This window comes from Collinsella tanakaei, assembly GCF_016900375.1.
Taxonomy (GTDB): Bacteria; Actinomycetota; Coriobacteriia; order Coriobacteriales; family Coriobacteriaceae; genus Collinsella.
Genome location: NZ_JACJKB010000010.1, coordinates 1 through 95,157, shown reverse-complemented (window position 1 = coordinate 95,157; position 95,157 = coordinate 1). Strand labels below are relative to the sequence as shown.

At 64.7% G+C, this 95,157-nt stretch carries 72 protein-coding genes and 1 pseudogene; 46 read left to right on the top strand and 27 right to left on the bottom strand.

The window, feature by feature from the left end; genetic code table 11:
- A pseudogene (locus tag H6A16_RS10800) lies at nucleotides 1–793 on the top strand (IS256 family transposase); the annotation flags it as partial.
- A gap of 167 nt (nucleotides 794–960) precedes the next feature.
- Here H6A16_RS10800 and H6A16_RS07320 read toward each other — a convergent pair.
- Complete coding sequence (locus H6A16_RS07320) at nucleotides 961–3,750, bottom strand: S-layer homology domain-containing protein (RefSeq protein WP_204617665.1); 2,790 nt, start codon at nucleotides 3,748–3,750, stop codon at nucleotides 961–963.
- Nucleotides 3,751–4,304: 554 nt separating this feature from the next.
- Between H6A16_RS07320 and H6A16_RS07315 the strand changes: the two genes are divergently transcribed.
- The 14 genes from H6A16_RS07315 (at nucleotide 4,305) to H6A16_RS07250 (ending at nucleotide 24,041) form a co-directional block, all read left to right on the top strand.
- Nucleotides 4,305–5,762, top strand: coding sequence for an aminoacyl-histidine dipeptidase (locus H6A16_RS07315; RefSeq protein ID WP_204617663.1), 1,458 nt, complete (start codon nucleotides 4,305–4,307; stop codon nucleotides 5,760–5,762).
- 190 nt (nucleotides 5,763–5,952) lie between these two features.
- Nucleotides 5,953–7,578 carry an AAA family ATPase gene (locus H6A16_RS07310; RefSeq protein WP_204617661.1) on the top strand — a complete coding sequence of 542 codons (1,626 nt, stop codon included), beginning with the start codon at nucleotides 5,953–5,955 and terminating at the stop codon, nucleotides 7,576–7,578.
- On the top strand, nucleotides 7,575–8,618 hold the full coding sequence (locus tag H6A16_RS07305) for a 5-methylcytosine restriction system specificity protein McrC (RefSeq protein WP_204617659.1): 1,044 nt from the start codon (nucleotides 7,575–7,577) through the stop codon (nucleotides 8,616–8,618). The genes H6A16_RS07310 and H6A16_RS07305 overlap by 4 nt, the downstream gene beginning before the upstream one ends.
- Nucleotides 8,619–8,886: 268 nt before the next feature.
- Nucleotides 8,887–10,563 carry a hypothetical protein gene (locus H6A16_RS07300; protein ID WP_204617657.1) on the top strand — a complete coding sequence of 559 codons (1,677 nt, stop codon included), beginning with the start codon at nucleotides 8,887–8,889 and terminating at the stop codon, nucleotides 10,561–10,563.
- On the top strand, nucleotides 10,535–11,692 hold the full coding sequence (locus H6A16_RS07295) for a hypothetical protein (protein WP_204617655.1): 1,158 nt from the start codon (nucleotides 10,535–10,537) through the stop codon (nucleotides 11,690–11,692). The genes H6A16_RS07300 and H6A16_RS07295 overlap by 29 nt, the downstream gene beginning before the upstream one ends.
- Before the next feature lie 277 nt (nucleotides 11,693–11,969).
- Nucleotides 11,970–12,449, top strand: a complete 480-nt coding sequence (locus H6A16_RS07290; protein WP_204617653.1) for a hypothetical protein — start codon at nucleotides 11,970–11,972, stop codon at nucleotides 12,447–12,449.
- 291 nt (nucleotides 12,450–12,740) lie between these two features.
- Nucleotides 12,741–15,515, top strand: a complete 2,775-nt coding sequence (gene polA, locus H6A16_RS07285) for a DNA polymerase I (RefSeq protein ID WP_204617652.1) — start codon at nucleotides 12,741–12,743, stop codon at nucleotides 15,513–15,515.
- Between the two features lie 179 nt (nucleotides 15,516–15,694).
- The gene (locus H6A16_RS07280) at nucleotides 15,695–16,543 is read left to right on the top strand and encodes a Cof-type HAD-IIB family hydrolase (protein ID WP_239458268.1); all 849 of its coding nucleotides are present in this window, start codon (nucleotides 15,695–15,697) and stop codon (nucleotides 16,541–16,543) included.
- 45 nt (nucleotides 16,544–16,588) lie between these two features.
- Nucleotides 16,589–17,866 carry an MFS transporter gene (locus H6A16_RS07275; RefSeq protein ID WP_204617651.1) on the top strand — a complete coding sequence of 426 codons (1,278 nt, stop codon included), beginning with the start codon at nucleotides 16,589–16,591 and terminating at the stop codon, nucleotides 17,864–17,866.
- Nucleotides 17,856–18,338: a gamma-glutamylcyclotransferase family protein gene (locus tag H6A16_RS07270; RefSeq protein WP_204617650.1), complete on the top strand. Its 483-nt coding sequence runs from the start codon at nucleotides 17,856–17,858 to the stop codon at nucleotides 18,336–18,338. The genes H6A16_RS07275 and H6A16_RS07270 overlap by 11 nt, the downstream gene beginning before the upstream one ends.
- A gap of 1,099 nt (nucleotides 18,339–19,437) precedes the next feature.
- Entirely contained in the window at nucleotides 19,438–20,670 is a 1,233-nt protein-coding gene (locus tag H6A16_RS07265; RefSeq protein ID WP_204617649.1) for an argininosuccinate synthase, read from the top strand.
- A 127-nt stretch (nucleotides 20,671–20,797) separates the two neighbouring features.
- Nucleotides 20,798–21,025: a hypothetical protein gene (locus tag H6A16_RS07260; RefSeq protein WP_204617647.1), complete on the top strand. Its 228-nt coding sequence runs from the start codon at nucleotides 20,798–20,800 to the stop codon at nucleotides 21,023–21,025.
- Entirely contained in the window at nucleotides 21,026–22,465 is a 1,440-nt protein-coding gene (argH, locus tag H6A16_RS07255; protein ID WP_204617645.1) for an argininosuccinate lyase, read from the top strand.
- A gap of 259 nt (nucleotides 22,466–22,724) precedes the next feature.
- Nucleotides 22,725–24,041, top strand: a complete 1,317-nt coding sequence (locus tag H6A16_RS07250; RefSeq protein WP_204617643.1) for a serine dehydratase subunit alpha family protein — start codon at nucleotides 22,725–22,727, stop codon at nucleotides 24,039–24,041.
- Nucleotides 24,042–24,478: 437 nt separating this feature from the next.
- Here the strand turns inward: H6A16_RS07250 and H6A16_RS07245 are convergent, their stop codons facing one another.
- Nucleotides 24,479–25,231: an HAD family hydrolase gene (locus tag H6A16_RS07245; protein ID WP_204617641.1), complete on the bottom strand. Its 753-nt coding sequence runs from the start codon at nucleotides 25,229–25,231 to the stop codon at nucleotides 24,479–24,481.
- Between the two features lie 435 nt (nucleotides 25,232–25,666).
- Here H6A16_RS07245 and rpsA point away from each other — a divergent pair, with 435 nt between their 5' ends.
- The 8 genes from rpsA to pstB all read left to right on the top strand — a co-directional run bounded on the left by rpsA (nucleotide 25,667) and on the right by pstB (nucleotide 33,797).
- On the top strand, nucleotides 25,667–26,830 hold the full coding sequence (gene rpsA, locus H6A16_RS07240) for a 30S ribosomal protein S1 (protein ID WP_204617639.1): 1,164 nt from the start codon (nucleotides 25,667–25,669) through the stop codon (nucleotides 26,828–26,830).
- Between the two features lie 150 nt (nucleotides 26,831–26,980).
- The gene (locus H6A16_RS07235) at nucleotides 26,981–27,304 is read left to right on the top strand and encodes a DMT family transporter (protein WP_204617637.1); all 324 of its coding nucleotides are present in this window, start codon (nucleotides 26,981–26,983) and stop codon (nucleotides 27,302–27,304) included.
- Between the two features lie 45 nt (nucleotides 27,305–27,349).
- On the top strand, nucleotides 27,350–28,033 hold the full coding sequence (locus H6A16_RS07230) for an HAD hydrolase-like protein (protein ID WP_239458267.1): 684 nt from the start codon (nucleotides 27,350–27,352) through the stop codon (nucleotides 28,031–28,033).
- Nucleotides 28,034–28,176: 143 nt separating this feature from the next.
- On the top strand, nucleotides 28,177–29,589 hold the full coding sequence (locus H6A16_RS07225) for a Sapep family Mn(2+)-dependent dipeptidase (protein ID WP_204617634.1): 1,413 nt from the start codon (nucleotides 28,177–28,179) through the stop codon (nucleotides 29,587–29,589).
- 551 nt (nucleotides 29,590–30,140) lie between these two features.
- A complete protein-coding gene (locus H6A16_RS07220) occupies nucleotides 30,141–31,079 on the top strand; it encodes a phosphate ABC transporter substrate-binding protein (protein ID WP_204617631.1) in 939 nt (312 codons plus the stop codon).
- 54 nt (nucleotides 31,080–31,133) lie between these two features.
- Nucleotides 31,134–32,045: a phosphate ABC transporter permease subunit PstC gene (pstC, locus tag H6A16_RS07215; RefSeq protein WP_204617628.1), complete on the top strand. Its 912-nt coding sequence runs from the start codon at nucleotides 31,134–31,136 to the stop codon at nucleotides 32,043–32,045.
- Nucleotides 32,038–32,964: a phosphate ABC transporter permease PstA gene (gene pstA / locus H6A16_RS07210; RefSeq protein WP_342589733.1), complete on the top strand. Its 927-nt coding sequence runs from the start codon at nucleotides 32,038–32,040 to the stop codon at nucleotides 32,962–32,964. Before pstC ends, pstA begins: the two co-directional genes overlap by 8 nt.
- Nucleotides 32,961–33,797, top strand: a complete 837-nt coding sequence (pstB, locus tag H6A16_RS07205; protein ID WP_204617626.1) for a phosphate ABC transporter ATP-binding protein PstB — start codon at nucleotides 32,961–32,963, stop codon at nucleotides 33,795–33,797. Before pstA ends, pstB begins: the two co-directional genes overlap by 4 nt.
- Nucleotides 33,798–34,049: 252 nt before the next feature.
- Here pstB and H6A16_RS07200 read toward each other — a convergent pair whose 3' ends face one another.
- Complete coding sequence (locus tag H6A16_RS07200; protein ID WP_204617624.1) at nucleotides 34,050–35,684, bottom strand: amidohydrolase; 1,635 nt, start codon at nucleotides 35,682–35,684, stop codon at nucleotides 34,050–34,052.
- Between the two features lie 232 nt (nucleotides 35,685–35,916).
- On the opposite strand from H6A16_RS07200, the gene H6A16_RS07195 reads away from it, so the two are divergent.
- The 4 genes from H6A16_RS07195 to H6A16_RS07180 all read left to right on the top strand — a co-directional run bounded on the left by H6A16_RS07195 (nucleotide 35,917) and on the right by H6A16_RS07180 (nucleotide 40,960).
- Complete coding sequence (locus H6A16_RS07195) at nucleotides 35,917–37,164, top strand: M20 metallopeptidase family protein (protein ID WP_204617622.1); 1,248 nt, start codon at nucleotides 35,917–35,919, stop codon at nucleotides 37,162–37,164.
- Nucleotides 37,165–37,229: 65 nt separating this feature from the next.
- Entirely contained in the window at nucleotides 37,230–38,570 is a 1,341-nt protein-coding gene (locus H6A16_RS07190; RefSeq protein WP_204617619.1) for an MFS transporter, read from the top strand.
- A gap of 178 nt (nucleotides 38,571–38,748) precedes the next feature.
- Nucleotides 38,749–40,590 carry an ABC-F family ATP-binding cassette domain-containing protein gene (locus tag H6A16_RS07185; protein ID WP_204617617.1) on the top strand — a complete coding sequence of 614 codons (1,842 nt, stop codon included), beginning with the start codon at nucleotides 38,749–38,751 and terminating at the stop codon, nucleotides 40,588–40,590.
- Between the two features lie 7 nt (nucleotides 40,591–40,597).
- The gene (locus H6A16_RS07180) at nucleotides 40,598–40,960 is read left to right on the top strand and encodes a hypothetical protein (protein ID WP_342589732.1); all 363 of its coding nucleotides are present in this window, start codon (nucleotides 40,598–40,600) and stop codon (nucleotides 40,958–40,960) included.
- A 110-nt stretch (nucleotides 40,961–41,070) separates the two neighbouring features.
- Here the strand turns inward: H6A16_RS07180 and H6A16_RS07175 are convergent, their stop codons facing one another.
- Both H6A16_RS07175 and H6A16_RS07170 read right to left on the bottom strand, forming a co-directional pair.
- Nucleotides 41,071–45,060 carry a S8 family serine peptidase gene (locus H6A16_RS07175; RefSeq protein WP_204617614.1) on the bottom strand — a complete coding sequence of 1,330 codons (3,990 nt, stop codon included), beginning with the start codon at nucleotides 45,058–45,060 and terminating at the stop codon, nucleotides 41,071–41,073.
- 75 nt (nucleotides 45,061–45,135) lie between these two features.
- Nucleotides 45,136–47,655: an S-layer homology domain-containing protein gene (locus H6A16_RS07170; protein ID WP_204617611.1), complete on the bottom strand. Its 2,520-nt coding sequence runs from the start codon at nucleotides 47,653–47,655 to the stop codon at nucleotides 45,136–45,138.
- Between the two features lie 421 nt (nucleotides 47,656–48,076).
- Here H6A16_RS07170 and pgi point away from each other — a divergent pair, with 421 nt between their 5' ends.
- Both pgi and H6A16_RS07160 read left to right on the top strand, forming a co-directional pair.
- A complete protein-coding gene (gene pgi, locus H6A16_RS07165; protein WP_204617609.1) occupies nucleotides 48,077–49,771 on the top strand; it encodes a glucose-6-phosphate isomerase in 1,695 nt (564 codons plus the stop codon).
- Between the two features lie 245 nt (nucleotides 49,772–50,016).
- Complete coding sequence (locus H6A16_RS07160; RefSeq protein WP_204617606.1) at nucleotides 50,017–50,670, top strand: HAD family hydrolase; 654 nt, start codon at nucleotides 50,017–50,019, stop codon at nucleotides 50,668–50,670.
- A 107-nt stretch (nucleotides 50,671–50,777) separates the two neighbouring features.
- Here the strand turns inward: H6A16_RS07160 and H6A16_RS07155 are convergent, their stop codons facing one another.
- The 3 genes from H6A16_RS07155 to H6A16_RS07145 form a co-directional block, all read right to left on the bottom strand.
- Nucleotides 50,778–51,047 carry a hypothetical protein gene (locus tag H6A16_RS07155; protein WP_204617604.1) on the bottom strand — a complete coding sequence of 90 codons (270 nt, stop codon included), beginning with the start codon at nucleotides 51,045–51,047 and terminating at the stop codon, nucleotides 50,778–50,780.
- Between the two features lie 122 nt (nucleotides 51,048–51,169).
- Nucleotides 51,170–51,931 carry a TatD family hydrolase gene (locus tag H6A16_RS07150; RefSeq protein WP_204617602.1) on the bottom strand — a complete coding sequence of 254 codons (762 nt, stop codon included), beginning with the start codon at nucleotides 51,929–51,931 and terminating at the stop codon, nucleotides 51,170–51,172.
- Between the two features lie 8 nt (nucleotides 51,932–51,939).
- Nucleotides 51,940–52,731 carry a tRNA threonylcarbamoyladenosine dehydratase gene (locus H6A16_RS07145; protein WP_204617600.1) on the bottom strand — a complete coding sequence of 264 codons (792 nt, stop codon included), beginning with the start codon at nucleotides 52,729–52,731 and terminating at the stop codon, nucleotides 51,940–51,942.
- A 235-nt stretch (nucleotides 52,732–52,966) separates the two neighbouring features.
- Between H6A16_RS07145 and ettA the strand changes: the two genes are divergently transcribed.
- Complete coding sequence (gene ettA, locus H6A16_RS07140; RefSeq protein WP_204617597.1) at nucleotides 52,967–54,646, top strand: energy-dependent translational throttle protein EttA; 1,680 nt, start codon at nucleotides 52,967–52,969, stop codon at nucleotides 54,644–54,646.
- Nucleotides 54,647–54,726: 80 nt separating this feature from the next.
- Here ettA and H6A16_RS07135 read toward each other — a convergent pair whose 3' ends face one another.
- The 4 genes from H6A16_RS07135 to H6A16_RS07120 all read right to left on the bottom strand — a co-directional run bounded on the left by H6A16_RS07135 (nucleotide 54,727) and on the right by H6A16_RS07120 (nucleotide 60,245).
- Nucleotides 54,727–56,277: a hypothetical protein gene (locus H6A16_RS07135; protein ID WP_204617595.1), complete on the bottom strand. Its 1,551-nt coding sequence runs from the start codon at nucleotides 56,275–56,277 to the stop codon at nucleotides 54,727–54,729.
- Between the two features lie 149 nt (nucleotides 56,278–56,426).
- Nucleotides 56,427–57,410 (bottom strand): hypothetical protein, encoded by a 984-nt coding sequence (locus H6A16_RS07130; RefSeq protein ID WP_204617592.1) that lies wholly within the window; start codon nucleotides 57,408–57,410, stop codon nucleotides 56,427–56,429.
- 276 nt (nucleotides 57,411–57,686) lie between these two features.
- Nucleotides 57,687–58,748: a glycosyltransferase gene (locus H6A16_RS07125; RefSeq protein ID WP_342589731.1), complete on the bottom strand. Its 1,062-nt coding sequence runs from the start codon at nucleotides 58,746–58,748 to the stop codon at nucleotides 57,687–57,689.
- 222 nt (nucleotides 58,749–58,970) lie between these two features.
- Nucleotides 58,971–60,245 (bottom strand): N-acetylmuramoyl-L-alanine amidase, encoded by a 1,275-nt coding sequence (locus tag H6A16_RS07120; protein ID WP_204617589.1) that lies wholly within the window; start codon nucleotides 60,243–60,245, stop codon nucleotides 58,971–58,973.
- 540 nt (nucleotides 60,246–60,785) lie between these two features.
- On the opposite strand from H6A16_RS07120, the gene H6A16_RS07115 reads away from it, so the two are divergent.
- The 6 genes from H6A16_RS07115 (at nucleotide 60,786) to H6A16_RS07090 (ending at nucleotide 70,160) form a co-directional block, all read left to right on the top strand.
- Nucleotides 60,786–62,933 (top strand): NAD(+) synthase, encoded by a 2,148-nt coding sequence (locus H6A16_RS07115; RefSeq protein ID WP_204617587.1) that lies wholly within the window; start codon nucleotides 60,786–60,788, stop codon nucleotides 62,931–62,933.
- Nucleotides 62,934–63,005: 72 nt separating this feature from the next.
- Nucleotides 63,006–64,169 (top strand): pyridoxal phosphate-dependent aminotransferase, encoded by a 1,164-nt coding sequence (locus H6A16_RS07110; protein ID WP_204617584.1) that lies wholly within the window; start codon nucleotides 63,006–63,008, stop codon nucleotides 64,167–64,169.
- 209 nt (nucleotides 64,170–64,378) lie between these two features.
- Entirely contained in the window at nucleotides 64,379–65,332 is a 954-nt protein-coding gene (locus tag H6A16_RS07105) for an L-lactate dehydrogenase (RefSeq protein WP_204617582.1), read from the top strand.
- 149 nt (nucleotides 65,333–65,481) lie between these two features.
- Nucleotides 65,482–67,248, top strand: coding sequence for a glycoside hydrolase family 13 protein (locus H6A16_RS07100; RefSeq protein WP_204617579.1), 1,767 nt, complete (start codon nucleotides 65,482–65,484; stop codon nucleotides 67,246–67,248).
- A gap of 378 nt (nucleotides 67,249–67,626) precedes the next feature.
- A complete protein-coding gene (locus H6A16_RS07095; RefSeq protein WP_204617577.1) occupies nucleotides 67,627–69,024 on the top strand; it encodes a DUF2974 domain-containing protein in 1,398 nt (465 codons plus the stop codon).
- Nucleotides 69,025–69,155: 131 nt separating this feature from the next.
- Complete coding sequence (locus H6A16_RS07090) at nucleotides 69,156–70,160, top strand: nucleoid-associated protein (protein WP_204617575.1); 1,005 nt, start codon at nucleotides 69,156–69,158, stop codon at nucleotides 70,158–70,160.
- 38 nt (nucleotides 70,161–70,198) lie between these two features.
- Here H6A16_RS07090 and H6A16_RS07085 read toward each other — a convergent pair whose 3' ends face one another.
- The 5 genes from H6A16_RS07085 to H6A16_RS07065 all read right to left on the bottom strand — a co-directional run bounded on the left by H6A16_RS07085 (nucleotide 70,199) and on the right by H6A16_RS07065 (nucleotide 74,781).
- On the bottom strand, nucleotides 70,199–70,489 hold the full coding sequence (locus H6A16_RS07085; RefSeq protein ID WP_204617573.1) for a hypothetical protein: 291 nt from the start codon (nucleotides 70,487–70,489) through the stop codon (nucleotides 70,199–70,201).
- A 593-nt stretch (nucleotides 70,490–71,082) separates the two neighbouring features.
- Nucleotides 71,083–71,784: a 2,3,4,5-tetrahydropyridine-2,6-dicarboxylate N-acetyltransferase gene (dapD, locus tag H6A16_RS07080; RefSeq protein WP_204617571.1), complete on the bottom strand. Its 702-nt coding sequence runs from the start codon at nucleotides 71,782–71,784 to the stop codon at nucleotides 71,083–71,085.
- 46 nt (nucleotides 71,785–71,830) lie between these two features.
- A complete protein-coding gene (gene dapB, locus H6A16_RS07075; protein WP_239458265.1) occupies nucleotides 71,831–72,571 on the bottom strand; it encodes a 4-hydroxy-tetrahydrodipicolinate reductase in 741 nt (246 codons plus the stop codon).
- Nucleotides 72,564–73,454, bottom strand: coding sequence for a 4-hydroxy-tetrahydrodipicolinate synthase (gene dapA, locus H6A16_RS07070; RefSeq protein ID WP_204617569.1), 891 nt, complete (start codon nucleotides 73,452–73,454; stop codon nucleotides 72,564–72,566). The genes dapB and dapA overlap by 8 nt, the downstream gene beginning before the upstream one ends.
- Before the next feature lie 16 nt (nucleotides 73,455–73,470).
- Nucleotides 73,471–74,781: a diaminopimelate decarboxylase gene (locus H6A16_RS07065; RefSeq protein WP_342589730.1), complete on the bottom strand. Its 1,311-nt coding sequence runs from the start codon at nucleotides 74,779–74,781 to the stop codon at nucleotides 73,471–73,473.
- A gap of 386 nt (nucleotides 74,782–75,167) precedes the next feature.
- Between H6A16_RS07065 and H6A16_RS07060 the strand changes: the two genes are divergently transcribed.
- A complete protein-coding gene (locus tag H6A16_RS07060; RefSeq protein ID WP_204617567.1) occupies nucleotides 75,168–76,373 on the top strand; it encodes an amidohydrolase in 1,206 nt (401 codons plus the stop codon).
- 63 nt (nucleotides 76,374–76,436) lie between these two features.
- On the opposite strand, the gene H6A16_RS07055 is transcribed toward H6A16_RS07060, so the two are convergent.
- Complete coding sequence (locus tag H6A16_RS07055) at nucleotides 76,437–77,264, bottom strand: IS3 family transposase (RefSeq protein WP_239458271.1); 828 nt, start codon at nucleotides 77,262–77,264, stop codon at nucleotides 76,437–76,439.
- 32 nt (nucleotides 77,265–77,296) lie between these two features.
- Nucleotides 77,297–77,812 carry a helix-turn-helix domain-containing protein gene (locus tag H6A16_RS07050; protein WP_204617565.1) on the bottom strand — a complete coding sequence of 172 codons (516 nt, stop codon included), beginning with the start codon at nucleotides 77,810–77,812 and terminating at the stop codon, nucleotides 77,297–77,299.
- A gap of 313 nt (nucleotides 77,813–78,125) precedes the next feature.
- Here H6A16_RS07050 and H6A16_RS07045 point away from each other — a divergent pair, with 313 nt between their 5' ends.
- From H6A16_RS07045 to H6A16_RS07015, 7 genes are all read left to right on the top strand, one after another.
- Nucleotides 78,126–78,353 carry a hypothetical protein gene (locus H6A16_RS07045; RefSeq protein ID WP_204617563.1) on the top strand — a complete coding sequence of 76 codons (228 nt, stop codon included), beginning with the start codon at nucleotides 78,126–78,128 and terminating at the stop codon, nucleotides 78,351–78,353.
- 341 nt (nucleotides 78,354–78,694) lie between these two features.
- Entirely contained in the window at nucleotides 78,695–79,018 is a 324-nt protein-coding gene (locus H6A16_RS07040; RefSeq protein ID WP_204617561.1) for a Nif11-like leader peptide family RiPP precursor, read from the top strand.
- A gap of 60 nt (nucleotides 79,019–79,078) precedes the next feature.
- Nucleotides 79,079–80,479, top strand: coding sequence for a radical SAM/SPASM domain-containing protein (locus H6A16_RS07035; RefSeq protein ID WP_204617559.1), 1,401 nt, complete (start codon nucleotides 79,079–79,081; stop codon nucleotides 80,477–80,479).
- A 545-nt stretch (nucleotides 80,480–81,024) separates the two neighbouring features.
- Nucleotides 81,025–81,360: a hypothetical protein gene (locus H6A16_RS07030; protein ID WP_204617556.1), complete on the top strand. Its 336-nt coding sequence runs from the start codon at nucleotides 81,025–81,027 to the stop codon at nucleotides 81,358–81,360.
- Nucleotides 81,361–81,690: 330 nt separating this feature from the next.
- Complete coding sequence (locus H6A16_RS07025; protein ID WP_204617554.1) at nucleotides 81,691–82,140, top strand: FxLYD domain-containing protein; 450 nt, start codon at nucleotides 81,691–81,693, stop codon at nucleotides 82,138–82,140.
- 192 nt (nucleotides 82,141–82,332) lie between these two features.
- Complete coding sequence (locus H6A16_RS07020; RefSeq protein ID WP_204617551.1) at nucleotides 82,333–82,752, top strand: XRE family transcriptional regulator; 420 nt, start codon at nucleotides 82,333–82,335, stop codon at nucleotides 82,750–82,752.
- Between the two features lie 72 nt (nucleotides 82,753–82,824).
- Entirely contained in the window at nucleotides 82,825–84,228 is a 1,404-nt protein-coding gene (locus H6A16_RS07015) for a serine/threonine protein kinase (protein WP_204617549.1), read from the top strand.
- Between the two features lie 152 nt (nucleotides 84,229–84,380).
- Here H6A16_RS07015 and H6A16_RS07010 read toward each other — a convergent pair whose 3' ends face one another.
- The 7 genes from H6A16_RS07010 to H6A16_RS06980 form a co-directional block, all read right to left on the bottom strand.
- On the bottom strand, nucleotides 84,381–85,463 hold the full coding sequence (locus H6A16_RS07010) for a coiled-coil domain-containing protein (RefSeq protein ID WP_204617547.1): 1,083 nt from the start codon (nucleotides 85,461–85,463) through the stop codon (nucleotides 84,381–84,383).
- A gap of 292 nt (nucleotides 85,464–85,755) precedes the next feature.
- A complete protein-coding gene (locus tag H6A16_RS07005) occupies nucleotides 85,756–86,163 on the bottom strand; it encodes a GtrA family protein (RefSeq protein ID WP_204617545.1) in 408 nt (135 codons plus the stop codon).
- A 166-nt stretch (nucleotides 86,164–86,329) separates the two neighbouring features.
- Complete coding sequence (locus H6A16_RS07000; protein WP_204617543.1) at nucleotides 86,330–86,731, bottom strand: GtrA family protein; 402 nt, start codon at nucleotides 86,729–86,731, stop codon at nucleotides 86,330–86,332.
- Nucleotides 86,732–86,849: 118 nt separating this feature from the next.
- On the bottom strand, nucleotides 86,850–88,763 hold the full coding sequence (locus H6A16_RS06995; protein WP_204617541.1) for a fructose-1,6-bisphosphatase: 1,914 nt from the start codon (nucleotides 88,761–88,763) through the stop codon (nucleotides 86,850–86,852).
- Nucleotides 88,764–89,009: 246 nt separating this feature from the next.
- A complete protein-coding gene (locus tag H6A16_RS06990; RefSeq protein WP_204617539.1) occupies nucleotides 89,010–89,774 on the bottom strand; it encodes an ABC transporter ATP-binding protein in 765 nt (254 codons plus the stop codon).
- Between the two features lie 18 nt (nucleotides 89,775–89,792).
- Nucleotides 89,793–90,623: an ABC transporter permease gene (locus tag H6A16_RS06985; RefSeq protein ID WP_204617537.1), complete on the bottom strand. Its 831-nt coding sequence runs from the start codon at nucleotides 90,621–90,623 to the stop codon at nucleotides 89,793–89,795.
- A 144-nt stretch (nucleotides 90,624–90,767) separates the two neighbouring features.
- Nucleotides 90,768–90,980: a helix-turn-helix domain-containing protein gene (locus H6A16_RS06980; protein ID WP_204617534.1), complete on the bottom strand. Its 213-nt coding sequence runs from the start codon at nucleotides 90,978–90,980 to the stop codon at nucleotides 90,768–90,770.
- A 211-nt stretch (nucleotides 90,981–91,191) separates the two neighbouring features.
- Here H6A16_RS06980 and H6A16_RS06975 point away from each other — a divergent pair, with 211 nt between their 5' ends.
- Entirely contained in the window at nucleotides 91,192–92,754 is a 1,563-nt protein-coding gene (locus tag H6A16_RS06975) for a hypothetical protein (protein ID WP_204617532.1), read from the top strand.
- A gap of 93 nt (nucleotides 92,755–92,847) precedes the next feature.
- On the opposite strand, the gene H6A16_RS06970 is transcribed toward H6A16_RS06975, so the two are convergent.
- Entirely contained in the window at nucleotides 92,848–94,596 is a 1,749-nt protein-coding gene (locus H6A16_RS06970; protein WP_204617530.1) for an N-acetylmuramoyl-L-alanine amidase family protein, read from the bottom strand.
- Nucleotides 94,597–94,844: 248 nt separating this feature from the next.
- On the opposite strand from H6A16_RS06970, the gene H6A16_RS06965 reads away from it, so the two are divergent.
- On the top strand, nucleotides 94,845–95,157 hold a 313-nt coding region (locus H6A16_RS06965; RefSeq protein ID WP_204617528.1), incomplete at its 3' end, for a hypothetical protein.

Below are 95,157 nucleotides of genomic sequence, written 5' to 3'. Positions count from 1 at the left end.
CGTTAGGCCGAACGGGATGGTCGGCGTGCCCGCGCTCAAAGCCGAAAGTTTTTCGTGCTCATTCCCGAAAGTTCGCCACGCTCAAACCCGCAACACGGAGGCTATCAAACACAGACGGGATCTACCTGAAAAGAAGCTGGGGAGGCTCCTACGAGAACGTGGCGGTGATGGTGGCCATCGGAGTCAACGACGACGGCTACCGCGAGGTCATCGGCGCCGCCGAGGGGTTCACCGAGTCCGCCGAGTGCTGGCGGGAGTTCCTCTCGTGGCTGAAGTCCAGGGGGCTCCGCGGCGTGCGCATGTTCACCGGGGACAAGGCCGCCGGCATGGTGGGATCCATCGCCGAGGTCTTTCCCGGCGCGGCGTACCAGCGCTGCACCGTGCACTTCTACCGCAACGTGCTGGCCAGGGTGCCCAAGTCGAAGAGGCCGAGGGTCGCGCCATGCTCAGGGCCGTCCACGCCATGGAGTCGCGCGAGGCTTGCGAGGCCAAGGCCCTCGAGGTCGCCTCCGAACTAGAGAAGTCCAAGCTCGGGGAGGCGGCCAGGGTCGTCCGCGAGGGCTACGAGGAGACCCTAACCTACACGCGCTTCCCGAGGGAGCACTGGCGGCGCATACGCACGAACAACGCCATCGAGCGACTCAACCGCGAGATCCGCAGACGCACCCGCGTGGTCGGGATGTTCCCCGACGGGAAGAGCGCCCTCATGCTCGTGACCGCGAGGCTGAAGTACGTCGCGGAGAGCGAGTGGGGCTCCCGCCGCTACCTGGACGTGACTCTGCTGGAGGGGTAGCCGTACCGGAGGGCGGGCCTATGGGGCTGTCGGAAAGTGCGCAAGGATCTTGACGGTACCCCGCCTGCAGGCATGTTTTAGATGATGCACCCCAGCAGGGCGCAAAAGAAAGGAGGGTCCATTCGGACCCTCCCTTTCCGGTTGATGATTGTCGGTTGCCCAGGCGCTTACTTCGTGAGCACTCCCGCGTCGACGGCGTTCTTCATCATGGTCGCCATCTCGGCGCGGGTCATGTCGCGGATGCCCTGCAGCGAGCGGGTGCCGTCGGGGTTCTCGACGCCGTTCATGAGGCCGTTCTGGACTGCCCAGGCGACAGCCGGCTTCGCCCAGTCGGACACCGAGTTCGCGTCCGTGAAGCGCTCGAGAACCGAGAGGTCCACGTCGGAGAGATCTGCGCCCATGGCCTTGACGATTACGGTGCAGAACTGCTCGCGGGAAAGGCCGTCGCCGATGCCGAACTCGCCGGAGTCGGAGTAACCGGTCATGATGCCGTTCTCGACGGCCCAGTTGACCGCGTCGGTGTACCACTCGTCACCCTCGACATCGGGCAAGCCGGAACCGGGGGAGCCGGCAGCGCCGCCGAAGTAGTTGTACATGACGGTTGCGGCTTGCTCGCGGGTGAGCGTGTCGTTCGGGGCGAATGACGTGTCGTTGTAGCCGTGGAAGATGCCGTTGTCGAGCGCCCAGTCCACGGTGTCGTGGAACCAGTCGTCGTGCGTGACGTCGCTGAACTTATGGGCCACGCACAGGTCGCCGCCGTCGCAGCCGAAGACGACCTCGATGGTCGCGCCGCCCTCGGGCATCTCGAACGTCACGTTGCCGTCCTCGTCGATGGAGGTCTCGACCTCGTTGCCCTCACTGTCGGTGACGATGACGTCGCGGACTTCCTGGCCGGCGTCCGGCTTGGCGACGACCGTGGCGGTCTCGCCTGTGGGCACGGGTGCGACCTCGACCGCGCCGCCTTCGGTCTCGGGGATATCGACGTCCTGGTCGGGATCCGGCTCGGGCTCAGGATCGGGGTCGGGGGTCGGGGTCGGATCGATGGGGGTGTAGCTGTTATCGACGAAGGTCACCGCGATCGTGACGCCTCCGTAGGGCATCATGTAGGTGAAGGTGCCGTCGCTCCCGGCGCTGTAGTCCACCTCGTTGCCGTTCATATCGAGAATCGAGATGGTCCCAACACGATAGCCGTCATCGGGTTTCACGGTGAGAGTGGCGGTCTCGTCTTGCTTGCAGGTTGTGGATGTTGCCGCGCCGTGGGCAGACGATCTGACGGTTACGCTTTCGTCGATTTCCGAAGGCCTGCGATCCTCGGCGTGTTGGTCGTCCGGCCAGTAGTAGATGCCCCTATCGATTTTATCGTTGGCATCAAGCCAACAGGCAGCTTGCTGTGGAGTGGATAGGACTGCACCTTCGGCGTTGGAGTCAGCCATTATCTCGATGAGATCTTTGGGTTCGATATAGATGCCTGCCTGCGTGTCGGGTACCGAGCAATCCATTGTTGAGACTTGTGCCCATCCTGTCCCGTGATTGCGGTAGTTGATTCCGGCAAGGGAGCCTTCACCTGGGTAGATTCTAGTGAGGTAGAAGGCAACGTGGGAGCTGTCGACGATGGCGCCGTACACCTTTGCCTCCCTCAGCTCGCAATAGGTGACGTTTACCCACTCAGCGCAATCGTCGACGAGCATAACGGAGCGACAGTGCTTGCCGGCATCGATGGTCAGCCGTATGAAGTGGCAGCCGGATGCGGGTCCGTCTGCCGGGCTGTTGCCATCGACGGTAATGAAGGCTTCGGAATCGATGTCAGCGGTGAGCGTGATGCTGTGAAAATTTCCTTCAATGCTGACTCCGTACGGGACAACGATGGCCTTGTCGGTCTTGATGTCCTTGTCAAGGAAGATGTAGTCGCGAGACTTTGCGTATTCAAGAGCTTTCTCGAATGAGTCGTATTCAGTAATGGAGCCGTCTTCGCTCTTGATGTGGCAGACGGTGGAATCCTTAAAGTCGTCCTTGACGACCTCGATTGAATTATAAGAGCTGTAAATCACGCGGCAGTCTTCTTGGATGTAATCATCGTGAATCACAGTCGAACTGGTGTCGTTTAGGTAGTATATTCCGGGCGTGAGCTTCGGCGCGTCATCACCGTACCTAAAGACGGTCCAAGAGAAATCCTCGTTCTGCTTCGCACAGATATTTGGACCCAAGTTGCTCGTAAACTCATAGTGCTTCCAGCTTGCCGGGAACGTACCGCCCATTATTACGAAATTCCCACTGTAGCTCTCGTAATTGATCGTCGCTTCAGTGAAGTCGCCGCCGTAGATATACAGGGTCCCGCCGTCGGCTTCATTGTTGTTGATGGTTCCCTTGTACTTTCCGCCGTAGATATTCAAGTTGCCACTGTTCTCGATGGTACCCGTCACATCGATATCGTAGAGTTCGAGTTCCGACCCGGGATAATTTGTAATGGCAGGACCGGAAACACCTTCAGCATACGACTTGATGGCGGCAGCGTCGGGATTTGTCTCGCCTTGCAACGTGTTGCGGATTACGAGCTTTCCATTGTTGGAGATGGCCGGTTCTGCCTCTATCGAGCTTTCCAGTGTGTGACCGTTCAATACGATGGTGTCATTGAACTGAGAGGGCTCCGGGTCAGTAGGGTCGGACGGTCCGTCCTCAGTGATATTAAGGCATTCCGTCAGGTTTTGGTTGACGAGAATCTTACTATACCCTTGTCGCAGGGCTGCCTGCAGGGTTTCATGAGCTTTCATGCTCCCGTCGGCGGCAACACCTGTCACGGCTCCCTGTTCGGTGCTTGTTGGCTGGTCTTCAGTCGCCATTGCTGTAGGCGTCTCGGGTACGGCCAAAGCCGGCGCTGCTTGGAGCGTAAGCCCGAGACCCGCTACGGCGAACGCAGGAATTGCCCTGCGGGCGATGCGGCTGACTTTAGAATGCGTCATGTGGTCTCCTTCCCGACATGCTGTTGCGAAAAGCAAAAAGAACCCATTCGATATTGTCGGACTTACGTTCAGGGGGTTGTTGCGCAACATCTTGGTTCGCATCGGAGGGGGATTGAGACGAACGGAACCGAAGTTCGTGCAAGCTATACATCGGATGACGGGTGCTGAGCAGACGACGAAGAACGGCATTCCCGTCAGGCGGTGTTGGACTATTCGGATGCAGATCAAGGTGGCGCATGAGCGGTTGCCCCGTATGTCAAGACGCGGGCGGGCTTTCGCTTCCGCGAAGCTGCATTTATCGTTGCACGTCGCGGCTACCGCTGAATCCCTGCATTCTTACCGATGACGACTGCATCTAGGAATCCTTGCTGTGCTGCATAGTTTCCTTCGAAATTTGCATATTACGTGTCATCTTCTGCCTCCGTGTACCGTTCGCCTCCTTTGGGCGTGTGCGCTGCTCACTTCTGCGATGATAGGGTTACGCAGCGTGATTGTCGGCTTGCAGCCGGCGTATCGCGCTGCAGGCCAAGCCATCGACGATCAGAGAGGTAGACATGGCATACATCATTTCCGGATACAAGCCCGAGGCCCTCTTCCGCTTTTTCGAGGACATCAGCGCCATTCCGCGCGGTTCGGGTAACGAGAAGGGTATCAGCAACTTTCTGGTCTCCTTCGCCCAGGAGCGCGGGCTCGATGTCTACCAGGACGACGTCTACAACGTCATCATCAAGAAGCCCGCGAGCGCCGGTGCCGAAGGTGCCGCGCCCGTCATGATGCAGGGCCATATCGACATGGTCTGCGACAAGCTTGCCAGCGTCGAGCACGATTTCGAGCATGACGGCATCGAGCTCGTCGTCGAGGACGGCGTCCTGACCGCCAACGGCACCACGCTCGGCGCCGACAACGGCATCGCCGTCGCTCTCATGATGACGGTGCTGGATGACGACACGCTCGTGCACCCCGCGCTCGAGTGCGTGTTCACCACCGACGAGGAGACGGGTCTGGTGGGCGCCGAGACCCTCGACAAGTCCAAGATCTCCGCTCGCACCATGATCAACCTGGACTCCGAGGAGGAGGGCGTGGCGACCGTGAGCTGCGCCGGCGGCGTGGTGGCGACCCTCACGCGCTCCTTTACGCGCGAGCACGTCGAGGGCAGCTCGCTCACCATCGAGATCTCCGGCCTTCTGGGAGGCCACTCCGGCTCCGACATCCACCTGGAGCGCGGTAACGCGAACCTCCTCATGGCCCGCATCGTCGAGCAGGTGCTGCGCGGGACCTCGGCGCGCCTAGTGAGCTTCAACGGCGGCACCAAGGACAACGCCATCACGCGCGAGTGCACGGCGGTGCTCGCCCTTGCCGACGCCGCCGACGCCCAGCGTGCGGCTGACATCGCCCGCTCCGTCGCGGCCGACATCGCCTGCGAGCTCGAGGTCTTCGACCCCTCGTTTGCCTGCACGGTCGAGGTCGCCGACGGCGTCGCTCTCGACGCGATGGGCGCCGAGGACACCTGGGCACTCATCCGCGTCATCCGTCTCGCGCCCAACGGCGTGCTGCGCCGCAACGTCGCCGCCGACGGCTTCGTGGAGGTCTCCTCCAACCTGGGCGTCGTCATCACCGAGGATGAGGGCCTGACGGTCCTGCTCTCGCCGCGCTCGTCCATCGCGTCGCTCCAGGAGGAGATCAAGGAGCGTATCCAGACGCTCGCCGACACCCTGGGCTTCAACGTCTCGTTCGACAACGAGTACCCCGGCTGGAGCTACGCCGAGCACTCGCATGTGCGCGAGGTTTTCCAGCAGAGCTATCGCGAGCTGTTCGGTACCGAGCTCAAGATCGAGTCCATCCACGCCGGTCTCGAGTGCGGCCTGTTCGCCGAGGCCCTGTTCGGGCTCGACGCCATCGCCGTGGGCCCCACGCTGGCGAACGTGCACACGCCCGATGAGAGCATGTCGCTCGACTCCGCCGAGCGCTTCTACGAGCTGCTCGTCGACGTCCTGAAGCGCCTTGCCGCGTAAGGGCGCCAAGACGGAGCGACAATGATCCAATGGGAGAGGGGCCCTGGAGAGGGCCCCTCTCCCTGTCTCGGTGCTTCCATGTGGGCTGTGCGTTGCTGCGGTCCCGGTTGGTATGGTCGCCTCCTTCTACAGATGATTTCGGCGCGCGCGGTAGAATGGAGCTGCTGACGAATCAAAGCGAGGTGTTTGCATGGTGGAGTTCAACCGAGACAAGTTTGCCGCACTGGTCGATTCGTACGCAGCCGATTTGGAGCATGCACGACCGGGAGAGATGTACAAATGGGAAGCGGTGCTTTGGTTCAGGCAGCATTGGGACCCCAGCGCTTCTGACTTCGCGGAAATGCTCAAGATCTCCCTAGAAAAGACGGGAAATCTGTTGGCGGGTTATCAGTATCTCCCGCGCGGGATGCTGCTGGAATTCGCATCGCATGATCCGCAAGGTGTAAGGGATTCGCTCCTCGAGCTCTTGGACGGGTCAAATGATTTCCTGGCTCGTCTGGTCGCTTTTTCCGACGCAATGAGCCTCCAGCTTGAAGCGCTCAATGAGCTGTATGCCGAAACGGGGAAGAAGGCAATCCAGAATTCCTATCAAGACCCACGCGCCATGTGCGTGTATCTTTCGATGGCTCATCCCGAAAAGTACTACCTGTACAAATCGGAGATGATGAGGAAATTTACCCAACGAATCGACTTCACTTATGCAAAAGGGAAGTTCGAGAAACCGCTGGCATTTCATGAGCTGCTGGACGCTCTGCTCGAATGGGTGGAGCGGAATCGTCCTGAGGTAATCGAGAAAAGCGATTCACTCATGGCCCCCGAGCTGTTGGATGCAGACCCTGCGCACCATCTGTTTGTTCAAGATATCGTGTTTTGGGCGGCGGAAAGAGCTGAGATGGCAGACAGTGTCTGCTCGGAGGATACCACGGATGCGACACAGGACCTGTCGCACGGCGCGCATCAATGCGCGCCCTACTCCGATACCGACTTTCTGTCTCAGGTTTATTTATGCGCTGCCGATCTGGATAAGCTCAAAGGGCTGCTGAAGAGGAAGAGGAACCTCATTCTGCAGGGCGCTCCCGGTACCGGCAAGACCTTTGCGGCGAAGCGGCTGGCGTATGCGATGATGGGCTGCCAGGACGATTCCCGTATTCAGCAGGTGCAATTCCATCAGGGAACTACGTACGACGATTTCGTGTATGGCTATCGACCTAATGACGCGGGCGGGTTTGATCCAACGCCTGGAGTGTTTGTAGCGTTCTGTCGCCGTGCGGCGGCGAAGCCGGACGAGGAATTCTTCTTCATAATCGACGAAATCAACCGCGCTTATATTTCTAAGGTTTTCGGAGAGCTGCTCATGTTGATCGAGGCAGATCACCGGGGAGATGCCGTGGCGCTCACGGTGACAGGCGAGCCTTTTGCGGTTCCAAAGAACGTTTACCTAATCGGCATGATGAACACGGCGGACCGTGGGCTGGCGCTAATCGATTATGCTCTTCGGCGCAGGTTCGCGTTCTTCGAGATGAGTCCTGCGTTATCGAACCCTCTGTTTCTCGATCAGGTCAAAATGCGCGGTGAGAAGATGGAGAGCCTCGTGAAGGCGGTCATTCGTCTTAACGAAGATATTGCGTGCGATCCAGCGCTTGGCAGGGGATTCCGCATTGGCCATAGCTACTTCTGCGCGGGTGAGGGCGGTTCAGAAGACTTGGCGTCATCGATCGTGGAGTTCGAGATCGTGCCGCTTATCGAGGAGTATTGGTTTGACGACGATGGAAAAGTTGAAGAAGAGCGAAGACGACTTGAGGAAGCAGTAAAGTGAGCGTTGCCGAAGACAGGGTCGTCATTAGGAATATCTATTACATGATGGCCTATGCATTCCGCGCGCTCGACGTGAAAGAATTTGCCCGCTTGGGGGCGGAGCGCTTCAATAGTTTCGCGGACCTTATGGCAGCCATTCTCACTATCGGTATGGCCACGCAACGGCGTAGAGGCTTTGAGCGAGAATATGAAGAGCTGACTGAGGACATGCATACGGTGAAAGGGCGTATCGATGTGATCGGTACGATGAGGCTGCGCTCGCAGCAGCGCTGCGAGGTTGTATGTACCTATGATGAGTTGGCACCCGATACGTACAAGAACCGTGTTCTCAAGACATGTGCAGGGCTTCTGATAGCACGTGATGACGTGCAGCTGCGGCGCCGGCGCGATCTTCGACGCTGTCTTGCGAGCATGGAGGGCGTCGCGGTCGTTGACCCGCACCGAATCGAGTGGAGCCGGCTTCGCTACCACCGCAACAATGGTGGCTACCGGTTCCTCATGACCGTGTGCTATTTGGTGGCGCACGGGTTTCTGATGAGCGAACAGGGGGACGATTATCGCCTTGCGCGGATCGATGATGGCCAGCAGCTTCATACGCTTTTCGAGCACTTTGTTTTTCAGTACTTCGCGCGAGAGCATCCCGAGCTGATTGTTCGCGCAAAGATGGTAGACCGCGGGGCGTCTGAGGGGGCTCCGGAGTTCCTTCCCCGGTTGTGGACCGATGTTACACTGCAGCGGCGGAATAGCGTCCTGATCATCGACACGAAATGCTACGGCCAGATTCTCCAAGCGCGCTTCGAGGGCAAGATCCTCTCTCCGGCGCATCTCAACCAAATCCAAAGCTACGTGGTTCATGAATCGTATGGGTATCCCACCGAGCACGTTGCGGGCATGGTGATGTATGCGCTGACGGACCACGACGACGCGATTTGCGCACGCTGGGAGGAAATCGGGCATACTTGGCATTGCCGTACGCTCGACCTCGGCCAGGAGTTCTCCGGAATAGCCCGGCAGCTTGATGAGGTAGCGGCTCTGGTGTGATACGCAGCGGGGAGAAGCGAGCCTCGGCATAGGCGGAATATGTCCGGGTATCGCTGTGTCAGGGGCTGAAATGTTGCACGCACATGGTCCCGTATATTAGAAATCCGTCCTCTCAGAATCGATTGTCGGGTTGGGCCTGCTGTCACGGTGCGGCTGTTTTGCAGCAATAGGTACCATCTGATTCGCACTGCTCTGGAGGAGGCCAAGTATGGCATGGTCAGATTTATCGAAACTGAACGATATCGCTGCAGGTGCGGCGTAGAAGGCGATGGAGGCGGCTCAAGCGCTGAGTGAGTCAGCGGGCGAGTTGTCAGCGGCCGGAGCCCAAGCGGTTGCTGCGGCGGGAGATACGCTCTCCGGAGCTGTAGAGGCGGCCGGGAAGGGCCTCGACGGTGCTTCGAAGACGATTGCCTCGGTTGCAAACGATACCGCGGGTGCCGTTGCCGGTGGTGTTGCGAGCGCGACGGAGGCGGTGACCTCTGCGGTCGCGGAGGCGAAAGAATCAGCCGAGCAGGCTGCGGCGGAGCGCGAGCGTGCTGAACGAGAGGCTCGTGCTGCAGAGCTGCAGCTCTCCATGGATGCACTTGATGAGCACGGAGCCGTTCGGTTCTTCCGGTTGCTGGGGGAATCGCCCGTGGAGATGACGCGGGAGAACATCGATAGGATTAAGGAAACGTTTCCCATTCCCGTGGAGCAGCATGTGCTGTGGTCATCGGCTGAGCTCGATTTGCGCCCCAGCGGCATTGCCGTTACGAACAAGGGTGTTTTCATCAAGTCCGACGTTGACGTCCTGGCATCTGTGGGTCTTCCCGGGTTGGAGCAGAAGAGCTCGACGCTGTTTTACTATCGTTGGGAAGATTTCGATCCGTCATGGTTCGTGAGCGATGCGGATTGCGAGGCGTTGCTTCCCATCCCAGAAGAGTTGATCGGAGCGTTTCGTCTTGCCTGCGTCACGGCCGCTTCTGCTGAAAGTGATACTCCAGCTTGGCTTGCCAAGCAGTATTCTGGGGCCATCGATCCCAATGAATTGATCACCAATGCCGCTTCCGCGGGCGTCATGGCGCCGATAGCTAAAGATGCCTGGTATGCCGATCGGCACGCCGCGATTCATAATCCAGCCGGTCATGGCGAGATGGTTGAGCGGGCTCACAACATGCTGGACCGCCTGAGCGGTCATGATGTGAAGTGGCTCGGGCCGACAAATGTCAAGGACGGTGCCGATCGCGTCGTGGGCGAATCGTTCATTCAGGTCAAGTACTACAACTCGGCTCGAGGAACTCTCAACTCGGCCTTCGATGCGTCCACAGGGAAGTATCGCTATCTCGCCAGCGACGGTTCTCCTATGAAGCTGGAGGTCCCAAAGGACCAGTACGAGAAGGTTCTTGAGGGGTTCAAAGATAAGATTCGCCGCAACGAGGTTCCCGGCGTGACCGATCCCGAATGCGCGAAGGACATCGTGTGCAAGGGAAAGCTGTCGTACCCTCAGGCGCGGAATCTGACGAAGGCGGGGACCGTCGAGTCGCTGACATACGATGCGGCGACCGGAGCCGTCGTTTGTTCGTGCGCGATGGGAATCAGCTTTGTCTTCTCTGCGTATTCGACCTATCGACAGACCGGAGATATGCGCGAAGCCGTTCAGGTTGGCATGCTGACGGGGACCCAGGTGTTCGGAACGACGTTCGTGCAGCATGTACTGGCAAGCCAGCTGTCCCGTACTGGGCTTTCCGATGCGATTATCGGTCCCTCCCAAGTGTTGGTGCAGAAAATGGGATACAAGGCAACCCAGGCAATCGTCAACGGTCTGCGTGCGCTGTCCGGCAAGTCCATGCTCAGCGGGGCGGCAGCATCAAGTCATTTGGCAAAGGTGTTGCGGGGCAATGTCCTCACGTCCGTCGTGACCGTGGGCGGTGCTTTCGGTGCCCGAGACCTATCGCTTGGTCAATAGGAGGATCTCGGGTTCCCAGTATGCCAAGAACATGGCTGTTTTGGCTGCGTCGATTGCAGCGGGTGCCGGCGGCATGGTCGCCGCAGGCGTTGCTGCAGGGAAGATTGCCTCGGTAGCGGGAACGACCGTCGCGCCTGGTGTGGGTACCGTGGTCGGGGCGGTTGGCGGCTTTGTGGGTGGCGCCGTGGGGACGCTGGTTGCTGGGACTGTCGGCGGCATTCTCCACGAAGACGATGCGGTGGCTATGTCTCGCTTGCTCAATGCTTTGGTATCTGTCATGGCGTCGGAGTATCTGCTTGACCAGAAGGAAATGGACGCTGTGGTTGATGCTCTCGGTAAGGTTTCTCAGCATACATTGACCGATCTGTTTGAGACAGTCCGCTCCTCAGATAAGCAAGAGGATGTCCTTCGAGCGTTTCTTGCACCGATTTTTGACGAGGTGGTGTCTGGACGAGAGGCGTTCAAGCTTCCGACTGCCCAAGAGATCGAGGAGGCAGTTGAGGACCTTGCGGAGGAGGACGGTACCGAGGAGGCTCCGGAGAGTGACGGAGCCCTGCCGATATGCATTCCGGAAGGATGGAGTCCTACAGATGATTTCCCGCAGGTGTCGGATGATGCTCGCGGTTATGTCTGGGACGACGAGGGAACCTATGCTGTCATGGTGGTTGGCTCCATCGAGCATGATGCGTCGCTGTTCGTCGTTGATGATGTCGTTTCCGGCGTGCGTCTTTGCCTGTCGGATGAACAGGGGTTGATCTCTGCTGAGCATGGCATGTCAGCTCGTGGGGTGCCGTATTGGGAGACCATAGTTAAGATGAGGCTTGAGGCGGGCGTGCAGTACTGCCTGACGATTCAGCTGGAGAGGGCCGACGCCGTTGCTGCGCTTACGGCTATTGCCGAAGAGAACGGAGTGACAGGAGTTCGGGACAGCGCCGTATACAACCTTGCGAAAGATGGCGGGATGATTGACGGCGTGGACGGCGGGTGGCTCATCGATCCCATCGAGTCGAGTGCGGTGGACAGGTTCCCCATGAATCTATCTGAGCGGGAATCGTTCGATGAGATGTTCCCCCTTCATCCGCTGAGCGAGCTGAGGTCTCTAGCTGCGTTTATAAAAGCCCAGAATTAATTCGTTGTGGGTGCATTGCCCTGAGCCAGCCGTCGGCACTCGTTTCGCTGGCGGCTGGCGTGCGTTCAGCCCCGCATTGGTAGCAGTCTCCCAGTTGGCGAGTTCATGCTATTTGCCATGATGAAGTCGACAGACTCCGGCGTGTCCCCCACGTATGTGGGGTTAGTTCTCCGTTGCCGGCGCTTGTTGTCGAGTTGCGGCCCTCGCTGAAAACCTTGCAAATTTCGCATGCTACGATGGCTTCACCATCAGAATCGGCCGAGTAGGGCGTGGCACCATGCAGGCATCTCACGCGGGACTGATCCGAGGACTCAGCATCACGACCGTCGTTATTTCGCTGCTTTGCATTCTGCTTCTGGGGGCTCTGCTCGCCTTCATCGGACTCGCCGGTGCCATGATGGACAACCCCGATGCGCGCAGCCAGCTGACGTACGAGCTGGTGCTCAATCCCGACGAGATTCAGACACTCGAGAGCTTGGGCATTCCCGCGGACGACCCGGCCATCTTGGCGGAATGGATAATCCAGACGTTGGGCGTTGTCGCGGACGTGTTGATGGTCGCCCACATCGTCGCGCTCGTCGCGGGCGTCATGGCCATGCGCAACAGCGCCGACGTCGCGAAGCTCGGCTCGGTGTTCGGTTGGGGTATCGCTGGTGCCGTGGCGTCGCTGATCGGTAGCAACTACGTGATCATGGTGCTGCTGATCATCGTCGCGGTGTTCGCCTACATGGATTGCAAGGCTGCACCCCAGGCGTAAGCGGCCATATCGGGCACGTTCGTTGCCCCGCGCCATAAGTACCGCCGCAACACAGAGGCGGCCCATCTGCCACAACGGCGGATGGGCCGCCTTGCTGTATTACGAGCCGTGCACTCGGTGCAGGCGCTCGCATTCGCCAAAGCGGCACGCCACCAAACGGGTCGCCGCTGCAGCCCTCCGCGAAATGCTACGCGTATCCTCCCCATCCATCTCGCCTCCACCACTCCGATGGCGCGCGTCCGCGCGGGCGGGTAGACTGTAGGGCAGCAGACACAAGAGAGGATCCTACCTATGCCCGATACCCCCGCCGCCAACCGCCGCGTCTTTGCCGTCATCGACGGCAACTCGCTCATGCACCGTGCGTTCCACGCCGTGCCGCCCACCATGAACGCGCCGGACGGCCGTCCCACGAACGCCATCTTCGGCTTCCTCAACATGTTCCTTAAGATGATCGACGCCTTCCATCCCGACGGCGTGGCCGTGGCCTTCGACAAGGGCAAGCCGCGCGTGCGCATGGAGATGCTGCCGCAGTACAAGGCGCAGCGCCCGCCGATGGACCCCGACCTGCGCCAGCAGTTCCCCATGATCAAGGAGCTGCTCGCCAAGCTGTCGGTGCCCATCCTCGAAGCCGAGGGCTGGGAGGGCGACGACATCCTGGGCACGCTCGCCCGCACGGGCGAGGCCGCGGGCTGCGACATGTACCTCATCACCGGCGATCGCGACATGTACCAGCTCTCCACCGACCACGTGCGCATCGTGGGCACTAAGAAGGGCCTGTCCGACGTGCAGATCATGACGCCCGAGTCGGTCGAGGACCTCTACCACGGGATCACGCCCGAGCTCGTGCCCGATTTCTACGGCCTGAAGGGCGATTCGTCGGACAACATCCCCGGCGTGCCGGGCATCGGCCCCAAGAAGGCGAGCGCGCTGATCGCGCAGTACGGCTCGCTCGACGAGGTCATCGCGCATGCCGACGAGGTCAAGGGCAAGATGGGCGAGAACCTGCGTGCCCACATCGACGACGCACTGCTCTCGCGCAAGGTCGCGACCATCCAGACGAACGCCCCGGTCGAGCTCGACTTCGAGCACACGGCCTTCCCGGCCTACGATGCCGCCGCGGTGTCGGACGCCCTGGGCGAGCTCGGCATCAACGCCATGCAGAACCGTTTCCTGTCGCTGCTCGATGCGGACGCTGCCGCCGTTCAGCCTCAGGCCTGCCTGGAGCTGCCCGAGGTGAAGCGCGCCCATGCCGATACCGGCGAGGGCGTGGCCGAGGCGGCAGCGATGCTCGCCCAGGCGCTTGCCGACGGGGAGTGGATCGCCGCCGTGCTCGACGACGACCGCGAGGCCGGCGCGCTGTTCGGCCTCACGCATACGCTCTGGGTCGCCGTGCCCGACGTGCTGCTTGCCTTCGAGGAGCCCGATGGCAGCACCTGCAGCGTGGCGTCCGAGGCGGGCTTCGATTTTTCGGGCGGCCTCATCGCCGGCGTGCTCGTGCGGCTGTTCGCCGAGGGCAAGGTCGTCTCGCCCGACGTGAAGGGCCTGATCCATGAGCTCGCTCCCGCCGACTCTTCGAAGCCCGCGGCGATGGATCCTCTTGATGTCGACCCGACGCGCATCTTCGACGCGGTCGTCGCGGCCTACCTGCTCGATTCGGCGCGCTCGTCGTTTGACGACGCGTACCTGGCCGATGCCTACCTGGGTACCCCGCTGCCGCCCGCGGCGGGGGAGGAGGGCGCTACCGACGACGCCGCGCCCGCTGCCGCCCGCTCGGCCGCGCTCGCGCTCGCGGTGCTCACGCCGCTCGCCGCGGCGCTCGACCGCGACGGCGCGGTGGCCGTGTTCACCGAGATCGAGATGCCGCTCGTGCCGGTGCTCGCTGCCATGGAGCGCACGGGCATGCTCGTGGACCCGGTGCGCCTGCACGCCATGAGCGACAAGCTGTCCGGCCAGATCGACGAGCTCGCCGGCCGCATCCGTGCGCTTGCGGGCGACGATTCCTTCAACATCGGCAGTCCCATGCAGCTCTCGCATATCCTGTTCGACGTCATGGGCCTGCCCACGAAGGGCCTGAAGAAGACCCAGCGCGGCTACTACTCCACGAACGCCAAGGTGCTCGAGGACCTCGCACGCGACCACGAGATCGTGCGGCTCATCCTCGAGTGGCGCGAGAAGACGAAGATCAAGTCGACCTACCTGGACACGCTGGGGCCGCTGGCCGAGCAGAACGGCGACCACCGCGTGCACACCACGTACAACCAGACGATCACCGCCACGGGTCGTCTGTCGTCGTCCAACCCCAACCTGCAGAACATCCCGACACGCTCCGAGCTGGGCCATACGGTCAAGACGGCGTTCTCGGCCGGCGAGGGCCGCGTGTTCCTGGCGGTTGACTACAGCCAGATCGAGCTGCGCCTGCTTGCGCACCTGTCGGCCGACGAGCATCTGGTTCGCGCCTTCAACGAGGGCGAGGATTTCCATGCCGAGACCGCGGCGCGCGTGTTTGGCGTGCCGGTGTCCGAGGTCACGCGCGAGCTGCGCAGCCGCGCCAAGGCGGTGAACTTCGGCATCGTGTACGGTCAGCAGGCCTACGGCCTGTCACAGTCGCTCGACATCCCCATGGCCGAGGCGCGCGAGATGATCGAGGCGTACTTCCGCGCCTATCCGGGCGTGCGCACCTATCTGGACCGCACGGTCGAGGAGGCCAAGCGGAAGGGCTATGCCGAGACCATGTTCGGACGCCGCCGTCCCATTCCCGAGCTCAAGATGCGCAACCCCTCCATGCGTGCGTTCGGCGAGCGCACGGCCATGAACCATCCCATGCAGGGCAGCGCGGCCGACATCATCAAGATCGCGATGTCCCGCGTGGCGCGCCGCCTGCGCGACGAGGGCTTTGCCGCTCGCATGATCCTGCAGGTGCACGACGAACTCGATTTCGAGTGCCCGGTCGACGAGGTCGAGCGCCTGACCGACCTGGTGCGCCGCGAGATGGAGGGCGTCGTCGAGCTGCGCGTGCCGCTGATCGCCGAGGCATCCACCGGCATCACCTGGGCCGACGCCAAGTAGTCTGCAGCGGCCTCCCTGGCCTCTCTGGGGACGTAGCCAACAGGCGCCACCCGCGGGTGGCGCCTGTTGGCTACGTCCCCAGAGAGGCCAGGGAGGCAGGCGGGGAGGACAGGGGGTGGCGGCTGCCATATAATCGATGCTGTTGACTGAAAAAGCTGTCGATGGAAAGGTGCCGGCGTATGCCCCTGAACGATATGCCCACGATGTTCGATGACGTGGACCTTGCCCACGTAAAGCTCGTGGCGAGCGATATGGACCTCACGCTCCTTGCGGACGACGGGTCCATGCCGCCGAACATGGCGGAGCGCATCGAGGCCCTCGATGCCGCGGGCATCACGTTCTGCGCCGCCAGTGGACGTCCGCTCTACACGCTGCGCGACATGTTCGGCGATTACGTGGACAAGATGGCCCTGCTCTCGGACAACGGCGCCGCGATCTGGTGCCGGGGCGAGCTCGTGTTCAAGGACCTCATCGACGTCCCCACCTACCATGAGCTCATCGACTTCACGCTGGCAGACGGGCGCGGCTGCCCGGTCGTCTGCGGTATCGAGGCCGGCTACCTGCGCAGCTGCGACCGCGTCTACGACAGCTTCTTCCGCCGCTTCTTCACGCAGATCGTCTACGTGGACTCCCTCGACGACCTCGATGTGGACGTCAACAAGTACACGGTGTACTTCCCCGACCACACGGCCGAGGACGTCTATGCCGAGACCTACGCCGACGCCTGGGGCGGCCGCTTCTCGGTCACGAACGCCGGCCGCGAGTGGATCGACATGATGAACAAGCATGTCGACAAGGGCACGGGCATCACGCGCCTGTGCGAGCACCTCGGCATCGCGACCGCCGACGCGCTTGCGCTGGGCGATACCTACAACGACATCCAGATGCTCGAGACGGTGGGCCACAGCTACGTGGTCGCCAACGCCGAGGACCACATGCGCTCCCACGCGCGCTTCGTGGCGCCCTCCAACAACGAGCGCGGCGCGGCGCAGGTCATCGATCGGCTTCTGGAGCTCATCCGGGCCTAACGCCTTGCGCGAGGCATAACCGTCTGCGTTGGAGGGGGGGGCGCAATGGGGCTGTCTGGTATCCGAGACCTCCCGCGCGGAACCGTTTCGCTGGCTTCCGTGCGGTTTCTCCATTACCTGGGCGTCCAGGCATCGTATTTCATCGGCATCATCGGCGTGCTGACCTACGAGCTGCGCGCGACCACGGTCGCCACCGCCCTTGCGGTCGGCATCTTCAACCTGTTCATCATCATGGGCAACGCGGTTGGCGGAACCCTGCTCGACCGTCGCGGCCCGGCTGTGCATACCGCAATCGCCCTGGGCGCCACCGCGGCATCGTGTGTGGCCTATCAGCTCGTGGGTGCCACGGTGCCCACGGTGCTGGGCATGAGCGCGGGCTTCGGTTTTGCCACGGGCCTCGGCTTCACCTTCCTGTCGAGCTACCCTGCCTACCTGACGAGCAACACCGACGAGCTCAAGCGCGTGAACGCCCTGCTCTCCGTGGTGTCCAACGTCGCCGTGGTGGCGGGGCCCGCGATCGGCGGCGTCATCGCCGCGGTGCTTCCCGCCCAGCGTGTCTTCGTGTTCTCGGGCGTGCTCGCCGTGCTCGCGGTGCTGCCCACAGTGTTCCTACTGCGACGCGTCGGCGTCGAGCCGGCAGTACAGCGCCATGGCGCTCGGGTGCCTGCCGAGGGCACGCAGGGGGAGGACGACGGATCCGGCACCTTTGCCGATTCCGTGCGCACGGTGTTCTCCGTTCCCTCGCTCGCGCTGCTGTTCTTGGTCGGCGTGCTGGCCTACGCGGGCTACGGCGCCTTCGACCCGATCGAGTCGTTGTATTACCGCGACGTGCTGCATGTCGACATCTCGTGGATGGGCTGGCTGTCGAGCGCCGCGGGCGTGGGCTCCGTCGTGGGTGCGGTGCTCGCCATGCGCGTGCCGCGCCGCTGGGTGAACGTCCGCACGCTCATGCTGCTCATCGCCGGGCAGGGTGCTGCCTGCATGCTGTACGTGGGCACGTCGTTTGTGGTCTGCGCCATCGCCGGCCAGATGCTGCTCGGCGCGGCCTTCGGAATGGTGACGCCGCTGCAGAACACCCTCGTGCAGATCCACGCGCCGCTGACGCTGCTGGGCCGCGTGAACTCCGTCATGAACGCCGGTTTCAACGGCGCAGGCGTGGTGCCGCTGTTCGCCGCTCCGGTGCTCGCGGAGATGTTCGGCGTGCAGGGCGTGCTCGTGGGCGCGAGCTTCGTCGTGCTCATGGTGCCGGTGCTCTGTCTGGTGCTCATGCGCGAGCGCATCGGCAAGATCGTGGCGGGGGAGCGGGTGCACGATGCCGCGTAGCGCGTGCTTTGCCGGCTCCTCCTGTGCCGCGAGGCTGTATCTAGCTTACGGCAGCAACCTCAACATGGCTCAGATGCGCGAGCGCTGTCCGAATGCCGTGGCGGTGGGAACGGCGCGCCTCGACGGCTATCGGCTGCTGTGCCGTACCGGGGATTCCGGCACCTACCTTACCGTCGAGCCCGCGCCGGGTTCGTCGGTGCCGCTCGGCGTCTGGCGGGTGCGCGCTGCCGACGAGGCGGCGCTCGATGCGTACGAGGGGTATCCGCGGCTCTACCGTCGAGAGCATCTTGTTGTTCCGGTCCGGCGTTTCGGTGAGTCCACGGAGCGTATGGAGGAGGGGCTCATCTACCGCATGTACGAGAGCTTTCCTGTTGGCGTGCCCGATCCCGCTTACGTGGAGGATTGCCTTTCCGGCTATCGTGACTTCGGGTTCGATCCCGACCCGCCGCTTCGCGCCTGCGCGGGGGAGTAGCTGCTGCGCTTTCGGTCCCTACGGTTCGCTGTGGAGAGAGGCTGAGGCAGCGTGCCGGCATCTTTTGAATGCGACTATCGCGGTGACGGGTCGCCGTCCTCGAGCTTCTGGCTTTTCGATCCGATGCACCCAGTGTTCTCGGTGCACTTCCGACCAGTTTTGATTTTCCCGGTGCACTCTGGGTACATGAATCGACTCTGTTTATGTACCTGGGGTGCACCGACAAATCTCAAACCGGTCGGAAGTGCACCGGCAATGTAAGAAAGTGATCGAAAGTGCACCGGCAAAACGGACAAGTGGCCATAAGTGCACCGACAATCTCGACAATTGGCGGCAGGTGCACTGACACATCGGACGGATGGCCAAAAGTGCGCTCGCAAGCTGGACGGGTGCCAGCACGTGCAGGCATCCGGACAAGCGTCTGCAGCGAGCCAGCCGCAGGCGCACGTGAGCCGAAAAAAGATCGCAATCCGACGCGCCTTCCGTATGGGAAGCGCCTTCATCGTGCATAAAGTTTCAGCTCTGTTTCGGGTGGCCGAGGTGTGTCCGTCCTGTCCACATTTCAAAAATCTGCAGGTCAACAGCCGATTCAATCCACGTTATCCAAAAAGTTCGCAGCAATTTGAGAATGACGGTTCCTCGAGCGCGCACTTTAGCGTATAGTAGCGTCCAACGTGAAGCGGACACGATTCCAACCGTTTGGCGAAAGTTCGCCACCGCTCACGGATGTGTAAGCACGTACTGGTAGGACAGGAGCAGACCGGTGAACAAGGTTCTGGCTACATACGAGGGCATGGCCGCAAGTGCCATCATGCCCAGCCAGAATGCCGCCACGGCTGCCATCCGACGCCAGCGTGCGATTTCCCGACGACGATAACCGGTCGTCTCCATTCGCATGAGGGCACGGACCCTCGTGCAAGGGTTCGTCGATAGGTGCGTCGGGTTTCCTCCTCTTGCTTCATATGAGGTCGCGCAATTGCGTGCATCGCGAGAGGGGATCGTGTATTCAAAACAACCTGATTCAAGCGTATGCGCAGCGCAAGCACTGCCAAGGCGGGCTCATCGGTTCCATCCGCTCATCATTTTGAAAGGAACTCTCATGAGCAAGGAAAAGGTCGTTCTCGCATACTCCGGTGGTCTCGATACCTCTGTCTGCATCAAGTGGCTGCAGGACGAGAAGAACCTCGACGTCATCTGCGTGCTCGGCAACGTGGGCCAGGAGATCCACGGCCTCGAGTACAAGAAGCAGAAGGCGCTCGATCTGGGTGTCATCGATTGCCACGTGCTCGAGCTCAAGGACGAGTACGCCGACGAATACCTGACGAAGGCCATCGCCGCCAACTCCATGTACGAGAACAAGTACCCGCTGCTCTCCGCCCTGTCCCGTCCGCTGCTTGCCTCCAAGCTCGTGGACATCGCCCACCAGTACGACGCCAAGTACGTCGCCCACGGCTGCACCGGCAAGGGTAACGACCAGGTGCGCTTCGAGGCTTCGATTCTGACCCTCGACCCCTCGCTCGAGGTCATCGCCCCGGTGCGCGAGTGGGACCTCAAGTGCCGCCCCGACGAGGTCGCCTACGCCCATGAGCACGGCGTGCCCGTGCCCGAGGGCGCCAATGACAACCCGTACTCCATCGACGACAACCTGTGGGGCCGCGCCATCGAGTGCGGCGTGCTCGAGGATCCCTGGAACGAGCCTCCGCACGACGTCTGGGTCATGACGAAGGACCCCGAGGAGACGCCCGACACCCCGACCTACGTCGACATCGACTTCAAGGGCGGCAAGCCCGTGGCGCTCGACGGCGAGGAGATGCCGCTCGCAGCGCTCGTCGAGAAGCTCAACAAGATCGCCGGCGATAACGGCTACGGCCGCCTGGATCTTATGGAGAACCGCATGGTCGGCCTGAAGTCCCGCGAGTGCTACGAGGTGCCTGCCGCCCTCACCCTCATCAACGCTCACAAGGCGCTTGAGGACCTCACGCTCGAGCGCGACGTGCTGCACCAGAAGCTCTACCTCGAGCAGACCTGGGCCACCTGCGTCTACAACGGCCAGTGGTTCAGCCCGCTCAAGAAGGCCCTCGACGCCTTCATGGCCGAGACCCAGAAGTTCGTGACCGGCACCGTGCGCGTGAAGTTCTTCAAGGGCCACTGCACCGTCATGGGCCGCAAGAGCCCCTGCTCGCTGTACGACTTCGGCCTGGCCACCTACGACCGCGACACCACCTTCGACGAGAAGGCCGCCGAGGGCTTCATCGCCATCGAGACCCTCTCGCTGAAGACCTGGGCCAAGATGCAGGGCCCGACGTCTGCCGCCGCCGCCGAGCTGGCCTAAGCTCGCCTCCTACCATTCGCGGTGTTTCGTGCGCACCGCTGCGCCGCCCTCGGTTGCGACTCGCCGGGGGCGGCGTCCTATCGGGGGCAAGCCCCCCATGTGATTTAGCGATTCGATTGGAGCCACCATGTCCGCTTTCCTTTCCGCCCTCATGCCGGAGCTCGATTACGATGCGATCTACGCTACGCCGTCCACCCTCAAGGAGTGGGTGCAGGGCGGCGGTCCGCACGCCAAGACGGCCGCGTTCGTCAAGGCGGATGCCGCGCCGGTGATGCCCGGAACCGCGCGCGAGCTGCTGCATAACGGCGGCGCGAAGACCAGCTTTGCGCTTCACGCTCTCGAGGGGGTTTGCTAGATGGCGCTCTGGGGAGGTCGCTTCGAGGATTCGGTCTCGGAGCTCACGCAGGAGTTCGGCGCGTCGCTTCCGGTTGACCGCCACCTCTACCGCCAGGACATCGCGGGGTCCAAGGCGCATGCCGCTATGCTCGCCGCGCAGGGCATCATCTCCGATGAGGACGCCCAGGCGATCCGCGCCGGTCTCGATGGTATCGAGGCCGATATCGAGGCGGGTGCCTTCACCTTCGATATCAACGACGAGGACATCCACATGGCCATCGAGGGCGAGCTCACGCGCCGCATCGGCGCCGCGGGCGGCCGCCTGCACACGGGTCGCTCCCGCAACGACCAGGTGGCGACCGACACGCGTCTGGCCGCGAAGGCCCTCGCGCGCGGCCTGATGGAGCAGAACCTCGCGCTGCGCCATGCGCTCGTGGATGCGGCCAAGGCTGCGGGCACGACGATCCTGCCGGGCATGACGCACCTGCAGCATGCCCAGCCCGTGCTGTTCGCGCATCAGCTGCTCGCCTACGCGTGGATGCTCGCGCGCGACTACACCCGCCTGCACGCGGCGTTCGATGCTGCGGATGCATCGCCGCTGGGTGCCGCCGCGCTCGCCGGCACGACGTATCCGCTCGACCGTCAGATGACGGCCTATACGCTCGGCTTCTCGCGCGTGATCGAGAACTCGCTCGACGCCGTGTCCGACCGCGACTTCCTGCTCGACCTCGAGTACGCCTGCTCAGTGATGGCGGTGCATCTTTCGCGCCTTTCGGAGGAGATCGTGCTGTGGAGCAGCCAGGAGTTCGGCTTCATCACGCTTTCCGACGCGTTCTCGACCGGTTCGTCGATCATGCCGCAGAAGAAGAACCCTGACTTTGCCGAACTCATCCGCGGCAAGTGCGGCCGCGTGGTGGGCGACCTCGTGCAGCTGCTCGTGACGGTGAAGGGGTTGCCTTTGGCCTACAACAAGGACCTGCAGGAGGATAAGGAGAGCGCGCTCGATGCGGCGCATACGCTCGAGCAGTGCCTGAGCGTGATGCGCGGCATGGTGAGCACGTGGACCGTGAACGCCGACCGCATGCGCGCCGTCATGCACCGCGGGCATCTTGCCGCCACCGACGTGGCCGACTACCTGGCCAAGCGCGGTATGCCCTTCCGCGAGGCGCACGCCGTCGTGGGCCACTTGGTGCTCGAGGCCGAGAAGACCGGTTGCGACATCTCCGAGCTGCCGCTCGAGACCTTCCACGAGGCGAGCGACCTGTTCGGCGACGACGTCGTGGGTGCCTTCGATCTGGATGCCATCGTGGCCGCGCGTACGACGCAGGGCGGCACCGCGCCGGTTGCCGTGGAGGCGCAGATGGCCAAGGTCGAGGCGGGTATCGCCGCCGACGAGGCCACGCTGGACGCCCTGTCGCCCGTCGTGAAGATGGGCACCGCCACGCGCTCCGTGCTCTAACATGTCCACTTTCAGGACGGAGATGTTTTCGGCCATCCGTGATGGCCTGGCCTCTCTGGGGATGAAATTTAGGGGACAGGTCCCAAACTTTCAGGCGGACGGGGAGCTTGGAAGCTCCCCGTCCGCCTGCAAGTTTGGGACCTGTCCCCTAAATTTCATCCCCAGAGAGGCCAATGTCCGAAAACATCTCCGTCCTGTTTTGGGATATTGCATACAATAGGGGTGAATCTGCATACGCCAGCTACCGAGGGAGACCGCTATGCCCGCACCCCAGGCCCCGTTTTGCACCGACATCCGCGACCGCGCGTTCTGCGAGGTCCTGAACGAGGAGCTGGTCTGTGCGCTCGGCTGCACCGAGCCCATCGCCGTGGCGTACGCGGCGGCCCTCGCGGCGCGCACCCTGGGCAGTGAGCCCGAGAAGCTCGAGGTCGGGTGCTCCGGCAACATCATCAAGAACGTGAAGAGCGTGACGGTTCCCAACTCGGGCGGCATGCAGGGCATCGAGGCCGCAGCGACGCTCGGCGCCGTGGGCGGCAATGCCGACAGTGCGCTCGAGGTGCTCGAGACCGTGACGGAGGCGGATATTTCCCGTACGCGCGAGCTGCTGTCGCAGCGCGGCTACTGCACCGTCGAGCTCGTCGAGGACGTTCCCAACCTCTATATAAAAGTGTGCGCATACGGCGCCGGCCACTTGGCCGAGATCGTGATCGCCGAGCACCACACCAACGTGGTGTACCGCGCGCTCGACGACGAGACGCTCGAGGGCTCCCGCGAGGCCGATCCCGCTCTGATGGAGCATGAGGCCAACCCCGCCTACGACATGCTGAAGATCGACGCCATCATCGACTTCGCCGACGAGGGCGACATCGAGGAGGCGCGCGAGGTGCTGGAGCGCCAGCTCAAGCTCAACGACGCCATCTCGCGCGAGGGCCTCGAGAACGAGTGGGGCGCCGAGGTCGGCCGCACGCTGCTTGCCTCGCGTGAGAACGACGTTGCCTGCCGCGCCCGTGCCCGCGCTGCCGCCGGCTCCGATGCCCGCATGAGCGGCTGCGCCCTGCCCGTGGCCATCGTGTGCGGCTCGGGCAACCAGGGCATCACCGCCTGTATGCCGGTGGTGGAGTATGCCGAGCACCTGGGTGTCGACCACGAAAAGCTGGTGCGCGCCCTCGCCCTGTCCGACCTCGTGGCGGCGCACGTCAAGGGCTATATCGGTGCGCTTTCCGCCTTCTGCGGCGTCGTGTGCGCAGCCTGCGGCGCGGGTGCGGCCATCTGCTGGATGCGCGGCGGCACCCACGAGCAGATCGGCGCCACGATCGTGAACACCCTCGGCAACGTGGGCGGCATCGTGTGCGACGGAGCCAAGCCGAGCTGCGCCGCCAAGATCTCCGCCGCCGTCGATGCGGCGATCCTCGGATGCGACATGGCGATGTCCGGCCTCGGGTTCCGCGCGGGCGAGGGCCTGGTGCAGCGGACGGTCGAGGAGACCATCGAGAGCATGGGGTACGTGGGCCGCGTGGGCATGAAGGAGACCGACGTGGAGATCCTCAACATCATGATCGGCAAAACGCGCGTGTAAACGTGGCGGGTTCCAACCTAACTGCGGAGGGACCGACCCTCGCGCGCGTCCTCGGCGTTGCCTGCGGGATTGCGCGCGAGGGTCGGTCCCTCCGCCGTTAGGTTGGAACCACGACGCTTGCACCCGCGTGGGTTTGCTGGCGGGGTTTTAAATTGGTGCGCCTTCGGCGCGTTTTATAAAGTTGATTCAGATATGCGTCACCTATGGTGGGGGTGGGATTTTGTAGGCAGGGTTATTCTGGCCGATAGTGGGCGTTGGTGGCGTTGAGGGGCGGCGTCTTTGATTGAATGAGAATGCTTTTGACGTAGTTCGGCCAAAATGCTCTTGCGGCTCTGCGTTGGCTCGATTGGAGTTACGCATATCTGAACCGATTTTGGTTTTCGCTGCGATATGGGCGCCTGCGCTCCGGGTTTTTGCCGCGGAGGCAGCTTTCGGGCTTACTTCTGGGAGGTTTGGGCGACCGATTCGGCGTGGAGGTCGATGATGCGGTCGAGGCTTCGGGCGAAATCGGCCATGGGGCCGTGCCAGAGGGAGCGCATGGGAGCTCGGCGGCCGACGAAGGCCGTTTTCAGGCCGATGTCGGGGTCGGGGAAGTCGCGGCGGGGGTCGTTGCCCACCATGAGGACCTCACTCGGCTCGAGGCCGAGGACATCGAGGGCGTCTTGGTAGTACTGGGCGTTCGGCTTGGCGCGGCGGGTGTTCTCGAGCGTGGTCACGAGCTCGAAGGGCATGTCGAGGATGTCCGCCCAGCCCATGCGGCACTCGATGCAGGCGCTGCCGAAGCAGGGGTTCGTGAGCAGGGCGATGCGCAGTCCGCGGTCGAGCACGGCCTCCAGCGCCTCGCGGCCTCCCTCCATGGGGTGCGCGTTGATGATGGCGTCGTTGCGATAGGGGAGCACCTCGCGCTCGAAGAAGGCGATGGCATCGGCAATTACAGGGTCGGAAAGCGCCACGCCGCCACGGCGCTCGATGGCGTCGTCGAACAGCTCGCGGTTCGTGCACTCGTTTTCGCGGTCGGCGCGGTTCACGTCGAGGATCGCCGCGGTGTAGGCGGCAAACATCGAGAGCGGGTTCTTGCGTCCGATGTCGGCGAGCAGGGCCGACTCCTCGCGCGCGAGCACCGCGACGAACGCGCTCAGGTTGATATCGAGCAGCGTGTCGTCCATATCGAATGCGACGGCCTTGAGCATCGGGCACCTCCTCGGGCGAATCGGGTCCGCCACGCCGTCTTCGGACGCGGCTTTGGCGGGTATCGTAGCACGTCGCGCGTACATGGGGCACATCATCGACGCGCGCAAAGGATCGAAGCGCCTTTCGTTGCGTGCCAGTAAAATCGGCCGGCACATACCAGAACTGCCCGACGAGCATGGCACGATATCGGCGAACGGTGATAGAAATCGTGGAATCGCGCGGAATCTTTTCGCGCCGCTTACGTAAAAATCACAGTTCGCGCTTGAAAATCAGAGCGTTTCCACGTAGTCTAGACAAACGTGAGCATACGCTCGCATCAGTATCTGTCGGCTCCCGAGAAGTTCCAAACGGTGCGCATGGCGGGGACGCGTCCCATGTTGTGCAATCTGCAGGTCCTAGCAATCGGGGCCCCGTAGTTCGAAAGGGGTCCACCTTTGAGTGAGATTCAGAACTCGTCCATCTTTTCCCTCGATGATGTGAACGAGGAGGAGATGAACAGCCTCATCGACGGCACCATCACCGATTTCGACGAGGGAGATCTGGTCAACGGCACCGTCGTTAAGATCGAGCGCGATGAGGTGCTCGTGGACATCGGATTCAAGTCCGAGGGCGTCATCCCCGTCCGTGAGCTTTCCATCCGCAAGGATGCCAACCCTGCAGACATCGTCTCGCTGGGCGATCCCATCGAGGCCCTCGTTCTCCAGAAGGAGGACAAGGACGGTCGCCTGGTGCTGTCCAAGAAGCGTGCTGAGTACGAGCGCGCCTGGAACCGCATCGAGGAGAAGTTCAACTCCGGCGAGAACGTCGAGGGCGAGGTCATCGAGGTCGTCAAGGGCGGCCTGATCCTCGACATCGGCCTGCGCGGCTTCCTGCCCGCGTCGCTGGTCGACCTCCGTCGCGTCAAGGACCTCACCTCCTACCTGCACACCTCCATCGAGGCTCGCGTCATCGAGATGGACCGCAACCGCAACAACGTCGTTCTGTCCCGTCGCGTCGTGCTCGAGGAGTCCCGCAAGGCCGAGCGCACTGAGATCCTGTCCAAGCTCAAGGCCGGTATGCGCCTCAAGGGCACCGTTTCTTCCATCGTGGACTTCGGCGCCTTCGTGGATCTGGGCGGTATCGACGGCCTCATCCACATCTCCGAGCTCTCCTGGAACCACGTCAACCACCCCTCCGAGGTCGTCAAGGTCGGCCAGGAGGTCGAGGTCGAGGTTCTGGATGTCGACCTCAACCGCGAGCGCATCTCCCTCGGTCTCAAGCAGACCACCGAGGATCCGTGGCGCGCGCTCGTCAAGAAGTACCCCGTGGGCGCTATCGTCGAGGGCACCGTCACCAAGCTCGTGCCGTTCGGCGCGTTCGTCGACCTCGGTGAGGGCATCGAGGGCCTCGTGCACATCTCCGAGATGGCCAACAAGCACGTCGACCAGCCCAGCCAGGTCACCCATGTGGGCGCCAAGGTCCAGGTCAAGGTCATGGAGATCGACCTCGACCGTCGTCGTATCAGCCTCTCGATGAAGTCCGCCGCCGAGACCCTCGGCGTCGAGATCGAGGTCACCCCGCTGCCGTCCGAGAAGAAGGACGACGAGGACGCTGAGTAGCGAATCATAGCGATGCATCTGCATCATTGCTAGAATGTGAAGCCCCGGCACATCGGTGTCGGGGCTTTTTCGTGCGGAGGGCTTGCCTTCTGCACCAGGGTTCCGCACCAGGGCTGTCGGGCCGATGCGAAGGAGGATGCCGTGCCGCATATGGGATACGTTCTGCTTGCAGGGGCGATCGCCTGCGAGATCGTGGCCACGACGTGCCTCAAGTACTCCGCGGGCTTCACGCAGCTCGGCTGGAGCGTCCTGACCGTGTTGTTCTACATCGCCTGCTACGTGTGCCTGTCGCGCGCCCTGCTGACGGTGGACCTCTCGGTGGCCTATGCCACCTGGTGCGCCGTGGGCATCGTGGTGACGACGATCATCTCGGCGCTGCTGTTCCACGAGCAGCTGAATGCGACGAGCATCGCCGGCATCGCCCTGTGCGTGGTGGGCGTGGTGCTGCTGAACCTGAACCCCACTGCGCATTAGATGCACGCATGCGCCCTGCCCTGGCTTTACGAACGGAGGAGAACCATGGATGACGTCATGATTGACGCGACCGACCTTGCGAGCCGTCCGGTCGTGCTGTTCGACTTCGACGGCACGATCGCCGACACGACGCGCGCCGTCCTGACCACGGCGCATGGTGCGCTGACGCGGTGCGGCTACAGCGACGAGGCGGAAGGGGACCTCAACAGCTTGATCGGCCCTCCGCTCGTGGACGGCTTCATGGCGCTCTGCGGTGTCGACCGCGATGAGGCGATGCGCATCACCGAGGCGTATCGTGAGATCTTCAATGCCGATGTCAAGCCCGGCGACTACCCGCCGCTGCCCGGGGTGCCCGAGCTCCTGCGCGGCCTGATTGCGCGCGGAACGCGCATCGCGGTGGCGACCTCGCGCCTTGAGGAGACGGCCAACCGCATGATCTCTTCGCTCGACCTGCCGCCATTTTCCGCCATCGTGGGCAGGCTCGATCCGGGGCGCGACACCAAGGCCGATTGCATCGCCGAGGCGCTGCGCCAGCTCGATGTCTCGCCCGCCGACGCCGTCATGGTGGGGGACCGCAAGCACGATACGCTCGGCGCGCACGCGTGCGGGGTCGCCTGCATCGGCGTCTACACGGGCACGGCGCGCCCGGGCGAGCACGAGGCCGTGCACGCGGATGTGATCTGCCACGGGATGGCCGAGGTCGCCCGCGTGCTGGGGGTCGCGCTGTAGCCGCTTGCGTACGCGTTTGACCTTGCCAGTCTTGCTGCCGGGATGTGCGCCGAGGCGCACGTGCACGCGACGGCTGGCTACAATGGATAGGCAGTGCGGGACATCTCGCACCATATGCATACGTTCGATAGGAAAGGGGTCGCATGGATACCACGCTCGAGGCGCGCGTTGACGCCTATGTGGATGAGGTCTGGGAGGATGTCGTCTCCGACATCGCCCAGCTGGTGGGCAAGGCTTCGGTTGCCGACGCTGCCGCCGGCACGGAGGGAGCACCGTTCGGTCCCGGCGTGCGCGCTGCGCTGGACTGCGCGCTCGAGATCGCCCAGCGCCTGGGTTACGAGACCTCCGAGGATGCGGGCTACGTGGGCATCGCCGACATCCCGGGCGAAAGCGAGCGCCAGGTGGCGACCATCGCGCACGTGGACGTGGTCCCGGCGGGTCCCGGCTGGAACACCGATCCCTTCACGCTCGAGCGCCGCGAGGGCTGGCTTCTGGGCCGCGGTGTCATCGACGACAAGGGCCCGGCGGTGCTCTCGCTCTACGCCGGCGCTTTCCTGAAGCATGCCGGCATCACGCCGCGCTACACGTTCCGTGCGCTGCTCGGCTGCGACGAGGAGGTGGGCATGACCGATGTCCATCACTATCTGGACGGCCACGACGACCCCGCCTTCCTGTTCACGCCCGATGCGGAGTTCCCGGTCGGCAACGCCGAGAAGGGCTGTTTCGGCGCGACGTTCGTGAGCGCACCCATCGCGGGCGGGCGCATTCTGCAGTGGAGCGGCGCCGAGGCCACGAATGCCATTCCCTCTGAGTCTGTCTGCGAGCTTGCCATCGACGCCTCCGAGCTTCCGGCGTCGGTGCGCCATGCCGACCGTCTGGAGATCACCGCGGTCGAGCCCGGCCGCGCGCGCATCATGGCGCACGGCATCGGCGGCCATGCCTCGCTGCCCGAGGGCACGATCAACGCGATCGGCCTTGTGGTCGATTACCTGCTCGATGCCGACGTGCTGGAAGGGGAGGAGCGCCGCTTCGTCGACCTGCTCGCGGTGATCCTTGCGGATGCATACGGCGAGGCCATGGGTATCGCCACGTCGAACGAGGCCTTCGGCCCCCTGACGGTGAACGGCGGTACGATCGAGGTTGCCGACGGCACGCTGCGCCAGACGATCGACGTGCGCTTCCCGGACAGCACGACCGCTGACGACCTGGCCAGCGCCTGCACGGCGCTTGCCGAGCGTTTCGGCGCGACCTGCGAGCTCGACCGCGCCAAGCCGCCGTTCTCGTGCTCGGCCGATCATCCCGCCGTGCGCGCTCTGCTCGATGTGTACAGCGAGGTCACCGGCCGCGAGGCGAAGCCGTTCTCCATGGGTGGCGGCACGTACGCGCGCAACTTCGCCCGCGCCGTGTCGTTCGGCCCCGAGGACAACGCGCTCGAGCTGCCCGCATGGGGCGGCCAGATGCACGGCCCGAACGAGTGCGCCAACGAGGCGCAGCTCAAGCAGGCGCTGAAGATCTACATCCTGGCGATTCTGCGTCTCATGGAGCTCGACCTGTAGCCCTCGGCGCGCCACATGAGCCCCTCGTACCCCGTCGTTCCTGTGGAGCGGCGGGGTACGTTCATCCAGCGGCGCCGCGGCAACGGGCGTCGCCTCTGCTGGCGGTGCCGAGAATATATATTCTCGGAGGGGTTTTTGCACTATAGGATGCCGCGGAAGACTGTGCGCAGTCGGGCTGGCCTCTCTGGGGACGTAGCCGGAAGGCGCCACCGCGGTGAAATTTAGGGGACAGGCCCCAAACTTGCAGGCGGGCGGGGAGCTTGGAAACTCCCCGCCCGCCTGCAAGTTTGGGGCCTGTCCCCTAAATTTCACCGCGGTGGCGCCTTCCGGCTACGTCCCCAGAGAGGCCAGGGCACAGAAAGCGGACATTGTAAGGCGGCTGTAAGCGTGTCGAAATCTGGCCGTAATGGTTGGTCAGAGCATCGTAATAAGACGGAGGCGAGCGAAATCGCCGTGAGGGTGCGCGATACATTACGTAGCGGCAACACGGGCGGGTATGCATGGCCGCCCGAAACCTATGCGCTATCTCACGCATCCTCGAAAGGAGAACCATGTTCGATCACGCTTGCTCTCGCCGTCAGTTCCTCGGTCTCGCCGGTGGCATCGCCGCCTTCGCGGGCCTCGGTCTTGCCGGTTGCGGTGGCGATACCGCGGCTACCGCTGGCTCCACCGCCGCTGAGGGCTCTTCGCTCACCGGCACCGTTACCTACGATGGCGCCTCTTCCTTCCAGGCCCTCGTCGAGGCTGCCGCCGAGCAGTTCATGAACGAGAACCCGGACGTGTCCATCACCGGTTCCGGTAACGGTTCGGGCACCGGCCTCACCGCTGTGGCCGACGGCACCGTGACCATCGGCAACTCCGACGTCTTCGCCGAGACCAAGCTCGAGGCCGACCAGTGCACCGATCTTGTCGACCACGAGGTCGCCGTCGTCGGCATGGGCCCGGTCGTCTCCATGAACGTGACCGTCGAGGACCTCACCCTCGAGCAGCTCAAGGGCATCTTCTCCGGCGAGATCACCAACTGGTCCGAGGTCGGCGGCGAGGACGCAGCCATCTACGTCATGAACCGCAAGTCCGGCTCCGGCACCCGCGCCACCTTCGAGGCCGCTGTCTTCGGTGCCGGCCAGCCCGAGTCCACCTTCAAGGGCGAGGCTGAGCTCGACAAGTCCGGCGACGTCGTGACCCAGATCGGCTCCACCGACAACGCCATCTCCTACCTCGACTTCTCGCACTTCGACGACACCAAGTTCAAGGCCATCAAGGTCAACGGCGTCGAGCCCATCGACGAGAACGTCTACGACAACTCGTTCCCCATCTGGGCCACCGAGCACATGTACTGCAAGGAGGACGCCGACGAGGCCACCAAGGCCTTCCTGGAGTACATGCTCTCCGATGACGTCCAGGGTTCGCTCGTTGCCGAGCAGGGCTTCATCCCCGTGTCCGAGATGACCGTCGTCAAGGACGCCGAGGGCAACGTCACCCAGAAGTAAATCCGGCTCATTCGGATTTCGCCCTGTACGTCGATAGTTTTCGAAAGGTGCGCTATGGCAAAGCAGATGCCGAAACGCAACCTTGAGAAGGTAGGCTTGAGTGTCACGGGCGCTTGCGTCGCGCTCGTGACACTTGTCGTTGTGGCACTCATCTTCATGGTTGCGCAGCGCGGCCTGTCCACCTTCATCAAGGACGGCGTTAACGTTGCAGAATTCTTCACGGGGACGGAGTGGAACCTCGCCAACGAGAACGAGGCCACGGGCCTTCCCTTCACGGGCGCGCTCCCGCTGATCGTGACCTCGTTTGCCGTGACGGTCATCTCCACGATCATCGCGGTGCCCATCGCGATCGGCGCGGCCATCTTCGTCGTCGAGATCCAGCCCAAGTTCGGCCAGAAGTACTTCCAGCCGCTCATCGAGCTGCTCGTCGGCATCCCCTCGGTCGTCTTCGGCCTCATCGGCTTCCATGTGATCGTGGGTGCGATGCGTGTGATCTTCAACGTCGACCTCGGTCTGGGTATCCTGCCGGGCTCCATCGTGCTGGCGCTCATGATCCTGCCGACCATCACGACGCTCTCCATCGATGCCCTGCGCGCCGTGCCCGACGGCTACCGCAACGGCTCGCTTGCGCTGGGCTACACCCGCTGGCAGACCATCTGGCACGTCGTGCTCAAGAGCGCCACGCCCTCCCTTATGACCGCGGTCATCCTGGGCATGACGCGCGCCTTCGGCGAGACGCTCGCCGTCCGCATGGTCATCGGTGGCGTCGAGGCCATGCCCGAGGGCCTGCTCGATTCCGCATCGACCATCACGACGACGCTCACGACCTCCATGGCCGTCTACGCCACCGGCTCGGTGCAAAACGACGTCCTGTGGTCTCTCGGCCTGCTGCTCATGGGCATGTCGCTCATCTTCATCCTGATTATCCATCTCATCGGCGCGAAGGGGGCGAAGGCTCGTGGCTAGCATCACCGCGCAGGCGCAGGAGGCGCGCATCAAGCGCTCCATGCGCAACGACCGGATCGCGACCGGCATCCTCACCTTCATCGTGGGCCTCGTTATCGTCATCGTCGTCTCGATGGTGCTCTACATCCTGGCCCAGGGTATCGGCCAACTGTTCCAGCCTGGCTTCCTGACCGAGGCCAGCCGCTCGAACGGCACCGAGGGCGGTATCGCCTACCAGCTGTTCGACTCGTTCTACCTGCTGATCTTGACGCTGATCATCTCGCTGCCCATCTCCCTGGGCGGTGCGGTGTTCCTCGTTGAGTACGCGCCCGAGGGCCCGATCACCAAGATCGCCTCGACGGCCATCGAGACGCTCTCGAGCCTGCCCTCCATCGTCGTCGGCATGTTCGGCTTCCTCATGTTCTCGGTGAACTTCGGCTGGGGCTACTCGCTCATCTCCGGCGCCATCGCGCTCACGATGTTCAACATCCCCATCCTGACCCGCGTGATCCAGCAGGCGCTGGAGGACGTGCCTTCCAGCCAGCGCGACGCGTGTCTGGCCATGGGCCTCACGCGCTGGGAGACCACCCTGCACGTGCTGATTCCGGCGGCCATGCCCGCCATCGTGACCGGTGTCGTGCTTTCGGCCGGCCGCGTGTTCGGCGAGGCCGCTGCCCTGCTGTTCACCTCCGGCATGAGCTCGCCGGCGCGCCTGAACTTCTTCTCGCTCAACTTTGCCAGCCCCACCTGCGCGTGGAACATCTTCCGTCCGGGTGAGTCGCTCGCCGTGCACATCTACAAGATCTACGGCGAGGGCAGCCCCGAGGCCCAGCACATCGTCTGGGGTACCGCTGCGCTTCTGATGATCTGCGTCCTGCTGTTCAACGTGCTCTCGCGCATCGCCGGCAAGGCGCTCGCAAGGAGGATGACCGCCGAATGACGAACGAAACCGATCAGTTCCTGCAGAGCGTCGGCTCGAGCGAGAAGGCAAAGCGTGTCTCCGGCGTGGCCATCTCCGACGAGGTCGTTCTCGAGACGCGTGACGTCAACGTGTACTACGGCGACCACCATGCGCTGAACGACACGAGCCTGAAGTTCCACAAGGGCGAGATCACCGCGCTCATCGGTCCGTCCGGCTGCGGCAAGTCGACCTTCCTGCGCAGCCTGAACCTCATGAACCGCGAGATCCGTGGCTGCCGCGTGGAGGGCGAGATCCTCTACCAGGGACGCAACATCAACACCAAGACCGAGAACCTCTACGAGCTTCGCAAGTCCATCGGCATGGTGTTCCAGCAGCCGAATCCCTTCCATAAGTCCATCCGCGAGAACATCACCTTCGCGCCCAAGCGCCACGGCATCAAGGACAAGGACACCCTCGACCAGCTCGTGGAGGAGAGCCTGCGCGGCGCCGCCCTGTGGGACGAGGTGAAGGACAAGCTCAACCAGAGCGCCTTCGCCCTTTCCGGTGGCCAGCAGCAGCGCCTGTGCATCGCCCGCACGCTGGCGATGCACCCGGATGTCATCCTGTTCGACGAGCCCTGCTCGGCGCTCGACCCCATCTCGACGCTTGCCATCGAGGACCTCATGACGAGCATCGTGGCCGACCGCGCCATCGTCATCGTGACGCACAACATGGAGCAGGCGTCGCGCGTGTCCAACCGCACGGCGTTCTTCTACATGGGCGACATGGTGGAGTACGGCGAGACCGAGCAGATCTTCCAGCGTCCGAACGACAAGCGCCTGAACGACTACCTCACCGGCATGTTCTCCTAGCCGGATTCCCACATAGCCCGCTTGGGGATGCAAGGGCCTGCTTGCATCCGCCGGGTGCGGTTCACCATGCAGCGGCGGCGACCCGGGTTACTGGGTCGCCGCTGTATTGCTTTGCGGCGTGTGCTCAGGAACGGTCATCCGGTATCAAAGTTCCAAAACGGGGAGCCAGATAACAAGAGAGGCGGCCATCCGGTACCGGATGGCCGCCTCTGCATGTGCCGCCGCAACGTGGCGGCGGGGCAAGTCGGAGCGCTAGGCCTCGGAGCGGTCGAAGACCTTCTCGCCGCGGATATAGGTTGCCGCAACCTGCACCTGGTCGATCTCGTCGGCGGGCACGGTGAGGATGTCGCGATCGAGCACGGCGAAGCTCGCCTTGTAGCCGGCGCGCAGCATGCCGAGGTCTTTGAAGCCGACCATCTGCGCGGCGGCGCGGGTGTACAGCTCGAGTGCCTCCTCGATGGTCAGTCGCTCGTCGGCCCCGAAGTCGAAGCCGTCGTAGGCGCGGCGCGTCACGGCCGACTTGATGTTGGGGAAGGGGTCGGAGGGCACGGCCCACGACGTCGCGGGCGCATCGGTGGAGATGCACAGGTTGACGCCGGCATCGCGCAGGGTGCGGAAGGGGTAGCAGGTCCGGGTGCGCTCGGGGCCAAGGTTCGTCAGGTAGGTGCCGATCTCGGCGTAGGCGAAGATCGGCTGGGTGACGACGCCGATGCCGCAACGCACGAACTCCTCGATGGCGTGCGCCGACGGCGCGGTCACGTGCTCCACGCGCGCATAGGGGCAGACATCGGTCCAGGGCTTCTGCGCGGCCAGGCGGTCGACGACACGGTCGATGGCACGCGTGCCCATGGCGTGCACGGAGAGCTGGCAGCCGTGGTCGCGGCTGAAGGCGATGGCGCCGTCGAGCTCCTCGTCGGTGCAGGTCGGGAATCCGCACGACGCGGGGTCATCCGGATCGCTGCCCAGATAGGGCACATCGAACCAGGCCGTCTTGCCGGAGACGCTGCCGTCGGAGAGCAGCTTGATGCCGGCGAGGAACACCTGGCGGTCGCGGTCCATGAGGGCGGGGTCGATCGTGTAGGAGGGATCGTCCTTCACGTAATCCCAAAGCATGTAGGAGGCGAGGTCCTGCTTGAAGCCGGCTTCGGCTGCCGCCTCGAGCACGGGCAGGGCGTCCGTGCCGTCGAGCGTGCACAGGTCGGTGGCGGCCACGATGCCCTGCGACGCCATGAGCTCTCCGAGCGCGACGAGGTTGTCGACGTCATCGGCCAGGCTCGCGCGGGGGATATAGGGGTTCACGAGGTCGCGTGCGGTTTCCTTGAGGACGCCGGTGGGCTCGCCGTTCTCGTCGCGCTCGATCTGGCCGCCTTCGGGGTCGGGCGTGTTGCGGTCGATGCCCGCGAGCTTGAGGGCGCGGCTGTTCACGCAGCGGATGTGCCCGCAGGTGCGCAGGATGCACACGGGCGCGTCGGCGCAGCCGCGGTCGAGGTCCCAGCGGGTGGGGGAGCGCTTCTCGGCGAGCAGCGCCTCGTCGTAGCCCCAGCCCTCTATCCACTGGTCGGGGCCCTGCTCGGCGCGGCGCTCGCGCACGGCGTCGACAAGCTCCTCGATGGAGTGGACGGCCGGTGGCAGCGCCGAGATCTTCTTGCTGAAGCCGGCGAGCATCAGCGCGTGCATATGGGCGTCGATGAATCCGGGGATCACGCGCGCGCCGGCGAGGTCGACGGCCGTGCAGGCATCGCCCGCGTAGGGCTCGGGCAGGTCCTCGGCCCGGCCGATCCAGGCGATCTTCTCGCCCTCGACCACCATGGTGTCGGCGGTCGGGTTGGCGGGGTCCTCGGTCAGGATGGCCGCGTGCTCAAAGCGGGTCGGTTGCTGTTCGCTCATGGGTACCTCCCTGTATGTGGCTGCTTGGCATAAGCATAGTGCTTATCGAGGCCGCAGGGGAGCGTTCGCCGTTCGCGTAGCATTATTGGCCGCACGGCGGAAACTCGTAACGAGGATTTCTCCTAATTGCATAAAAGAGGTCTGAATACCCGCAAAGTGGTATTATGGCCTTCATTAAGATGCCACTATAGCATTGTTGTTGCATATGGTCGGATAGGGAGGTAACCTGCGCATGACGAACTGCGATCCGACTGCCCTGCGCTCGAAGCTTGTCGAGGAGGCGCGGGCGCTTCAGGATGAGATCGTTGCGGACCGCCGCGCCCTGCATCAGATTCCCGAGGTCGGCATGAGCCTGCCCGAGACCGCGGCATACGTCTCCGCGCGCCTCGACGAGCTCGAGATCCCCTGGCGCGCCTGCGGCATGGTCACGCCCGAGCTCACCGCGCGCTACGAGCAGCTGGGCTTTCCGGGCATCACCGCATCGACCGGCATCGTCGCCACGATCGGCTCCGGCGGCCCCTGCATCCTGCTGCGCGCCGACATGGACGCGCTTCCCATCGTGGAGGAGAACGACCTGCCGTTCCGCTCGACGCGCGACTGCAGCCATATGTGCGGCCACGATGCGCACGCCGCCATGTTGCTTGCTGCCGCCCGCGTGCTCAAGGCGCACGAGGCGGAACTGCCGGGCACCGTCAAGCTCATGTTCCAGCCCGGTGAGGAGCTGGGCTACGGCTCCAAGACCATGATCGACGACGGCGCGCTTGCCGACCCGACGGCAGACGTCGCCTTCGCCCTGCACGTGATCGCCAACGCGCCTGCGGGCCGCGTGCTGTACACGCCCGGCGTCACCAGCGCCTCGCTCGATACGCTCGTCGTGCACATCCAGGGTCATGGCGGGCACACCTCGGCGCCCCAGGAGTGCATCGACCCGCTGATGGTCGCCAACCAGATCTACCAGGCCATGAACCTGTTCATGACGCGCGAGATCGACCCGTCCGCGTCCATCACGCTGTCGGTCGGTGCGATGAACGGCGGCAACGTTCCCAACGCGCTGCCCGATACGGCCGAGCTCAAGATCGGCATGCGCAGCTTCGATGTGGCCGCCCGCGCGCATGCGCTCGAGCGCCTGCCCGAGATCATCGAGGCCTACGGCCGCGCCTGGCGCGCCGACTGCCGCATTGCCACGTTCAGCTGCCCGTGCACCTTCACGAGCCCCGAGCTCGCGGCGGAGCTTCTGCCGGCGCTCGAGGCGGTTGCGGGGCACGGCCATGTGAGCCGCGACGACCCCATGCCCGTGACGGAGGACTTCGCCTACGTGTCCGAGGCGGTGCCCAGCGTGTTCGCGCAGCTGGGGGCGGGCAAGGTCGGCGCCGCGCCGCACCACAACCCACGCATGGTCATAGACGAGAGCGTGCTGTGGATGGGCGCCGCCATGCATGCGGCGGCCGCCATCACGTGGCTTGCGCGCCACGCGCGTTAGAACGTTTGCAAGACGATCGCGGGCGCCGCATGACGTCGCGCCCGCCGTGTTCGAGGAGGATTTCGATGACACAGGGTAGGGCTGCTACCGGAGGGCAGGGCAAGCCGTTCTACGGATGGCTGCTCGTTGCCGCGGGCTTTCTGATCATGGCGACGTGCTACACCATCATGGTGAGCGGCATGTCGCTGTTCCAGCCGCATATCGTGGCCGACCTCGGCATCAGCGTCGGCACGTACAACACGGCGAACTCGCTGTCGACGCTCGTGTCCATCGTGGGCGCGCTCGTGGTGGGCAACGTCGTCGACCGCGTGCCCGGGCGCATCCTGGGCGGTCTGTCCGTCGCCATCACCGCGGCGGCGCTCGTCGGCTTCGCCTGCGTGGGCGAGGCTTGGCAGCTGTTCGTGCTGTTCGCCATCGATGGCCTGGTCGTCGTCGCCGGCACGCGCCTGCTCATCTCCATCGTGGTCACCAACTGGTTCACGGTCAAGCAGGGCCTTGCCGTGGCGCTCGCGCTTTCAGGCTCGGGCTTCGGTGGCGCGATCCTCGGCCCCGTGGTCAACGGGCTCATCGGCGCCTATGGATGGCGCACGGCGTTTCTGGTGCTCGCCGCGGTGTGCTTCATCATCTCGTTCCCCATCACGGTGGCGGTGTTCCACAGCCGTCCGTCCGACATCGGGCTTGAGCCCTACGGCGCGGGTGCTGCGGCCGCCGACGGGTCCGGCAAGAAGCAGGCCACCGGTGACGGCGCCATCGTCGACATCGAGGTCGGTTGGAAGAACGTGCGCCGCCATCCGTCGTTTTGGATGCTCGTCGCGGGCTTCGTGGTCATGGGCGTGCTGAACGGTGCTGCCATCCCGAACTCCATCACGAACCTCACCTCCGTCACCGTCGAGGGCCAGGAGGTCATCACGGGCGGTCACACGGCGGCCTTCGCGAGCATGTTCTACTCCTACAACATGATCGTGGTGCTCATCTCCAAGATCGTGACCGGCAGCCTGTACGACCGCGTGGGCGTGCGCTGGGGCATCATCATCGGCAGCCTTGCGTGCCTCATCGGCAGCGCGGGCATGTGCTTCCCCGCGACGACCGTCGGCCCGTTCCTTGCGGCGACCTTCTTCGGCTTCGGCACCTGCATGGGCACGGTCGCGCCGCCGCTTGTTGCCGTGCGCCTGTACGGCACGAAGGACATGGGCCAGATCACCGGCTGGATCACAAGTCTCGAGATGCTCGGCTACGCGCTCGGCACCATCATGTCCGGCATGGTGTTCGACATGTTCCTGTCGTTCGTTCCCATGTGGATCATCTCGATCGTCGGCGCTGTCGTCATGCTCGTGCTGCTGATGGCAGCCGCGCCCTCGGCGCGCCGCCTGGTCGACCGCCTGCGTGCGGAAGGCGCCTCGGCGTAAGGGACGCGGCTTCTCGTGCGACATCGCAGCCCTTTCCGGCTCGGTTGGCCGGGGAGGGCTGCTTTTTTGCGTGGCGGTGTGGGGAACCCGCTGCGTCGCGCTGAACTCCGTGCGAGGTTTCCGTGGCGGCGTGATAGCATGGAGGGCTGAACGTTTCTGATGACAAGGGGTGCGGCGCATGGCCATCCTTTTGGGCTGCGATTCGGTGCAGCTTGAGTTTCCGACAAAGCGGATCTTCGACGAGGTGACCCTCGGCGTGAACGAGGGCGACCGCATCGGCATCGTCGGCCGCAACGGCGACGGCAAGTCAACGTTGCTCTCGGTGCTCGCCGGCGCGCTGGAGCCCGACTGCGGCCGCGTGACGCATCGGCGCGGCGTGACGGTGGGCCTGCTCGGCCAGAAGGATGCGCTTGACGACAACATGACCGTCCACCGCGCCGTGGTGGGCGACGCGCCGGAGTACGAGTGGGCGTCGAGCCCCCGCGTGCGCGCGGTGCTCGACGGGCTTATCGCCGACGTCGACTGGGAGGGCACCGTGGGCGAGCTCTCCGGCGGCCAGCGCCGCCGCGTGGACCTCGCGCGCCTGCTCATCGGCGATTACGACGTGCTCATGCTCGACGAGCCCACGAACCACTTGGATATTCGCACCATCAACTGGCTGGCGGCGCACCTCAAGGCGCGCTGGACATCCGGCGTCGGCGCGCTGCTCGTGGTCACGCACGACCGCTGGTTTCTGGACGAGGTGTGCCTTTCCATGTGGGAGGTGCACGACGGGCGCGTCGATCCCTTCGAGGGCGGCTACTCCGCCTATATTCTGCAGCGCGTGGAGCGCGACCGACTCGCCGCGGCGGCGGAGGACCGCCGGCGCAACATGGCGCGAAAGGAGCTCGCATGGCTTTCGCGCGGCGCGCAGGCCCGCTCGACCAAGCCGAAGTTCCGTGTCGAGGCCGCGCGCGCCCTCATCGCGGACGTGCCTCCGGTGCGCAACGAGCTCGAGCTCAAGCGCCTGGCCGTCTCGCGCCTGGGCAAGCAGGTCATCGACGTGATCGATGCGACCGCCGGCTACGCCGACGCCCAGACGGGCGCCTTCGAGCCGGTGGTGTCGGACGCCACGTGGCTTATCGGCGCGGGCGACCGCTTCGGCCTTCTGGGCGAGAACGGTGCGGGCAAGTCGACGCTGCTCTCGGTGATCCAGGGCAAGCTCGCTCCGGTGCGCGGCCGCGTGAAGATCGGCGCCACGGTGCGCTTCGGCGTGTTGTCGCAGCAGCTCGACGAGCTCGCGCCCTATATGGACCAGACCATCCGCGAGGTGCTGTCGCACTACAAGCGGCTGTACGTCGTGGACGGCAAGGAGACGAGCCCCGAGAAGCTGCTCGAGCGGCTCGGATTCACCACCAAGCAGCTGTGGAGCCGCATCGGCGACCTGTCGGGCGGCCAGCGCCGCCGCCTGTCGCTGCTGCTGACGATCTTGGACGAGCCCAACGTGCTGATCCTGGACGAGCCGGGCAACGACCTCGACACCGACATGCTCGCCATCGTGGAGGACCTGCTGGACGGCTGGCCGGGAACGCTCATCCTCGTGACGCACGACCGCTACCTCATGGAGCGCGTGACCGACAGCCAGTACGCCATCATCGACGGGCACCTGCGCCACGTCGCGGGCGGCGTCGACGAGTACCTGCGCCTCGTGGCGCATGACGGGGCGCCCGAGGGCGCGGGCCGCTCCGGGCGCGCGGGGGTGCCTGCCGCATCGCAGGCCGCCGGGGCGGGCCCTGTCCCGGATGCCTGCGGCCTCACGAACGCCGAGCGCCAGCGGCTGCGCCGCGAGGTGTCCTCGCTCGAGCGCAAAATGGAGAGCCGCCGCAAGAGGCTCGAGGAGCTCGAGCGTGAGCTCGGCTCGATCGACCCGACCGACTACGAGGCGCTCGTCGCCACGCAGGCGCGAATCGACGCCGAGCGCGCCGAGATCGATGGGCTCGAGACCGCATGGCTCGAGGCGAGCGAGCAGCTCGAGGGGTAGGGGAGCCGTGGCGCAGCTGCACATCAACAGCCTGAGCGCCCACGAGCGCGCGAAGCTCGTCGAGAGGCGCTTCTCCGTCGACGAGCTCGCGGCGCTGCACGCGGCGCTCGCGCGCGCCCATCGGGCGCGCCGTCGGGCCTTCCGGCGGGTGACCGTGTTCGTGGCGGTGCTCGTGGCGGCATTGCTCATCATGACCGGGTCGCTCACGGGCCCGACGCCCGCGCTTGCGTTCAGCGCGGTGGCGCTCACGATCCTTGTCGCCATCGTCTTGACCCTCACCTGGGTGCTCGCCATCGGGCTGTACGCGCATCAGTTCAACGACGCCGTCGATGAGGGATACCCCGAGCTGTTCGGCCGCTACCACCTGTAGCGAGCCCCGTCTGTTTTCGGCATGCCTAGTGAGGCTGAAAAGGTAAGGGCCCGCGACGCCGGTTTATCCCGTGCGTCGCGGGCCCTGTGCCGCTTCGCTTGCGCGTGCGCCTATTCCGCCGGGCGCGGGAAGGGGAATCCGGCGCGGTCGGCGCGCATGAGCACGGTCGCCGCCTGGGCGCGATCGAGGTCGCCCTGCGGCTGGAGCTCGGTCGTTCCCCCGATGCCGCGCAGGTAGCCCTCATCGACCGCCCACGCGACGGCCTCGTATGCCCAATCGGACACCGTTGCGGCGTCGGTGTAGCGGGACAGGTCGGCTCCGCTCGCGTCCTCGGGCTCGGCGATGCGCCACAGGATGGTCGCCATCTGCTCGCGCGTCAGCGGGTCGTCCGGCCCGAACTCGCCGCTTCCCCCGTAGCCCTCGAAGATGCCCTGCTGCGCGCACCAGGTGACCGCATCGCGGTACCAGGCGCCCTGCGCGCAGTCGCTGTAGGGCATCGGGATATCGACCGCCGGCTTGCCGGCCATGTTGTAGAGGACCTGCGCCATCTGGGCGCGGGTGAGCGAGACCATGGGCCCGAACACGCCGGCGTCCGCGTCGACGCCGAGCATGACGCCCTCATCGACCGCCCAGTCGACCGCCTTGTGATACCACGCGGACACGTCGAGGTCGACGTAGCCCTCCGTCGGGCACACAGCACCCGTGAGCTGCTCTGCGGCAGCGCGCGGGAGCGTGTAGAGCGCGCCCGTCGCGGATGCCGCATCGGTCCCGTGATCGAAGGCGGTCAGGTGGACGCAGCCGTCGAAGACCGCGGCCGAGGTGATGGAGACGCCCGTCGCGGAGTCGCCGCCGAGCCATGCCGTCCCCTCGCAGGCGAGTGTGTCGAGGTCGATGTACGCGGTGTCGCCGGAGCCCGCGATCGGGCGCGCGAAGATGAGGACGCCGTCTTCGACAGGGACGGTTACGCTCCTCTCGATGTCTCCGTAGTCCGAGTATGTGAAGGCGGGCGCGCCCTCGATGGCGCCGAGGTCGTCGAGCACCCCGCTTGCCGGGTCGACGGTGTATGCGTGCGACACGTACGACGTCGAGAGGTCGGTCCGCCCGCCGCCGACCGCGCCGATCACGTAGATCTCGCCGTCATGTGCGATGGGAGCGATCGGAGCGAGCGTGATGCCCGGGAACTGCTCCGTTCGGATCTCGGTCGCGGAGAGCTCCCCGTCGAGGCCCTCCAGCGAGGCGATCGCGTATCGTATGACCTGCTCGCCCGACGCGAGCTGGTACGCGGCGCCCACGAGCGCGTAGGAGGTGTCGCCGATCGCCGTCGCGCCCACGATCGAGGAGGCATAGATCGCCCCTGCGGCCTCCTCCGGGGTCGCGATGGCGACGGTTCGCCGATAGGGGCTCCATTCATCGCTCTTCGCGCTGTAGGTCGCCGCGAGCACGACGATGCCGTTCTCGTCCAAGTCGGTCGTGACGGCGACGATGTCGCTCCCGACGGCCGTGTAGGCTATCGGGGCGTGGGAGTCATGCGTCGCCGACTGCCACGGCGCTCCGGGCGCGGCGCATGCGGTCCATGAGCCGCTTCCGGGATTGTCCGAGCGGTACAGGTAGGTGCCGACCGTGTCGGCAAGGTACAGGGCGTCCGAGGTGCCCACGAGGGCGCCCGTGGCGGCATCGGTCGCGCCGACGGGGAAGCCGTCGGTCCACATGATGTCGAAGGACGCCTCGCGCGTGGGGAGGCTGTAGGAGGCGCGATGGGTGCGGCCGGTCGACCGGTCGAGCACGTCGATGCGGTGGGACTCCCCGTCGAAGGCGTCGGAGGGCGCCGTGAAGGTCAGCTCGCTGTCGGTCTGCGCCGTGCACGCGACGTCCTCGCCGTCGAGGGTGACGCTCGCGTCGCTAAGGGCGTAGCCGTGGACGGTGACCGAGCCGGTCGCCGGGTCTGCGTCGACGGACCACGTGTTCGCGCTGATCGCGTCGTCGTCGATCGCCACGTCCCAGTCGAAGCGGCCGTCGGTCGCCGTGTGCTTCTCGACGCCTCCATAGGTCGTCGTGCTCAGCGGGACGGTCGATCCCACCAGCTTGCCGCGCAGCTCGAGCGCGCCCGCCTCGGGGTCGAGCGCCGCCAGCTGGCCGACGGTGCCCGCGGCGAGCGGGGTCGCCATGGACGTCCCGCTCATCTCGCCGTAGGGGGCGTAGTCGCTCGTCTCGTCGCTCACGCCGTCGCCGCCCACCAGGCCGATGCCGTAGGGCTCGATGTAGAAGGTGGTCCGCTCGCTCGACCAGACGCCGTCAGCGGGCGCGATGGAGGCCTGGACGGCGCCGATCAGCCGGTCGGACTCGGTGTCGAGGGCGGATAGGGAGGTGTCGTAGACGGTGGTCAGGTCGATGTTCACCTCGGAGACGGTCGAAACGCCATGGAGCGGGACGGTCGCGCCGTCCTTGACCGAGTAGAGGGACGGCACGATATACAGCCTCGTGTTGGCGGGGCTCGCGGCATCGATGCTCGCGCTCGCCCCGATGGCGAAGTCCTGCACCGCGTGCGACGTGCCGACGAACGGGTTGTCGAAATACCACTGGAGCGTCATGGTGTACGAGGAGCCCCCGTCGGCCCGGGAGGGGTCGAAGGTCACCTTGAGGCCGGGGGTGCCGTGGCCCGCATCGGCGACCTGCTCGATGGTGAACGCGTCGGTGGCCTCGGGCGAGGCGGGCGTTCCGTCGGCGCTATAGACGTAGAGCCGGTAGGTGGATGAGTCCGCGGCGTAATCGGAGAAGTCGTTCACGTACTCCAGGTCCTTGCCCGCGGCCAGCGACACGCTGGGGGAGAAGTAGGCGTGCGCGGCGTCGGTGCTGACCGTGGACATGATGTTGGAGCCGGGCAGCGCGACATCGACGTCCGTCTCGTTGAAGTTCGAGAAGGTCGACAGGGCGTTCGACTTGTTGCTCGAGGCGATGATGGCGGCGTAAGGGCTCTCGAGACCCGTGGTCGCCCCGGTGCCGACGGTGGCGGTGTCCGAGCCGGCGTTGCCCGCGGCGAAGACGGACAGGATGCCGAGCTTTCCGGCCTGGTTCACCAGGTAATCGAGCACCGGTGCGTAGAAGCCGATCTCCCAGGAGTTGCTCGCGCAGACGACGTTTTGCCCGGAGAGCGCGGCGCCGATGAGGTACTCGTAGGCGGAGACGATGTCTTTGAGGTACAGCACGCCCCCGCAGTCCTCGGGGGCAACCTTCAGCGCCATGATCTCGGTGTCGGCGCTCGCGCCCGCGATCCCCTCCGCGTTGTTCTGGATGCCGGCGATGACTCCCGCGCAGTGGGTGCCATGGGAGTCGACGGACGAGGTGCCCGGCGTCGGGTCGTCGTCGTTGCCGGCGAAGTCGTATCCGCACGACCCCGCCTCGCCGGGCAGGCCGGGGATGCCGGGGTTCTCCCACATGTGGTCGGCGAGGTCGGGATGGGAGGCGTCGACGCCCGTGTCGAGGACGGCGACGATGTTGCCCGAGGTCGCAGGCGCGTCCTCGCGGGCGGCGAGGGCCGCCTCGAGGTCGATGCCGGCGCTCTCGCTGGTCATGCTGTACTGCCAGCCGCGATACAGCGTGTCGTCGGGTGCGGACCCGTCCACCGTCGCGATGTAGTTCGGCTGCGCCGCCACCACGAAGTCGAGTTCCTCGAGCTCGGCCACCAGCTCGTCGGCGTCGGCGCCCTCGCGCTCGACGAGGGCGACGCGCAGGTCCGCGCCCTCCGGGACGTCGCCGGATGTCCCCTCGTCGCTCTGGAGCTCGATGGCGCCCTGCTCGAGGGCTCGGTCGACGGTGGAGAAGTCCCACGTCTGGGCGACCGCGAAGCCCGTGCCCGCGAGCTCGTCTGCGCTCGCGGAGTCGTCGAGCAGGCTCACCTGGGAGTCGGATGCGCGGTACAGGACGAGCGCCTGGCCGGGCACGGCCTCCTGGTCGCTTCGCTGCGCCGCCGAGGAGGCCGCCGTCACGTTGGCGAGCAGGTCGGCCAGCGCGGGCTGGGCGAGCGCCGCGGCGGGGGCGAGTCCGCACGCCAGCGCGATGCCGAGCGCCCAGGCGAGCCTTCTGCGTCCGGTTGGTATCTTCATGGCTGTTCCTTTCCTTGTGGGTGCAGATTATCCGCCTGCGCCGGCGCGGCGGGGACCGTCTTCCCGACGGTGCCGTTATCCTTCGGCGAAGATGCCCGCGTCGACGGCGGAGACCATCATCTTGGCCATCTCGGCGCGGGTCATCGCGCGGCCCGCCTGGAGCTGCGCGCCCTCGGCGGTCTCGACCCCGCCGATGACGCCGCCTTCGACCGCCCAGGCCACGGCCGCGCGCGCCCATGCGGAGACGCCGTCGGCATCGGGGAAGCCGTCGAGGACGTCGGTCGGCTGGGCGTCGAGGTCGGCGCCCGCCGCCTTGGCGAGCACCGTGCAGAACTGCTCGCGCGTGAGCGCCTCTCCCACGCCGAACACGTCGGAGCCGCGGTAGCCCTCCATGACGCCGTCCGCCACCGCCCAGTTGACCGCGTCGGCGTACCAGGCTCCCTGGTCGACGTCGACGTGCCCTGCCGCGGGCGCGTCCGTGTCGGACGCTCCCAGGAGGTTCCGCATGACCTGTGCCGCCTGCTCGCGCGCGAGCGTGTCGGTGGGGCCGAACGCGCCGTCCCCGTAGCCGCCCATGAGGCCGAGGTCCGCCGCGCGCTCGACCCAGGAGCTGTACCACTCATCTGCGGGCACGTCCGTGAAGGCGTGGTCGAACGGGTCGGCGTAGGCCTTGATCGGGAAGTTGTCGTAGACGAGCATGTCGCCCATCGGAAGGTTGTCGCCCTCGAGTGTATCGGCCAGGTCGGACCATGTGCCGCCGGCGTACAGGTAGCTCTCACCCTCGTTGACGACCGAGCGGAAGAACACGGGCGTCTGCACCTGGATGACCGACTCCACGTCGTCTGCGATGGCCTGCTCCTGAGACGCCAGGTACTCGGAGACCTCCGCGTCCGTCGCGTCCGGATGCTCCTCGAGGTAGCCGGTACGCAACGTCTCGACGACCTGGTTCTCGATGGCGCGCGTCTGGCTCTCGCCGATGCGCAGCTCGTTGAGCTCATGGTCGCGATTCTGCCTGCTCGGCGCGCCCTGGAGCAGGATGCCGTACGCGCCGTCGGCAAGCCGCATGGTGACGACCACCGAGAAGCGGTCGCCCTGGGAGAAGCCCATCTTCTCGCGGTCCTGGGCGGGGATCTTCTCCAGATGGTAGCCGCCGTACTCGTAGCTCGCCTCGAAGCTGGTGAGCAGCTCGCCGTCAGTCGGGTCGTCGGCGCCCTCGGCCAGGCGAAAGACCTCGTAGGTCACCGTCGTGCCGGGTTGCGCCGTCTCGCAGGACAGACTCGTGAGCCTCTGGCCGTCCTCCGCCGTGAAGATGTTCGCCATGCGGGTGACATCCTCGTGCCCCTGGGAGAACGACATCTGGGTCGGCAGGTAGTCGTACTGGTTGACGATATAGGTTCCGTTCTTGTCGGTCTCCCGGCCGTCCACGTCGTAGTCGAGCGCCTCGACGGTCGAGATGCTCTGGTCGTAGTAGGACAGGTAGAAGTAGCCGTCGTCGCCGAAGTTGGACTTGTTGGGGAACTCGTTGCTCGCGGAGCCCCAGCTGTTCTTCACGATCCAGGCGCCGTCGGCCGGCGGTTGGTGCCCGGCCTTGAAGTTCTCCTTGGAGTAGTCGTCGTCCCAGCCCACGATGGTCACCGCGTGGTTCGTCATGGCCGGCTGGTAGGTGTAGTGCGCCCACGTCTCGGTGTTGATGTAGGCGTCGTCGGATTCCTCGCCGGGCTTGGACGCGTCGGCGCAAAACGCGATCGAGACGGCGCGCCCCTCGAAGAGCTGTTCCTTGATGGCCGCCGTCGCGTCCTCGTCGTACACGTAGGCGCCGCTCTCGTCGAACGTCGCGGGCGAGGGCAGGATGAACGACTCCTCGAGCGCCGCGGACGACCCGGCGCGCAGGGCCTCGTCCAGCGTCCAGGTGCCCGCCGCCGACCAGTACGCGTCGTGGTCGGCGATGCCCTCGTCGTTGCTGTACGGGGCCATCGATTCGTCGACGGGCCCGATGCCGTTGGAGAACAGCGAGGTCGCATAGGTGACGTAGCCGCCGTAGTTGAAGACCGCGTTCTCGAGCGGGTACCCCAGCACCTGCTCGGCGAACTCCGGGTCGGGGACGTCATCGGTCTCGGTCAGCGCGTTGTAGCCGCCCTCACCGCCCTGGCCGTCGTACTTCGCGTCCGTCTCCTCGTCGTCGGGCAGGTGGGTGACCGCGAAGTAGGCGAGATGGCGCTCGGAGAGGTCCAAGCCGGTCTCCGCATAGGTGGTCCCCATCTCGGAGAGCAGGCTCGTCTCGGAGGCGGCGATGGCCGCGAAGCCCCAGCAGGTTCCCCAGGGGTTCTGGAACTTGACCGGCGTCACCACGCCGCGGTCGCGCAGGTCGAACTTGTCGGGCAGGATCTCGGATGCCGTCTGGAGGCGGATGTTCGAGGTGCCGGGGGTGAAGTTGTACGCCTCGTGGGCCTTCGCGTAGCCGAGGTCGTCCGCGTCGAGTGCGAGCGCCGGCGCCGCCGCGGCCCCCAGCGCGGTGGTCGCGATGCCGAGCGCGAGCGCGCCGCGCCGGACGAGGTCCCTCGTCCGGTCGCGCCATGTGCCGTTCATATGCACCATTTGCGATTCCTTTCTCGGTTTCGATGCCGGCCGATCCGCATCCGGCATATATGTCGACTAGTATCCCACGGTGCGCGGCGCCGGCGGCAAGACGGCCGAATGGATGCTGGGAATAGAGGATGAATGGGATGGGGTTTTCGGCAAACGGTGCCGCGCGGACGCGGCGCTGCCCGGGGAGCCGTCGCCCGAAAGGAGGGGCTGCCGACGATCGGGGGAGGGGCGCCTGCCTCCCTGTCGCCCCCGCCTCCGTTTTTGGTTCCCGAACGGCCGGCACGGGGCCTTTTCGTTCCTCGCGGGCGGTGTTGTAACGTTTGCGGCAGCGCTGTCCGGTTTGGCGATGTCGCGGCGGGACGCTGCGCTAGAATGAAGCCACCTGACTGTTGGGCGCCGATGCGCGTCCGCAAGAACGAGGAGGATCTGCATGTCTACCGTTTCTGCTCCCATCGATGCCACGAGCACGCCCGCGTGGGCTGCCCTGCAGAAGCACTACGACGAGCTCATCGCCGCCGGCGTGGATCTCAAGGGCTGGTTCGCGGCCGATCCCGACCGCGTCTCCAAGCTCAGCTACGACCTCGGCGAGTTCCATATCGACCTCTCCAAGAACCTGGTGACTGACGAGACCATGAAGCTGCTCGTGGACCTCGGTCGCGCTGTGGGCCTCGAGGAGCGCCGCGACGCCATGTACCAGGGCGTGCACATCAACACCACCGAGGACCGCGCCGTCCTGCACACCGCGCTGCGCCGTCCCGCCGAGGATGCCGGCAAGTTCATCGTTGACGGCCAGGACACCGTGGCCGATGTCCACGAGGTGCTCGAGCGCATGTACGCCTTTGCCGAGAAGGTCCGCTCCGGCGAGTGGAAGGGCGTCACGGGCAAGAAGATCGAGCACGTCATGAGCATCGGCATCGGCGGCTCCGACCTCGGCCCGGTCATGGTGTATGAGGCGCTGAAGCCCTATGCGGATGCCGGCATCGACTGCCGCTACGTCTCCAACATCGACCCGAACGACATGGCCGAGAAGGTCAAGGGCCTCGACCCCGAGACCACGCTGGTCATCGTCGTCTCCAAGACGTTCACCACGCTCGAGACGCTCACGAACGCCCGCGAGGCCAAGACCTGGCTGCTCGAGACCCTCAAGGCCTCCGGCGCCATCGACGGCTCCGACGAGCAAAACGCCGAGGCCATCAAGAAGCACTTCGTGGCCGTGTCCACCGCGCTCGACCTCGTGGCCGACTTCGGCATCGACCCCGAGAACGCCTTCGGCTTCTGGAACTGGGTCGGCGGCCGCTACTCCGTCGACTCCGCCGTGGGCCTGTCGCTCATCGTCGCCTTCGGCCCCGAGCAGTTCGAGAACTTCCTCAAGGGCTTCCATGACGTCGATATGTACTTCCAGAACACCCCGCTCGAGGAGAACGTCGTCGCGCTCATGGGCCTCATGAACGTGTGGTACGTCAACTTCTTCGGCGCCAAGAGCCACGCCGTGCTGCCCTACAACCAGTACCTGCATCGCTTTGCCGCCTACCTGCAGCAGCTCACCATGGAGTCCAACGGCAAGAGCGTGCGCTGGGACGGCACCCCGGTCACGACCGCCACGGGCGAGATCTTCTGGGGCGAGCCGGGCACCAACGGCCAGCACGCCTTCTACCAGCTGATCCACCAGGGCACGCAGCTCATCCCCGCCGACTTCATCGCGTTCGTGAACACCCCGAACCCCACGAAGGACGGTGACCAGGACGTACACGAGCTGTTCCTGGGCAACTTCCTCGCGCAGACCAAGGCGCTCGCCTTCGGCAAGACCGCCGATGAGGTTCGCGCCGAGGGCACGGCCGAGTGGATGGTTCCGGCCCGCGTGTTCACCGGCAACCGCCCGTCGACCTCCATCTTCGGCATCGACCTGACCCCGCATGCCGTGGGCGCCCTCATCGCGCTCTACGAGCACATCACGTTCGTCGAAGGTACGGTCTGGGGTCTCGACTCCTACGACCAGTGGGGCGTCGAGCTCGGCAAGCAGCTCGCCAAGCAGATTACCCCTGCCTTCCACGACGACGAGGCGCTCAGCGTTCAGGACGCCTCGACGAAGGCCCTCATCGAGTTCTACCGCGCTAACCGCCGCTAGTTGATTCGACCGGCCGGCTGAGACGCCCTCTCAGCCGGCCGTCTACGTTGTTGTCCATTTTCAGGACGGAGATGTTTTCGGACATCCCGCGGCGGCCTGGCCTCCCTGGGGACGTAGCCGGAAGGCGCCACCGGGACACGGCTGCCCCGGTGGCGCCTTCCGGCTACGTCCCCAGGGAGGCCAGGCCGCCGCGGGATGTCCGAAAACATCTCCGTCCTGAAAGTGGACACAGGAAAGGATGTGCGATGGCGTTTCCGTTCAAAGCCGTCATCTTCGATATGGACGGCGTGATCGTCGACACCGAGAAGTTCTATTTCGATGAGCTCGCCGTCTTGAGCGACGATCTGGGGCTCGGCATCACGCTCGAGGAGCGCAAGGCGCAAGTCGGCATGTCGCATCAGGCCTTCCAGCGCAGCCTCGTGAAGTGGATGGAGCGCGGCGGCCGTGGACACATGACCGGCGATGAAGCCGAGGCCGTCTACAACGAGTGGGCGGCGGGGCGTCCGCATCCCTATGCCGAGCTGCTGAACCCCGGAGTCGCACAGACGGTGGATGCGCTGCACGACCTCGGCGTGCGCGTGGCGCTCGCGTCCTCCTCGCCGATGGCGAATATCCTGGCCGTGCTTGAGGACTGCGGCCTTTCCGGCAAGTTCGAGCCCATCGTGTCGGGCGAGCAGTTCCATGAGAGCAAGCCCGATCCCGAGATCTACCTGCACACACTCGACCTGCTGGGCCTTCCCGCCAAGGTGTGCTGCTGCATCGAGGATTCCGTATACGGCATCGCCGCGGGCCGCGCGGCGGGGCTTACGGTCATCGCCAAGCGCGAGGAGCGCTTCGGCTTTTCGCAGGAGGGCGCGGACCGGATCATCGATACCGTCGCGGATCTGATGCGCGTGTAGGGGAGACGGTCGGTCACACTCGGGACGCTGTAGTCCCGCGGCGAATCGCAAGGAAAACGGGGCCCGCGGGCCCCGTTCTTGTAAGGTGCGTCGCTATGGATAACGCCCTATGCCGCCTGGCGGATCGGACGGTTGTTCATGAGCGGACGGCTCGATGTCGGATGCAGCGGCTTGCCCGCGATCGATGCCTCGCCTTCGGGTGCCAACACCTCGGCGTGCGTGGACCAGGCGATGTCACGGTCGGCGACATCGGGGCTGAAGCGCACCTGCCAGCGGTGGAGCACTGCGGGCAGAACAAAGGAAAGCGCCTCCAGCAGGACGAACACGATTGCCAGCGGAACGATGATCTGCAGCAGCAGGGCGATGGACTCGACCATGATGGCTCCTTTCCCTCTCGCGTCTTCGTGGGGGCGCTGTGGCGCGTCCTATATAGTCCATACCCGCCCGTATCCGCGTTATACGCGAACAGCGCCGGGCGGTGCGGGGTGATTCGGCGAGGCTACAGGAGGCCGAGAAGCTCACAGCTGTGGCTGCAGACCTGCTGTCCGAGCTGCTCTGCGTCAATGCCCTTGAGCTCGGCGATGGTCGCGAGCGTGCGCTCGAGCGAGGCGGCGATAACCTCAGCCGAGCCGGGTCCGCGGTCGGCGGGAAGGTCGGTTTCCAGCAGCAGGCGCTCCACCGGGATCTGCCGCGCGTACTCGCGGCCGCGACGCGTGCCCAGCATGAACTCGTTGACCGAAAAGAGACAGCCGGCCTTGCGCGCCCGCGCGAGCTCATCGCTCGTGCCGGAAAACCAGTGGATGATGCAAGCGGCGCTGTGCGTGAGGCCGTGGCCCTCGAGGATATCGAGCACATCGCCGGCGGAGCGCACGGCGTGGATGGTGAGCACGCGCCCCGGCAGGGGATGCTCGGCGCAGGCGCGCACGATGCGCTCGAAGGCATCGCGCTGGGAGGACGCACTCGCAAGGTGGCTCTTCCCGTAATCGAGCCCGACCTCGCCCACGAACGGCGTGCGGGCGATCTCCTGCTCAAGCAGGTCGACATCGTCGACGCTACAGGTGCCGTCGTCGATCCACCAGGGGTGCAGACCCGCGGCGCAGCGCACGGTGGGGGAGTCGCGATAGGCGTCGCGCGTTGCCAGATAATCGCGCGGCGCCACGCTCGCGTTCAGGATGCCGAGGCCGATCTCTGCAGCCTCGGCGGCGACCTCCGGTCCGTTGGCCATGAGGTCGAGATGGCAGTGCATGTCCACAAGGCGCATGGGGCCTCCTATCGCACGACCGTGCCGTCTGCGCGCACGGTTTCGCAGCCCACGCCCGAGATCTGCCGGATGACCTCGCCGGCGATCATCTGCCCCATGATGGGCGGCATGTACGAGGCGGTGCCGAGCTCGGTGCGGCCGGCGGCGGCGCTGTCGTCGCGCGGGGCGGTGCGCACCGGCTCCTCGCAGGAATAGAGGACCTTGAGGCGACGGATACCGCGGCGGCGGCACTCTTTTCGCACGATGCGCGAGAGCGGGTCGCGGTTCGTCTCGTGGATGTCCGCGATGCGCAGGCATTCGGGATGCAGCTTGTTGGCGGCGCCCATGCTGCTGATAAGGGGCAGGCAGCGCCGCTCGGCGAGCTCGGCGAGCGCGATCTTGGTCGATACGGTGTCGATGGCGTCGACGATGTAGTCGAGCGCGCCGCCGCAGGCCTCGAGCATCTCGTCGATAAGCGCCTCGAGGTTGTCAGGCAGCACGAACGCTTCACGCGCGATCACGGTGCAGCCCGGGTTGATGTCGGCGATCATGCCCGCCATGACGTCGATCTTGCGCTGCCCGACCGTGCTCGTGAAGGCGATTGCCTGCCGGTTGATGTTGCTCGGGGCGACGACATCCTTATCGACGATGGCGAGCGTGCCGATGCGTCCGCGGGCAAGCGCCTCGACGCAGCTGGAGCCGACGCCGCCGCAGCCCAGCACGAGCACGCGGGAGCGCTCCAGGCGGTCGACGCCCTCTTTGCCCATGATGATCTCGAGCTTGTCGGTTGCGGTTTCCGGCGCAGGGTCGATTCGGGTCATCTCGGTCCTTTCGTATCGCGTGGCGGCTGTGCCCGCCGCCTTCATTCTCTCACAACCGCACGATGGCACCCCGAGAAACCCGAAAGCAGTTGGCTGCGGCATGCGAGCGCGGCTGCGTCGGGGATATCGCGGCAGCACGGGCGCATCCACCCGTGGATTTACCGCGCAGGCCCTCGCGCCGCTGCCGCTCCATGCGACAATAGGCGCGCTAGCATTGCATACGATAAGGAGAACCATGGCAGAGTTCATCTACACCATGTATCAGGCGCGCAAGGCGCATGGCGACAAGGTCATCTTGGACGACGTGACCCTGTCGTTCTTCCCGGGCGCCAAGATCGGCGTCGTGGGCCCCAACGGCATGGGCAAGTCCACCCTGCTCAAGATCATGGCGGGCAAGGAGGAGGTCTCCAACGGCGAGGCGCGCCTCACGCCCGGTTATACCGTCGGCCTGCTCGAGCAGGAGCCGCCGCTTGACGACGACAAGACGGTCATCGAGAACATCCGCATGGCCTTCGGCGACCTGCTCGCCAAGGTCGACCGCTTCAACAAGATCGGCGAGGAGATGTGCGATCCGGACTGCGATATGGACGCCCTCATGGCCGAGATGGGCAAGCTTCAGGACGAGATCGACGCCGCCGACGGCTGGGATATCGATTCCAAGCTCGGTCAGGCCATGGACGCCCTGCAGTGCCCCGATGCCGACATGCCGGTGAGCGTGCTTTCCGGCGGCGAGCGCCGCCGTGTCGCCCTGTGCAAGCTGCTGCTCGAGGCTCCCGACCTGCTGCTGCTCGACGAGCCCACGAACCACCTGGACGCCGAGTCCGTGCTGTGGCTCGAGCACTTCCTGCACAACTACCCGGGCGCCGTGCTCGCCGTCACGCACGACCGCTACTTTCTGGACAACGTCGCCGAGTGGATCTGCGAGGTCGACCGCGGCCACCTGTACCCCTACAAGGGCAACTACTCCACCTACCTTGAGACCAAGGCCGCGCGTATCGCCGCCCAGGGCCAGCGCGACGCCAAGCTCGCCAAGCGCATGGCCGCAGAGCTCGAGTGGGTGCGCAGCTCCCCGAAGGCGCGCCAGGCCAAGAGCAAGGCCCGTCTCGAGCGCTACGAGGAGATGGAGGCCGAGGCGCGCGCGAGCCAGAAACTCGACTACACCGACATCCGCATCCCGGTCGGCCCGCGTCTGGGCTCGAAGGTGCTCGAGGTCGAGAATCTTCACAAGGAGTTCGATGGCCGCGTGCTGATCGATGACCTGTCTTTCAGCCTGCCGCGAAACGGCATCGTGGGCGTCATCGGCCCCAACGGTGTGGGCAAGTCGACGCTGTTCAAGATGATCGTCGGCACCGAGCAGCCGACGTCCGGCAAGATCGAGCTGGGCGAGACCGTGAAGATCTCGTACGTCGACCAGATGCGCGAGGGCATCGACCCCGACAAGAGCCTGTGGGAGGTCGTGTCCGGCGGTACCGACAAGATGCTCGTGGGCGAGACCGAGGTACCGAGCCGCGCCTACGTGGCGAGCTTCGGCTTCAAGGGCTCCGACCAGCAGAAGCGCGCCGGCGTGCTCTCCGGTGGCGAGCGCAACCGCCTGAATCTGGCGCTCACGCTCAAGCAGGGCGGCAACCTGCTGCTGCTCGACGAGCCGACGAACGACCTCGACGTCGAGACCCTCTCGTCGCTCGAGGCGGCGCTGCTCGAGTTCCCGGGCTGCTCCGTGGTCATCAGCCACGACCGCATGTTCCTCGACCGCGTGGCCACCCACATCCTGGCGTGGGAGGGTACCGACGAGAACCCCGGCAACTGGTATTGGTTCGAGGGCAACTTCCAGTCCTACCAGGAGAACCGCGTGGCGCGTCTGGGCGAGGACGCCGCCAAGCCGCACCGCATCCGCCGCAAGCTCACGCGCGACTAGGTCGTGCGGTCCGGCGATTCCGGCATCGTTACCTCATATGAAAACGGCCCCGTGCGGGGCCGTTTTTGTTTTCGGGTGCTTTACGCTTGCATGCTGTCGACAACCCAGGGGGCTCCATGGGTCGCAGTATTGCGCTTGATGCAGACGGTCGCGTAGCAGCGCTCGCCGTCTTTCGCGTAGCCCATGGGGAAGGTCGCGCGGTTGCGGGCGCACGTGAGCGTGCCGCGCAGCAGCGCGATGTGGTAGTACTCGTTGAGGATCCCCATGACGTCGGCGCCATAGGGGAGCAGATACGAGATCTCGGAGAGCAGCGCGCCGGAGCAAAAGGCGTCGACGGTGAGGTCGTCCGGGTAGCCCGCGGGCAGCGTGGGCACGGACTGCGCGGAGCGCGCGTCGGCGGCCGGTGTGGGGGCCGGGACTGCAGGAGCGGGCGTGGGCGCAGGGGTGCCGGCATGCGAAGCGTGCTCGGCTTCGCACGGCTGCGACGCGCTGACGGGCTCTACCGGCGCAGCGACCTGGGCGTCCTGCGTCGCGGGTTCTGCCAGGCTGCGCGGCGCGAGTGATGGCTGGTCGGCGGCGTTCGCGGCAGCTGCCTGTGCAGCTTGCGCCGGAGTATCGTGGGTGACGCCGGACGGAGCGTCTGCCGGCGCGCTCGCCGCAGTTTCCTGCGCAGCAGGCTTCGTGTGATGGCGGCGTGCTTCCGTGTGAGGCCTGTCTGCCAGAACCGTGTTCGCCTGGGCGGCGGGGGAGGGGCTGTGGTGCGCGCGACAGCGCGTGCGATCCGCTTCGGCTTCAGGCGAGGGGCTCGCTGCCGGGGCCTCATCGGATCTCGGTTGCTCTGTGGCTGCTTGCTCCTGCGGGGCCAGGGACGTATCGGCGCCTGCGGCGACCTCTGACATCGCGATACCGGGGGTCGAGACGAGTGTCTTCATGCCGGCGTTTGCGTTCTCGGGGTCGTAGACGATCGTGAGCGAGATCGCGGGCTGGGGTTCCTCGATAGCGGCGTCTACCTGCGCGGGAACGGCCTCTTCGCTGCTGGATTCGTCAGTAGGGGACGCGTTCGCATCGTCTGCGGCCACATCCGGCTGCTCTTCGGGTGCCGGCGCGCTTTCGGGAGCAGGCTCCTGATCGGAGCCTTCGGGCTGGGCGGCGACGGGAACATCCTGCTGCGTTGCGTTATCGTCGACGGGTGCGGGAGACGTTGCGACCTCCGGCTCGGGTTCGGGCTCGGGTGTCGGTTCGGCAATCGGCTCCGGTTCCGGGCGCTTGACGCGCTTGGGCTTCACGGCCTTCAGGCCCTTATCGGCCTTCTTGCGCTTCCAGGGCTTGCCCGCCGGAGCGGCCTGCTTCTTCTCGGGAGCGGCCAGGGCCTCGTCCCATGCGGGCTGTGCGACGATGGTGGCGTAGACGCGCCCTCCTTTGAATACGGTGAGATCGACGAAGTCATCGAGTTCCTCGAGCAGCTCACGGGTGCCTTCGTAGCCGAGGTCCTCGGCGGTCATGCGCTCGGTCTCGAGTGCCTCCTCGACCCGCGGCATCAGCGTCTGCTTGCCACAGCCGAGTGCCGATGAAAGCAACTGGTAAAGATAGATATGGTTGCCGACCGAGAGCTTCGGCCGAATGTCCTTCATGCCCATGATGGCCTCTCTTCTTGTTTTCCACTAGCCATCTTACCATCGCTGTGGATTACAGCTTATTTGGCCTCTCTGGGGACGTAGCCGGAAGGCGCCAAAAATGGCGCCTTCCGGCTACGTCCCCAGAGAGGCCAAATGCGAGGGAGCTATGCCGCCGATGAGTTCGTGGCGTCCGATGCGCCGGTCGACGTGGAGCTGTCGGTATCCGACGTGCCTGATGCGCCCGTGCCTGCGCCGGATCCCGTGGAGGAGCTGCTGTCCGACGAGGTGCCGGACTGGTCGGCTCCGGTCATGGAGCCATCGCTGTCCGTGGTGGCGCCGGAGCTCTGGGAGGAGTCTCCGCTCGTGCCGGCTCCCGTGCTGGTGGAGGAGCCGACGGTATCGGTGGTCGTGCTGCCGGCAGTCGAGGAATCCGCGCTGGTGTTTCCGCCCTCTGCGGGCGTCTCCGTATCGACGGAAGGCTCAGCCGCCGCATCCGCGTCGGTCGCGGTGTCCGCAGGCGGCACGGACTCGGGTTCAGCGCCTTGCTGCACAGCCTCATGGACCTGCGGGATGAGCGGCGGGGTCTTCTCGCCGATGCCCTCGCCGGCGGTACCCAGAAGGATCGCGCCGGTCACGACAACGACGGCGGCCACCGCGGCGACCACCGAGAACGCGATGACCTTCCGCTGGGTCGCCGCGCGCTCCGCCGCGGCCTTCTCGCGGAGCTCGGAGGGGGCGATGCGCGCGCCGCGCACGGGCTTGCTGCCCAGGTTCACCGTCGCGTCCTCGCGCTGCTCGCGCAGGGCGTTCGTGATGCTCTTGATGTTCGCGTTCTTGAGCTTGCGGGCGCTCTCGTCAAGGAAGCGCCGGTACAGCTGCGACGAGATGACCGTCACGACGGAGCTCACGGCGGCACCGATGATGGATCCCGCGACGCCGATGTAGGACGCGAGGGCGACCGACGTGGCCGCCGCGGCGGCGCCGGCGATGACCTGCGCGGCCGAGATGCCGTCGAACAGCTTGGGTTTCTGCGGTTGGATGGCCTGCGTCTGGCCGATGAGGTTGGCGGGCGCGGCCGTCTCCTCCTCATCGCGCCGGTACACGCGCGTGCGCCGGCGCGAGGTGTAATCGTCCATATAATCGCTCATGGACGGACCTCTCCTTCATATATGGATGCGACGCGACGCTGTGGTTTCTGCGAGCCGAAGGCCTCGCGTCGGAATGGTTCTCCCTACGATTTTGTACCCCCTCACCCAAAAGTGAAGCCGGGAGCGCGCAACAACAAAAAGAGGGGACACACGGGGAAATGTTATGGAGATGCTCCTTTGTAACAGATGCGAAAAGCCGTCGGGCGAGGCCACCTGCATGGCCTCGCCCGACATCGGATCGATGTGAAGGTGCTCCCGTAAAGCCGGGCGCACAGGTTATTCGCCGAGCGGCGGCATAGGCGTCCAGGTCTTGTCGCGGTAGATCTTGCGCGCGTCGCGCATGCCGCGGAACAGCGCCGGGATGCCTGTCTTCAGGCAATCGCGGTTCACCATCACGAGACGGATGATCTCCTTGGCAAAGGTCGCCGCGGTGCCGATGCCGAAGACGAAGCGGTTGTAGTCGCCGTGCTCGCGGAAGTACTTCATCATGTAGCCGCGGTTGCGCATGATGTGGTAGCGGTTCATGTCCGACGTGCCGTTGAGCTGGCGCACGCCGGCGATGTCCCAGTTGGCGATATCGCGGGTACGGCGCAGGATGAGGTCGGCGATCACGATGGGCTCGGTGACCTTCGAGGCCAGATAGCCGTAGACGGTGTCGTCCCAGTAGATGAAGAAGCGCGGGTCGGGGAAGCCGATCTTGGACACCACGGAGCGCGCGAACAGGCCGCCCTCGAAGCACATCGTGTTCATAGGGCGGAAGCCCTCCGGCCCGAAGGCGGCCGGAGCGATGGGGTTGGGGATGCCGAGCGAGACGATGAAGTGGTACTGCCAGTAGAAGGCGCCCTCGTCGTAGTCGAGGCGCGAGCCCTGGATGACGTCGTGGTCGTGCGTCCACGGCTCGAGGCGCTCGATGGCCTCGGGCAGGACGGCCACGTCGTCGTCCATGACCCAGAACCACTGGGCGCCGAGCTCCCAGGCGCGCTTGACGCCGGCGGAGAAGCCGCCCGCGCCGCCGAGGTTGTCGTCCTGCGGCGCGTAGACCACGCGGTCGACGCCGCCCTCGGCATCGGGTTCCGCCGTGTCCTGCCCCCACAGCTCGTCGGTGCGCTGGGCGAGCTCGCCGACCATGGCGGCCGTTTCGGGGGAGTGCTCGTTGTCCACGATGACGATGCGCCAGGGCGCGCAGGTGAGCGCGCAGAAGGAGTCGAACAGCTTCTCGAGCAGCTGCTGACGCTTGAAGGTCACGACCACGATGGCGAGTTTGGGGATGCCGCTTTGACCCACGGCGGGCGATGTGGTTGCCGCCTCGCCTGTGTAGCTCATGTCGGTCTCGCTCACGTCGCTGCCTTCCTGGTCGGTCGAATAATCAAAGGCCACGCGGCCCCGTCGATTTCTATAGTATAGCCCGCGCCTGCACTTGTTTTGCATGTCGGCACCGTGCCCATCGGGGTCACATAGGGCGCGCGGGCGGGCGCGTGGGTGAAGATGCAAAACGGGCGGCCGCCGCTCGACGCGGCTGCCGCCCGCAAAACCCGAGGTGGGAAGTGGTGTATCAGGCGCTTACTGCCCGAGCGCGAGGTAGTGGTTCGCGCGCTCGACGAGCCAGTCGACGTCGAGCTCGAAGGGGCATTCGGTTGCCGTGAACGAGCTGTGCACGTCGACGTTTTCTCCCATGACGAGCTTCGTCCAGCCCTTCTGATGCGCAAGCGAGGCCATGAGCTTGGCGCTCGTATCGAGCGTCTCGTAGGTCGCGGGGTTCTCGCGGGTGCCCACGTGCTCGATCGAGACGGTGCGCGTGTTCCAGTTCCAGTTGCCCACGCCCCAGGCGGTGTCCTCCAGGCGCACGTACTGGTGGATCTCGGTGCCGTCGACGCAGTAGTGCGCCGAGGCGGAACGGCCGTTGGTGTCGGCGAAGACCTCATCGACGCCCTCGATCGTATCGATGAGCGTGGTGTGGATGACAAGGCGCTCCCAATCGTTTCCATCGCGGCCGGGGGTGTACTTCTCGGTGCCGACCCACTCGACCTTCTGCCTGATGACGGCTTCGCCCGTCACGCGGTCGAACAGGCAGGTCATGCCGTCGATGTCGCGCCAGCCGTAGACCATGCGGCCCGTGACCTCGTCGTAGTAGACGGTCTTGGTGCCGTCGTCGGTCGCGACGTCCATCCAGCCGTAGGTCACCGCGCCGGTGACGCCGTCGAAGTGCATCCAGCCGGGCTCATCTCCGTGAGCGTCGTCGATGTAGCGCTCTCCGTGGGCCATCTGGCCGGTGATGTAGTCGTAGAACACCCATTTGCCTCCGTTGGAGGGAACGAATACGAAGCCCTTGAGCATCTCGCCGGTGATGTCGTCGAAGTAGTACCAGCCGCCGTAACGGCAGTCCTCGCCCTTGACCATCGTGTAGTCGTCGTCGATGCGGACCCACTTGCCGCCGGCGTCGCGGTCGGACTCGTCCTTGGGGATGAACACGTCCTTGCCGTGGGCGATGGTTCCGTCGGCATCGGCCCAGTACCACTCGTTGGTGGCGGCGTCAAAGAACGCGTGCTCGCGTACGAACAGGCCGTTTTCGAACCAGTAGCGCTCGTTCGTGTCGGGATCGGTTACGAAGACGCAGTTCGCGATCTCGCCGCCGATGAAGTAGCGGTCCTCGCCGGTGGCGGGGTCGGTGGCCCAGCCGTTCAGCGTGCGGGTCTCGGCAGCGGGGGCCGGCTCGGTCGCGGGCTCGGCGAAGGCGCTGACAGGCGCGGCGACGCAGCCCAGAGCGGCGAGCGTCAGCGACGCGCCGACGGCAAGGCGCGCGAGCGGGGCGTGACAGAACAGGGTGGTACGTTTCATGAGTTCGTCCTTTCTGCGCTCTGGACGAGTGCGACGCGCCGGGGGCGCGCGGTTATACCGCTCCCTAGTGTACCGGGGCGGCGGGCAAGGGGGTGGTGGAATTTCGCGGGAGCGCTTTTGTAAAACTCTTTTTGAGCGTACAGGGGGTCAATACGCAATACCCCTGGCAACTTTTGCAACTTGAGTATTTTTGTAAGCGTGGTTTTGAGTGTTCCAGCGCTCGAATTCGCCTTCTTAGGTCGAATTTCAGGTCTGATTGGAGCCGATAAGGCCCAAAACGCCAAGTGAACGTGCCTTCAAAAATGCTCAAGTTGCAAAACTTGCCAGGGGCGGCACGAGGCGGCCGGTTCTGCCCGCGTGCAGGCGATCCGGAAACCGGGTAGGCGCGCCTCACGGCTTTCGGTCTCGTGCTGCCATGGCACGCGGCCAGCCGTGCATCCGAAAGGAATGCCCGAGGCATGCGCGGCGCCTCTGCGCTCCTGCGGTATGATTGTTGGGCCGGTACGTGCGTATCGGGTGGCCAACAAGGGGAGTTTCACTATGGAGGAACTGTACTTCACCGGTATCGGGTCCGGGGCCGGTGCGGGGTCGGGCGATGGCTTCTTTCGCATCGCCGCCGCGACGCCCGCTATCCGCGTCGCCGATGTCGAGGGCAACGCGCAGGCGATTCTCGCGTGCGTGCAGGATGCCGCCCAGAGCGGTGTCGGCGCGCTCGTGTTGCCGGAGCTCTGCCTGACGGGCTATACGTGCGCCGACCTCTTCTTGGACCGCACGCTGCTGCGCTCCTGCGAGCGCGCGCTGGCGCGCCTGCTCGACGAGACGCGCGAGCTGCCGATCCTCTTCACCGTCGGCTTGCCCGTCGCGCACGGCGAGGCCATCTACAACTGCGCCGCCGTGTGTTGTGCCGGCGAGCTGCTCGGCCTGACGGTCAAGGAGAACCTGCCCAACTACAGCGAGTTCTACGAGCAGCGCTGGTTCACCCCGGCACCGCGCAACCCGATGGGGTACGTGAGCTTCGCCGGCAGCCGTTCCGTTCCCATGGGGTCCGCCCTCGTGTACCGTTGCGTCGACCCTGGCATGGAGTCGGTCGCCATCGGCGTCGAGATCTGCGAGGACCTGTGGGTGCCCGAGCCGCCGTCGATTTCCATGGCGGTGCAGGGCGGGGCGACGATCATCTTGAACCCGTCGGCCTCCGACGAGACCATCGGCAAGGCCGAGTACCGCCGTGACCTCGTGCGCGGCCAGTCGGCGCGCCTGTACTGCGCCTACGCCTACGCCGATGCGGGGGAGGGCGAGTCGACGACCGACCTTGTGTTCGTGGGCGAGAACCTGATCGCCGAAAACGGCAGCCTGCTCGCGAGGACCGACCTGTTCACCTGCGATATGGCCATGGCCGATGTCGACCTCGACCGCCTGCTGGCGGAACGCCGCCGGTCGAACACCTGGGCGCGTCCGCCGTTTTCTGCGCGCGGCATGAACGACGCGACGTTCTCCTTTCGCGGCGCCGCTGGACGCCAGGGTGGCGAGCCGCAGGGCGAGGACGCCGCGGCGCCCCTCGGCTTCATGCGCACCGCCCTCGATATCGACCGCGTCTACAGCCGCGCGCCGTTCGTGCCGGCCGACCGCGGCGACCTTGCCGAGCGCTGCGAGACCATCTTCGGCCTGCAGGCCGCCGGCCTGAAGACGCGTCTGGCCCACACGGGCACGACGCGCGCCGTCATCGGGCTCTCTGGCGGTCTCGACTCCACGCTCGCGCTGCTCGTCACCGTGCGCGCCTTCGATGCGCTCGGCCTCGACCGCACGGGCATCATGGCCGCGTCCATGCCGGGCTTCGGCACGACCGGCCGCACGAAGGGCAACGCCGAGACCCTCGCGCGCTCGCTGGGCGTGAGCTTCCGCGAGATCTCGATTCACGACGCCGTGAAGCAGCATTTCGCCGATATCGGGCACGACCCGTCCGTCACCGACGTGACCTACGAGAACAGCCAGGCGCGCGAGCGCACGCAGATCCTCATGGACCTCGCCAACGAGCTCGGCGGCTTCGTCATCGGCACCGGCGACCTCTCCGAGCTGGCGCTCGGCTGGGCTACCTACAACGGCGACCACATGAGCATGTACGCCGTGAACGCGAGCGTTCCCAAGACGCTCGTGCGGCACCTGGTGCGCTACGCGGCGGGGCTCTACGGCGGCCAGATCGAGGCGACGCTCCTCGATATCCTGGATACGCCCGTTTCGCCCGAGCTGCTGCCGCCCACAGGCGACGGCCAGATCGCGCAGAAGACCGAGGACCTTGTGGGGCCTTACGAGCTGCACGATTTCTTCCTGTACCACCTGCTGCGCTTCGGGTTCGCGCCGGGCAAGATCTACCGCATGGCGTGTCGCTCGTTTGCGGGCGAGTACGACGAGGAGACCATCTGGAGTTGGCTGCGCGTGTTCTACCGGCGCTTCTTCGCCCAACAGTTCAAGCGCAGCTGCCTGCCGGACGGCCCCAAGGTCGGATCGGTCACGCTCAGCCCGCGCGGCGACTGGCGCATGCCGTCCGACGCCTCGGCGCGCATCTGGCTTGCCGAGATCGATGCGCTTCGCGATGCCGGCGCGGCTGCCGATGCCGGTGCCGTGGCGCCGCGCCCGGCCACGGAGGTCGTCGTTGCGTCAGAGGCGGTTTCCGTCGTCGCTACCGAGGAGTAGCACCGCCGCCCTTTGCGCGGGCCTGCGCCTCGCACCCTTCATCCACCGCTTGTTCCTGAAAGGAAGTCCACCATGCAGTTTTCCCAGAGACTCGATCGTTTCGGCGCCGAGGTGTTCGCCTCGCTCAACCAGCGCCGCCTGAAGCTCGAGGCTCAGGGCCGCACCATCTACAACCTCTCGGTTGGTACGCCCGATTTCGCCCCGTACGACCATGTGGTCAGCGCCCTGCGCGATGCGGCTGCCGATCCGACCCAGTGGAAGTACAGCCTGGGCGACCTTCCCGAGCTCAAGCAGGCTGTGTGCGATTACTATGCGCGCCGCTTCGGCGTGGAGGGCATCACGCCCGATATGGTCGCCTCGTGCAACGGCACCCAGGAGGGTGTGGGCCATCTTGGCCTCGCGCTGCTCGATCCCGGCGATACGGTGCTCGTGCCCGACCCCTGCTACCCGGTGTTCGAGGCGGGCGTGAAGATCGCCGACGGCGAGCTTTCGTACTACCCGCTCGAGGCGGAGCACGACTTTTTGCCCTACGTGGCGGGCATCGACCCCGAGGTCGCCGACCGCGCCAAGTACATGATCGTGTCGCTTCCCGCCAATCCGGTGGGCAGCGTGGGCACGCCCGAGCTCTACGAGGAGATTATCGCGTTCGCCCGCGAGCACGACCTGCTCATCGTGCACGACAACGCCTATTCCGACATCGTCTACGACGGTCCGCGCGGTGGCAGCTTCCTGCAGTATCCCGGAGCGCTCGAGGTTGGCGTGGAGTTCTTCTCGCTCTCGAAGTCGTTCAACGTCACCGGCGCGCGCATCGGCTTCCTTGTCGGTCGCTCCGATGTGGTGCAGGCGTTCGCCAAGCTGCGCAGCCAGATCGACTTCGGCATGTTCTTCCCGATCCAGAAGGCGGCCATCGCCGCGCTGACCGGTCCGCTCGACGAGGTCGAGGCGCAGCGCCTGAAGTACCAGGAACGTCGCGACGCGCTGTGCGACGGCCTGGAGGCCATCGGTTGGGAGCGTCCGAACGCGCACGGCACCATGTTCGTGTGGGCGAAGCTGCCCGGCGGCCGCACCGATTCCATGGCGTTTTGCGAGGAGCTCATGGACCGTGCGGGCGTCATCGTGACGCCGGGCGCGAGCTTCGGCCCGTCGGGTGAGGGGTACGTGCGCATGGCGCTCGTGCTGCCGCCCGAGGGCATGCGCGCCGCTGTCGCCGCCATCAAGGATGCCGGCATCTGCTAGGATCGCCGCCTCGGTACGAGCCCCTTTCCATGTGCGCTTTCGCCCTGGTCCTCGGTGTGAGGGCCAGGGCGTTCTGCTGTCAAGGGGTCATTTGTGAAAATCCTATAGAGCAAATAGGAAATAAAAGGAGGCTGCTTGGGCGCGCCCAGCGGGGGAATATCCCCATCGGTCAGATAGGTTTTCTGACGATACGATTCGAAGGAGCAGTCATGATCGATACCAGGAAAGTTGCCGTTGTCGGATGCGGGTTTGTGGGGTCCTCTTCGGCGTTTGCACTCATGCAGAGCGGGTTGTTCTCGGAGATGGTGCTGATCGATGTCGACCGGGCGCGCGCCGAGGGCGAGGCGCTCGACATCGGGAACGGTTCGCCGTTTGCACACCCCATCGATGTGTATGCGGGCGATTACGAGGACGCAGCCGACGCCGCGATCATCGTGGTCACAGCCGGCGCCGCGCAAAAACCCGGCGAGACGCGCCTTGACCTCGTGAACAAGAACGTCGGTATCTACGAGTCCATCATCCCCCGTATTCGCGAGGTCGGGTTCGAGGGCATCCTTCTCGTGGTGTCCAATCCGGTGGATGTGCTCACCTACGCCGCGATCAAGATGTCCGGCCTGCCCGAGAGTCATGTGATCGGATCGGGGACGGTGCTCGATTCCGCACGTCTGCAGGAGGCCCTCGGCGACCATCTGGGCGTGGATCCGCGCGATGTGGGGGCCTACATCATCGGCGAGCACGGCGACTCGGAGCTCGCGGTGTGGTCGAGCGCCGACGTGGCGGGCGTGCCGCTCAAGGATTTCTGCGAGATGCGCGGCCATTTTGACCACGTTGCAGCGCAGCGGCGCATCGCAGACGACGTCAAGGGGGCGGCATACGAAATCATCGCGCGCAAGAAGGCGACGTACTACGGCATCGCCATGTCGGTCGCGCGTCTATGCGGCGCCATCATGCGCGACGAGCACTGCGTACTTCCGGTTTCGAGCTTGATGGTGGGGGAGTACGGTCTGACGGACATCGCAATCTCGCTGCCCACGATTATCGGGCGCGCCGGCATTGAATGCCGTGTGCCCATCTCGCTCGACGAGGACGAGCTCGCACGGCTGCACGCCTCGGCGGAGGCGCTTTCCGATGTTATCGACCGGGCGGGTCTGCGCGAGCTGTAGGCGCGATCGATCGAAGCTGGGGTCCTCCTGTCTCGGTAGGTATGAGCGGCATCTTGCCATATGGCCAATCCTTGTTCGTACAAGATGTCCGGGCTACAATTGACCCAGGTGACGCGGGGTATCCCGCGGCGATCGGACAGGAGGACGCTATGCTGGGCAAAGGTGCCGATTGGTGGAAACAGGCGGTCGTGTACCAGGTGTATCCGCGCAGCTTTCGCGATGCGAACGGAGACGGTCTCGGCGACATCCGCGGCGTCGTGACGCAGATGGGCTACCTCAAGCGGCTCGGTGTCGACGCCATCTGGCTTTCGCCGTTCTACCCGTCAGAGCTCGCCGATGGCGGCTATGATGTCATCGATTACCGGAACGTTGACCCGCGCCTCGGAACGCTTGACGATTTCGACGACCTGGTTGCCGCCGCCCATGAGCGCGGCATCCGCGTGATCGTCGACATCGTGCCCAACCATACATCCGATAAGCACCGTTTCTTCCAGGCGGCGCTTGCGGCGGGTCCCGGCTCGCCCGAGCGCGACCGCTATATCTTCCGTCCAGGACGCGGCGAGGCCGGGGAGCTGCCGCCCAACGGTTGGAGGTCGTGTTTCGGCGGCTCGGCGTGGGAACGCGTCGAAGATGGCGAGTGGTACCTGCACCTGTTTGCCAAGGAGCAGCCCGACCTCAACTGGAAGCATCCTGATGTGCATGAGGAGTTCAAGCGGACGCTGCGCTTCTGGTCCGACCGCGGGGTCGATGGCTTCCGCATCGATGTGGCGCATGCGCTGGCGAAAGATCTTGACAGCCGTCCGCTCGATGAGCTCGATCAGGTGCCCGACCAGGGCGCGGGCAACGAGGACAATCCGCTATGGGACCGGCCGGAGGTGCACGAGATCTACCGTGAGTGGCGGCAGGTCTTCAACGAGTACGAACCGCCGCGTTTCGCGGTAGCGGAGGCATGGGTGACGCCGGAGCACCAGCGGTATTACGCCTCGACCGAGGAGCTCGGACAGGTGTTCAATTTCGAGTTCGCCAAGGCCGATTGGCGCGCGGACGATTTCCGTCGCGCGATCGAGGAGGGTCTTACCTGTGCGGAGCTGTCGGGTTCCACGAGCACGTGGGTGCTGTCGAACCATGACGTGCCGCGTCATCCGACCCGCTACGGCCTGCCGCAGGTGCGCTCGCACGCGCATCATCAGCTTGTGAACGATTGGCTGCTCCGCGATGGTGCGACGTACATCGAGGACCGCGCACTCGGGACGAAGCGCGCACGCGCGGCGCTGCTCATGGAGATGGGGCTTCCGGGTTCGGTGTATATCTATCAGGGCGAGGAGCTCGGGCTGTTCGAGGTGGCGACCATTCCCTGGGATCGCCTGGAAGACCCGCAGGCTCGGCGCACGGCCCATGGCGATGCGCTCAAGGGCCGCGATGGCTGCCGCGTGCCGCTGCCGTGGTGCGCGTCCGACCTGCCTGCCCCGGCTGTATGGGACGCTTCGTTCGGGGATGGCGCGACCGGGTCGTTCGGGTTTTCCGCACCGGTCGAGGGTGTCGCTCGGGTTGCCGCGCCCACTGCACCCCATCTGCCCCAGCCGCTGTGGTATGCCGAGTTCGCAGCCGATGCAGAGCAGGCCGATGGCCGCTCGATGCTTAACTTCTACCAGTGCGTATTGGCGCTTCGTGCAGAGATGCTTACCGCAACGGGTGACATGTCGCTCACGTGGCTGCCGGCGCTCGAGTTGGGCGCCACACCCGACCAGGTGATCGCCTATGAGCGGCCCTGCGCCGATGGGCGCACGTTTACGTGCGTCGTCAACTTCGGCGCTGAAGCGGTTCCTGCTCCGGTCGGTGCGCTGCTCGTCGCTTCGGGTGATCTTGCTTCCGACGGGTCGGTGCCGCAGGATACCGCTGCCTGGTTCGTGCGCTAGAAGCTGCGTTTGCTGCGTGGGTTCGCGACTTGGGGGCTCGCGCGTCAGGCGATGCACCTGTTGAGTAGGGGGTCAGTGTCAAATTTGTGACTTTTGAGAGAGTGTCGTCTTTAGTGACGCGGCGTAGCTTACCAAAATGTATCAAAAAGCCAATGTGATCTGGTAAAACGATAGCACGAGTGGATAAAACTGGAGCCTGGTAAGCGTGGAATCAACCCACAATATCGGTGAGGTATCTCAAAAGTCGCGAATTTGATCCCCAGCTAAAAACAAACCCCTGTATGTGCGCATCGACCGGGCTTCAGAGCGCTAGCATGGAGACAGAACGTGCAAGTTTGGGGTCTGTCCCCAAACTTGCAGGGCATGATTGGGGGTCCTATGGGCGAGGACAGGGTCGAGCAGCCGCTGGGTGCTTTCGTCAGCGATGCAGATGGTGACGTCGCTCCGTTGAAGGCTGATACCGCCGGCGAGGCCGAGGATTCCGAGGGAGCCAGTGAGGGAGGTCGCCTTGCGAGCCTCATCGAGGCGATCGCCGGTCGCTTCGGAAGCGATCGACAGGACGACGCGGATGAGGACGCTGGCTCAGACAGCGACGAGAAGCGCTCGAAGCGCAAGTCCGACCCCGACAACTTCCTTACGTACGCGCAGACGGCGTTCGAGACCTTCGATGAGCGTCCGCTCTGCACGCTCGACAGCCTCGTGTTCTCGTGGATGTCCTACTATCGGCTGAATCCCGGCGCACGGCGCAGGTGGTCGAGCGAGGGCATCGCGCTTCACGAGCTGCTGCGTGCTGAAGAGTTCGACACCATGTTCGGCACGAGCTGGGACCCCGAGGGCAGCCGCGACCTGCTGTTTGCCGTGTGCGCCAGCCCACGTTTCCGCAATGCTCGCCTGTGCGCCTTCGATTTCAAGACCGACCTCGCCACGGCCGAGCAGTTCGCGGCCATGACGTTCTCGCTTCCCGGCGGCGGCATGTACGTCGCCTTTCGGGGTACCGACTCGACGCTCGTAGGGTGGCGCGAGGACTTCAACATGGCGTCGCTGTGCCCGGTGCCCGCGCAGCGCGAGGCCCATGAGTATCTCGAGCGCGTGGCGACGCTGCTCGACGGTCCGATCTACATCGGCGGGCACTCCAAGGGCGGAAACCTCGCGGTCTATGCGGCGGCCTGCGCGTCGCCTGCAGTCCAGGAGCGCATCGTGCGCGTGTTCTCGCACGACGGCCCCGGCTTCAACGCGGAGTTCCTGGCGAGCGAGGGCTATGCGCGCATTCGGGAGCGCATCGACAAGACCGTGCCCAAATCGTCGATCATCGGCCTCATCATGGACGAAGATCACGATTTCACGGTTGTGGAGAGCGATGGCATATCGATCCTGCAGCATAACCCGTTCCTCTGGGAGGTCGATGGCCTCGTATTCAAGCAGGCAGACGGCCTTTCTGCGAGCTCGCGGTACTTCGGCTCGACCGTCGCCGCGTGGATGGACCGCTTCACGGCAGAGGAGCGCGGCACGTTCATCGACACGCTGTTCGGCGTGCTGGACGTTACCGGCGCGACACGTCTGGCGGATATCCGCGAGAGCTGGCGCGTGAGTCTGCCTGCGATGCGGGATGCTTACGATACGCTCGAGCCCGAGCAACGCGCCTTCGTCGGCGATGTGATGAAGGCGCTCGCGCGCGTCGCCACGATCGATAAAGTGACGGGTGTCGCGTCGACGCTCCTCGATGGGCTGGGCATCGCGCGCGACGACGAGGATGAGGAGCAGGACGAGGGCATCTGACGGTCGCCTCGCGTCGAGGGGTAGAAGCGGTCTGCTTTCCTTTTTGTGCGCGGGCGTTCGATTCGGTCGCGCGGCGCCATCGTGCCGCTATACTTTTTCGAGCCGATACTGCGCCCGAAGGAGACCGCCGCATGAAGATCAACCACGCCATCCTGCATATCCTCGATTTCGAGTCCGCCGTGAACGTCATGAGCGCGCGCGAGCTCGACCTTGATACGCGGGCGGTCCGCTCGTTTCTGACCTCGCATCTGCGCCGCGCGCGCACGAGCGCCGACAACCGTCGTGGGTCCTTCGCGGAGAACAGCGCGTTTGCCGGCGAGCTCAAGGCGTTCCTGTTCGGCGACCGCGAGTTTATCGACCTCTCGCAGCAGATCGCCGAGTTCATCGCCGGTGAGCTGGCAAAATGCGATAAGCAGGAGTCGACCGACGTGCTCGTGGCGGACTTCGAGGACGATGACGAGGTCCGCTGGTTCGCCGTCATGCTGATGACGAGCCGCATGGCGTTCATGCATGAGGTCGACCGCGAGGGCGGGGCGGTGCGCAACGACATCGCGCGTCATTATGCGATCCTGCCGAACCCCTCGCAGAAGGTGTCGAGCTATGCCGTCGTGCGCGCGAGCACGATGGAGGTCATGTACCAGGACAAGAAGCGCAAGATCGCCGGCGAGGACACGATGCTCATCCCCGACGGCCTGTTGCAGTGCGTGACGGGCGTTTCGGGCAAGGAGGTCATCGACACGGTGACGCGCATCGTCGAGGAGGTCGCCGAGGAGCACGGCGCCAACACCGCGATGGCGCTCGCGCGCGCCAAGGAGGTTGTGGCCGAGCGCGTCGAGGAGGACGAGGAACTCGCCCCTTGGGACCTCGCCGACGAGATCTTCGAGGACGAACCCGCGATGAAGGAGCGCTTCGAGGCCGAGATGCGCGAGGAGAAGCTGCCCGAGCGCGTGCCGGTCGAGCGTGCGAACGTGGAGCGCGCGGCGGTGCGCAACCACAAGATCCGCACCGACACGGGCATCGAGATCACCTTCCCGGCCGAGATGCTGCGCAACACCGAGTACGTCGAGTTCGTCAACGAGCCGAACGGGCTCATCTCCATCGAGCTGAAGAACATCGGGAGCATCGAGAACCGCTAGCGGCGGATCGGTGCTGGCGGCGAGTGCCCTGCCGTGCCCTATTCCGCCTGATGCAGAATCTCCTCGTCGATGGCGCGGTCGATGGCCTCACGGATAAACTGCGAGCGGGTCATTCCGTGGCGCGCGGCGATCGCGGCGCAGGCTAGGGCGCGCGAGCGCGGCATGCGGAAGGTGACGGTGATGCTCTCCTCGGTGCTGCTGAGGGGCGGGCGACCCATGACGACGGGAATCCAGTCGCCTTCGGGCCATTCGCCGCGCTCGAACATCTCGGCGTCCTTCTCGAGCATCTCGTCGGTGACGATCTTGCCGGATTTCAGCTTGTACTCCATTGATAGGAACCCCCTTATATCCAGCGAATGCCCAGCTCTAAGTATGTGCGCTTAGAAGGCGGGGTCATTGCGTGGTATATCATCCAATCTCCTGCTTCCGTTTCGGCTGCAACCATCTCAATGAGGCGATTGCGCCGGTCGATTCCAACTGCTACATACTGGTCAGGCGCGGATATTCCGCGCCAGGAGATACGGACTGCTTGATTCCACGCATGCAGCACGTCCTCCTCGGTAATCGATGGGTGCCGCTGCGTGACTCTCGGATGGACGATGACGCGATCCATGGTGCTCACCTACTTTTGTAACGCAAAAGTGTTCGGGCGGCAAGCGCCCGACGGTAGGCGAGAGGGTACACCCGGCGATGCAACCGGTTTTAGCGAGGTCTCGAGCCGATATCCGACCGTATGCATATGCGCGTCCAACCGGTGAGGTGCCAGCTTGAGCATATGCGGGTTTACGAACATGATCGAAGGCGATGCGGCGGAAGATTCCGCGAAACGCCCATGCAGCGGCAGCAAAAACGGCGGCCGCGCTGCCTTGATTGGGAGCGCGGCCGCCGCATAAGGGGGATGGGCTGCTGTGATGTGTGGACGCTACAGCGTGCGCAGGGCCTCCTCGAGGCCGGTCTTGCTGTCAGTCTTCTCGTCGCGCTGCTTGATGACGCGCGCGGGCACGCCGGCGACGACGGCGCCGGCGGGAACGTCCTCGACACAGACGGCGCCTGCCGCCACGACCGCGCCCTCGCCGACGTGTATGCCCTCGAGCACGACGGCGTTCGCGCCGATCATGACGTTGTCGTCGATGATGACCGGCGTGGCGCTTGCGGGCTCGATGACGCCGGCGAGCACGGTGCCGGCGCCGATATGGCAGTTCTTGCCCACGGTGGCACGGCCGCCCAGCACAGCGCCCATGTCGATCATGGATCCCGCGCCGATGCGTGCGCCGATATTGATGATGGCACCCATCATGATGACGGCGTTGTCGCCGATCTCGACCTGGTCGCGGATGATGGCGCCCGGCTCGATGCGCGCGTTGACGCCCTTCAGGTCAAGCAGCGGCACGGCGGAGTTGCGGCAGTCGTTCTCGATATCGAGGCAGACGATGTCGTCCGCATGCGCCTCGATGATCGCGGCGAGCTCCTTCCAGTCGCCGAAGACGATGCGTCCCTCGGGCGTGCCGTACACATGGGCGGCTCCCCAATCGATCTGGGCGCCCGCCGCCTCGTGCACGTAGAGCTTGACCGGCGTCTTCTTTTCCGCCGAGGCGATGAAGTCGATGATTTCCTGAGCGTTCACACGCGTCCTTTCTCTAGCTGAAAGTTTGGGACCTGTCCCCAAACTTTCATGCGAACATGATGTCGTCGAAGGTGTAGAAGCCGGCTTCGCGGGCAAGCAGCCTCTTTGCGGCGGCAAGGGCGCCGTTCACAAAGATCTGGCGGTTCGTCGCGCGGTGCGTGAGCGAGACCTCCTCGTCGGTGCCGAAAAACGAAACCGTGTGCACGCCGGCGACCGTGCCGCCGCGCAGCGAGTGCATGCCGATCTCGTGCTCGTCTCGGGCGCCACACATGCCCTCGCGGCCGTAGACCGGGTGGTACCCCATGCCCTCATGCGCGTCGATGACGGCATCGAGCAGCATGGCGGCCGTGCCTGAGGGGGCGTCGGCCTTCTGGTTGTGATGGGTCTCGACGATCTCGACGTCGAAGCCGGGGAGCTCGCGGGTCGCCTGTGCCGTGAGGTGCCTGAGCGCCGCCACGCCGATGGAGTAGTTGCCCGACCACACGACCGGTACGTCCGCACCGAGGGCGCGCAGCTCGTCGAGCTGCTCGGATGTGTAGCCGGTGGTGCCGCTCACGAGCGCGCAGTCGCAGCGGCGCACATAGGAGACGACCGCCGGCAGGCAGGCGACGTTGGAGAAGTCGATGAGCACGTCGGCGGCAGGGGCGTCGTCTACCGCGGCGAGGTCGAAGCCGACCTGCGCCACGACCTCGAATGCAGGCTCGCCGTCCACGCCGCGCGCGGCTTCGGCGGTCGTGCGGATGAGCGAGCCCATGCGGCCCGCTCCCATGATGGCTATGCTAATCAACGAGACCAGCCTCCTTCATCGTCGACACGAGCTTCTCGCGGTTGCCGTCGGCCATGGGCACGAGCGGCAGGCGGTAGTTGGCGTCGCACAGGCCCATCTGCGCGCAGGCCTCCTTGACGGGGATGGGGTTCACCTCGGAGAACAGGGCGTGCACGAGCGGCAGCCCCTCCAGCTGGATCTGGCGTGCGCGCGCCAGATCGCCATCCAAAAACGCGTGGGTCATCTCGCGCACCAGGGCGGGCTGCACGTTCGCCCACACCGAGATCACGCCCGAGGCGCCGAGGCTCATGAGCGGCACGACCATGTCGTCGTTGCCGGAGAACATCTTGAAGTCGGGGCCGATCACGTGCGCGATGTCGCTCGCGTAGACGATCGAGCCGCTCGCCTCCTTGATGCCCAGCGCGTTGGGATGCGCGGCCAGGCGCTCGACGTTGGAGACGCTGATGGAGCAGCCCGTGCGGCCGGGCACGTTGTACAGGATGCAGGGCACGTCGACCGCGTCGAGCACGGTGGCGAAGTGGCGGTAGATACCCTCCTCGTTGCTCTTGTTGTAGTAGGGCGTGATGAGCAGCAGGCCGTCGACGCCCAGGCGCTGGTAGGAGAGGCTCTTCTCGAGCATCGTCTGCGTGCAGTTGGAGCCCGATCCGGCGATGATGGGCACGCGGCCGGCCACGCGCTCGACCACGAACGACACGACGGCGTCGTCCTCCTCGTGCGTCATCGTGGAGCTCTCGCCGGTGGTGCCGAGCGGCAGCAGCGCGTCGGTGCCGGCTTCGAGCTGGAAATCGACCAGTCGGCCGAGCGCGTCGAAGTCGACGTTGCCGTCGCTGTCGAAGGGGGTGATGAGGGCGACGATCGAGCCCTCGAGGTTGCGGATGTCCATGTTCGGCCTCCTTGCCTTAGGATGTGCGCGCCGCGCGCGCGATGAGGGCGCGGCCCGTGTCGGTGATGTCGAGGGTCGCGAAGTAGTCGGCTGCGGTCTCGGCGCGGCGGATGAGCTCGCAGCTGCCGTCGGTGCGCAGCAGGACCTCGGCGTGACGCAGGCGCCCGTTGTAGTTGTAGCCCATCGAGTAGCCGTGCGCCCCGGTGTCGTGGATCACGAGCAAATCGCCGATATCCACCTGCGGAAGCGCGCGGTCGTGGGCGAACTTGTCGTTGTTCTCGCAGAGGTTGCCCACGATGTCGTAGGTTCTCGTGGCAGGCAGACCGCTCTTGTCGGGGCCGCCCGCCTGGCCCATCACGGTGATGTGATGATAGGCGTCGTACATGGCGGGGCGGATCAGGTCGCACGCGTTGGCGTCGACGCCGACGTAGTCCTTGTAGATATGCTTCTCGTGGATGGCGCGCGTGACCAGGCATCCGTAGGGACCCATCATGAAGCGGCCCATCTCGGCGCAGAGGGCCACATCTCCCATGCCCGCCGGCACGAGCACCTCCTCGAAGGCGCGGCGCACGCCCTCGCCGATGGCGTGGATGTCGTTGGGCACCTGGTCGGGGCGGTAGGGGATGCCCACGCCGCCCGAGAGGTTGATGAAGCCGATGTGCGCGCCGGTCTCGCGCGCGAGGTCGACGGCGAGCTCGAACAGGATGCGGGCGAGCGCGGGGTAGTAGTCGTTCGTGACCGTGTTGCTGGCGAGGAAGGCGTGCAGCCCGAGATTCTCCGCGCCGCGGTCGACGAGCATGCGGTAGGCCTCGAAGAGCTGCTCGCGCGTCATGCCGTACTTGGAATCGCCCGGGTTGTCCATGATGCCGTTGGCAAGCTGGAACAGGCCGCCGGGGTTGAAGCGGCAGCTCACCGTCTTGGGGATGGGTCCCGCGACGCGCTCGAAGAACTCGATGTGCGTGATGTCGTCGAAGTTCACGATGGCCCCGAGCTCGCGTGCGAAGCGGAAGTCGTCGGCGGGCGTGTCGTTCGACGAGAACATGATGTCGGAACCGCGGATGTCGAGCGCATCGCAGATCATGAGCTCGGTGTCGCTCGAGCAGTCGCAGCCGCAGCCGTACTCGGCGAGGATGGAGATGAGCCGCGGGTTGGGATTCGCCTTGACGGCGAAATACTCCTTGAAGCCCGGGTTCCAGCTGAACGCGTCGAGCACGGCTTCCACGTTCGCGCGGATGCCGGCCTCGTCGTACAGGTGAAACGGGGTCGGATAGTGCTCGGCGATCGTGACGAGCTGGTCTTTTGTCACAAAGGGGTGCTTGGCTGGCACGTGCTGCCTCCTTGATAGCTCTCCTGCAGACCCTGCAGACAGTCCCGCAGGTGTTTCCTGCGGTCCCACCCGGTTCCGCCGCGCCCGGCGGCCGAGTTCGGCGGGATTGCCCCCGCGCGGGGTCGATGCCTGCCGGCTCGCCCGCGCATCTTCGCGCCCGCTACCTCTATCGATTGGAGGAATGCTATCACGAACGGGCTTTACCGAACAAGAGTGAACGCTGCGGCGATACACATCTGTAACGTGTCCACTTTCAGGACGGAGATGTTTCCGGACACCCGCCGCCGCGGGCCGGTTGGCCTCCCGGCTACGTCCCCAGAGAGGCAAGCGTGGTGACGAGGGGCGGGGAGGCTATACTTTTGAAAACCGTGGGAGAGGATGGGCAGATGAACTTGATGCCGGATGTGACCGAACAGGATCTGGAGCTGCTGGCGCGCTATCGGCGCGATCTGCATCGCATCCCGGAGCTCGACTACGACCTTCCGCAGACCAAGCGCTACCTGCGCGGTGTGCTCGAGCAGCTCTCGTGCGAGGTGTTCTCACCGAGCGCGAGCTGCATCTGCGCGCTGTTCGATGCGGGGTGCGCCCGCACGATGGCGATCCGAGCCGACATGGACGCCCTGCCTATCAGCGAGAATACGGGTGCGCCGTTTGCCTCCGAGCACGAGGGGCACATGCACGCCTGCGGTCACGATGCGCATATGGCGATGGCCCTTGCTGCTGCCGTGTGGGTCGACGGCATCGTGCGCGAGCGCCCGGGGGCGCTCCCGCGAAACGTGCTCTTCGTCTTTCAACCCGCCGAGGAGACGACCGGCGGTGCGAAGCGCGTGTGCGAAAGCGGCGTGTTCGAGCGCTGTGCGGTCGAGCGCATCTTCGGCTTCCATGTGTGGCCCGACCTGCCGTGGGGTACGGTGGCGTCGCGCCCCGGCCCGCTGCTGGCGCGCTCGAGCGAGACGCATATCTCCATCCACGGGCAAAGCACGCATATCGCCAAGACGTACGGCGTGTCGGACACGGACAGCCATGATGCCGCGCTGGCTGCCGCGCGCTTCATGGTGAGCGAGCGCTGGCTTATGCGCAAGCTTGCCCAGGAGGAGCCTGTGATCTGCCAGTTCGGGCAGCTCGAGGCAGGCACCGTGTGCAACGCCGTGGCGGGGGAGGCGCGCCTGGCCGGAAGCCTGCGCGTGTTCACGGACAGCATGTTCGAGCGGGCGAAGGACGAGATCCGTGCGCTGCTCGATGAGTCGTGCACCTCGTGCGGCTGCACCGGTGAGGTCGATTTCGCCGAGGGGTATCCTCCGGTGACGAACGATTCGGTGCTGTATTCGAAGGCGGCCGACGTGCTGCCGGAGCTTACGCTGGTGGAGGAGCCCCTGCTGATCGCAGAGGACTTCGCGTTCTACCAGCGGCATCTGCCCGGTGTTTTCTTCCTGCTGGGCGTGGGCGCGCCCGTCGCCGATGGCATCGCTGATGCGGATTGCGGCGACCTCGGCTATGCGACCTGCGCCCTGCACGGGGATACGTTCATGTTCGACGAGCGCGTGCTGCTGCGCGGCCTTTCGGTCTACAAGAGGCTGGTCCTGATGGAGTGAAAGTTTGGGGACAGGCCCCAAATGAACTGCGCCCCAAAACTTGGATGTGATTAATCATAACCGCTAGGCGGCCTCCCGGAGGGCCTGCTCCCGGAACTCGACCGGGGTCAGGCCCTTCAGCTTCACCTGGCGTCTTCTCGTGTTCCAGTGGACGATGTACTCTTCGAGGTCGCGCTTGAACGACTCGAAGTCGCCCCAGTCGCGCCCTCGGAAGAACTCGTCCTTGATATGGCCGAAGACCTGCTCGGTCGCGCCGTTGTCGATGCAGTTGCCCTTGCGCGACATGCTCTGGATGAAGCCGTTCTCCCTGAGCCTCTCCACGTAGGACGCGTGCTGGTACTGCCAGCCCATGTCGGAGTGCAGTATGGGCTCTTTGCCCCTCGGCTTCGCGGCGACGAGCATGGCGAGCATCTCCTCCTGCTGCGCGAGGTCGGGGTGCTCCGAGACCGACCAGGCGACGATCTCCTTGCTGCCGAAGTCGTACGCCGGCGCGAGGTAGGCCTTGCCGAAGGAGAGCTTGAACTCGGTGACGTCGGTGCCCATCTTCTGCCACGGGCCGTCGGCCTCGAAGTCGCGGCCGATGACGTTCCCGAAGGTCTCGCCGACCTCGCCCTTATAGGAGTTGTACCTGTGATAGTCGGTCTCGCGGCGGATGCCGCACCTGAGTCCCATCTCGCGCATCATCTTGAGCACCGTCTTGTCCGCTATGCGCTCCCCGTCGACGGCGCGCAGCTCCATGGCGATCTGGCGGTGGCCGACGCCGTTGGGGAGCCGGCCGAAGATCTCGGCGACCCTCCCGCGCAGCTCGGGCCTGGTCGGCCTCCTCGGGTGCGCGAGCGCGTAGTGGTACGACGACCTGGCGAGTCCGGCGCACTCCAGCAGGTCGGACAGCTTGTGGCCACGCCCTGAAAGCTCGGCGACCGCTAGGGCCTTCTCCCGGTTCGGGAGCGCAGCTCCGCCTTCAGGGCTATCGATTTTTTTAGATACGCCACCTGCGCCTCGAGCTTGCGCACGCGCTCCTCGAGCTCCTCCTCGCGGGTCTTCGGGGCCGCCTTCGCGCCCGATCCCCTGGGCCTGCCCCTGGGCTTCGGCCTCAGGGCCTCGGCCCCGCCCTCGCGGTACAGCCTGCACCACCGCTTCAGCGGCGTGGCGCTCGCGATGCCGAAGCGCTCCATCGCCTCGGGCTTGGGCATGCCCCCGTCGACCACGGCGCTCGCCGCGGCGACCTTGGTCTCGTAGTCGTATCTGGCGCGCTGCCCTCCCATGGCCAGAAGCCCGTCCCTTCCGATCGCGCGGTACGTCTTCAGCCAGTTTCTCACAGCCTCGGCGGGGACGCCAAGGGCCTTGGCGGCGGAGCGGTAGCCCCGCCCGGACTCGAACATGTCAGCGGCGAGCTCCCTGACCTCGCGGTCGTGCCTGCATCTAAGGTCGATCGGCATGAGAAGGCCTCCCATCTCTCGGACTTTATTACTTTGTCCAAGAAATGGGAGGCAGTTCACTGCAGGATGTGCGGGGGTAAGAATTTCATGGCGAATATAATCGGCGCCCGCGACCTGTGATGAAAGTTAGGGGACAGGCCCCAAAACTTTCATCTCCGAAGCCGTCGGACGGCCTGTCGCGAACGGGGGCTTTGGGGCGCGAGGTGCTCGCCCGCTCGGGATGCGGCCATGCCACAATAAACGTGTCAAGAGGCGCATACCCCGGTTGGCAGGCCGGGAACGGAGCAAAGCAGTTGCAGCGAAGGAGGCAGCAATGACAGACGACAAGCGCGTGCCCGAAGGTGTCGAGCGCCTGGATAGCGATGACCTCTCCCAGGTGTCGGGAGGTAAGCTCGTGGGTCAGCTCTGGCACGTCAAGTGCTCCAACTGCGGGGCTGACTACATTTGCGAGACATCCATGATGTCCGAGCCGCCTCATTTCTGCAGGGAGTGTGACGTTCGCATTCGTGCGGAAAGGGCCGGGTACCACGAGGAGCGTTAAAGATTCTGCGTCTGACCGTGGAGCAGGGTCGAAATAAGCATCCTGCCGGCAATGCTTTGGAAGGGGCTCGGAGATAATCCGGGCCCCTTCCTTCTGCTATGAGGCTGCCCAGCGTGAAAGTTTGGGGACAGGCCCCAAACTTTCACGAACCATACCCATTATTCGAAGCAATCGGATGTAATGCCGCAGCGGATCTCTCGATATGATGTTCGCAAGATGCGGCATGCAATCGACCGCGTGCCTGCTTTCACCTTCCGACCGAGCCTCCTTTGCGCCGCGGCTGCCCAGGCGCCCGCCGGAGCTGCCATAGACGCGCTGCGCGAGGCTGAAAGGGGAGCAGTATGGAGAAGATCGCGAGGGGGCTCTACGAGCTGGCACTCAAGGCGCAAAGTGTCGAAGAGCTTGCCGGTATCGCCGAGGGGGCGGGCTTTACCCTGACGGAAGATGAGGTGAAGGGACTGTACGAGCACCTCCATGGCGAGGGTGCGGAGAGGCTCTCCGATGATGAGCTTGAGGGCGTCGCGGGCGGCTGCCGCAGATCCGACATGCCCGTGAACAAGGGGCAACGGTGCATATGGGGCGATGTGGCCTGGTGCGGTGCCGATTGCACGTACTATACGATGTCCGCGTGGGACGGATCGGGGATTTGCAGCAGACAATCGTAATTGATCTCGTGCCTCGTCTATGATGTTTGGGGCGACAGGCTGCATTCGAAAGGACGCCACATGTACTGCAGGTTGAACGACTGCATAGCGCTGCGCAGCTGGAAGCTCGTGCCACGCGCGTACTACGTCGACGGCATCCGCGAGGCACGTGGCCTTTCGCCGGAGGAGTTCTTTGTGATGCTCGCGTGCGATGGCGAGCACGACGTGGAGGATTCGCCGACGCTTCGCGACCTTATGGCACGCGGTCTTGTGGAGGAGTGCGAGCCGGGCGACGGGATCGACGACTGGCAGCGCCTGCGCCTGTTTTCCAATCGGTACTTCCCCCATATCAACTGGTCGATTACGGGCAAGTGCAACTTCAACTGCCTGCATTGCTTCATGGCGGCGGACAACGCGCCCATGATGGAGGAGTTCACGTGGGATGAGTGCCTGGCGCTGCTCGACGAGATCGAGGGCTGCGGCATCCAAGCCGTCACGCTCACGGGTGGCGAGCCGACGCTCCATCCGCACTTCATGGATATCTGCCGCGAGATCGCACGGCGCCATCTGACGCTTTCCGAAATCAATACGAATGGCAGCTTCATCACCGAGGCGATGCTCGACGAGTTCCATGAGCTCGGGCTCAGCCCCGAGATCAAGATCAGCTACGACGGCGTGGGGCACCATGATTGGCTGAGGAACCGGCCGGGTGCCGAGGAGCTTGCCCGCCGCGCCTTCGAGCTCTGCCACGCGAAGGGCTTCCGCACCCGCGCGCAGACGAACGTCCACCGCGGAAACCTCGATTGCATGTACGACACGGTGAAATGGCTCGACGACCTCGGCGTCGAGGAGATCCGCATCATCCGCACGAGCGAGGCACCGCGCTGGGAGGAGAACGCCCACGGAATGTGCCTGGACATCAAGGAGTACTACGACGCGATGCTCGAGCTTATGGCGCGCGTTGCGGCGAGCGACATGCGCATCGTGGTAGACGTGTGGCAGTTCGCGTACTTCAACCCGCGCGGACGTTGGTACGGCGTGCATCCCGTGCAGGGTTCGTGCGAGCGATACCGCGACAACGTGCCCGTCTGCAAGGGCGCGCGTGGCACGATCGCCGTGTCGCACACCGGCGAGCTGTCTCCCTGCAACCAGCTGTCTGGCTGGTTTGCTGCGCACGGCATCAGCCTCGGCAACGTGAAGGAGAGGCCGTTGCACGAGTATCTGATCGAGGGCACCTACCTTGAGTGCGTGACGACGCCCGTTTCGAAGGTGCTCGAGCGCAACGAGCGGTGCGCCGCGTGCCCCTACTGGCGCCTGTGCCTTGGTGGCTGCCGCGCCATCGCCTGCACGCTTTCTGGTGAGTTTCTCGCCGCCGACAAGGCGAAATGCCTCTTCTTCCACGATGGCTACCTCGAGAAGGTTCCCCAGGTGCTTAACAGTGCAGGTGGCGTGCCCTATCGCTGCATTAACGACTGCGAGTGAAAGTTAGGGGACAGGCCCCAAACTTTCACAGGTGGCTGGCGCTCGTGAGACCAAGCGCCCGTTGTCTTGGCTGCATGAGCGCCGCTTTGATCCCGTGCTTTGCGCTGAAGCCCGGTCAGCGAGGGCGTTTCAAGGCTGATCAGGGGGTTGGCTCATAACGGTGTACCAAATCCGCGACTTTTGAGATATCTCACCAGAATGGTGGGCTGATCTGAGCGCGAAGCGGGTTCGGTGTTATGCAATCAAGTTGGAAATACGCCGCATAGCGAGCGTGGTTGATACATTTCGATAAGCGACACAGCGTCACTTGGACGATTACCCTCTCAAAAGTCGCGGATTTGGTACCAGCCCCCCCCCTCTTGAGGCTTCAAGTCAGCCAAGCGCACGTGCCTTTGAACGTTTGGGACCTGTCCCCTAACTTGCATGCGCAAAGTCGCCTGTTCGCTCCTACTCATTTTCTATGTCGACCGGGTGTACCGGCGCGGTATCGGACGTTTTATGATTGCGCTAGAAACGGATGGTACGCGATTCAAAAGAGGCAAGCCATGTCAGAGACCGTAAACAAGCTGCAAGAGCTGGCTTTGAGCGCACAGAGCGCCGAAGAGATCGCCCAGCTCGCCCAGGATGCAGGTATCGAACTTGCTGACGGCGATGCCGAGCGTCTGTTCGAGCGTCTTCACGGCGAGGGCATGCAGGAGATCGCTGACGATGAACTCGGCTCCGTTGCAGGTGGTGCCTGCAAGGGTACGCGAACCGTTCGCCCCGGGGTCGATAAGTGCGGACATGGCTTTTGCGCCTGCTTCAGCACCTGCAAGTTTTACAAGGTCCATGACGATGATCCCAACGTGGGCGAGTGCGGCAATCCCGGTTTCACGCCGTAATCGCGAATACGCATAACCCCGCGCACGTACGAAAGGGCGCTGTGCCGGGTTTTCGGCCTTGCCCTCATTGGGTGCTTATGAACCGCTTTCCATCTCTTAGGGGACGAGTGCTCCGAGAGATGGAAGGCGGTTCATCTGTCTATCGTCAGGTATTTTACTGAGCACAAACATGGCCGTGCGCCCTGGCTGCGGCCCGTGAAAGTTTGGGACCTGTCCCCAAACTTTCAAACTTTCATAGCTCGCAGCTAATGTTATTCGCTTTTCGTTTTCCTACCATGCAGGAATCAAGGGGGATAGCCCCATCGCTAAGGGAACGGAAGTGATTTCATCATGGCTAAAGAAGGCAAGAAGCCCATCGGCAAGATCATCCTCATCGTGGTTGTCGTGCTCGTGGTGATCGGCGCGGTAGGCGCAATGGGAGGGAAGGGGTCGTCGGGCGGCGACGCCCAGCAGGCATCCGCGCAGGGGCAGGCCGCGACGACGGAGCAGCAGCAGGCAGCTCCCGAGCCTGAGCCCTTCACGATCTCCGACGAGACGCTGAATACCGAGAACCCCTATTCAGCGACCATCACCGGCACGCTGACGAACAACACCGGTTCCGAGAAGTCGTACGTCTCGGTGGAGTACGTCATCTACGATGCCGACGGCGCTCAGATCGGCAACGCTTACGCCAACACGACCAACCTGAAGGCCGGGGGCACGTGGAAGTTCGAGGCGGGAACGCTGAAGGCCCCTGAGGAGATCGGGAGCTGGGAGCGCGTCGAGGTAACGGGTTTCTAGCCTGTCAAAACCCCAAGCTCGTTATGATGTTTGTAAAGACGCGGTAACGTAATCTCAAAACTGACACCTTGTAGGTGTCGGAAGTGTTGTAGGTTATATCAGTGCGGCGTCGTGTATTCCGGTCTGCGCATATGGTCGGGGCGCAGAAAGGCGACGACGCCGTGCTGTCCTGAAGGGACGGGGGTCGAACCCATGACAGAGCGGCTGACCGAAGAGGTCCTCCACGAGTTGCTCGAGGCTCCCGATATCGATTCGTTTGTCGACGGGCGCGAGTTTCCCGCCTGCACCCTGTCCGAGTACCTGCAGCAGCTGCTCCAGAAGAAGAACCTCGAGCGCGCCCGGGTGGTGCGCATGGCCGATTTAAACGAGACCTTCGGGTACCAGATCTTCACGGGCGCGCGCAATCCCAGCCGCAACAAGGTGCTGCAGATCGCCTTCGCCATGGCGCTTTCGCTGCGCGAGACGAACCGGGCCCTTACTGCTGCGGGTGTGGCGGCGCTGACCTGCAAGAGCCGGCGCGACGCCATCATCATCTTCTGCATCGACCACGGCTGCTCGCTGCAAAAGGTCAACGAGGAGCTCTATCGCCTGGGCGAGGAGACCATCTGCTAGGGGCAGAGCGCGTCGGCGGCGCCGGCGTCCGATGTCGGGATCGGCGCGAATCTGTCCGCACGCGCTGGTACTATGACAGCTATGGATACCAACGGCACGACAGATCGCATAGCACCCGAGCGCCTCGATGCTTTTCTGTCCGCGTGCGAACGCGCGGACAGCTGGAGCGTCGTGCGTACGCTCAAACAGTCCGACTTCGAGACGACCGATCTCGTTGAGTTCGAGGGCGCTCGCGGGGGAGCGCTCGGCCCCTTTGTGCGCAAGCGCATCGACTGCTCAGCCGGTGTGGGAACCGCCTATGAGGAGCTGTGGGAGGCGCAGCAGCGCGGCGTGATGCTGCGCTACGCACCGCGTATCATCGACTGCGTGCGCGCGGGCGATGAGCTCACGGTCGTTCTCGAGTTCATTGCAGGCCCCACCCTGGAAGATGCCGTTGCCGCGCGGGGCGGATCGGAGGCGCTCGCCCGCAGCCTGTTTCCTCCGATGTGCGACGCGGTGGCGGAGCTTCACGAGCGTCTGCCGCACCCGCTTATCCATCGCGATCTCAAGCCGTCGAATATCATCGTGCGCGGCGAGGAGCCGGTGGTCATCGACTTCGGCATCGCGCGCAGCTGGCACGAGGGCGCCGAGGCCGACACGACGCATTTCGGCACCAAGGCCTATGCGCCGCCCGAGCAGTTCGGCTTCAAGCAGACCGACGAGCGCAGCGATGTGTACGCCCTGGGCAAGCTGCTGCTGTTCTGTTTAACAGGCAGCGAGCCTGCGGTCTCGTCGGACGAATTCGCACTCGAGCGGCTGGGTGTTCCCGCGAGCTACGCGAAGATCATCACGCGCGCCACGGCGTTCGATCCTGCAGCGCGCCATGCGGGCGCCCGCGAGCTCAAGCATGCGTTTGTCCTGGCGGGTGCAAATCGCTCGGCTTCGCAGGTAGCGGCGTCTGAGCAGGTTGATGCGTTGAGCCATGAGCCGTATTCGGGGAGCAATGCAAGGCGGGATGATGGGTCGAGCTTCAGCTCGTATGGTCTAGGAATCGCTTTAACGCAGGCCTCGATGAGCACGGCCGCGGCGCATGGGGTGCGGCCGCCGGCTCGCACAGGCGCCGAGCGCGATGGTATTATCGCCCGAGCGATGCGCTTTTTGGCCCGCCGCGTTCCGCAGTCGGTTGGGCGCGCCTGGAACATCCTCGTGCTGATCGTCTACGCATTTTTCTTCGTTGTGTGCTTTGCCGCCGTGCTCTTTCCCAACGAGCACGACAGCGCGTTTCCTCTATGGTTCCTGCTGCTGGAATACGGCGCGGCCGCCCTCGCTGTGTTCGGAGGCGCGGCCTACTTGTTGCTCGATAAGCGCCGGCTGTTCGAGCGGTTTCCCACGCTTGCCCGCGTACCGCTTATGCGGCAGCTCCTGCTCTATATCGGCATCTCGTTCGCGTGCATCCTCGGCGTCACGATCATCGGCATGGCGGCCGGCCTGCTGTAGATATGACAGTTAGGACGGGGCCCACTGTCATGTTTTCGCTAAAGTCAGACCGAAGCGAAAAAGTATGACACTGGGCCCCGTCCTAACTGTCATGAAAACGCCCGCTCCTGGGGAGCGGGCGTACGGGTTGCGATATCGACTCGAGGCGAACCCTAGATTATGTTCATCTGGGAGGCGACGGTGCTGTACCAGTCCTGCCAGGTGGGCGGGCAGTAGCGCTGAGCGCCCTCGGGCGTGAGCGTCGGGCCGTAGTTGGCGCTGAGGAACGCCACGTGCGCGGTGATGGACTCCTCCCAGCTGCTGAAGGTGCGGCTCGTCATCCAGCCCCATGCGTTGTAGTCGCGGAAGCAGTAGGTGCCCTTCGTGCTCTCGGTGCAGGCGATGGCGGGGGAGAAGCGCGGGTCGAGGCTGTTGTCCCACGCCGCCTGGGCGAACACGGCGCCGTAGCCGGCAAGGGGGCTGCCTTCGAGGTAGGCATCGATGCGGGCGGTCCAGGTGGCAACGAAGTCCTGCTCGGAGAGGCCCCAGTCGACCGCGCCGCCGGCCATGACGGTCGAGACGGTCTGGCTGCCCTGGTTGGCGGTGTTCTCGGCGTTGCCGCCGTCGACGCCTTCACCCGCGGCGGGCGCGGTCTGGTTGGCAAGCAGGGCAAGCTGCTCTGCGGCCTCGCGCTCGGCGTCTGCCTGAGCCTCGCTGCGCAGGCGCGTCGCCTCGGCAAGGGCGTCGGCGGCCTTCTGGCGTTCGGTCTCGGCCTGGCTCTTCGCCTGGACGAGCTCGGCCTTCTTTTCCTCGAGCTCCGCCTCCATGTCGCGCAGGCGGTCGATCTCCTCGGTGGTCGCCTCCTGGATCTGGTCCATGTAGGCGAGCGTCGAGATGGCATCGTCGAGCGTGGAGATGCCCAGCACGACGCCGAGCAGCCCGTTCGAGCTCTTCTGGTACTTATACTGGGTGCGCATGGCCTCGGCGGCGCGCTCGCGCTGGGCGGGAAGCTGCTCCTCGATGGCCGCGATGTCAGCGCTGTCGGAATCGATGAGCGCCTGCAGGTTGTCCACATTGCCCTGTGCCTGATCATAGGCCTGGGTCGCCTGCTCGACCTGCTGGCGCGTCTGCTCGAGACGTGCCTCGGCCGCGCTGGAGTCGGCATAGGCGGTGGCAGGGGAGAAGGTGGGCGCAGCCGCGAAGGCGACAGCAAGGGCGGCGCAGGTGATGATGCGCGCCGGCTTCTGCGCAAGCATGTGAATACTGTTGCGATGACTCTGCATACTCGATCCCGGGAACGTTGGGTTTTATCCGCGGTCGATTATACGACATGGTTTAGACCTCTACTTGAACCTTAGACCTCCTTAAGGGTCAACTTGAAGGTTCAGGATACGTGTGAACAGGCCTTTCGGTGAGTTGTCGAGATATCTTGGAGTTTCAAGTTCACCTTGAGGGTTAAGCCGCGGGTTCGTCAAGGGTGGCCCGGTAAAGAAAAAGCCGCTCGCCAGAAGACGAACGGCCTGAATCAATCAGAAGATAGGCTCCCGTTTACGCGTGGGATCCGCTCAGGAAGCGCTTGCGGCTGAAGTAGTTGTACCAGGTGACCATGAAGGTGGAGATGAGCTTCATGAGCTGGTAGCCGATGCTCAGGAAGGCGACGCCCACGAACATGAAGAGGTCGGTGAGGCCGAGGCCGATAGCGGAGAGCACGGCGAAGATCGTGAACTCGCGCTTGCGCGACATGTCGTCGCGACGGCCGAACACGAACTTGACGCTCAGGAAGTAGTTCACCACGACCGATGCGATGAACGAGACGGAGGTCGCGATGAGGAAGTCGGCGTGGAACAGCTCCACGAGCGCGATGAGCATCGCGTAGTCGACCGCGAGGGAAGCGAAGCCGACCAGCGCGAACTTGGCGAACTGCTTCGCATCGGGTTTTTGGAGCACGTTGTGCACGCAATGCCTCCTCGGCGGACGGGAATCGAGGTGTCCCTCGAACAGTGAACCATTACTCTACGCGTTGGGTTTGAAGATGGTAAGGGTACCGCGTCGATTTAACAAAACTGCAGATGGTATCCATATTCATCAAGGCCTCGCCGCGGCAGCGAGGCAGGGCTCGCGCCTATCGTCCGGAGTTGCCGCTGCCGTCGAGCAGGACCTTGCGGCTCACGAAGTTCCACACCATGACGACGGCGGTGGCGAAGAGCTTGACGATACGGTAGTCGATGCCCGCAAGCTCGGTGCCCACCCACATGAGGGCGGCATTGATGCCGAGGCCGATGATGGACAGCACGAGGAAGATGATGAACTCGCGCCGACGGCTCATGCCCTCGCGGTGGCTGAACACATAGCGCATGCTCGCGAGGTAGTTGAACACCACGGAGATGGAGAACGAGATGGTGGACGACGCCACGGGCGGCACGCCGAAGACCTCGGTCAAGACGATCATGACGACATAGTCGAGTAGCGTGGCCAGGATGCCGACGACACCGAATTTCATGATCTGGGCTATCAGGTTCCGCACGGCTGATCGACCTTTCGTTGTACGTTTTTCGCATGCAGCGGTGAGCCATTGTAGCAAAGCGGCCGCCTCGGGGACGGCCGCTTTTGGGAATTATCCGGTCGCGCAGGCGCAAGGGACGCTATCCGCGCTTGTGCTCCGTGATGATGCCCGCGCGATAGGCCTCGAGCAGCTGGCGCAGGTCGTTGATCTGCGCGCGGATCTCCTGGCCGGTGTCGGTGTCGGACACCATGACGCGCCGCTCGGCGACATCGATGTAGGTGGTCTCGCTCTGGATGTCGGCGTTGCGGGTGAGGGCCTCCTCGACGCTCTTGAACGCCTCGTGCGCCTTCAGACGCACGCCGCGCGAGCTCGCGATCAGCGTGTATCCCGCGATGCCGGTCTTGGGGTGGTAGGCCTGGCAGAAGCCGCCGTCGATGACGACCAGGCGCCCCTCGGCGCGCAGCGGCGACTCGCCCTGAATCGCCTTGACGGGGGTATGGCCGTTGATGATATGGCCGAAACCGGGGATGAGGCCGAACTCGCGCATGATCGCGTCGCAGGCGGGCGCCTCGCGGGTGAGCTCGAAGTAGGGATCCATCGGCTCCTCCCAGGCGGATTTGTCCTCGATGTAGGAGCGCTCGAAGGTCTTCACCACGCGGCCCGACATGGGCGAGCGGTGCCCGACCCACAGGTACCACAGCCAGTCCATGGCCTCCGGCTCGCGCGTGCGCCAAGCGCGACGGGCGATATCGTCGCAGAAGTCCATATAGGCGCGGCCCGCGCGCCAGGTGCCCAGGCAGTTCACGCTCGCGAAGGTGCCGTCGGCGTTCATGGGCACGCAGCCGTGGAATAGCAGGTTTCCGTTGCGCACGAGGTAGACCGATCCGTGACGGTACAGGAAGCTGATGTGGTGCTGCAGATGGTCGGCGTTCGTGAACTCGTAGACGAGCTTGTCGACGATGCGCTGCTCGGCTTGGGAGAGCTCGTAGGGATGCTCGGGGTCGAGGGTGGGGAAGTCGCAGGTCACGAGGTCGTAGGTGGTGTCGCCGATCGTGACGGTGCCCGCCTCGAGGTCGATCTTGTCGAGCAGCAGGCGGTCCTCCATGTCGAACTCGGGGTGGCGCTGGATGATCTGCCCCTCGAGTTTGAACAGCAGGACGTTGATGGCCTTCATGAGCGGGGTGATGCGCTCGCCCGCGCGATAGGTACGCTCGGCGAACGATACGAGCTGGCGCAGCGAGATGCCGTAGTCGTTCTCGAGGATCTCGTAGTTGTTGTAGCGCAGGTTGTTGCGCAGCACGGTGACGATGCACGCCGGCACGCCGGCAGCTGCGCCCATCCACAGCACGTCGTGGTTGCCCCACTGGATGTCGGTGCGCTGATGCGTGCAGCGCAGCAGCCGGTCCATGATCTTGGCGGCACCGCCGCCGCGGTCGAAGATATCGCCCACCAGATGGATGTGGTCGACGGCAAGCACCTTGATGAGCTCGGCGAGGGCGCAGATGAAGTCCTCGGTCGAGTCGGTCTCGAGGATGGAGTCGATGATGCGCTCGTGGTAGCGCACGCGGTAGTTGTTCTCGTCGGGATGCGTGTGCAGCAGCTCGTCGATGATGTAGGCGAAGTCGTGCGGGATGGCCTTGCGCACCTTGGAGCGCGTGTAGCGGCTGGACAGGCGGCGCGCGACGGTGATGAGCTGGTCGAGCATCGTCTTGTACCAGGTGGGGGAGTCGCGGCGGGCGCTGCGCACGAGCTCGATCTTCTCGCGCGGGTAGTAGATCAGGGTGCACAGGTCGCCCTTCTCCTGATCGGTGAGCGTGTTTCCGAAGTCCTCGTCCACGTGCTCGCGGATGACGCCGGAGCAGTTGTTCAGGATGTGCAGGAACGCCTCGTACTCGCCGTGTAGGTCGCTCATGAAGTGCTCGGTGCCCTTGGGCAGGTTGAGGATCGCCTGCAGGTTGATGATCTCGGAGAACACGGCGCGTTGATCGGGGAACTGCTCAGAAAGCAGATTGAGGTACTTGAGGGTCTGTTCGGAATATTCCATGGGAACCATAAGGACCTGCCTTCCGGTGCCGTCCCCTAAAACCCCTGCGGCACCCTTGCATATGTGTACAACGATATAAAGTATGGCCCAAAGCTGTCGAGAGGTTGTGGAGGTGGCTGTCTTGGCCGTGTTCGGGGCGGCGAACGGTCGCAGCCGCACCGCGGAGGCCGGTGAGGCTGCAACGAAAACCGCCCACCTGTCGCGCTGACAGGCGGGCGGATGGATACGCGCTGTGGCGGGCACGCTGCGCGGAACCTAGTTGAACTGGTTGCGGTAGGCCTCGCAGACCTCCTCGACCGGGCCGTCCATGCGCAGGTCGCCCTTCTCGATCCAGACGGCACGCTGGCAGATGCGCTCGACCTGCTTGATGGAGTGCGACACGAACAGGACCGTGACGTTGCCGCTCTCGATGAAGTGCTTGATGCGGCGCTCGCACTTCTCCTGGAAGAACACGTCGCCCACCGAGAGGGTCTCGTCGACAATCAGGATGTCGGGCTCGGCGATCGTGGCGATGGCGAACGCGATGCGCGCGACCATGCCCGACGAGAAGTTCTTGAGCGGCATGTCCATGAAGTCGTGCAGCTCGGCGAAGTCGATGATGCCCTGGAGGTTGTCGTCGATGAACTCCTTGGTGTAGCCCAGCAGCGCGCCGTTCAGGTAGATGTTCTCGCGCGCGGTGAGCTCCATATCGAAGCCCGCGCCCAGCTCGATGAGGGGCGAGATGTTGCCGTGCACGGTGCAGGTGCCCTCGCTGGGCTCGAGCACGCCGGCGATGATCTTGAGCATGGTCGACTTGCCGGAGCCGTTCGTGCCCACGAGGCCCACGATCTCGCCGCGGCGCACCTTGAACGAGATGTTCTTGAGCGCGCGGAACTCCTTGAAGAAGAGCTCGTGGCGCATGATCTTGATGAAGTACTCCTTGAGGTTCGTCAGGGTCTCGGACGCCATGTTGAAGATCATCGTGACGTCGTCGACTTCGATGGCGTAGTCGGAGGCGTCCTGCTTCGTGATGTTTGCCATGGGGGTACCTTGGATTCCTTAGATGTAGAGGATGAACTTGTGCTCGAGCTTGTGGAACACGGTGTAGCCCGCCGCGAAGGCGACGAGCGCCCAGCCGGCGCAGATGATGACGGTCACGGGCTCGGGGTTCGTCTGCCACAGGAAGATCTGGCGCATGAAGTTCACGTAGTTGTACATGGGGTTGCCGTACATGAAGAACTGCAGGACGGGGTGCATGAGCTTGATGAAGTCGTCCGTCCAGAAGATGGGCGTGAAGTAGGTCCACGCCGTGATGACGACGCTCCACAGGTGCATGATGTCGCGGAAGAAAACCGTGAGCGACGAGAGCAGAAGGCCGATGCCCATGCAGAACAGCATGAGGAACAGCAGGCCCACAGGCAGCCAGATGAGGTGCCAGGTGGGAACGATGCGGAACCACAGCATGACGATGGCGACCGCGATGAGCGAGAAGCCGAAGTTCACAAGCGAGAAGAGGACCTTCTGGACCGGGAACACGAAGCGGTGGACCTTGACCTTCTTGAGCAGCGACGCGTTGTCGATGATCGACATGAGCGCCTGCGAGGTGGAGTCGGACATCACCGAGAACGTGACGTTACCGACGATGAGGTAGAGCGGGTAGAGCTCGGGCGACACGCTGCCGTTGCGGCCCTGCGCGAAGATCGTCGAGAAGACGATGGCCATGACGACCATCATGAGCAGCGGGTTCAGGACGCTCCAGACCACGCCGAGAACGCTGCGACGGTACTTGCGCTTGAAATCGCGGCCGACGAGCTGCTTGAGGATGAACACATCTTTTTGGAAATCGCTCTTGGCATGGGTTGCCTTAAGCGTCGTGAGGGTATCCGCCACGGGCTGACTCCTCGAGCGTATCGATGGGATTATGTCGAAGTGTCATGGTAGCACACGCAGATGGCTGCACGGGATTTGCACGAGGTGCACGCGAAGGCTGCAAAACGGCGGCAGAGCGGCGCGGCACGTGCGGCGGAGATGTGGCTACTTGAGGAGCTCCCAGGGCTCGACTCCAATGCCCTCGGCAAGTCGATGGAGGGTGGTGAGCTTGATGTTGATTTCCTTGCCCTGCTCGATCGCGCTGATGATGGGCCTGCTGACCCCGACCATCAACGCGAAGTCGCGTTGGTTCAGGCCGGAGCGCTCGCGGGCGCGGCGAACGTTATCGGAAAGTTTCTGTGAGGGCGAGGTATCCATGGGCACGAGTGTGCTCGCACGTTTGCGAAACTTGGTATAGCGCAGTTGACCATTATCCGTAAGCGGACAATTTGAACACGGGGGCGGTGTCTATTAATGGACAGCGCCGCTGGCGCGGGTGGTCGCACCGCTTACAGTTGCGCAATTTTGTGCGCGATGGGCGCCCTATACTTGACAGGTGTTGGGTTAATTGTGAGAGGAAGGAGTTCTCATGCTCAAACAGCTCCAGAACCTGCGAGGACGGGTGGGTCGCACCTGCGCCGCGCTCGCGGTGGCGGCGCTCACGGTAGCGGCACCGGCGGCTCCCGCGCTCGCCGAGGAGTACCCGGACATCCTGCTCGCCGCGTTCTTCAACAGCGAGGAGGACCAGACCGACACGCTCTACACCTCGGTCGACGGCCAGAACTTCCAGTCGATCGGCGTGGCGTACCAGGACGCGACGCCCAACGACGGCGCGCAGGCGTGGATTCCCAACACGCCGTATAACGTGGCGTGCCTGCACGACCCGAGCATCATCTACCACAACGGCTGGTTCTACATGCTCTCGGGCTATACGGACCACAGGTCGTGTCCCGGCAAGTTCATCCCGATGATCGGCTACTCCAAGGACCTCGTGAACTGGGCGTACCCGAACAGCGGCAGCTCGTCGAACGTGGCGCTCTCGGAGCTTCCGCCGACGTCGAACGCCTCGAACTTCGACATCGTCGCGCCCGAGTTCTTCCAGACGAGCAACGGCGACGTCTACATCACGTTCAGCGCGGGCTACTACGGCGCGAACCATGGCCAGCCGCAAAACGACCAGATGTACCCCTACATCGTGAAGCTCGACTACCTCGAGCCGGGCACGCAGAACCCCGAGTCGAACCCGGGTGCCCAGCCGAGGCTGAACTACGGCACTGCGCAGCGCATCAACCTGCCCGAGGGCAGTACCAACCGCATCGATGGCTCTTTCTACGAGGAGAACGGCGTCTACTACTACATCATCAAGAACAACGGCATCACGAACGAGATCTGGAGCATCCGCGACATGAACCGCGTGAGTGACCCGTCCGCCTGGACGAAGGTCTGCGGCAACGCTCTCACCGGCTATGAGGGCCCCTCGCTCGTGAAGTTCCAGGGTCAGTACTGGCTCTACACCGATAAGCTCGCCGACTATCCGGCGGGCGCCTCCGACGGCAAGACCGGCACGTTCGTGCAGCGCTCGAACAGCCTCGCGTCCGGCTGGTGGGGCAACGACCGCATCACCACCAAGAACCTCGATGGCCGCGACATCCCCAACCGCCACGGCACCGTGATCGTCGTGACCGATCCTGCGGCCAAGGAGGTCGTATGGAAGGCGCGCGAGCGCGCGGGCTACGTGTACGAGGCCGGCAAGAACGGCTCCGAGACGCGTGAGGTCAACGGCGTGACGGAGCGCTTCTTCTGGGAGAACGGCGTCATGGCCCAGTCCAAGGAGGCCTTCGTCGACGGCGCGTGGCGCTGGTACGACTCCGACGGCACCATGGCCTTCAACAAGGACGCCTACCTGCCCTCGAGCGGCGGCAAGTGGGTGCGCTACAACGAGAACGGCGAGATGATCAAGGGCGAGGACTTCCGCTACGGCGGTTGGTACTACTTCGACCCGATCACCGGCGCCATGTGCAAGGGCTGGCGCACGCTGCCCGATGGCCGTCAGGTGTACTACGACCTGGTCAACGGCCAGATGCTGCACGGCTGGCATGTCGTCGACGGACAGAACATCCACTTCGACGAGGTCACCGGCGCACGCCGCTAGTGAAAGCTCGGGGACAGGTCCCAAACCTTCATCGTGATGAGCGGGCGGATCGCTTGCGGTCCGCCCGCTTTCGTTTGCGGGACTGCAGTGGGGCTACAGCGCGATGCCGCCGTTCCAGCCCCAGCCGAAGTATCCGTCCGATTCGGTCCAGACCTCGACGGGTTCCAGGTAGACCAATCCGTACATGAGGCTCGCGACCTTGCCGCCTCCGACATAGATGCCCACGTGGCCGTAGTCCTCGTAGTAGACGCCATCGGTCCAGCCGTGTGAGCCGGAGCGGCTCTTGGAGTAGACGGTTGCGCCAACGGGGATGCCGCCGCGGCTCGTCGAGACGCGCCAGGCGCGCATGGCCTCGTAGGCGCAGGCCCGGCTGTCGGCGGATTCGCCTGCGCGGCGGTAGGTGCGTGAGATCCACGCCTGGCACCAACCTCCGGAAAGGCCGTAGGTGTCGCAGCGCTTCGCCTGGTCGGCCACGCGACGCTGCCGCTCCGTCACCGGGATCTGGGCCGCACCTGTGTTCATGTCGAAGTGGATCGTGCGACCGTCGTCGACGACCTGGTTGCCGTAGAGCATGGCGCCGTCCGAGCCGTACCAGACCCATTTGTCACCGTTCTCCAGGTACTTCCAGCCGACCCGCATCTTGCCGGTGATCGTGTCGAAGTAATACCAGCGGCCGTCGATCGCCTGCTCGCCGTAGCGCATCGCGCCGTCGTCGCCGTAGTAGACGGTCTTTGCGCCTCCGCCCTCGCCGAGCGTGACGAACCCGGTCCGCATTGCGCCGTTGTCGTCAAACAGGTGCCACGAGCCGTCGACGACGGCCTCGCCGGTCATGAGCGTGTGGGTAGAGGGGTCGGCATAGTAGGTGGATCCGTCGACCGTGATCCATCCTGATGCCAACCTCCCCGTTTCGGGGTCGGCATAGAAACGCGTCCCGCCGATGGACAGCATCCCGGTCAGGCGCTCGCCAGACTCATCGGTCAGATACGAGCCCTGCGCATCGGCGATAAGGAGATAGCCCGTTGCGGTGCCGGTGCCATCGAAGAAGCGGAGCGTGCCGTCGCCCAGGTCGCCCCAGGTGTTCGTGAGAAGCGCACCGGTGATGCGGTCGAAATAGCGCAGCCCGAGGCCGGGCACGTCCTGGGCGCCGTAGCGCATCGCGCCGTCGTCGCCGTAGTAGACGGTCTTGCCGGCCGGCAGGTCGGTCAGGCCGCGCGACATCTCGCCGTAGACCTCTTCGAAGTGATACCAGCGGCCGTCGACGCAGCGCTCGCCGTACTGCATGCGGCCGTTCTCGTCGTAAAAGACCGTCTTGGTCGTCTTGCCCGGTCGGTTATCGGGGATATCGGTGAAGCCGGTGGCTCGGGCACCGCCCGCATCGGGGTCAAGCCAGTACCAGCCGCCGTCGATCGCCTGCTCGCCGGTGAGGAAGGCGCCGTCGGAGCCGGCTCGGTAGGTGCCCGTGTCGGTTGCGACCCAGCAGTTGGTCGCCATGGCTCCCGTGATCGTATCGAAGTATCGCAAGCCGAAGCCAGGCACGTCCTGCAGGCCGTAGCGCATGGCGCCGTCGGGTCCGTAGTATACGGTTTTGCCCGGAAGCTGCATCATGCCGGTCACCTTTTGGCCCGTGGCGTCGTCGATGTAGCACCAGTGGCCGTCGATGACCTGCTCGCCTAGGAGGCTGATTTCGGGCTCGGCCTCGGTTTCCAACTGGATTTCGGCAGAGGGGGTATCGGCTGGCTGCGCTGCCGCATCGGTTGCAGCGAGCGCGCTGATGGGGGAGAGGACGCCGAGCGCAGCCGACATGCCCGCTGTGCACAGCAGTGCCCTGAAAGGAAGCTTCATGGTAACCACCGGGTGAATCGCGATGAGTGGGTTGAAAAGCAATGTATCAGCGTTGAGGTCAAAGACGTTGCGCAACATGCAAGTTCAAGGACAGGTCCCAAACTTTCACCTGCCGCTAGGCGCCGTGAAAGTTTGGGACCTGTCCCCGAACTTGCATGTTGCGCAACGGGGTGGGAGGGAGGTTGGCTAAACTTAAAAAGATGTGTATCCATACCGTGTTATCTGTTTCGGGATGGGAGTGGGGACGTATGGTCGACATGCTTCACGGGTGTATCGGCGCTCGTGCCGCCGTGTGCGCTGCGCTCGCAGCGGCTTTGGTATGCCCTGGCGCCGCCTTTGCGCTTCCGGATCCCGGCGAGGCCGGCCCCGCCTACACCGGCTGGGTGGACGCCGGCGGCGAGCCCTGCGCCCCCGCGGGCGCCGCGGGCTGGGTCGACGCCGGGGGGCCGGCCGAGTCCAAGTTCTTCTACGACCCCGCGACCGACGCCTGGTACTGGGCCGAGGCCGACGGCTCGATCGCGCGCGACCACGACGCCTTCGTGCCGCGCGACAACGGGGTGG

Excerpts from the sequence above, each read along its gene's own strand:
- H6A16_RS07320 (WP_204617665.1), bottom strand. The coding sequence starts at position 3,750 with ATGACGCATTCTAAAGTCAGCCGCATCGCCCGCAGGGCAATTCCTGCG.
- H6A16_RS07315 (WP_204617663.1), top strand. The coding sequence starts at position 4,305 with ATGGCATACATCATTTCCGGATACAAGCCCGAGGCCCTCTTCCGCTTT.
- H6A16_RS07310 (WP_204617661.1), top strand. The coding sequence starts at position 5,953 with ATGGTGGAGTTCAACCGAGACAAGTTTGCCGCACTGGTCGATTCGTAC.
- H6A16_RS07300 (WP_204617657.1), top strand. The coding sequence starts at position 8,887 with ATGGAGGCGGCTCAAGCGCTGAGTGAGTCAGCGGGCGAGTTGTCAGCG.
- H6A16_RS07290 (WP_204617653.1), top strand. The coding sequence starts at position 11,970 with ATGCAGGCATCTCACGCGGGACTGATCCGAGGACTCAGCATCACGACC.
- polA (WP_204617652.1), top strand. The coding sequence starts at position 12,741 with ATGCCCGATACCCCCGCCGCCAACCGCCGCGTCTTTGCCGTCATCGAC.
- H6A16_RS07280 (WP_239458268.1), top strand. The coding sequence starts at position 15,695 with ATGCCCCTGAACGATATGCCCACGATGTTCGATGACGTGGACCTTGCC.
- H6A16_RS07275 (WP_204617651.1), top strand. The coding sequence starts at position 16,589 with ATGGGGCTGTCTGGTATCCGAGACCTCCCGCGCGGAACCGTTTCGCTG.
- H6A16_RS07270 (WP_204617650.1), top strand. The coding sequence starts at position 17,856 with ATGCCGCGTAGCGCGTGCTTTGCCGGCTCCTCCTGTGCCGCGAGGCTG.
- H6A16_RS07265 (WP_204617649.1), top strand. The coding sequence starts at position 19,438 with ATGAGCAAGGAAAAGGTCGTTCTCGCATACTCCGGTGGTCTCGATACC.
- H6A16_RS07260 (WP_204617647.1), top strand. The coding sequence starts at position 20,798 with ATGTCCGCTTTCCTTTCCGCCCTCATGCCGGAGCTCGATTACGATGCG.
- argH (WP_204617645.1), top strand. The coding sequence starts at position 21,026 with ATGGCGCTCTGGGGAGGTCGCTTCGAGGATTCGGTCTCGGAGCTCACG.
- H6A16_RS07250 (WP_204617643.1), top strand. The coding sequence starts at position 22,725 with ATGCCCGCACCCCAGGCCCCGTTTTGCACCGACATCCGCGACCGCGCG.
- H6A16_RS07245 (WP_204617641.1), bottom strand. The coding sequence starts at position 25,231 with ATGCTCAAGGCCGTCGCATTCGATATGGACGACACGCTGCTCGATATC.
- H6A16_RS07235 (WP_204617637.1), top strand. The coding sequence starts at position 26,981 with ATGGGATACGTTCTGCTTGCAGGGGCGATCGCCTGCGAGATCGTGGCC.
- H6A16_RS07230 (WP_239458267.1), top strand. The coding sequence starts at position 27,350 with ATGGATGACGTCATGATTGACGCGACCGACCTTGCGAGCCGTCCGGTC.
- H6A16_RS07225 (WP_204617634.1), top strand. The coding sequence starts at position 28,177 with ATGGATACCACGCTCGAGGCGCGCGTTGACGCCTATGTGGATGAGGTC.
- H6A16_RS07220 (WP_204617631.1), top strand. The coding sequence starts at position 30,141 with ATGTTCGATCACGCTTGCTCTCGCCGTCAGTTCCTCGGTCTCGCCGGT.
- pstC (WP_204617628.1), top strand. The coding sequence starts at position 31,134 with ATGGCAAAGCAGATGCCGAAACGCAACCTTGAGAAGGTAGGCTTGAGT.
- pstB (WP_204617626.1), top strand. The coding sequence starts at position 32,961 with ATGACGAACGAAACCGATCAGTTCCTGCAGAGCGTCGGCTCGAGCGAG.
- H6A16_RS07200 (WP_204617624.1), bottom strand. The coding sequence starts at position 35,684 with ATGAGCGAACAGCAACCGACCCGCTTTGAGCACGCGGCCATCCTGACC.
- H6A16_RS07195 (WP_204617622.1), top strand. The coding sequence starts at position 35,917 with ATGACGAACTGCGATCCGACTGCCCTGCGCTCGAAGCTTGTCGAGGAG.
- H6A16_RS07190 (WP_204617619.1), top strand. The coding sequence starts at position 37,230 with ATGACACAGGGTAGGGCTGCTACCGGAGGGCAGGGCAAGCCGTTCTAC.
- H6A16_RS07185 (WP_204617617.1), top strand. The coding sequence starts at position 38,749 with ATGGCCATCCTTTTGGGCTGCGATTCGGTGCAGCTTGAGTTTCCGACA.
- H6A16_RS07175 (WP_204617614.1), bottom strand. The coding sequence starts at position 45,060 with ATGAAGATACCAACCGGACGCAGAAGGCTCGCCTGGGCGCTCGGCATC.
- H6A16_RS07170 (WP_204617611.1), bottom strand. The coding sequence starts at position 47,655 with ATGGTGCATATGAACGGCACATGGCGCGACCGGACGAGGGACCTCGTC.
- pgi (WP_204617609.1), top strand. The coding sequence starts at position 48,077 with ATGTCTACCGTTTCTGCTCCCATCGATGCCACGAGCACGCCCGCGTGG.
- H6A16_RS07160 (WP_204617606.1), top strand. The coding sequence starts at position 50,017 with ATGGCGTTTCCGTTCAAAGCCGTCATCTTCGATATGGACGGCGTGATC.
- H6A16_RS07155 (WP_204617604.1), bottom strand. The coding sequence starts at position 51,047 with ATGGTCGAGTCCATCGCCCTGCTGCTGCAGATCATCGTTCCGCTGGCA.
- H6A16_RS07150 (WP_204617602.1), bottom strand. The coding sequence starts at position 51,931 with ATGCGCCTTGTGGACATGCACTGCCATCTCGACCTCATGGCCAACGGA.
- H6A16_RS07145 (WP_204617600.1), bottom strand. The coding sequence starts at position 52,731 with ATGACCCGAATCGACCCTGCGCCGGAAACCGCAACCGACAAGCTCGAG.
- ettA (WP_204617597.1), top strand. The coding sequence starts at position 52,967 with ATGGCAGAGTTCATCTACACCATGTATCAGGCGCGCAAGGCGCATGGC.
- H6A16_RS07135 (WP_204617595.1), bottom strand. The coding sequence starts at position 56,277 with ATGAAGGACATTCGGCCGAAGCTCTCGGTCGGCAACCATATCTATCTT.
- H6A16_RS07130 (WP_204617592.1), bottom strand. The coding sequence starts at position 57,410 with ATGAGCGATTATATGGACGATTACACCTCGCGCCGGCGCACGCGCGTG.
- H6A16_RS07120 (WP_204617589.1), bottom strand. The coding sequence starts at position 60,245 with ATGAAACGTACCACCCTGTTCTGTCACGCCCCGCTCGCGCGCCTTGCC.
- H6A16_RS07115 (WP_204617587.1), top strand. The coding sequence starts at position 60,786 with ATGGAGGAACTGTACTTCACCGGTATCGGGTCCGGGGCCGGTGCGGGG.
- H6A16_RS07110 (WP_204617584.1), top strand. The coding sequence starts at position 63,006 with ATGCAGTTTTCCCAGAGACTCGATCGTTTCGGCGCCGAGGTGTTCGCC.
- H6A16_RS07105 (WP_204617582.1), top strand. The coding sequence starts at position 64,379 with ATGATCGATACCAGGAAAGTTGCCGTTGTCGGATGCGGGTTTGTGGGG.
- H6A16_RS07100 (WP_204617579.1), top strand. The coding sequence starts at position 65,482 with ATGCTGGGCAAAGGTGCCGATTGGTGGAAACAGGCGGTCGTGTACCAG.
- H6A16_RS07095 (WP_204617577.1), top strand. The coding sequence starts at position 67,627 with ATGGGCGAGGACAGGGTCGAGCAGCCGCTGGGTGCTTTCGTCAGCGAT.
- H6A16_RS07090 (WP_204617575.1), top strand. The coding sequence starts at position 69,156 with ATGAAGATCAACCACGCCATCCTGCATATCCTCGATTTCGAGTCCGCC.
- H6A16_RS07085 (WP_204617573.1), bottom strand. The coding sequence starts at position 70,489 with ATGGAGTACAAGCTGAAATCCGGCAAGATCGTCACCGACGAGATGCTC.
- dapA (WP_204617569.1), bottom strand. The coding sequence starts at position 73,454 with ATGGACATCCGCAACCTCGAGGGCTCGATCGTCGCCCTCATCACCCCC.
- H6A16_RS07060 (WP_204617567.1), top strand. The coding sequence starts at position 75,168 with ATGAACTTGATGCCGGATGTGACCGAACAGGATCTGGAGCTGCTGGCG.
- H6A16_RS07050 (WP_204617565.1), bottom strand. The coding sequence starts at position 77,812 with ATGCCGATCGACCTTAGATGCAGGCACGACCGCGAGGTCAGGGAGCTC.
- H6A16_RS07045 (WP_204617563.1), top strand. The coding sequence starts at position 78,126 with ATGACAGACGACAAGCGCGTGCCCGAAGGTGTCGAGCGCCTGGATAGC.
- H6A16_RS07040 (WP_204617561.1), top strand. The coding sequence starts at position 78,695 with ATGGAGAAGATCGCGAGGGGGCTCTACGAGCTGGCACTCAAGGCGCAA.
- H6A16_RS07035 (WP_204617559.1), top strand. The coding sequence starts at position 79,079 with ATGTACTGCAGGTTGAACGACTGCATAGCGCTGCGCAGCTGGAAGCTC.
- H6A16_RS07030 (WP_204617556.1), top strand. The coding sequence starts at position 81,025 with ATGTCAGAGACCGTAAACAAGCTGCAAGAGCTGGCTTTGAGCGCACAG.
- H6A16_RS07025 (WP_204617554.1), top strand. The coding sequence starts at position 81,691 with ATGGCTAAAGAAGGCAAGAAGCCCATCGGCAAGATCATCCTCATCGTG.
- H6A16_RS07020 (WP_204617551.1), top strand. The coding sequence starts at position 82,333 with ATGACAGAGCGGCTGACCGAAGAGGTCCTCCACGAGTTGCTCGAGGCT.
- H6A16_RS07015 (WP_204617549.1), top strand. The coding sequence starts at position 82,825 with ATGACAGCTATGGATACCAACGGCACGACAGATCGCATAGCACCCGAG.
- H6A16_RS07010 (WP_204617547.1), bottom strand. The coding sequence starts at position 85,463 with ATGCTTGCGCAGAAGCCGGCGCGCATCATCACCTGCGCCGCCCTTGCT.
- H6A16_RS06995 (WP_204617541.1), bottom strand. The coding sequence starts at position 88,763 with ATGGTTCCCATGGAATATTCCGAACAGACCCTCAAGTACCTCAATCTG.
- H6A16_RS06990 (WP_204617539.1), bottom strand. The coding sequence starts at position 89,774 with ATGGCAAACATCACGAAGCAGGACGCCTCCGACTACGCCATCGAAGTC.
- H6A16_RS06980 (WP_204617534.1), bottom strand. The coding sequence starts at position 90,980 with ATGGATACCTCGCCCTCACAGAAACTTTCCGATAACGTTCGCCGCGCC.
- H6A16_RS06975 (WP_204617532.1), top strand. The coding sequence starts at position 91,192 with ATGCTCAAACAGCTCCAGAACCTGCGAGGACGGGTGGGTCGCACCTGC.
- H6A16_RS06970 (WP_204617530.1), bottom strand. The coding sequence starts at position 94,596 with ATGAAGCTTCCTTTCAGGGCACTGCTGTGCACAGCGGGCATGTCGGCT.